Origin of the sequence: Blastopirellula marina DSM 3645, from assembly GCF_000153105.1 — a bacterium.
Classification (GTDB): domain Bacteria; phylum Planctomycetota; class Planctomycetia; order Pirellulales; family Pirellulaceae; genus Blastopirellula; species Blastopirellula marina.
Genome location: NZ_CH672377.1, coordinates 1,042,989 through 1,158,331 on the forward strand (window position 1 = coordinate 1,042,989; position 115,343 = coordinate 1,158,331).

A 115,343-nucleotide genomic window follows, 5' to 3' on the forward strand; every position below is an offset into this window, starting at 1 on the left:
AGCGATCAAATCACCCTTGTGCGTCGGCCGAATTGGTTGATGAGTTCGGGCATTCTAGGCGCTTCGTGCGTTCCGAATCCAACGATCAAGATTTGGCGCCAAACGAGACCTCGGAGATAGGGATTTGGGAACAGGCACTCATCGCCGCTTCGACTTCTCGTCCGAAGGTCCACCCAGAAAAAAACGGAGCGGTCCGGTCCAGTCCAAACTTTGGTACGAAAAAACGTAACGGTCCGGTCCAGTCCAAACTTTGGTACGAAAAAACGTAGCGGTCCGGTCCAGTCCAACCTTTGGAACGAAAAAACGTAACGGTCCGGTCCAGTCCAACCGTTGGAGCGAAAAAACGTAGCGGTCCGGTCCAGTCCAACCGTTGGAGCGAAAAAACGTAGCGGTCCAGTCCAACCTTTGGAACGAGAAAGCGGAGCGGTCCGGTCCGATCCAACCAGCGCGTTAACCAATGAATTTCCCGCTAGTTCGGTCGCAAAGCGCTGTACGCGTAGATCACCGTAAAGCAGACAAACATCACGGTCAGCGTGTGATAGCCTAGTTTCAGCCACCACTTGGTGAGATGCTCCTTCACATCAAAAACTGCCTGCAGCAGCAGTCGCAATCCCCAAAAGATCGCGGCGTACAGACAAAACGAACGAGCCAGAAAATCGCCGCCGGCCAATTGCGACGCGTTTAGCAGACTGATCAGTCCGAAGGCGACGATCGACAGCACGACGTAGCCGGCGTAGACCCAGTACATCTGGCGATGGAGTTTCGAGAGACAAGCCAGTTCTTCTTTCCAGTTCAACTGAAAAGGGACCAGCGCCGAAGCGAACAGCACGCACAACTGCATTGCGCCGACGATTCGCAAAAGCGCTTCTAGATCGAGTGTCATCCGATTTCTTTCAGTGCGAGCAGCATTGGGACGATGATGTTCTCAACAAACGAGCGGTGAAACAGCCAAGTGAGCGGCGTGATCAACACCACAGCGGCGAACATTTTTCCCCGCCAGCCGCGATGGAGCGAAACCTGCTTTCCCCAGCGACTACGCTCGAGCAAGATCGCGCCGCCTTGCAATAAAAAATAGGCCGTTGGCCAGCCATATCCGCCGCCGGCTGGATAAGAAATGACAAAGTCATGCACGACGCCGCTAAACGCAAAGCCCAGCATTACAGCCCACTGCGGACTAAAGCGTGCAGCCAACGGACGAAACAAAAAGCGATGCGTTAAATCACGGAAGGCGATGTTCCAGCGCCGGCCCCAAAAATCCGAAATCGATGTCGCCGCCAACGGAGCGTTCATCAGCCGCGGCGCATCAACACCGCGACTGCGCCACCAACAGGAGAGCAAATGAAAAAGGCCGAAGTGGAGCGAGAGAATCAGCCCCCACATTCCGAGCCAACCAACCATGAGCGGCGGCCAACGTTCCGACCAGGCGATCGCGGCGGCCAGCAGCAATCCGCCGAGCACCGTTTTGAGGGCGGCGAGGAACCAGTCCACCGCCAGAGGAGCCGCGATCGGCTGTTTGGTTTCCATCCTTAAAAACGCCAGCGCATCGAGTCCCGGCCAGGCCAGCCAATAGGCGAGATTGCGGCCTATGGTCGACTTGACCGAAGTCGTGCTCCACGCGAGCCACTTACAGGCCAGATAAATGGTCACCGCCAGCAGCCACATCAACAGCCACCCCGGCAATTGTGGGGGCGCAAAAATCGTGACCAGAACCGGCAAAAGCGGCGACAGGCCGAAGCGCCATCCCCAACGTGTCGTCTCGACCGAGGTTGGCGATCGCGGGAGGATTGGGTTGGCGGCGCTGATCATCGGACGGTCGGGCACAGAGATAGGGGAAGTCATTCTGCTGTTAACAACCGCAAGACTGGCGTTGGCGGCAACACGACATCCCCACAAATTGCCGTCCTGCATCGGCGCTTAAGTTTGTAGAATGCTCCCTACGTCTGCGGAATACCGCAGGAAGTTGCCCATTGCATCAATGGGGTGCAATGATTGAAGGATTGCCAGCAACGTCTTTCAACAGAAGCCCCGTTGCTTTCGTACAGCAGGTAGCGGCTGGAACCTGCGGTCCGACTGGGCGATATCGAAAGTTGCAGCGACTCCATCCATCCAAGAATTCACTCACCAATCTTTCGGTTCTGTAGGGAGCTCCGAATGATTGCGGCTAGCGCTCCCATGAATACGGCAGAAACTCCTGATCTTCCGCGAAGAAAACCCGACCTGGCTGCATCCAATAGGGTGCAAGAGGACGCGTTCGCCCCTGGAATCGATCCTCTGGCCGAAATCGCAGCGGCTTGCCGGCAAGGCAACATGGCGGCTCGGCGTCAGTTGTATGACGCTTGTAGTCAGCATGTTTACCGTGTCGCGGCTCGCGTCGCAGGCGAACAAGACGCCGCCGACGTGACGCAACAGGTTTTCTTGCAGGCGTTCCGCTCGCTGGACAAATTTGATGGTCGGTCGCGGGTCGAAACTTGGCTCCACCGGATCGCCGTGAACGAGGCGCTGCAACATTTGCGGCGCAATCGTCGACATAAGCACAGCGATCTCGACTGGGAACCGATGGATAAAGTCGATTCGGGCCGGCAGGCCGAACAAAAAGATGCGCTCGAACAAGCGCTGGCGAATATCGATCCCGAGTTAAAATCGATATTTCTGCTGCGTGAGGTCGAGGACTATTCGTACCACGATATCGCCGAGTCGCTGCATATTCCGGAAGGAACGGTCGGCTCTCGGCTCAATCGCGCGCGACGTGATTTGCAGCAACAGCTTCAAGAAATGGGATTTTCCCGCACTTAATCGAACTTGAGCCGACCAGGCGGATCGGCTCTCGCAACGGATATGAATCGCGAAATGGATTGCACTGAAGCACGAGAACGATTGTCCGACTATTTCGACGGCGAAATGCCGGACGACCAACAACGAGCGATGGCCGATCATCTGGCCGATTGCGAATCTTGCGCGCTGGAGTTGGTCAGCTTTGCAGATCTTTCGACGATAACCGCGTCGCTCGATCATCCGCTGCCGCCTGCCGGTTTATGGGGCGAAATTGCAGCGCAGCTGCAAACGGAGGAGACGCTGTCGCCAGAAAATTTGGCGACTGCTCAGCCCTTTCGTTGGACGACGGGGCGCTACGCGCCGTTGGTGATGGCGCTGGCGGCGAGCGTGGTGTTTGCGATCGGCTGGTTTGGCTATCAATCCAATCTCAGCATGATCGGCAATTTAGCGATCGCATCGGTGTTTGATCAATACTTCGACACGCTGCATCAAGACCCCGTCGCCGCTCAGCAGATCTTATTGACGAAATACGATGGGCAAACGGTCGACGCAGAAAACGCCGTTCATTTGGTCGGTTATCGGCCGGCCGTCGCCGACGGCGTTCCGGCAGGTTATTCTCTGCACACGACCAACGTCATCAGGATGCCGCGAGGGGATTGCGTCCACAGCCAATTTCAACGCGCCGACGGAAGCACCTTGGCGATCTTTGAGCATGATGGCGAGCGGCCTGCCTGGTTCGGCAAACGCCCAGCGACCCAAGCGGTGCATGGTGATAAGAATTTGCATGTCGTCGATGTCGACCAACGCGTCGCGGCGACATGGCGCCAAGGGGATCGACACCTAACCGTCGTGGGCGCCCACAATGCGGAAGAACTAGGGCAATTGGCCGGCTGGTTCGGCGAGCGAACCAATCTAATGCCGGAGTAGCTTGGCGCCGCCTAACGAGCAATCACTGAGACCAGCGATTGCGGCGTTCTCGGCCCCTTACTCCACGCATACTTGCGCCAGCGTCGCTCCAGGTCATCAATCCCTTCGATCTGATAGATGTCGCGCAGGGCACGATCATAACCGCGCTCGAGCGCCGCTTCGGCAAAATCAATCAGCTGGGCCGGCTCGCCCTGTTCCGCCAAAAAGTGAACCAACAATAAGCTTTGCCCATAAAAGGCCGGCACTTGTTTCGCCGAGGTGAACTGTTCGAGACGAAGTAGTTGAGCAACACGCAATGCGTCGCCGCTGCGGAGCGCATCATGACAATCCCGGTGGTGGAGCGTTCGCTTTTCGGTCGTATCGGCCATCGTTGCGATGCCTTCGTCCAGCCAAAGCGGCGGACGCGCCGCGTCAAAGCGATCGGCCAAAACAACATGCGTTAGTTCGTGCGGTAGGGCGCTTGCGACTTTACGAGCGTCGCACAGCAAATCAATTCGCCTGCCGACGATTTCGCCGGCGACAACCCGAACCGTGCTGCTGCCCGAGGTCTGGGCGGCGCCGCGGCCCACGGCCGTTTGATAGCTGGACTTGGTCGCATGAACGACGACCTGACAACGCGGGCTCCATTCGGTTTGATCCGCCGCGGTGAGCCAAACCTGCTGCAAGCCGGTCCGAAGCGATTCGCACTGCTGCCGCAGTTGCGCGGCGCTGGGGCCGCCGGCAAACGTGCGAATCTGGAAATTGTCGGACTCGATATCCCAAGCGGCGGCTTGCGCCGTGTCGGCCAGAGGGGTCGCTGTAACCAAGCCGACGATGGCGAAAAACCCGCATAAGCGTTTCAGCATGCGATCGTATCCATCCGAGAAATCGAAGAGAAAGGAGCAGCAATTTCACTTGTGCGCGTCATCCGCGACGCGTCCTCGCGAGGCGAGCCCCTCTCTAAGGTCAAATTGCATGCCCAAGCTCTGAAAATTGCCTACGGATAGGCGCAGCCGGCAACCTAACCCTTGCTACCCAGGTTGTTTACAGGATTTTGAGTCTGGCGGATGACGCCGGCCTTGTGACGCCCGATGCACCGGTTGCAAGCAGCTTTGCTAACGATCTGGGCAGGCATTGCCGGGAACCAAGAAGGGAGCGAGGAACCCTCGGCGGCAAAATATTTGGAGGCGCCGTGAAGAAACGGCAAGGTCATCGCATCTGACTTAGTAATGGATCGATGACGGCGCCATGTGACGCAGCCAATAATGAGAATCGATTCAAGCTTTCGTATTTATTGGATGAAGAGGAGGTGTGCGATGAAGAAGATGTTTTTGTTGGCCTTGATGGCGGCGTTGATGGCTGGATTTGCGACAACCAACGCAATGGCCGAACGTGACGCCGGAGCCAAAGCACGCGGTGATTTTGGTCATGGGTTCTGGAACACGCAGGTCCATCGTCCGATGCGAGTCATGAATTACACGCGAGTGGCTCCACAACCGGCGGCTGTCCAAACTCCGGCCCCCCCGACTGTGACGAAAGCTGCGGAGCAACCTGCCGCTGTCGCTCAAACGGACAACTCCGGCGTGACGCAACGTTTCTCGTATGAGCCGACCGAAACAGTTAACAACTATCAACCAGTTCGCAACTATCAATCGGTGCAGACTCACCACAAGAGCCCCTGGCAGTACCCGAAAACCGATGCAAGACGTTACCACCGCTAATCGGAGACGCCCCTCCGCTCTCGTGAGCATCGTCACGAGACGAAGTCGACGCATGGTCGCCCATTATCCAGCCGGGCGACTGTGCGTCGTTTTTCGATTCTTGTCGACAAAATCCTCAGTGGACCGCCAAGTTTCGACCGAGAAAAACGTCGCCGCAATCTCTTTCCCTGCAATGAGTTGCAACGAATTGTGAGCGGTCATACGATCACGGAAAAAGATTTTTGGAGAATATGACCGTAGCGTGCGAACCAATCCGACGAAGTATCGTCTTACTGGTGTGCCAAGCTGACTGCACGTTGCGGTCAGAGGTCCGACTTCGGTAATTTTTTCACAAAGTTGCTGTTGTTCCGGCGGCACGTTATATTTCAATGTTCCCCACCAGGGTAGGTCGGGGAAAGAAGTTCTATTCACTCTCTCACTGCGCAAACCGCGTAGGAGGAACTCACAATGCGTAACGACATTATCAACATCCGCGAAAACATTGTTGTCGCTGCAGTCGCCCGCGTCGCCGTGGTCGCCGTTGATGTCGCTCGTGAAGGTTTCTCCACGTGTATGCGCCTCTATGGTCACGCCATGACGCATCTGACCCCGCCCACCAAACAGGGCGGCGGTTTGAAACCGTCATGGCTCGGCGGCGAGAGTTGGCTACTAGGTTCATTGCAACCAAGCCAACTACAGCCGGCGTTTCGTTGGGGATCCGTGCGACCAGAAGTGTCGCCGGCCTGGATAGGCAGAAGCTAAGACGCACCTGCGTCAGACAATTCGTCTCGCTTCTCGTCTGCAAGGCTCGCCCCGACGGCGCCTGAGCTAGTCGCTCTCGGCTCGCGTTGAAAGCACCCTCTTGGTCTGTTTTCGCGCTTTCCGAAACGCCTCTTGCTCTTTGGCCGAATCGCGGCTGCACGCACCTTCGCCTGCCGCCGCCTCTGCGTCCTCAGCAGTTCCGTACAAAACCATACGAGAGAGAGTTTCCGATGACTGACTACACGCAAATAGACGAAAAAGAGCGGATGATCACCCTGGTCGCGGCTTCGCAGATCGGCGACCGTGACGCGTTCGGCCAGCTGGTCGAGCAGTTCCAGGGAGTCGTCTTCGCGATCGCCCTGAAGCGACTGCGTGATTACGCCGAGGCGCAAGAGCTGTGTCAGGACGTATTCATCCAGGCGATGCAGAAGATCGATCAACTGCGTGAGCCGGCGGCTTTCCCCGGTTGGCTGCGGTCGATCACCGTCCGCATGGCGATCAACCGCGCCGTGCGACGCCCTCCTGACATCGCGACCGAGCCGGATACCCTGGCGGCGACTTGCGTCGATCGTCGGACTCCGCTCCACGCGTTGATCGACGGCGAACGCGCCGAGACCCTGCACTCGGGCCTGGCCCAGCTGCGTGATCTCGACCGCGAAACGCTGCGAGCGTTTTACGTCGAAGGTCAGTCGCTGCGTGAGATGAGCGACGAGTTTGATGCGCCGATCGGCACCATCAAGCGTCGTCTGCACGTCGCTCGTAAGCGTCTGGCCAAGGAGATGGAAGATCAGATCGCCGTCTAACGACGATCGATCGACCTGACGACGTTGGCAAGTAAGAAACCGCCTGAGCTGCGATCCGCACTCAGGCGGTTTTGTTGTTTCGGAATTCCAGAATGGCTCACTGATCCGCGATCGCTTGCCACACGCAGCGAACCTGGAAGCTTACTGCGGCGTTTCCTGATCGTCGACTTCCGAAATTGCCGGCTCGTCGTCCGACGGGTGATTCAACGCTGAAGCCGGTTCTTCGGTGGGCTCCATTGTAGACGGTGCTTCCGTTTCGGTCTGCTCGACCGTTATCGCCGGGCTCTCGGCCGGAACTTTCGGTGGCGCCGCGGGAAGACTTAACACCACGCCGCCGATGACGATCAGCGTAAGCAGGATGACGCCAACAATGATGACGATGAACCAGGGAAACTTCGACGGCGCCGGTTGCTCAACGGACTGCGCCAGAGGAGGTTCGGCCGCTTCGGCGATGATCGGCTCTTCCTCGCTCGCCAGAGTCTGGGGGCGAAGATGCGAAAGATCGTCGGCGATCGAAAAGGTCTCGCCGCATTTCGGACAGGGGAAATCCTTGCCGGCCAACTTGCGCGGGATACCAAGCGATTTGCTGCAACGCGGACAACGCAGCTTGGTGAGATTGGCGCTCATGGGGAGACACGCGAGTGTGGAGGATGGAAGAATTCACGCGAGCCGGAAAGCTGGGCTTCGTCCGATCTCGCATCCTCTATGGTACTTGCTGGAGGACGCCGGGGTCAAAATTGCTCGCCGCTTCTGCGCAGCGCATGGAAAAGCCTGGCGAAGTATTTTTCCGCCAGGCTTTGTCACACGCTCTCGGTATTCGCTAGTTACTCGGTATCACTTCTCCACCGCTGCGGGTCGCCATATATCGCCAGGTGGCCAAGTCGATCGTCTCGGCGACGCTTGAGACCGATCCATCGACGCGAGCAACTTGCACGACGCCGGGATGCCAACTGCGCGACGTGATGATCGCGTACGTTGGATCGAGCGTTTTGCCTTCCTGGTTGGAATTGTAATCCGCGTCGTAGTCATTCGTCCCGTCGTTGTATAGAACGTAGGTATTGGGGGACATTGCGGCCGTGAAGCCCGTGTGATGGACGCGACCATCGGGCCATTCCGTATGACCGGTTTCTGACTTGAATTCGGAAGAGGCGGCGGCGACAGCGGCTTCCGCGTCGTCCACATCCGCTGGAATCGTCGTCGCCGGGGGCTGCGTGTTGCGCGTGTAGGGAGTCCACGCTTTCACCTCGGCCGCCAACAGCGTATTGCTAGTGCCGTCGGTCGCCGCTGCAAAAGTGAGATGGCTGTTGGGATAGAACATGCCGTCCCCTCCTTTTTTTGTCGCCGGATCATAGACGAACCAGGTTCCCATATTGAAGCCATAGGTCGTCGGATAGAGCACTGGTCGGCCAGAGCCGGGATCGCGTGATCGATCGGAACCGGGATCGCTAGGACAACTAAACACCGGAATTTTTACATTGCTAATATCCGGCTCATCGTCCCAGGCGATGTTCAAGTCGACGAGATCCATCAGATTCGTCTGCTCTAGGTAGTTCAAGATTCGCCCATGAACGCCCCACGAGCCGTTGTTAGAACCGCCAAAGGTTCCTGAGGAACCAATGATGATGCTGGCCGGAAATCTCTTGAACGTACTCTCGTAGTTGTGGATCGCCAAACCAAGCTGTTTTAGATTGTTGCTGCATTGCATCCGGCGAGCCGCTTCGCGAGCTTGCTGAACCGCCGGCAACAGCAACGCGATCAAAACGCCGATGATGGCGATCACCACCAACAACTCGACCAGGGTAAACGCCTTTTTCTGCACCGCGCTGATTTTCAATTGTCGCTCCTACGATTCCGTCGCACTGAGATGGGGTCTGCAACAATCACCAGATGCAAGTCAAGTGCCAGAAGCATTAAAATTTGTTAAGGCCAGTAATTACGGCTCCCATCACCGTTTCTCGATCCAATCCCCGTCCTTAGTGTCGCCTCAACCGACACGTCTGCCGATCAAACCGACACGCGACGGGATTATGCGCTTTCGACTATCATGAATAGATTCGTCTCCTCTCGACTTTGGCGTTCCTACTGACATGCGTTGGCCATTACGTATCCAACTTCTGCTTCCGTTCGCCGCCGTGCTGTTGGCGATCATGATCGGCGTGACGCTGGTCACGGCTCAGATCTCGGTCGCCAACGCCAAAGCACGGATCGAAACAAGACTGCGCGATGTGGCGACCGTCTTGCAATCGGCGACCTTCCCGCTGAGCGAAGCGGTGCTGGAGCAAATGAAGGGGCTCTCAGGCGCCCAGTATGCCGTGACCATAGACGGGCGCCTGCTGCGGTCAACTTTGAGCGGCTTGCGATCGGATCAGCTCACGTCGCTGCAGGTGACTGACTCGATCGAACACCTGGCGTTGACCGAGGAAATGGCGATCGACGATCAACAATACTTCCATGCTGCGGTGGCGCTGCAAGGTCGAGCCCAACAGGGTCAGGTCCTCCATATGTTCTATCCGGTCGACTCGTACCGCAAAGCTTGGACGGCTGCGGCGGGTCCGCCGTTTTGGATCGGTTTGGCCGGTTTTCTGGTGCTGGGAATCGTAGCTTTCGCACTCGCGCGAAATGTCACCGCGCCAATCGCCCAATTGCGCAAACAGGTAGAGCGGATCGCGGCCGGCGACGCTTCCCCCATTCCTGCCCGCGTCACCAATGACGAGGTCCGCGACCTGGTGGACGCCGTCAATCAACTGGCCGAACAGCTGACCGCCTATGACGAAAAGATTCGGACGCTGGAGCGAACGCGCGTTCTTGGTCAGTTGGGCGCAGGATTCGCACATCAGGTCCGCAATGCGGCGACCGGGTGCCGATTGGCTCTCGATATCCACGCGCTGCAATGTCCCCAAGCGCATGACGAAAGCATGGCGATCGCAAATCAGCAACTAGCCCTGATCTCGACTCACCTGCGGGCCATTGTCAACTTTGGTAAAGAAGAACGCCGCGACTTTGAGCCGCTTGACCTGCGTCAGATTGTCCTGGAGACGTTGCCGCTGGTCCGACCATTGGCGCAACACCATCACGTCAACATGACATTTATCGGCGATGGAGTCTTTCCGATGATGGGAGAAGCGACGCTGTTGCAGACGGTGATCGTCAATTTATTGACCAACGCTGTCGAAGCGATTGCAGGCCATCCGCGTGACGACCAATCCGCCGACGGTGAAGTCCGGGTAGAATTAAACCGAGAACCAGGCGGCGTTCGTTTGACGGTCGCTGACAACGGCCCAGGCTTGCCCCCTGAGATTGAAACGGTCGCGTTTGACCCGTTGATCACCTCCAAGCATGAAGGGGTCGGACTGGGCTTAACGATCGTTCGCGAAGTGGCGCGTGTGCATCACGGCGAAGCGACCTATCGCCGTGAGGATGGCGAAACGCGATTTGAAATTCACCTGACTGATACGAGAAACGACTAAGCGATGGCGGATGTTCTTATCGTTGACGACGAACCCAGCGTCTGCTGGGCGGTCAGCTCACTTGCCGAAGCGAAAGGGCACCATGCGGAAATCGCCGCATCGGCCGAAGAAGCGTTGCAGAAGCTCAACACGTTTCAACCAGCGGCGATTGTGCTCGACGTTCGCTTGCCCGGCAAATCGGGCCTGGAGGCGATCGAAGCGATCCGCAGCGCGTCTCAGAACGTTCCGATCATCCTAATCACGGCGTTTGGCGATTTAGAGACCGCGGTCGCCGCCGTCCGCAGCGGCGCTTTTGAATACATCGTCAAACCATTTGACGCCGCAACTATCACCGGCGCGTTAGAAAGAGCATTAACGCCGCGCGAAACGACCATCGCGACATCACCGAACGAATCGATCCTGCCGCCGGACGGCATGGTCGGCAAGTCGCTTTCGATACAAACAGTCTTTAAAAAGATCGCCCAAGCTGCGGCGGCTGACGCCTGTGTTTTGATCGAAGGAGAAAGCGGCTCTGGTAAAGAACTCGCGGCCCGAGCAATTCACCAACACAGCGCCCGATCAGCGGGTCCATTCGTCGCGGTCAACCTGGCGTCGTTAAGCCCTTCGTTGGTCGAGAGCGAATTATTCGGACATACTCGCGGCGCGTTCACCGACGCGCACGACGCCAAGCCGGGCTACTTGCAACTTGCCAACGGCGGGACGTTGTTTCTCGACGAAGTCGCCGACATCCCCGCCGCCGCCCAGGTCAAACTGCTACGAGCGCTGGAACATGGCGAAGTCACGCCGGTCGGCGGCGGACAACCAGTGCCGACCCGCTTTCGCGTCATTTCGGCGACGCATCGTCACTTGCTATCGCAGGTCGAAGAAGGAGACTTTCGGCACGATCTCTATTTTCGCTTGAGCGCGTTTCGTTTGCAGCTCCCCCCGCTGCGCGAACGAGTCGATGACATTCCGGAACTGGCGAAATTCTTCCTTTCGCAACTCGGCGCAGCGGGGCAAAGTGCGGCGATCACCACCGCGGCCCTGACCGAACTGAAACGTCGTCCGTGGTACGGCAACGTGCGAGAGTTTCGCAACGCACTGGAACATGCGCAGATCGTCAGCATGGGAGATGCGATTCGAGTCGAGCATTTGCCGGCCGCGGCGCCCCCGCTCAACACGACGGGACATGTCGACCTGGCCGAGTTGGTCCGATCGTGGGCACAGCAGCAATTAGCGACCGGCGAGTCGATCGACGACTTGCACGCCCGCTTGCTGGCGCTGGTCGAACCGCCGCTGCTTCGCGCCGCGCTAGAAAATCACCAGGGGCAATTTGTCGCGGCGGCCAAAACGCTCGGCATGCACCGGACAACGGTCAAAAAGAAGGCGGACGAATATGGGATTTCGAGCGACTAGCTGAGCCTCTTTTCCAAGGGCGAGAATTGCGATAGTTTGCAGGGATGTGAGCCCCTCATTTTTGCAGCACAGGCATTCCGATGCATTTCAGCCAACTTCCTGCCCGCCTGCAAGATCTCTATAAGCACTCGTCAAATATCGAATGTAACCACGAGAATGCAGATGGCTGGGAAGACTACATCGCTAATTTTGAACTGACGCTAGCCGATGGACATTCGCTGCTGGAGTTGGCGACCTGGGAAGCCAGCGATGAAGAACTGGATGCGGCAGGCATTGACGACATGGCGATTGTCGAAGGCCCTGCCCACGCTTGGCGAGCCCTGGGGCAATTAGGCGTCATCGATGCGATCGCACCGTTGGCTCGCTATGTCGAAGGGGACGGTTCTGACCTTTGGGATGAATGGGCCAATGAAGAGATGCCCGTCGTATTTGGGATCATGGGGGAAGCGGCTATTGAGCCGCTGCGTCGCCATATCGAAGATGTGTCCATTGGCGAACGAGGAAGAATTTCACTCGTCGAAGGCCTGGAAAAGGTCGCCCAGTTCCAGCCTCCGCTCTGTGATCGCGTGACGTCGCAACTGGACGAACTTCTCCAACTCGAAATCAAAGCGAAGCGATACGACGATATCGCCACCTTCTTGGTAATTTCCCTGGTGGAGCTGAAAGCGAAGACAGCGGCGGAAACCATTGAGCGAGCCTTTGCCGCCCAACTAATCGACGAAACCCTTGGCGGTTGTTGGGGCGATACGCGACGAGCGTTGGACGTAGAAGGAATGGGGCTGGCCGCAGATCGCCGGTTCAATATCGATCTTATGCCGGAAAGACGCCGTGATCGAATGGAAGCGATGGCGATTGAAAACGACTATCGAATTGCGCCTTCTCCGAAAGTGAAAAAGGACCGATCCAAAGCGCTCAAAAAGCTCCAAGGGAAGAAAAAGAAGAAATAACCAGCACCGGATTCGTCAATACAACGGCGCCATCTCCGTCGCCCGACGCCGATCAAAATCTCCGCCGGAGACGATCTGCGTCTCGAGGAACAACTTGAGCGGCTGCGCCAGTTGCCGGAATGCGGTGGTCGGCATCGCGATGGTCCGCCATTTGGGCGAGATCCGCCGCGCCCACGCGGCATAGAGATCAATTCGCACGCCGACAAACGCGTAGATCTCTCCTTTGAACGGGAAGAGAAAATCATGCGGCAGCGGCGCCATGTCTCCGGTAACGCAGTAGGCGAAGACGAACAATCCTCGAAACTGCGGCCCAAACAACAACTCCCATTGGGCCATCGCCTGCAGGTCGTCGATGGTCGCCCAGTTTTTCCAGTAGCGATTTTTGCGCCCTGACGGGAACTGTCGCCCTTTCACATCGACCAACCAAGACATCTCGCTCCCCGAGGGGGAGACAATGAAGTCGACGTTTTTGATCGAACCTTCCGGCGTCAGCGAACGCCGCGATTCGTCGACCGCCACATAGGGGGTCTGTAGTTGGCGAAGATAGGCTTCGAACGCGGCTTCGTAGTGATTTGTGCGAATCGTCATCGGTTGTCTCCTCGGCGGCGAGCTTACGCCCACAGTTTGCCAACCGAGAGTGACAACAGTTTGTCACCATGTTTTATGGAGACGCAAGAATCTCTTTAATTCGCGTAATCACAGCGGCGGCGCCATCGGCCAATGACTCATCGGTCGCTTCCCCAGCGGCCAGGTTCTTCACTTGGCATTTCCCCTCGGCCAGTTCGCGGTCGCCGGCGATGATCGCGATCTTGAAGCCGCGGCGATCGGCGTATTTCAGTTGCTGGCCTAGCTTCTTCGCTTCGGGATAGATCTCGACGCCGATCCCGGCGGCGCGCAGTTGTGACGCCAGGACTAGATAGGCGTTCAGGCTCTGCTCGTCAAAATACGGGATGAAGACCGGCGCCGGCGTGCTCACTTTTTCGATCAGCCCCAATTCTTCCATCGCCGCCAACAATCGATCTAACCCCAGCGACGCTCCCACACCGGGAAGTTGTTCTTTGGTGTAGAGACTCGCGAGGTTGTCATATCGTCCGCCGGAGCAAACGCTGCCGATCCCCGGCAGATCATCGAGAAACGTTTCAAAGATGGCGCCGGTGTAATAATCCAAACCGCGAGCGATCGATACGTCAATCGCCAAGCGCGCGTCGGTCACGCCGACCGCTGAAGTCGCGTCAAGCAGATCACGCAGTTGCGACAAACCTGTTTCCCCCGTTTCGGATCCGGCGACCAGCGGCTCCAGCTGTTTTAGAATCTCCGCATTGGAACCAGAGACCTCGGCCAACTTTAGCACCTGATCGGCTTGCTCGGCGGTTGCTCCGGCAGCGGCGATCATTTCGGCGGCGACTTTCTCGCGGCCAATCTTCGTCAACTTGTCGAGGGCGCGCAGCACTTCGGTCGACTTCTCCGCCAGATCCAGTTTCTCCAGCACGCCGCTCAACACTTTGCGGTTGTTAACGCGCATCTGAAAGCCTTCAAAGCCGATGGCCCGCATCAGGTCATGAATGACCAGCGCCGTCTCAATGTCGGAGACCAGCGACTTGGTGCCGATCGTGTCGAAGTCGCACTGCATGAACTCGCGATAGCGGCCGCGCTGCGTATTTTCTCCGCGCCAGACGGATGCGACATGATAACGCTTGAATGGAGTTCCCAGCGTGCCGACATGTTGCGCGGCGAATCGGGCCAGCGGCACGGTCAAGTCAAAGCGGAGCCCGACGTCCCGTCCCCCATGATCCTGGAAGCGATACATCTGACGATCGGTCTCGTCGCTTCCTTTGCCGCTGAGAACTTCGGCGTACTCCAGCGCGGGAGTATCAATCGGTGCGAAACCATACGAACGATAAACTTGCTTCGCGGCGTCAATGAGCCGCTCGCGCGGCATCATCGCTTCTGGTAGGTAGTCGCGAAATCCCTTCAGCGTTCGGGGCTGAATCAGCTTTGTTTTTTCAGACATCGGTTTTCTAGGAACGAAAAGACGGGCGGCAAAACCGCCCGTGCTAGTTCGATGGAAGGGAAGTTAGGCGTCGCGCTAGTTAAGGATCGGCAACAGCGGCGGCTTGCGACTGCGAATGCTTTGTCCAGCGCCGCGCGGAGCGATCGCTTCGGCGTACTCCCAGATTTGCTCAGGCGTCTCAAAGTACATGTCGTAGACCCAATCATCTTCGTATTCGCAATTCTCGGTCGTGTAGTCGCGACAAATTTGCGGCCGAGTATCGTAAATTCCGCACATGTTGTCGGCACGCAAGTGCTTGCAGGTCGTATGAACCAGCAAATACCACGACTCGCCGTCAACGAACACCGAAGCTCGATCGTGCAGCAGGTACCAACGAATGAACTCGAAATCGGCCATTTCGTCCGGCGTATCAATCGGCAACGCAAAGTAACGACAACACTTGGCGGTGCAATGTTCGCAGAGGACTTCGCCTGGCTTCAGATCTTCGCGATAGGGTTTGGTTCGTGTGGCGAGGGACATGGCCGCGATCCTTTTCCCCAATGGGGAGCTGAAAAATTAGCGAGTTTGCGCTGTTGGCGTGCCAGATAAATCTAGCAAAACCGGCAGATTACGACCAGACTCCCGGTCTTCCCTGCGGCAGGCCCGAAAATTTGTGGCATATTAGTAGGTCGTCGGGGGCAACCCCGACGGCGATTCCCCGTTTGCTCCCTTGCCCCCCTGCAATTCGCGATGCGCATCGTCATTACTGCGGTTGGCCCTGACAACGTCGGTCTGGCTGATCCGATCATTCATTACGTCACCAGCCTAGGCGCGAACATCGCCGAAATCCAGATGTACGATCATGACGAAGAAGCGATCTTCGCCATGTTGCTGCGGATTGAACTGGAAAACGCTCCAATCGACCAACTACGGATGGCGCTCACCGAAATTGGCCGCCTGAAAAATCTATCGATTCGCGTTTGGACGCCGGACGAACGAAAAGAACGTCCCCGGTTGGCGATTTGCACGACTTACCGCCCCGAGCCTGCGCTGGCGCTGTTGCGAGCGATGCGCGACGGGCAGATCAAAGCGGAACCGGCCATCATGATCGGCAATCGCGACGCTTGTCGCGGCTTGGCGGAACAATTTGGCGTCGAGTGGCGAAACGTCGGCGATCACGAGGGGAAAACCGACGACGACAAGATGATCGACGTACTCGACGAGTTTGACGTCGACTACGTCATCTTAGCTCGGTATATGCGGGTTCTGCCGGCCAGCAGTTGTTGGAAGTATGCAGGCGGGCGAATAATTAACCTGCATCATGGTCTGCTTCCCAGCTTTCCCGGCATTCGTCCCTATCACGATGCTTTCGCCGTCCGCATGCTGACCTATGGGGCGACGTGTCACTTTATCGTGCCGGAACTGGACGCCGGCAATCAAATCATCCATCAATCGACGTTCACCACGCCGCCAGGGATGAAACTGGACGACATCGTCCGACTTGGACAGGAAGACAATGAGCCCCGCTGTCTGGTGGAAGGGGTTCGCCGCGTCGTCGACGGAGAAGTGCAATTGCATTTCCATCGGGTGATTGCGGTCGAGTCATAACGCTTGCAACGGATTTTCCCCCCAGCGCACTGGAATTCCACTCCCCAAGCAGTCGGCTTCGGATTGCCGTAAGCTTGCTGCGCCCTATCGTTTTCATACGCTCGACATGTGTGTATTGAGTCGACGGCTTTCGCGAAACGCGTTTGAATCCAGGGGGCTGGATTGGATTTCCCATGCAACATCGCATTTTAGTTGTCGACGATTCTCTACTTGTTCAGACTGAACTGCGGGAGTTGCTCGATTCGACCTACGAAGTCGCCATTGCATCCAATGTGCGCGAATGCCGAGAAATCGTCGGAAGCTTTCTGCCGCATTTGATCTTGCTTGACTTGCAATTGCCCGATGGCGACGGCCATGAGCTTTGCGAAGATCTGCGTCGGATGAAATGTTGCAATCTGGCGCAAATTCTTATTTTCAGCAGCACCGATGACTCAGCGAAACGGCTTGCCCTGTTCAATAGCGGAGCGGACGACTTCCTCTTGAAGACGATCAACCGCCATGAGTTGCTCGCCAAAATCCGGGTCCACTTGCGACTACAAGATGCGATCTATCGTGCGGAAAGCGCCGAAGACAAGCTGCAAAAATATTCCCACGAGTTGGAACGAATCGTCGACTCGCGCGCTCAAGCGATTGAAGCGACGCAGGATATCGCCGTATTCGCGCTGGCGAAGCTCGCCGATTCGCGTGATGTGGAGACCGGCGAACACCTGGTCCGCATGCGCGCTTATTCGCAAATCTTAGCCGAACAACTGCATCTCAATAGTGAATACAGCGACGAAATTGACGACGCTTTTTTGTCCGATCTCTATCGTTCCAGCCCGTTGCATGATATCGGCAAAGTCGGCATCAGCGACGCCATTTTGTTGAAACCGGGTCGGCTGACTCCGGACGAATATGAAGTGATGAAAGGGCATGCCGAAATCGGCGCCCAAACGTTGGAAGAAGTTGCTCGCAGCAGCTACAAGGGAGACTTCTTTCGCATGGCGGCCCAGGTCGCTCGTCATCACCATGAACGCTGGGATGGCGCAGGATATCCTGCGGGTCTCAAAGGCCGCGACATTCCGCTCTGCGCTCGCATTGTCGCCGTCGCGGACGTCTTTGACGCGCTGACCTCCAAACGGGTCTACAAAGATGCGTTTGAAGTCCAAAACGCCTACGACCTGATCCTTTCGGAAAGCGGCAAGCACTTTGATCCCACCGTCGTCTCGGCCTTTGTCGATTGCTTTGACAAGTTCACAGAGATCGCCAGCCGTCAATCGAATGTACATCACGCGGACTCCAGTCGCCGCTTGGCGACTCCCCGTTATCGCCAAGCGATGGAATACGCCGCTTCGCCGATCTCAAACAACCCGAAAGTGTTGGTCATCGAAGACGATTTGAGCATGGGGCGGATGATCGAGACTTGGCTTTCCGAAGCTGGATACGAAGTCACGACCTGCGGCGACGCCGCCTCCGCTTTGCGTGTGATTCAAACCAACCAACCTCAGTATGTCATTACGGACTGGATGATGCCGACCATTGACGGCGAAACGGTCTGCCGTTGGACGCGTGATGCGTTGCTGACCCACTATATCTATACGATTGTGATATCGGCGGATATACGCCCCGAGACAAGACTGCGCGCCTTCCACGCCGGCGCCGACGACTTTATGCCCAAACCGCTGGATCGCAACGAACTACTAGCCCACTTGCACGCCGCGTCCCGCGTGGTCGCGTTAGAAAGTCGTCCCGCCGGGGTGTCGCGCAACGATCCCCTCACCGGTCTGGCCACGCGGCGTCAATTGGACGAGCAACTCGAACGTGAATGGTTTCGCGCGGTCCGCTACCACCTGCCGCTGTCGTGCGTCGTGATCGACATCGATAGTTTCGAGGAGATCAACAACCAATATGGATTCGAAGCGGGCGACCAAGTGATTCAACGGATCGCCCAAATCGTGCAAGGACATACGCGTTTAACCGACTATGTCTGCCGCTTGGCAGGCGATCGATTTTTGATCGCCATGGTCGAATCGAACGAGTCTCAAGCGGCCCAGTTCGCAGAGCGTCTCTGCAAAGTGCTTGCAGGCAGCGCCGTCACGATCCATGGACAGACGCTAACCACGACCGCCAGCTTTGGGGTCGCTCAGACCCACGCCGATACGACCAACTTGGATAAGTTGATTGAACTCGCTGAAGAAGCGATCGTGATTGCGAAACAGCTCGGGCGTAATCGCGTCGTCCGTCGTTCGGCGACGGTCCAGTCGGTTGAATTGCCGCACGCGGCGAACGATTGGTGCATGCCGTTGGCGAACGCGTTGGCCCATGACGTGATGACCTCTCCGATTGTGACGCTGCGTGAAAGCGACACGGCTCGCAGCGCACTTCGATTCTTGCTCCGCTATCGGATTAACTCGGCGCCGGTCGTCGATCACCACGGCATGCTTTGCGGCGTGTTGTCCGAAAAGGATCTGATGTGCCATATGACCGACGTCACCCGCTGGGATCAACCGATTGGCTCATCGATGAGCTCCGACGTCGTTTACTTCGAAGAAGACGACACCGCCGAAACGATTTACAACTTCTTAATTCGCGCCTCGATTCGGCGCGTGGTCGTCGTGCGTGACGGTCGCCCGACCGGAGTGATCAGTCGCGGCTCGCTGTTGCGTTGGTTCAATCGCCAGCAAGAGCTGGAGAGTGAAACTCAAACGGCCGAATCACTCGAGAATCGCCCCGACGCCGAACTGGCCGAAAGCGTCAGCAATCTGCTGAAAGAGCTCGAACAATCGATTTCGCTAGAACTCGCTCATGGGACGTCGAACGCCCGTTAAAAAAGTTTGCGCTAGATCGGCGATTAATGCTCGCCAGAGGTCGGTATCTGCGACCAAACGCTGATTGACTTCTAGCTCGACGCCCACATATTGCTCGACCGTATATTTCTTTCGCAGCGAAGTCGTCAGTCCGTCCGCTTTTCCCAGGTAGGGATAGTTCAGACGGACACGCATATCAGGTCGCAGCGCCAACAATCGCGCACGCCAGGCGGCGCAAAACGACTTTTCACCGGGTCGCCGCGGATCGTAAAGCAATCCAATCTCGGCGGTTCGCACTTCGCCGTTTAGCTCTGGCGTAAACGTATGCAGCGACAGATGAATCACGCGCCGCTCGGCGTCATAAGACTCAGCGATCGCCTTTTCTACTTGGATTCGATAGGGCGTATAGTACTGAGCTAGAATCGCCTGTTTTTGGTTGGCGGACAGATCCCGCGTAAACTCGGAAAAGAGACTCGCATGGCCGAGCGAACGATTGAGTTCGACCACCAGTCGTGAGACCTTCGCCGTTACAAGCGGCGCTCCGGTCGAACGTTGAAACGCCCCCGCCATCTCCAGCGAGCCGGGATCCCAACCGCGATGCGACGCCAAGACTTGCTCGGCGTCGCGAAAATAGGAGCGATACTCCGGCGGCACTTCGTTGCCGCCGTGCTCACACGAAAGAACCACGGCATCCATACGCTGATTGCTTTCCGACTAGGCGCCGCTGACGACGGTGTACTCGGCATGCGAATCGGCCGGTCGATCGACCGTCGCACGTAACGTCTTCGCCGGAAATATCGCGGGATCCACGCGGAAATAAATCGCATGCTTGCCCGGCTCCAACTCGACCGCTTCCGGCTTTCCTTCCGGCAGCAGATCATCACCGACCCAAACGCGAACTCCCGTCGTTTCGTTCAGCCCGACTTGAACTTTACCGCCGACAACCACTTCGACTTCGGCCATCAGGTACAGGACCGGTCGCTCGTCCGCAGTTAGTTCCGCCAGCGGCAGCGCCCCGGCAGTCATCGCGTACGCCGCAGTCCAGGCGTCCTCCGGCGATTGGATGATCAGCTCTTCCAACTCGCCGATCGTCGGCACGCTGGCGGCTAGTTCGGCTGGGGTTTCCGTTAACACGCGCCATCGCTGCACTGTCGGATCGGTACGAATTTTGTATTCGCCCGGTTTTCCCAGTTCCGAGATGAATCGCGACAAGTCGAGAAACTCGTCATGGGTGAGGAACTTCGCGAGCCCTTTTGGCATCAGCGAGCCTCCTTCTTTTTCATCTTCGATATCGTCGACCGGTATCACGACCGCTTGGCCGCTCGCCTGTTTCATGATGACGCGATCATCATCCTCTTCCGCGACGATGCCGGTGTAGACCTTGCCGTCAATCGTGAGGATGGTCCGCGTCGTGTAGGCTTCTTTGACCGCTTGTTCAGGATACAAGATCGACGTGACGACATAATCCGCCGGGCTGCTCCCCCCCACGGCGCTCAGATCGGGACCAATCTGGCCGCCGGCGCCGCTGAGCGAATGACACTTGAAGCAGTTCAGATCGGCGCGGCGGAAAAGCGCTTCTCCCCGCTGTGCATCCCCTTTTTGCAAGACTTCGGCCGCGACTGCTTTGATTTCGTCGGGGGTCAAAGCCGGTGCGTCATCATCAATACCGGCCGCTTTGGAGAGTACGCTCACCAGTTCCGGATCGCTGCGGCCGACGGCGAACATTTGACGCAGGCACATCTTCGCGACATCCGGCGTCAATTCGGTTTCGGCCAGGACGGCGCCCAACTTGGTCGGCCCCGATTGCTGGGCGAGAAACGCGTCGATCATCACCGCCGGATCGGTCGAAGTATCGGCGCCGGTGAGAATCTGACCGGCGATCTTCGCTGCATTGTCGACATCGACGTCGACCAATGCCGACGCCCCCAGATAGCGAATCGCCAACGGCTGACTTGGCTGCGTCAATTTTTCCAACGTCTCGACCGCCTTCGGTCCGCCGATTTTCGCCAGGCTGTTCACCGCCGCTTTTTTCAATTTGGCGCCGGTTTTCTTTTCGGTCGCTAGTTTCGCGAGTGCGTCAAGCGCTCCCTCCACTTTCCACAAACCGGCCAGTTCGACCGCGAGAGTCTGCGTGTTTCGATCGTCGCTCTTCAGCAGTTCGCCGATCGCCGACAGATCGCCAGTAGGAATCGCATTGCGGCTGATGGCCGCGTCGTGCAGCGCCTTCAGCGCGTCGGGGCGAACAGCCGCCGGAAAGCCATCCGGCTTGACCGCCATTTGAAAAACGAAAGCCAGATTCTCGTCGTTGGCGCGTTTGCAGATCATATCCAGGACTTGCGGCAAGCGCTGCTCGGTGATGCGACCGCTATCGATCATCTTCACCATCGTATCAACGCTCCCCTGCGCCGATACCGAGGAAACCATTAGCAACAGAGCGAAACTCGCCGTCGTCAGCATGCTGGAGTGACGGAAACTCATAGATCGAACCTTTTGAGGGTATTCGTGGCGTAATTGAAAAGAGCCACCCGAACCAGGTCCGGGTGACTCCGTCTTGATCACCAAGCGTTTGCGGCAACTAGTTCTTGGCGCCAACGCGACGTTCCAGCGTCTTAATCGTTTCGCCCAACGTGTACTCCAGGTAGTAGTCCTGGTCGTAGGCGAGCGATTCCAAAGCGATGTCGAGTGCCTCCTGCGTATCGAAGAAGCTCAGCGCACGAACCGCTTCCAAGCGAACGCGAGGGTTCTCGTCATTCACTTGCGATTGCAACAGGGCGAGCGGCTCTTCCACCTGATCTCGCCAATAGCACAACACGCGCGTCGCCGCGGCGCGAGCTCGCGGATCAGCGGCTCGCAGCATCTTGACCAGCAGGTCCTGGTCGACCATGTCCAGATTCTGCTTGACCCACAGCGCTTCTAACAAGTTGTGTTCGTACAACTCGTCATTGGCGTCCAGTCCAGCGATCCATTTGGCCAATTCGGCGTCCACCTGTTGAGCGTCACGCTCACGCAGTTCGCGACGAACGCGATAACGCGTGCGGTACTCGTATGACTTCAGCAATTCCAACAAGTCCGGAATCGACTCGCCGGCGATCTTGGCCGGTTTGACCAAGTCGTTGCCGGTGTAGGTGATGCGCCAGATCCGGCCATGGGTGTTGTCCCGTTTCGGGTCGCGAACCGAGTGCTGCATATGACCAACCAGCGGGTTGTACCAGTCAACGATGTACAACGCGCCATCCGGGCCAAACTGCAAATCGACCGGGCGAAAGTTGAGGTCGGAAGACTGCAACAGCGGTTCGACCGGATCGGCGGCCATGCCCGAACCATCTTCTTTCATCTTGTATTGCAACACGCCTTGGAAACCGATGCAGTTGTTCAGCAGATAGTTGCCTTGGGCCGATTCCGGAAAGTTGCGGCTCGAAACAAATTCACAACCCGAAGTGGGGCGCCACTGCTTTTTCAGAAACTGCTTCATCCCCGGGTGTTTTTCGGGGTAATCAACGTCGCCGCTGAAGGCCGCAGCAAAGTAGTTGGCGCCGCCCGATGCGTCAGCGACAAAGTCTTGTCCCCAGTCGTCAAACGTATGGCCCCACGGATTGGCGAATGAATAGGAGACGAAGATGTCGACCTTCGCGGTCAACGGCTCGTAGCGAAAGACGCCAGCATTTTTGACGCGCGTCGGCCCGTACGGAGTTTCGATCTGCGTGTGGTGGAACGTTCCTTCCTGGAAGTACAACGCGCCGCCGGGGCCCCAAGTGAAGGCGCTCAGCGAGTGATGCGAGTCAGCCGAGTCAAAACCGTGCAGCAGGTAGGTTTTGACGTCCGCTTTGTCGTCGCCGTCAGTATCCTTGAGAAAGATCAAGTTCGGCTGAGCAGCGACATAAGCGCCGCCATCCCCCAACTCCAAACCGGTCGGCAGATGCAGACCATCGGCGAACACCGTCTTCTTGTCCGCTTTGCCGTCGCCGTTGGTGTCTTCAAAGATCAAGATTTTGTCATCGACCGGAGTTCCCGGCAGATACATCGGATAGCTTTCCATCGTCGCGACCCACAAACGCCCTTTGGCGTCGAAGGCGAACTGAACTGGGTTACGCAGTTCCGGAAAATCTTGCTCGGAAGCGAACAAGTTAATTTCGTAGCCCTCGGGCAACTTGAAGCTTTTCAGCGCTTCTTCGGGCGTATCAAACGAAATCGGACGATCGACATTGGATTCGATCTTGGTGAACTCGCCGGTGCTGGAGTCATCAATCGTCGCCGGAACCTCTTTCCCGGCGGCCACTGCCCAGATGCGTTGATCACGCGCGGCGGTCATCTTGCGGAGCTTTTCAAATTCGGCCGGAAAGTTGACGACGCCAAACGGGTTTTTCCGTCCGCCGTAAATGTAAAAACCGTTGACCGCGCGATGGTCGTAGTAGAACTGCAGGTCTTTTTCCAGGACTTCCGCGTGCAGCTTCTCGAGATCGCATTTGTACTCGGGCGCCGCGCCGAACAAACCGGCGTCCAGAACTTCGGCCAGGGCCTTGTAGCCGTCGTCGTTCAGATGAACGGAGTTGATCGTCAGATCGGTGTCGGCCGCTAGCTTTTCTTTCATCGGAGCGTAAACGTCGACAAACGCGACGTTGTTCGCAGCGGCGATTTTCTTCATGGCGGCGGCGTACAGTTCGATGTTCTTATTGTTCGCCTGACCATCGGGCAACGTGCGGCTATGCAGGTTTTCGTTCGGGATCGGCGAGACGATCACCAATTGAGGCGCCGATTCGCCGTTGTACTTGGTGGTCGAAGTCGTTTTGACGAAATCGGTGAATTCTTTTTCAAATTTCGGCAACCCACCCGGTCCGGCGAACGATTCGTTGAATCCGAAGAAAGCCAGAATCACGTCAGGCTTGTGGTCCGTAAGATTGTGACCATGATCTTGAAAATCTTTGCTGCGGGGACGCAGTTCGATTTCGTCCGCCGACCAGCCCAAGTTGCGAACCTGCAACTCTAATTCGGGAAAGCGAGCCTGCAGCAAGGTTTCAAATCGCGGATAGTACTGCATCCGCTCGGCTAGGGTGTTGCCGATGTAGACGATCTTGTCCCCTTTTTTCAGCTCAAGCTTCGTTTCGGCTCGAACCGCGCCGGCCAGCGAAATCGCTGCGGCGAACAGGGTCAGGGCAAATAACTTCGACGCCATCTTCATGAAATACTCTGCTCCGGCAATGTAGAAAAAAGGACGAATCGCGCGGCGGCGATGTCGTCGGGAGGGGGGGCGAAGTGTTCGCAGGACCGATGCGACCTGCGAACCCTCTCCCATTGGGGTGGGGGCCACAATTCTTCTATAATAACCTAACGCGCAAGCGCGGGGGAAGCATCGGCGCGCAATTTCGACCGGTTGGACTGCGAACATTTTCGAGCCGACGTCTGAATCGGCCGCAAAATTGTCGCAAGCTAACAACGTGCGCCGTCGGCACGAAAGTGCGCTATCGTGCTTTTCCGATCCCCGGCGACTCTTACTTTGAGTTCGCGTTCAACGGGCCAGATCATTCCCTAAGATCTGAAGAAGCAACGCTTACAGCAGGTCCTCGTCGCTTTGGATGCGAAATATTCTTGCGAACAGGCTAGTTTGTCGCCGATTGTCCAACCAGATGCGGCTGAACCCAAGGAAGCTGATCGGCGTGTTGTTGCAAAATGCGCAACACTTCGCAAATGGTTCCGGGATGCTTATTGAGATGCGTATGCGTTGCGGAAACCATCACTTCGGTATCGACGCCGGGCAAACGCGCACTGCTTACCGGCACCACACCATCCGACGCGCCATCATGAATGGACCACCAACCGCGCCCGATGATGGAATGCTCCTTCACTTGCGGCGCGACATCCAAGTCGTAGATTCCCTTCAAGATCAAACTGTCAGGCTCCAACAAGTCGATGCTGGTCGGCGGGCGGCGGCGCAGCTCTTCGCGAAATGCGCCCGGATTCGCGTTCACCAGCTTCTTATGCTCTTCTTCACGATGCTCGACCCCTTCAATCACCAGAGAGGTCGCTTGCCCCAAACAGCGCCGCGCCCAAGAAGAGCCTTGGTGCGGCGTCGCGATATAGACGACTTCTTTGACGAACGGACTCGCCGAAAAGAAAAAACTTTGTTGTAGTCGGAGTCGCTCTTTTTTCGGTGCGATGACCTCTTCGATCGGAACGAAAGCGGCATGTCGCCAGATCGTATTTCCGCTGTTGGCCGCCAAGAGCTTGGCGATCAGCCCTCCCATGCTGTGTCCCACCACCACCATGTTATCGAGCGCCGGATCGGTTCCGGCCGAATCGCTACATTGCACGGCGCAGTCCAACTGACGCCGCAGTACGGCGGCCGACTCTAAGAACGGCTCATCGGTCGGATATTGGAACGCCCAAATCTCGTATCTCTTGTGCAGTTCGGGATAAGCATATAACTCGTTGGCCATCGCCGCCCAGGTATACGGCGCCGAAAGCAAACCATGCACAAACACGACCGGAATACGCCCTGGCTGATGCGGCTCGAGCATGAACAATCCCGCAGGCGGCGGATCCGACCTCCCATGGTGAGACGAGCGCTGCATCTCAGGTTGCGGATGACTTAGAAGATAGGCGAACAGCGCCGTCCAATCGGCGGCGAGCACCGTTTGGCACTCGCGAAACTCGACGTCGTCATATTCATCCGGATTAAATAGCTGCAGCGAGCCGACCAAACGTTCGACATGCGTCTCGCAATCAGGCGTCGGCGCATCCATCTCTACTTGGCATTCGTCATCCAACGGACGAAGCACCGCCGTCGCGTTAAACGGCGTATTCGCCGGCAAGAATTGATCGTCAGGCCGGCGATGGCGAACAATCACCAGCGGCACACCCAATCCAGGGCGTTTGTAGTGATGCAGCAGATATTTCGAATGGTAGTCGCCTACCACATTCCACTCGTCAAACTCATCAGCTCGCCAAGCGAAACCGGCATATTCGATCTCGAGGACCCGAAAACCGTAGTCTTCCGGTACTTTGATCCGAATGTTCTTTTCAATTCGCCCAGTCACCGCCGCGATATGAATCAGCCGCGCCAGGCTCGAATGATAGATTTCCCAAGCGCGTCCCGTCTTCTTCGAGATATCGTTTTCCGCCGGCGCCGTTTGCAAATAGTCCCACGCTCCTAGAATCGCATCGAGATACAAGCTCATCGCATGTTCATCGATCTTTCGATCGGCTTCGACCGCCATCGCGTAATAGCTTTCCGCCAACAGCAACCGATCATCGCGCGGCGGGGTTTTCATTTCGATTTCGTATTCAGCAATCGGCGCCGGCTGGATCACGTCTTCCGGCAACGGCTGCGGCATCACCGGTTCGCCCCACTGGGGATTGCTGGGAAGCGGAGTCGGCGCCGCTTGATCGATCGGCGGCAGACGCTGCGGACCGGTGTTAAGGTTCGGATTACGCCAAAATCCGCCCTCGCTGGGCAAACGAGGAGGGAGGTCGGCAGGCTCGACATCGGGAATGCGCATCGCATTGCCCGGCTCGATCAATTCTAAGGTCGCCGCGCACGGCACGACGCTAAAACAAGAGGATCGGGGAGCCGAAGCGGGATCCGGATCGGCCATGACCGGCGGATTCCAGCGGCCGCGACTGTGAGAAAGACAGCCGGCTTGCATGGCGCAGAGCACGACGGCAATCAAGGCGATGCTCGTCGCGGCGTTGATCCTCATGATCTGCAGCATGCTTCCTACTCCGAAAGAATAACCGAGCAACGCTACCTCACCGTTAAGAGGGACGCAAATTTTCTTCCCTACGATTCCAGAAATCTTTCTGCAATCGGCGCCAGTCTTACCGACTTTGCCGATCGTTCCGTTTGGCGCCTCCCTGGTTGCTTCTGTCGACGGGGCGCGACAGACTCGTGCAAAGGTGTTTTCGTTTTCAGCGAAAGGGACGCTTGTGACTGTGCGTTGGGGAATATTGGGGTGCGGCGATGTTGTCCGCAAACGAGTCGCGGCCGCGATTCAAGCGGTCGACGGCTGCGAATTGTTGGCCGCTTGTCGCCGTGACGCAGAATCGCTGAAAACGTTTTGCGAGGATTTCTCGGTCCCACGCGGCTATCCGTCCGCCGATCAATTGCTCGCCGACGAAGAGATCGACGCGGTCTACATCGCGACTCCGGTCCATCTCCACTTGCCGCAAACCTTGGCGGCGCTTGCCGCCGGCAAACATGTGCTGGTCGAAAAACCGATGGCGCTGAACCCGGCCGAGTGCGAGTTGATGATCAACGCGGCGAAAGAAGTCGATCGCACATTGGGGGTCGCTTATTATCGCCCGTTCTACCCAGCGCTGGAGCGCCTGGGCGAATTGATCCAGTCCGGACAACTGGGGGAAATGCTGGCGGTGCAAATCGCCTGTTCGGCGCCGATCGTCCTCGAGGATGATGGCGCCCTGCCGTGGCGCGTGAAATCGAAAGAAGGAGGCGGAGGCCCTCTGATGGATGTCGGCAGTCATCGGATCGACGTGCTGCTGCGGCTCTTTGGAGATGTCATCGATATCCGAGGAATCTGTTCTCGCAAATCGCCTGACGCGGTCGAAAATGTGGCGAACTTCGCGCTCCGATTCGAGGATGGAACGCAGGCCAGCGTCATCTGTCTGTTTGACGCCATGCAAGATCCCGATTCGTTGACGGTTTTCGGCACGCAAGGAATTGTCGACGCGACGCCGCTCAACTCTGGCCGGTTGGTGATTCGCACTAGCGACGGCGATCAGGTCGAACATCATCCGCCGCACGCCAACTTCAATGTGCCGTTGATCGCAGACTTTGCCGCGGCGATCCAGGAGGGTCGCCATCCGCAGGTCAGCGGCGAAGATGGTCTGCGCGTCAACGAAGTCATCGAGCAAATCTATCGCGACGCGCGGTAGCCGACTTACCGCCTCGATTCAAACCGGAACCGTATGATGGTCCCTTCGCCGGGGACGCTGGTCAATTGCACTCGGCCCCCCAGCAGTTTCGCCCGCTCTCGCATGCTGACTAGTCCAAAACCGGCGTTACCGTTTGCCGCGGGATCAAAGCCAATTCCCCAGTCACGGACTTCGGCGTCAATCAATCCATCGACATAACGCAGGCGAACTCGAATCCGTTCCGACTTGCTATGTTTACTTGCGTTGTTAATCGCTTCTTGCAAAATGCGAAACAACGTCGTCTCTTCGGTAGAAGGAAGACGCGGAAAACATGCGTCGAGATGGAGCGAAACCGGAATCTGAGGATAAGCGTGGGCGCTGGCCAGAAACTCATCGATCGCCGCCGGTACGCCGGCTTCTTCTAATCCAGCTGGCTGCAATCCGCTGATCAGTCGTCGTGCTTCGTCGATCGATTCGCGCAGCAAGCTTTTGGCCTGCTGCAACTCGTCATTCTCCAAAGCGGACGCCTCGATGTGCATCAGCGCTCCGGTCGCCAATTGCACGAAACCATCATGAATTTCAAATGCCGTCAGTCGTTGCTCGGTTTCCAATTGCCGTACGATCGTCCGCAGCGTCTTCGCTTCTTCCCCGCCAGACGCGGTCCCAGACAAGGACGCGGGCGAAAGTCGATGCACCAAACATCGGGGCTGTTCTTGTCGGTCGAGGATCGCCTGACCTCGATCGCGCAGCAAGCGCCAACCGCCGTCGCTGCGACGAACGCGAAAAAGCAAGTCAAAAGGTTGTCTCTTGCTGACCGCTTCACCGACCGCAGACATTGCCCGCGCCGCATCTTCGGGATGGATCAATTCGAGCAACGAAAGATCATGCTCCAAGAAATCATCCACCGCGGCAGGCAGCAACGACGATATCGCGCCGAAGAGACAAATCGACGTCCAACGAGAATCGACTTCCGAGACGTAAAGCGCCTCACCGGGACTAGCGACGATCGCTTCCAGGACCGCACTGATCCCATCGCTGGCATCGTTAGGCGAGCGATCCATTCGTGAGATCAACTCGTTAATTTTCGCCACTTGGCTATATTGATTGGCGGCGTCCGTCGTCACAGCGCAAACTCCTCTTGAAAATGGACTAGTCCAACTTACTCAATCGGAATCGAACTAAGGAAACGTCGATGGCAACCGATCTATCACAGCTCATGGATCACCTCAACAGCGGCGATGTTTCGCTTCGCCTGGCTGCTTGTGAAAAAATGGCTCAAATCGGTCCCGAGTCACGTAGCGCGGCCGTCCCGCTGTGTCGTTTGACGGCCGATCCCGATGAGTCCGTTCGAGAAGCGGCCGTCGGCGCACTGGAAACGTTGGAAACTCCTTCGCCCGAGGACGCCCCCGCCCTCGCGCAGTTAATGGCTTCATCCGCCGCAGACGTTCGCTTTTGGGCGGCCACGCTATTGGGCCGACTCGGCGAGTCCGCAGAAGAACAAGCGTCTGAACTACTCGCTGCGATTACTAGCGATCCAGCGATCGCAGTCCAACAAAAAGCAGTCTGGGCGATCGATCAGATTGGCGTGCGAACCGCATCTGCAAAAGCGGCTCTAGAGCAAGCGACGAAGTCGACTGACCCGCGTCTGGCTCGTTTAGCGACCAAAGCGCTTGCAAATTTTTAAGCGACTTGGACGCAGGATGGGGATTCATCCTACCGCGGCCTCAATATAAGTTTGGCGAGATTCCATACATATAGGGGGACTGCGATATTTCGTGAAATCCAGCGTCATGCCCCAAAAAAACGCGCCACAAACCAACTAATCGGCTTCCTCTATTGCGCTTTCTGCGCATCCGGCTGTCACGCGTTCGAACTCCGCTTGATAGTCAGGGTGATTCGTCCCCAACCATTGATCCCACAGATTGAAATAGAGGCCATAGTTCGAGCTCACGCAGCGGTGGTGCATGTTGTGATGAACGCCGGTGTTATGCCAGTTCGAGAATCGACTTCGCAGAAACCAAGAGGGGAATAGCTCAAAGCCCAAGTGCCCAAATACATTCATCCCCGTCATGTACAGCATCCAAAAGACCACCGTCAGTGGATGCATCGGCAGGAAAATTGCGGCGATAGGTAGCACGATCGCCTGAACAAACGCTTCTACGGGATGGAACGCAAACGCCGCCCAAGGAGTTGGGTTGTGGCTCAAGTGATGAATGCGGTGCACCTTCGAGTAAAGAACTTTGGTGTGCAGCAAGCGATGCGTCCAATAGAACCAAGCGTCATGGAACAGGATCATCGCGACGACCGAGAACCAAAAATAGAACTGCCCGAGCGGATTTCCGCCGTAGTAGAACTGCAATATCCCCGCGACTTTGCCCAGATAGACGAGGACGCCCACGCCGGCGAAAATCGCCAGAGACGCGATGCTGTAAAAGATCTCCCGACGCATATCGGGCGTCTCGGCCAACTTCTTTTGAATCGGCGTCAGCCAACCGGTTCGACGCAGCAGGACATAGAACAGCAGGAAAGCTCCCCCGGCGGCGACCAAATAGCGAATGAGATTGGTCACATAGACCGCCGCGAATACGGTTGGGGCGCGTGCAACCACCTGCAAGTGCCAGCCAAGCGCCCAATCAACGATCGTGATCGCCGCCGCCAACAAAAACAGGCCCCCCAACCACGGAGCGACTGTTTTGAGAAAGGGGCGCAAGATCGGCTTTCGTCGTTTCTCGCGGACGAGGTCCTCTTCCGCTATCGCTTGCGATTCCACGTTCAGCTTGTTTGCGACCACGTCCATTGGACCATACCCTCCGTGAATCCTTGATTCTGATCTATCTCTCTTGTTAGATACCCCCGCCGGCCCGCGAATCCAAGCCCGGGAAACGAATCTATAAATGCCTACTCAGTGCTCGACCAACGCGTTTCAGTAGACGTCCAAAAACATCGCCCCATCAAGGCTTCGCCCCTGAAAAATCTAGCAAGATCCGCTTCCGTTGGGCAGGTTGGGGAACAACTACAGAAATCGGCGAAACAGATCCGGCGTCACTCCATATTTGCGTCGAAACTCTCGAATCAAATGCTGACGATCGCAAAATCCGCAGCGTTGAGCGATCTGCCCAACGGTAAGATCGCTGGCTCCGAATTCGAGAATTTCCTGGGCCTTGTTCAAACGAATCTCGACCAGATATTGCTTCAGCGATTGTCCCATGGTCTGCCGAAAGAGCCGAGAGAAGTGGCAACGGCTGACCCCGGCGACCTGGGCGATCTCATCCAAGCGAAGCTCTTGATGGAAATGTGCATCGATAAATTCGATGGCTCGGGTAACGGCATCCGGGCGCAGTCGATCGTTCGGTTTTATCTCTGGCAGTTTCCGTCCAGCGATCAGAAACAAGCGATCGAGGATAGCATCAAAAAAGGGCTCGATCGTCAACGACTTTTCTGGGGATCGCGATTGGCGACATTCGAAATTTAGGCGTTTGATCAAGACCTCCAGTCCACTGTCCAGAAAATGAGACGAAAGCAATTTGTCGGGACTCGGCATTTCTTTTCCCCACAGTTCGGCAAACCTGCTTTGGAGCAATTGGGCCGGAATGTAGATGCCGATCGAGTGCAATGGCCCGCCCCCCTGGCTGAGTAGTGCTCGAGGTTCATATCCGAAGATCATGCTGCCTGGCCGCGGAGGTCGCCTGAACCTTCCTTCGCCAAGATCATGCTCCAGAGTTCGCGTCGAACCGGCGTTGATGAGCAGCGATACGAAGTAGAAATCATCTTGTCCAACCGAGTCGGTGCATGGCTCGGAAATAAGCGTTTCCGTCAACTCCCACTTCGCCGCCTCACTGATGAAGTACTCGCCGCAGATAACCTGATCACGTAATTTCTCCGAGGCGACTGCCAAGCGTTCCCACTTGTTAATCGTGGTCGACAAGCCAGCTTTCGTGCGGAGAAATAGATCAAGACTCTTTGGAGGCATACGAATCGGGTGTCAGAATTATTTCAAATGGATGCGAAGAACTATCATCAGAGCAGTGACGCCAACGCAGATCCAGCGGTATTTTGCCGAATTTTTCGCATTTAGCGCTCGGCGGAATCGCGTTGCAAGTCGCTCCACTTTTGGAACGCCGCTGCGCGATCTTCGTCTGTATCGAAGCCGACGGAGGAGGGCAAAAAGGGCAGCGTGCCGGCATCTTGGATTTTCACGAATCCAAAGTCGCGTGGATCGAGACCATGAACCACGATGGCGGCGGCCAAAGCCATATCCCGGACCTGACATGTTTGCGGCGACTGGGAGCCATCATCTTGGGAGGGAGCAGCCGTCACAGGTCCGTCTGACGTAGTAATAAGCCGGTCATCGTCGAGGAAAGGATCTAGCGCGGCGCTATCGCTCTTAGAACCGCATTTCGCGAGGGTCATGATTGGCCAATTGATCGATTTCTCTCCGTACATATCCAGCTCAAGTTGACCAAGCTCGCTCAGCATTCTTTTCGCAAGCGGCGCCCCTCCCTTCAAATTCGATTGCATCGCACGAACCAACAGCCCCACCCGCACCTCACTATCGAGCGTCTCGCACTGAGAGCAGCGCAAGAGCCATTGATTTCTAAGTCGTGACAATACGTACTGGTCAAACTTGCCATAGTCCTCCATGTTCCAAAGGACTCTGATTTCTCCTCCCCCAGCGTCGAAATAACGCTGAATTTCTTCGTTGGTCGATTCGCACATCAGCAGCAACAAGAGCGATCGGTCGAACTTCGAGGGCGCCTGAAAATGTTTTCGTTCACGCAGAAACTGCCAATTTGCATATTCCAACTTGTCCAGTTCACGTCCCTCGGGTTGCCAGTCGACCCAGGTCAGCAGCTCCCATTCACGATTTGAGACGCCTAGGAAGTACTCTCGTTCATTTTTTCCATCGCCCACGATCTCGCAAAACGTATCCCAGCGGGGAAGCTCCCCATTCCCATGCTGAAACGTCCTGATCCGTTGTTGGCGGTCCTTGTCTAAAATTGTCGTAATCAAGTAGCGCGCGTAGACGCGAACCATAGCGTCAGGAGATTCAAGCGTTTCGCCCAACGGCGGAACGGCATCAATGCCGAAAGCAGCGATCGCTTCGACCGCCGCTTCTCGTTTCGCAAAACTTTTCGCACCAAGCTGCTTGATAAGTGCTCCCAATCGCTCGGATTCTTCCGCGTGTGCAAGAGAGTGGCCAAGCAAGCTAAAACCGGCAAGCATCAGGAGGCCGATCGTATGCGAAATGCTTCGAGTCATCTAACTATCCGAAAAGAAGGGCGTCTCAAAAAACCGAAAACTACTCGCTTCCCATCGCAAATGGCTTGCTTTTTTTCAACGGCGTCACCTTGACGCCGGTTAGCTCAATCGGGGGAAGCTGGTTTTTTCCTGCCTGAACGGTGTAAGTCAAAGGTGACTTGTCCACCGTGCTGAAAGCCGAGCGAAGTCGATCACCTGGCGCCGCACGATCAAACGGCCACCTCAATAGGACCGCATACTCACCAGCCGGAGCGCCGTCGCATATATCGTAAGTTCGCATCTGGTAGGAACCGTCCTCCTGTACGACCCCCCAAGGCATACTGCCGCGCGAATCGACATCTCCTTCGGTCGGAAGGAAAATCACAAACAGATCCTTTGGGGCTTCTCCGTTGATGGAGACCGTTCCCGATGTGGGATAAGTCTGTGATTCCCAGTCCTGCCGAGAATTGCACCCGGCCCAGAATCCGAACGCCAAGAGGAGTAGAGCCGTCATTGAGTTTCGAGACATCGGCCTATTCTCCCGCAATCACTTGGTCATCGTTGCGGCAAAACAGATAGCCAAGCGACGCAAGGTTCGTCCCCTCGGAAAGAAAACGAACTGATCCGTCCCCCATCGAAACTTGTACGCCGGAGGCGTGAAACGAATAGGGTCCCTTGTTGTTGGTGTTGTTAATGACTTTTCCAACTCCAAAATCGAAATCAGGAAAAACGCCAGTCGGATTGGTGCTATTCGGCGTGTAAGAAAACAAGGCGCCCAAGTTGACCCCATTTCCGTCGATCCAAGCATCTCCCCCGATACCAAGGGCATCGCTCATTTGATATTGATTTACCCACCAATGAGCGCCGCCAGCTTGCTCGTGCAATAAGATCGAGTTGGAAAGACCATCCGTCACATCGCGAAAGCTTCCGCCTGTGGCTCCTCCGAAGATTCCTTCGCCTAGCATTTCGCCCAAAATGCTGCTGAAGTCGCCGATCATATTTGCTTGGTTGTAGTCCGATGCTTGCAGCCCGACGGCGAAACCAGAAGCGATTGTTTCTCCTCCTTCAGGCGTCGAGGGGCAAACGTAGGCCTCGGGCATGTTGCCGGTCATCGCCGTCTTGATTTCGGTCGAATTGGCATACAGATTCTGATCGTACAAATCGTAGACGTTCGATTGCTCGATGTACGGCAATACTGCGACTAAGGGTGCGGCGGCGACGCCGTTGGCCAACTGAGGCAATCGCTGAAATACGTCATGATAGTTATGGAAGCCCAGCGAAATCTGTTTCAAGTTATTCGAGCAATGCATCCGCCGTGCGGCTTCACGCGCTTGTTGGACCGCCGGCAAAAGTAGCCCGATCAGAACGCCGATGATCGCAATGACAACCAAAAGCTCAACGAGTGAGAAGCCTCGTCGAGAAAGTGGAGATGAAAATGAATTTCTGGCCATGCGATTCCCTTATTTGACTAAATATGAAAACACCGGGATTTTTCTCAACCAATAACCCCTGCTTGCTTGGTATGGAATCGTTGAAGAATAGCAACAATGATTCCTAACGCGCCCGTTTCCGTTCCCATTGCAGCGAGCAAGACAACGCCGACGGAGCATCGGATGCTCTTTGTAGACAAGCATTTACGATTTGTGCGGCAAAGAATGTCGGGCGTTTATCTTTGTTGAATTGTCCGGCGAGAAAGGGAATCGAATTTGCGCACCCCTCCCAGAGGAGGAGGCGCAGTGGTGACGTTTGCATCACCTATCGCCCGGTTGTTAGGCAGACTTACTGAGTCTGCGAGCGCCAAGTCAACTGTGCGTGCGTGGGCGACTCCTGCATTGCGGGGGCATTTGGCGGTCGCATTGGGTGAGTCGCCGAGTCGCCCACGGCGGCCGCCGGCGAGATTGTCGCCTCATGCGGCGGATGGTGATGCGGCTGAGCGTCCGCAATCAACACGCGCATAAAAAAAAGCGGCCCGAGTCGAAACTCGGACCGCTCGCTTACCACCAGGCCAGGGACCTCGATCCTGCCATCAGGCTTCGAGGAAGCTGGACGATCTTGGCCTAGTTACTAGGCGCCGCAACCACAGTCGCTTTTGCAACCGCAAGGAGCCGGGCAGCAAACCGTCACGGGGACGGTCTTGCAGACCACTTTCGGGACGCAACGCGTCACGGTGTAGGCTTCTTTACGGGGCACGCATTTGCAAACCTGGATGGTCTTGGTGTAGTGGACCGGCTTGCAGACCGTGTAGGGCACTTGCTTGACGCAGGTTTCGGGAACCATTTTGCAGACGGTGTAAGGAATTTCCTTCGTCTTCACTTCACGTTCCATGTGGCAAACCTTGTAGGTGCACACTTTGGTGTGGGTTTCCGGAACCATGTGGCAGACCTTGTAAGTGCAGGTCTTGGTGCGTTGTTCCTTGACCATGTGGCAGACCTTGTAAGTGCAGGTCTTCACATGAGTTTCGGGAACCATTTTGCACACTTTGTAGGTGCAAGTTTTGGTGATCGTTTCCGGCACCATCTTGCAGACCTTGTAAGTGCAGGTCTTGACGTGGTTTTCCTTGACCATGTGGCACACTTTGTACGTGCAGGTCTTGGTGCGAGTTTCCGGAACCATCTTGCAGACGGTGTACGGGCACTCTTTCTTGATCACTTCGCGTTCGTATTTAACGCAGTTGATCGTCTTTTCTTTAACTTCCGGAACCCAAACCTTCTTGCAGCATTTGCGCGGCGGGCACTGGACTTCGACGACTTTCGTCTCGCCCGGGCAGTAGACGCATTTGCAGCAGCAAGGATCCCAAGTCCAGCAACCCGGCTCTTGGACGCACTTCTTCACGACCGGACCAGGAATTTCGGTAACTTCGGTTTCGTAGTGACCGCAATTGATCTGGATGGTCTTGGTGTAGTGAACCGGCTTGCAGACCGTGTGGCAAACTTCGCGGGTCTTCGTTTCGTAGACCGGCTTGCAAACAGTGTAGTTAACCTCTTTGGTCTTGGTTTCCCAGACCGGCTTGCAAGTCGTGTAGCAAATGTCCTTGGTTTTGGTTTCCCAAACCGGCTTGCAGACCGTGTAGGAGATGTCTTTGGTCTTGGTTTCCCAAACCGGCTTGCAGACGGTGTAGGAGATGTCTTTCGACTTCGTTTCCCAAACCGGCTTGCAGACCGTGTAGCAAATCTCTTTCGATTTGGTTTCCCAAACCGGCTTGCAGACCGTGTAGTTGATCTCTTTGGTCTTCGTTTCCCAGACCGGCTTGCAGACCGTATAGGTGCAAGTGCGGACTTTGGATTCGTAGACAGGTTTGCAAACGGTGTAGGTGCAATCTTTGTAGAGCGTTTCCTTTTCGTAACGCACGCAATCGATTGTCTTGTCTTCCATCACCTTGTCGTACACCGTCTTGTAGCAGGTAATTTCCTGCTTCTCGTACTGGACCTCTTTGCAGGTCTTGTTGACCGTGTAGCACTGTTGCTTGCAGCACTCGTAGCTAACGGGCTCGCAGCAACAACAGTTACGGAAGCTGAACAGGCCGCAATAGCCGGCTTCAGCAGTTGTTACCGAACCTACGGTCAGCAAAACCGCAAGCACCGGCGCCCAAAGAAACGCTCTCATTTCCAATTCTCCTTAGCTGACAGAATCGCTGTGTGTTGTGACAAAGGGCCTGGCCTGGTTTGGCGAAGCGTTCGCCGTGTCCTTTAGCCCTCAAATCCGAAAAATCCGTGCAGAATCCTCCGACCGCTCCAGATGATGCTTGTGATAGACCTGGGGACTCAGCATTCGCATATAGTCTTCCCAGCTATCCCAAGCATTACCTGGATGTCCTAACTTATCGTCAATCTGGGACGGCAGCTTGAGATAGTTCGACTAGATAAAATGTCGACAACAAACAGATGGGGAATCATGGGGAAATTACAACGCTAGCATTGTGCGATCATCCGTTGCGATCGAAATAAGTCGTACATGAGGCGCATATTCCTCCCCATCTTGGGAAAATCCTCGACAACACCACATCAAACACGCTCAATTTCCTTGACGTGGGTTCGCCGTAACGTAAGTACTTGAAGCGGATCGCAATTTCGCGTCGCAAGTAGAAAACCGTACTTACTTTTGCCGGGCGGCAAGTAAATCGCAGGAGACGATTCCCCATGTCCAACCAGAAAAACCTTGGTTTCACGCTGATTGAAGTTTTGATCGTGGTCGTGATCCTGGCTGTCTTAGCCGCGACGGTGATTCCGCAATTCACCGATTCCACCGAAGACGCCAAATCCAGCAGCGTGAAGTTCAATCTTCACACGCTCCGCTCCCAGATCCAGCTCTATCGCGCTCAGCACGAAGGAACACTGCCGAGCGCCACGCTTGACGAAATAATCACGAAGACCAATGTCGACGGCACGACCACCGGTTCTCCGACCCTGGGACCGTACCTGTCGAAACTTCCGGTTAACTCGTTCACCAATTCGGCGACCATTAAAGCGATCACCGCTGTTCCGACCGATACCGACGTCACCGAAACCGATGGCTGGCTCTACAACACCACCAACGGCAACATCTACATCAATCATGAAGACATGCTTGACGAGTAAACGCTTGCCCGGCCCGGTAGTACAGAATGTCGTTTAAAAAAAGCCGCTTGGCCTTCCTTGGCCAAGCGGCTTTTTTTGTTCTGCGAGCGATATTGGCCGTCGTCGCCAACTGGCCCTTCATTCGCTAAGATTCGCCCTGCGCTCTCTTGGGTTGCCTAGAATGAACCCCAAGCGATAGAGTAAAGATAGGAATTGATGAAAACTACACGTCCCCGCCGATGTGATGAGCAAGTCGAAAGACAAAAACAAACAAACGGCTGATGCCGTACCGAAGGCTGTCGTCAGCCGTTTGAGCCTGTATTTGCGAGAATTGCAGCGGCTACAGCGCGACGGAGTGGTGACGACCAGCAGTACGCAACTTGGGCAACTTCTCGGGTTCACCGATGCCCAAGTACGGAAGGATCTCGCGCATTTCGGTCACTTTGGCTACCCCGGCGTCGGCTATCGCTGCAGCGAGTTAGTCTCGGCCGTCAAACAAATCATCGGCACCGATCACACGTGGCCAGTCGTTCTGGCCGGCGTCGGCAACCTCGGGCGCGCTTTATTGGGGCACCGCGGGTTCGGACATCAAGGCTTTGATATCGTCGCAGCCGTCGACTCCGATCCGGCGAAGCACGGCAAGACGCTCGACGGCATTGAAATCCGCCCAATCTCGCAATTGCCCGAAATCGTTCTTGAATATGACGTTCGCCTGGCGATCATCGCCGCACCGGCCGCCGCCGCCCAGGAAGTCGCGGAACGAATTGTCGCAGCCGGAATTTGCGGTATTTTGAATTTTGCCCCAATCACGCTCCACTTGCCGGCGGATGTCGCGGTGTCGAGCGTCGATTTGGCGATTGAGATGGAACAATTGTCCTTTGCGATGACGAACCTTCGCCCGCCGGAGGACCTCCAGTCCAACGAGGGACCATTGGTTGAGTGAGTGGGCCACTTGTCGACTGGCAGGCTTGTTGGTTAAGATAGCCCCTTCACATTTTTACCCCCTAGTGTAATGGTAACACTACAGTTTTTGGCACTGTCATTCGAGGTTCGAATCCTCGGGGGGTAGCTTTCTTCGAGACGCCGATTTCGGCGTCTTTTTTTTTGCCAATGTTTCGCGAATCGGCGTAACCTCGAGCGTCTCTTCGGAATCCAAGGTGGCATCCACCCGGTCTTCGATGGCGCCGCCCCTTCTTCTGGGGCGGTCTGTCCGTCGAGCTATTTTGGGGGTCTCGATGACCGAGAAAATTTGGCACTTGAAGAACTGCCGTATCTTCGAGCAGTTATCCGCCGCAGAAATCGAACGACTCGACGCATGCTCGCGCGTCCGCCGCTTCGCCAAGCGATCGCCGATTTACCTACCCGCTGAACGAGCGGATACGGTTCTCTTGCTTGCGTCTGGCCGAGTAAAAATCTGCCATTTAACCCCTGAGGGGAAACAGTCGATCCTGGCCTTTATTGAACCAGGCGAACTGTTTGGCGAACTTTCGATTCTCGACGGCGAAGCTCGTGACGAGTACGCCGAAGCGGTCGATGCGGCGATGATCGTTTCGATTCCCAAAGAAGCGATGCACGAGCTCATGGAGTCGCGTCCTGGCCTTTCGATCGGCGTGACCAAACTGATCGGACTTCGTCGTCGTCGCATTGAACGACGCGTGAAGAACTTACTCTTTCTGTCAAACCGCGACCGCTTGGCGCATTTGCTTTTAGAACTTGCCGAGAGCTATGGCAAACGCACCGAAGATGGCGTCGAGCTCGGAATCCGGCTGTCGCATCAAGATCTGGCGAACATCGTTGGCAGCACCCGCGAAACGGTCACGGTCGTGCTGGGCGAGCTGCAGAATGATGGCCTGGTCAAGGTCGGTCGTCGTCGCATTATCCTCCGCTCGATGCAACGACTGGCGCAAAGCGTTCAGGCGCCAGAGCCGAAGATTCCTGAACCGGTCGAAACAACCCGTCAAGAAGCGTCGCTGCGTCTCGGCTTTAGTACTTAGCGATTTCCCGCGAAATCATCCCTATTCGTAGTACTTCGTACCAATTCCTCTCCTCCTATTGCGTACGATTGGGTAGCCTTCTGTTGCAAACTACCTGGGGCCGATTTCTAACCGCATGAACGAGCACGACTCTGAATCTTGGCGTCCCTGCCGAACCGGCGAAATTGCCGAGGTCGCGAATAATCTCGTTTTGCTTCGTCGGCGGCGCTTGGCTCTGCAAACCGTTGGCAGTTTGTGCTCCGTCTTTTTGGTGATCGGCATCGTTCTGTGGTTAGGTCCCGCCAACCCGCTGCCGGTCTATGCAGGCATCACTTGCAGCGAGTGTCGCAAACAAATGCCCGCCTATCGCTCGCATACGCTCAGCACCAGCCAGATTCGGATGATGGACGCCCACTTGAAGCACTGCAACGGCTGCAAGGATCGATATGACGCCCAAACGCGGGAACAAAGCAAATGCGATAATCCAGCCGACTGCGATAAAGGGAATTGCAACCTTTTAGAGAACTGCAAAACGACCGAGGGGCGCCAAGCTTCCAATTGCATGTCATGGCGATGCCAGGTACTGACTTGCAAAGCCTCGGAGGCTGACAAGTTCTCCCCCTGCCGCGGCAGGGGGACATCGAATTTACCTGATCGGGATCAGCAGCCTCTCTAGCCGATTGGGCCCCCATTCGACCCTCCGCAGAAAAAAGGTCGGGCGGGACGACAAGGGGGGAATTCGTCGATCGCCAGTCCGCCCTCCTGAAGCGATTTTCCTATTCTCTTCAGGGCTGCGGCCGACTTCGGCGAACTTTCTCACCTTCGCGCTAGAAAAGAACGGCAAAGGGTTTGAGCATTCTTGCTCCTTCGCACTGTATTCCAGTACGATCTGCCGTTAAAATTTAAAAATATCATCTTGCGTCCCCCCCTACTCTTGCCCCCCAGATAGTCTCGATGTCGACGTTGATTGTCGCTGCGCTCTCCTTCTTTGGATTTATCCTCGCCTACAACACCTATGGTCGTTGGCTGGGCCGGAAGATCTTTCGCCTCGACGAAGAGGCGGTTACCCCCAGTCATGAGATGCGGGACGACGTCGACTTTGTACCGACCAATCGCGAAGTGGTCTTTGGACACCACTTCACCAGCATCGCCGGCACAGGCCCAATCGTGGGGCCTGCGATCGCCGTTTTTTGGGGCTGGCTGCCGGCTTTGCTCTGGGTGATTTTTGGATCCATTTTTATCGGCGCCGTCCATGACTTTGGGGCGCTAGTCGTCTCGCTTCGCAATCGGGGCCAGACCATCGGCGAAGTCGCCGGTCGCCTGATCAACCCGCGGGCCAAGATTCTTTTTCTGATGGTGCTTGCGTTGGCGTTGACCGTAGTGCTGGCGATTTTCGGGCTAGTGATCGCGTTGATTTTCGCGAAGTACCCGCAGTCGGTTCTGTCGGTCTGGGTCGAAGTTCCCGTAGCGATCGCGATCGGGTACTACATCTGCCGCAAAGGAGGGAACATCCTTTGGCCCTCGATTGGCGCGCTGTTGATCATGTATGCAGCCATCGCCATCGGCGTCTATTGGCTGCCGATCGACCTGACAGAGATCTTAGGAGTGAATCTGCTGACGCCGGCTGACATGCCGGCCGATGCGACCTGGTGGCAGTTCTACGGCAACGCAGTCGTGATCTGGACGGTGATCCTGCTGATCTATTGCTTCGTCGCGTCGGTGCTGCCGGTCTGGACGCTCCTGCAACCGCGCGATTACATCAACAGTCACGAGTTGGTGCTTGCCCTGGTCCTGCTGGGGCTGGGACTTGTCGTCGCATCGCTGACCGGCGCGGCCGATCTGTTCGCCAGCGCTCCGGCGATCGCGACCAACATTCCGCTCGACGCGCCGCCGATCTTTCCGTTCCTGTTCATTACGATCGCCTGCGGCGCTTGCAGCGGCTTTCACTGTCTGGTGAGTAGCGGCACATCCAGCAAACAGGTCGATAATGAGCGAGACGCCCAGTACGTCGGCTACGGCGCGATGCTGCTGGAGGGCGCGTTGGCGGTGGTGGTCATCTTGGCCTGCTGTGCCGGCGTCGGCATGGGCCGCTACGAGCGAGCCGATGACGGATCGTATCATGCGGTCGCCGCGGCCGATGGAACGGCGATGGTTGGTCGCGCCTCGTGGGAAGCGCGCTATGATGCGAGCGCTGGCTGGAAAAAATTCAACAATCTCGGCAACATGGTTGGCGCCTTCGTCGACGGCGGCGCCAACTTTTTGACAGCGATCGGTATTCCGCTTCGCTTGGGCTTAGGCATCATGGCGGTGCTGGTCGCCAACTTCGCCGCAACGACGCTTGATACGGCGACACGGCTACAGCGCTACGTGCTGCAAGAGTTATTCGCGTCTGCCGAGATTACCAAGCCGCTGACCAACAAATATGTCTCGACCGGCGTCGCGGTTGGTCTGGGCGGTATGGTTGCGATTTTCGCCGGCAATTCGCCCGGCGCCGGCGGCATGTTGCTGTGGCCCCTGTTTGGCGCCGTTAATCAATTGCTGGCCGGGATGGCCCTGATGGTCACCATCTTTTATCTCTGGCGCCGCAAGATTCCGGTCTGGTTTGCGATCGTACCGATGATCATGATGCTGGTCCTGCCGGCGATCGCGACGTTTTGGAACATGTTCAACGGCGACACCGCCTGGTTTATCGAGAATTACCCACAGCTCACCTGGCTCGGCAATTTCTTCCACGGCGATACCGGCTTCTATTGGAATCAGAAGTACCTGCTGTTTGGCTTTAGCGTCGGCACATTGATCCTGCAGGCCTGGATGATGCTGGAAGCGGCGCTAATGTGGCCCAAAGCGAAAGGGATGTTGGAAGAAGCGCTCCCGCCGTTGGCTGGCCCCACTGGTGCAGAAGCCGAATCGGCCGACTACGCGACCGCAGGCGGTCAGAACTAGCCAATCCGAACGCTAATCGAAGCGATGTCGCCGGTCGATTAGCGTCAGTTTGGATGGCATGCACTTGCTGTGAAGACGCAGTAAGAGCATGCCACTTAAAAATTGAGCTGCGACATACGACCAGTTATGCATCGACTCGCAGCGCTAGACTTTTTGCCCGTCAACCATCTCTCGGAAGCGCTCGAACAGGTACTCGCTGTCATGCGGACCGGCTGATGCTTCGGGATGGTACTGCACGCTGAACGCTTGCAGCGTCTTATGCCGCACACCGGCGACGGTGTTGTCGTTCAGATTACGGTGGGTCACTTCTAGGCAATCAGGCAGCGACGCTTCGTCCACCGCGAATCCGTGGTTCTGCGAGGTGATCTCGACCTTGCCGGTCGTCACGTCTAACACCGGTTGGTTGGCGCCGCGATGACCAAATTTCAGCTTGAACGTTTTGGCGCCGCAGGCCAGCGATAGCAGTTGATGCCCGAGACAAATGCCAAAGATCGGCTTTTGGCCCAACAGGCCGCGGATCGTTTCGATCGGGCCGAGCAGCGGTTCGGGATCACCTGGACCATTCGATAGAAACACCGCGTCGGGATTCTGCGATAGCACTTCTTCTGCGGTCGCCGAGCCCGGCATGACCGTCACTTTGCAGCCCATGTCTTGCAGATGCCGCGGAATGTTCCACTTCATGCCGAAGTCGAGAGCCACCACGTGCAGATCAAGCTCGGTGCGCGATTTGTCAGCCCGGATCTTGTCTCCCATCTTCACCCAGGGACTCAGCTTTTCGGTCCAGCTCTGCCCTGCGGTCGGCATCACCTCTTTGACCAAGTCACGCCCCACCAGGCCGGCGCTGTTGCGAGCTTTTTCGACCAGCGACGCGTCATCCAGGTCAATGTTCGAGAGAACCCCCTTCATCGAGCCGCTACTGCGCAGGCGACGCACTAGCGCTCGGGTATCGATTCCCGATAGTCCGACAACGCCGTTTTGTTTCAGAAATTCGTCGAGCGACTGAGTTGAGCGAAAATTGCTCACACGACGGCTGCACTCGCGAACGATAAAGCCCGACATGTGCGTCTTGGCGCTCTCCATGTCTTCGGTGTTCACGCCGTAATTGCCGATCTGCGTGTATGTCATCGTCAAGATCTGACCACGATAGCTGGGATCTGTCAGGATCTCTTGGTAACCGGTCATCGACGTATTGAAGCAGACTTCGCCGTCGACTTCTCCTTCAGCCCCCAACGAACGTCCGGTAAAAACGGTTCCGTCTTCCAGCGCTAGTTTCGCGATTGGCTGCGTCATTGCGTTTGTCGTCAGATCTCTGCGGGTGAATCGAAAGCGAACTTTTTTTCTTAGCCGGTAAGGTCGATCTGTTCCGAACGATCGTCCGTGTTAAGCGTCGCTTAAAGTATTGACATGCCGAAGCCCGATATCCATCAGTACGGCTGTGGGTCTCCGGGCTTCGGTCCGGACAGCCAATTTGGGAGGACTCTTGTTTCGGCGAGCGAGAGTCCTCCTTTTTTTATGCGCCGCGGGCGCAAATTTGGGTCATTATAGGAATCTCCGCTAGCTCCGGCTAGGACCAAGCTTGGTCTTCTCTTGCGAACCGGAAGAATCGGGCCCAAAAAAAGAAAAACGCCCTGAATCGGAGCCGATCCAAGGCGTCATTTTACGGGAATTGCGGTCTGCGGCTTTTTTTAGCTCTCGAGAGTCGTCTCCGCGGTAACCAGCTCTTTTTCTTCGTGCTTCAAGCAGCGACCGATCTGCCGGACCGCCTGACGCAAGCGTTCTTCGTTTTCGACCATCGCCATGCGGACATAGCCTTCGCCGCAAGGGCCAAACCCGCTGCCGGGGCTGACGGCGACATCACCCTTCTCGAGCAACATCATGGCGAAATCCATCGTGTTCATCCGCTGCATCCAGACGTCAGGCACCTTGGCCCAGACGAACATGCCGGCTTTGGGCGGCGTGACGCCCCAGCCGAGTCGCGTCAGACCATCGACCAGCACGTCACGGCGGCTCTCATAAATGCGGCTCTGTTCTTCGACGGCGGCGTCCCCTTCTCGCAGCGCGATGATCGCAGCGATCTGGATGGCCTGGAACATGCCGTAATCGTAATAACCCTTGATCGTGGCGAGGCCTTTGATCATTTCGGCGTTGCCGGCACAAAAGCCGACGCGCCAGCCAGCCATGTTGTAGCCTTTGCTCATGGTCGTAAACTCAACGCCAACCGAAGACGCGCCGGGGGCCGACAGGAAGCTGGGGGGCTTGTAGCCGTCGAATGCAATATCGGCGTAGGCGAAGTCGCTGATCACCATAAAGCCATATCGCTTCGCCAGTTTCACGATCTCGACAAAGAACTCTGGCTCGACCGTTACCGTCGACGGATTGTGCGGGTAGCAAATGATCAGCAGCTTTGGCTTCGGATAAAGATGCTCGCAGGTGTAGGCGATATTTTCGAGAAACTTCTCGCTATCTCCCACTTCCAACGCAATCACGTTGCCGGACGCCAGCGCCACGGCGTAGGTATGGACCGGAAAATAAGGCGCCGGCACGATTGCGGTGTCGCCAGGGCCCATCATCGCCAGACACATGTGCGAGAACCCCTCTTTCGAACCGAGACAAGCGATAACTTCGCTTTCCGGATCGAGTCGGACCCCATACTTTTTCAGGTATTTGCCGGCGACTTCACGACGTAAGTTGCGGATGCCGTTTGACTTGCTATAGCCATGGTTGCGCTCGTCTTTCACCGCTTCGCACATCTTTTCCATGACGAATTCTTGCGGAGGATCGGACGGATTGCCCATCCCCAGATCGATCACGTCATGTCCGGCGACCCGCTTCTCGTATAACAAGGCGTTGATCCGACCGAACATATAGGGGGGCAAGCGGTAAACGCGCTGCGCATATTCGATCTTGAAAGGGGTCTCGCCGCCGATGGGGTGGCCGGATTCGGAGCTCATGAGCTTCAACCTGAAAAACGCCGCTATAGCGGCAAATTGCGTAAATGGAAATCGAACGCAGAAACGTAATTCTAAGAATCGGCAACCGCGCAGGAAAGGACGACTAGAGCGGTGGATCGCCTGCGTAAACCATAGGTTCGCACAGGGCTAGCAAAAAAGAAGCCCCAACCGGCGGTCGGGGCTCCCAAGTTTTTGCAGAACTTCTGGAGAAGTCGCGGTTTTATCGAGTCGGTTGCTGTCGGGCGGCAGCTTCCAACTTTTTACCCATCTGGGTGGTGTTGGCCAGAAAATTGTCGATCTGGGCTTCTTCTTTTAACGCGTCAAACTGTTTCGCCATTTCTAGGCGAATCTTCTTTTCGTGAATGTCTTTGACCAGTTCGTCACGCACATCGTTGACATCGGTGATCGTCGGCTTGGTCCGCCCCATCGCTTTCAGGATCAGCGACTGACGACCAATGTTGACGATGCTCGACAATTCGCCCGGTTGCAGGCGAAACGCTTCTTCTTCGAGTTTGGGCTGACCGCCGTTACGGCGAATCGGCGGAACCTGGCCGTCATTGTTCTTCGAGACCGGCTCGATTGAGTACTGACGAGCCAATTCCCCAAAGAACTGCTCACTCGGATTTTTGCGGGCCATGTCCCAAACTTCCTGAGCACGACGTTGATTGTCGAGGACGATCGCTAAAACCTGGACTCGTTCGCCGTAGTTGGCTTCAAAGCCCTTCTGAATGTCTTCCTCCGAAACAATCACTTTGTCGGATACCAGCTTTTTCAGCGCGACCGTCGGCCAAACCGCGTCGCGAACATAGACTTCGACCGTGACGCTCTGTTCTTGGGTTACTTCTTCCAGCCAGGCTTCGTAGTCCGGCGAACCATCTTCTTTCAAAAACCCATACGAATCAGCCGCGCGGCTGATTTCGTCATTCAGGTCCTGTTCAGTCACTTCCAGATTCTTTGATTTGAGCGCTTGCTGCAGCAAACGGCGGTTGATTTCCCCTTCGAGAACGTCGATGCCGTGACGCGTGATGCACTCCTCTTGTAGTTCGTCCAGCATGATCTGCTGTCCGTTCAGCGTTGCGACAACGCCTGGATTCTGCTGACGCTTGGCTGGATCGCTCCAGATTTTTTCGACTTGCGCCTTTTCTTGCAGCTCTTCGTAGACATCGCCCGCCGAAGAACGGAGCTTTTGCTCACGGATCGCTTCGACCATCCGATTCTGGATTTCCGGCTGCTTCATGGGGTCAACTTCGGTCGGCGGCAAATGCGACTCGCACTTGAAAATCAGGTACTGACCGGCAATGAAGAGGACCTGCGAAACTTCGCCATCCTTCAAGGCGAAGACCAGGCTTTCGACTTCCGGCGTCCCCATGTTCATGCGGATCGGCGGGATCAGGCCGCGAGCAGCGGCGCTGTTTGGATCTTCGGAGAAGTCCTTCGCCATGTCGGCGAAAACATCGGGGTCGGCGGCCGCTTTGGCCCGTAACTCTTCGGCCAAAGCGCGATCGCTGACCGAAATCATGCGACACTTCACCTTGGGGCCAAATTCGGTTTGCCAGGCTTTGCTGAACTCTTCCTGGGTCACTTCCAGACGATCCGCAGCCAGCCGTCGTAATGCCATCGTCGGCCAGACGATGTCGCTGCGGTACTGAGCCGGCGAAACGTTTCGCTCATCTTTCAGCAGACCCAACCAGCGATCGACCGAGAGGCCAAACTTCTTGGCCGAGGCTTCGATTTCGGCGTCGATTTCGGTTTGTGTGATTTGAATGCCGCGTTTGTGACATTCTTCGGCGATCAAATGTTTGTTGATGACGCTTTCCAGCACTTCATCGCCAAAGCGGCGAGCCGCTTCGCGTCCCAGTTCATCGCGAGTAATCGGTTCGCGATTCACCACGGCGACCGTTTTGATTTGAGGCGCTGAGTTGCCTTGCGGCGCAACTCCCTTGGCGCCAACTTGCGGCTGTTGGGCCAAAGCGTCGTTTTCCCCGCCCAGGTTGCGAATGGCGATGACGCCAACGGCGACCAAAACGAAGCCGCCCGCAATAATGGCCCAGGTTGTTCGATGGGCGTTTCGATACTCAGTCACACTCGCCTCCTTGCTACTGCCAAAAATCGATCGATTTTTTCTAAAGTTTGCATCCGTGCAGGTCGATCCCTAATAAGTTAGGGCGCGGGAATATAAACCTCATTTTGGCTGGGGTCAAGATCGATCCAATCGCCCAACAAAAAAGGACGACATGAATGCTCACGTCGTCCTGTCTATCTCTTCTAAAGTGCTAGCAGCAGCTTACTTGCGAATTGCAGCTCCGATCTCACCGGGTCGGTCGGTAATGATTCCGTCGACCCCGATTGCAACCAACTCTTTCGCTTGCTGCGTGTTATTGACGGTGTACACGAACAGCTTCTTCCCATGCTTGTGAACCATCTCCGCCGCCGCGCGGTCGACGAACTTGGCGTTCCACGCGATCACGTCCACTTTGTCGACGATCGGCGCGATCCGTTTGGCGGTCAGCGCATCGGATCCGAGCGCGGCGATCGCTAGGGAGGGCTCTAATTCATGACAACGAGCGACAAACTCCCAGTCAAATGACTGCACGACAAGCTTGTCCGTCCAGTCGCGTGCTTTAAGCAATTGGATCAGCGACTCCGCATCTCCCTCTTTGTGTTCGATCAGCGTCACGCTTCCTGCTTGGATCGCTTCGATCGCTTGATCCAGCTTTGGCAAATGGACGCCGGCGAACTTGGCGTCAAACCATGATCCGGCGTCCAGCGAAGCGATGTCGGCCCAATTCTTGGCGGCGATCTTCGTCTTCTTGGCGTTCCACTGTTGATTGGCGTTGGTCGTACGGTCGTACGTTTTATCGTGAATGCAAAACGGCGTTTTGTCGGCGCTCAGGTAATAGTCGAGTTCGACCAGGTCGGCCTTCTGCTCGATCGCGAGTTGAAACGAGGGAATCGTGTTCTCTGGAGCAAAAGCGCACGCGCCGCGGTGGCCAATCACCAGCGGTTCTGTGGTGTCGAGGATGCGATTCACCCTGGCGTCTCCCGCCGATAGTTCGGCCTGAAAACCAAAGCCGCCGGCGATCACCGCGGCCAGAACAACCAATAAAGCGTGTCGACCAATTCGAAGCATCACGTCCCTTACAACTTTCACAAGCAGCCTACAAAAAAGGTCGCGTACGCTTGTGCGACACGACCTGGGAGAATCTTTCTATTTTAAGTGGGAAGCTAGCCTTCCATCACTTCGGTTTCCCGAGTCTTGGCCAATTCGGCCACTTTTTCCTCAAACTTTTTTGTGAGCTCCTGCACTTCGTTCTTGATATCGTCCCGAATATCTTCGCCGATCTCTTTGTTCTTTTCGGCGGTTTCAGCCGACTTATTCGAGTCGCGACGAACGTTGCGGATCGAGACCTTCGCTTCTTCCGATAGTTCCTTGATGCGTGAAACCAGCTTTTTGCGAACTTCGGTCGACAACGCAGGGACGTTCAAGCGAATTACGCGGCCGTCACTTTGGGGCGCCATGCCCAAGTCGCTGGCGACAATCGCTTTTTCGATGTCTTTGATCGCACCGGTGTCGTAAGGGCGAATCAGCAATTGAGTCGGTTCCGGCACGCTGACCGAAGCGATTTGCTTGATCGGTTGCAGCGAACCATAGACTTCGACGCGCAGCGAATCGACCAGGCCAGGATTGGCGCGGCCCGTCCGAATGCCAGAGAGATTGTGCTTGAGATGCTCGATCGCCTTCTCCATGCGATCTTCCGCTTCGGTCGTAATGTTGTCAGCGCTCATGGCTCAGTCCCACGATTGAATTTGTTGTTGCCAGCAGACTAGCGCAGCGCGACGCGCCGCAACTAATCTTCATAAGGCTACCTTACTTTAGCCCCGAAGAAAATATGCGGCCCGTTCTCGCTTTCACTTCGTCGCTGCAGGATGCAGAGAGGGAGATGCGGATCGCTACTTTGGGCTGGTCCGGCGTCGCCGCGCGCATTTTCGCGGCTTGCTCTTCGCACCCGCGAAGAGACAATTTCGACCTTCATTCCAACAAACTAGGCCGTTAGCGGAGCTGCCGCAAAATGTTAGACGCGGCGACGAAGCTAGTTTGGTCCTTAGTTGACCGGCTCTAGCTCTGGCGAGATCAATGTTCCAACATGGTCGCCGCAAACAGCACGCTGGATGTTGCCATCGGTTCGGTAGTTAAACACTAAGATCGGCATGCCATGTTCTCGGCAATGCGTAATCGCGGTCGAATCCATGACTCGCAGATTTTGGGCCTGAACCGTGGCGAAATCGAGATTGCGATAGAAAATCGCGTGCGGATTTTTCTCCGGATCGTCGCTATAGACGCCGTCGACTCGAGTCGCTTTCATCAAGATGTCCGCTTCCAACTCCAGCGCTCGCTGAGCGGCTGCGGTGTCGGTCGTCACAAAGGGACTGCCGGTTCCGGCGGCCAAGATGACGATGCGACCTTTTTCGAGATGACGCTTGGCTCGGCGACGAATGTAGGGCTCCGCGACTCCGTCCATCCGGATCGCCGTGGTCAGCCGCGTTTCGCAGCCAAGCGACTCAAGAGCGTCTTGCAGCGCCAGACCGTTGATCACCGTCGCGAGCATCCCCATATAGTGGGCCGTCGCTTCTTGGATCATGGCGCTTTCGTTTTTGAACTGGGCGCCGCGGAGGATATTCCCCCCGCCGATCACTACCGCGATCTGGCATCCCAGTTTCGACGCTAGATGGATTTGCTTCGAGATATGAACGACTTCGTCCATACTGATCCCTCGTTCGCCGGCGTGGGAAAAGCTTTCGCCTGAGAGTTTCAGGACAATTCGCGTGTATTGTGGCGTGGAACAGTCAGATTGGGTCATGCGGCGAACCTTGGCAATTTGAATGGGAGAAGCCCAATTCGTCGACGGAATTCTACCGGAAACGTCGCTGGCCGCACAGCAGATGCGTCAGGTTTGATGGATCCCAGGTGCGTCAAGAACGAAAAGAGCCCTGCTACAGCGAGCAGGGCTCTTTAAATTTTCAGGGACAAAATCGCGAGAGAGTCTAGCCTTCCGACTGATCTCCTTCGCCCAATTGCCAGTGAACGAAGCGTTTGACCTTCATTCCCTTTTCTTTGGCGTAATTTCCGACCGATTGCTTGTCGTCTTTAACAAACGGCTGTTCAAGCAGAACCGACTCGGCGTAGAAGTTACGCAAGCGACCTTCGACCATCTTTTCGATGATCTTGTCCGGCTTGCCTTCGTTGCGAGCCGCTTCGGTCAAAATCGAGCGTTCGTTTTCGACAACTTTCGGATCGAGTTCATCGACATTCAACGCCGAAGGACGCATCGCCGCGATATGCATCGAAACGTCTTTGGCCGTCTCGCTGTCGCCGCCTTCGACTTCGATCAACACGCCGGCAACCGTCGAGCTGTTGTGGCTGTATCCGCCGGTCGGAGCATCGATCCGGATCATCCGGCCGATGTTGAAGACTTCACGAACGCGATTGAACAGGTCGAGCTTCAGTTCGCCAAGAGTCGTGCCTGGCTTGATGGTCGACGGTTGAGCGAGCAACTCCTCAGGGGTCGCAGCGCCCGGCCCTTCGGCCAAGACCTTCGCCATGTCTTCCGCGAGCAGAATGAAATCTTCGAGCTGGGTGACCGAGGCGCTTTCGCACTTCAGTTCGACCATGGCGCCGACGCCGTTTTCGAAGTCCGCGAAGACGCCGAAGCGACCAAATTCGGTCACGCGGTCTTGACGCTTACCTTCGATGGCGACGCCGTTTTCGCGCAACCAGCGGATCGCGCCTTCTTCGTCGCCGCTGGTTTCGACCAGCGCCTTTTTACATTCCATCATGGGAAGTCCGGTTTTTTCGCGGAGTGACTTTACCGCAGCCGCCGAAATTCCAGCCATATCAGATTCTCCGAGATTTAGTCGGTGTCAGAATTTAAGTTCACAATAGCGGGAAGGAGGTTCTATCCGCTTCCCCTGAATCTTTGATGAACGAGCCGCGATTCGCGTTACGAAGCAGGGACTGCGTCTTTACCCTTCATCGCGACGTTGTGCTTGCCGTCGAGAACCGCGTCCGCCAAATGTTTGGTGAACAGTTCGATCGAGCGGATACCGTCATCGTTGCCCGGCACCGGCAAATCGATCTCATCCGGATCGCAGTCGGTATCAGTCAACGCAACCGTCGTGATTCCCAGCGAGTGGGCTTCGCGAATCGCATTCTTTTCTTTCTTCGGATCGACGATCACCAACGTTTCGGGCAGGCGATTCATCGTACGCAAACCGTTGAGGTTGCGGTACATCTTGCGATATTCGCGGGCGAGCGAAGACTGCATCTTCTTCGAGTATTTCGAGAGCTCGTCCCCTTCCAAGATTCGTTCCAGCTCTTCCAGACGGGTTAAGCGGCTACGAATCGTGCGGAAGTTGGTGAGCGTACCACCAAGCCAACGCTCGTTAATGAACGGCATGCCGCAGCGCTCGGCTTCACGTTCAATCGAGGCGCCGGCCTGACGCTTGGTGCCGACAAACAACACCAGCGAGCCCCCTTCGGAGACTTGGGTCAGGTACTTTTTGGCTCGCAGCAGACCGCGAATCGTTTCGCGGACGTCGATGATATGGATCTGGTTCTTTTTGGCGTAGATATACGGCGCCATCTTCGGGTTCCACCGGCTGGTACGGTGACCATAGTGAATACCCGATTCGACCAGTTCTTTGATGACGGAGTTTGCACTACCGTCTTTCACTGCACCATCAGTAGACATAAAGGCTTTCCTTTAACATTGGGAATGCCCGGAAACGATGCGTGCAAACAGAGCGATGCCGGCGCCTCTATAAGCCGGAGACAGGCCGAACCGCAAAGGTTCAGCCTCTGCGAAGCGATACCCATATCTCTCAGGCCGTGGATCTGTCTGATTTGGTTGACAGTTCCTGACCGATCCGCCTCACTTCGCCAGCAGCGGATCGACAGCTAGAAAGACGTTTTCCGCATGCTCCGGTTTTGGGCGTTTGGCCCGCTTCCCGGTGAATATGCGCCCCTACGACTTGCAGGGGACGAAAACAAGCGGCTGATCCTATCAGAGAGGGCGAAATTCGTCAACTGGCGCCGCTTGCATGCAGTGGACTGCTACCTGGATCCGCCTATAATAACTCGCTTCGAGCAGTTATGGCCGACGCGCCTAGCTATTACCTAAAATCATAGGAAGATTACGTGGCCGAGAAAGTCCTCATCATTGGAAGCGGACCCGCTGGGTGGACTGCGGCGATCTACGCCGCCCGAGCCGAGCTTCAACCCTTGGTTTATGAAGGCGCTCCACTCCAAGAGCATTACGATGTCGGTCGCGGACCGCTTGGTCAGCTGGCGATGACGACCGAAGTCGAGAATTTCCCGGGCTTTCCGTCAGGCGACATGACCGCCTATCTCGACGGCTCGATCGATAATTCGATTCGACAATATATGGCCCCCCACATGAAACATGGGGTCAGCGGTCCGGAATTAATGGAGCTGATGCGTCAGCAGGCCAAGAACTTTGGGACGCGGATCGTGGGGGACGACATCGTCGAAGTCGATTTCGAGAGCCGTCCCTTCCGCCTGAAATCGCGTGAAGGGGAATGGATTGAAGCCCATTCGGTGATCGTCGCGACCGGTGCTCGGGCCAATTACTTGGGACTCCCGTCCGAAGCGATGTACAAAAACCGGGGAGTCAGCGCCTGTGCCGTCTGTGACGGTGCGCTGCCGCGTTTCCGAGATCAGCCCTGTATCGTCGTCGGCGGCGGCGATTCGGCGGTGGAAGAAGCCGACTATATGGCCAAATTCTCGTCCAAGGTCTACTTGGTTCACCGCCGCGACGAGCTGCGCGCCTCAAAGATCATGGCCGAACGCGCTGAGAAAAACCCGAAAATCGAGATCGTCTGGAATTCGGTGGTCGACGAAGTCATCGGTGATGATGACAACGGGGTGAGCGGCGCTAAGCTGACAAACGTGGTCGATAACACGTCCAAGGTTTACGAAGCAAGCGGCTTCTTTCTGGGAATTGGTCACACGCCGAATACCGACTTTTTGGTGGGTAAACTCGATATGACCGACAAAAACTACCTCAAATGGACGGTCCCCTTCCGGACCAACACCAGCGTTGAGGGAGTCTTCGCCGCAGGCGATGTCGCGGACGACAACTACCGCCAAGCGGTCACCGCCGCCGGTACCGGTTGTATGGCCGCGCTCGACGCCGAACGGTACCTGGCCGCTCAAGGTCACCACTAAAACGCAAAGTCTCGCAAACTTTTTGTAGCGCCTTGCACAGAAGGCGCTACAAGCGGGAAACGATGCGCTTTACACTAGACCCTCCTCAAGATCTTCTCCCTCACCACGAGTTCTGCCCCAGCCATGTCTGAATCGAACGCTACCGCTGCGGAAACGCCGCCAAGCAACCACGTTCAAACTGATCGAGAAATTTTGCAAGAGGCCCACGAGAAAGGGACAGCGGCGACGATCTTCGCCTTTGTTCGACTCTCCGGTCCCGGCTGGCTGCAAAGCGCGATCACGCTGGGGGGCGGATCGCTCGCCGGAGCCCTTTATCTGGGATCGCTCGGCGGCACTAACATGCTCTGGCTGCAGCTGATGGCGATCATCATGGGCGTCGTGATGCTATCGGCGATCAGCTACGTCACGCTCTCGACCGAGCAAAAGCCATTTGGCCAGATCAACGATCACATCAATCCCGCACTCGGCTGGGGTTGGGTGATTGCGACCAGCTTGGCCAACATGATCTTTATCATGCCGCAGTTTTCGCTTTGCTACGACTCGCTCGACAAAAACTTGCTGCCTGGATTCCTGGACGGCAGCGTAACGTCGAAGGTCGTCGTCTCGGGAGCTCTGTTGCTGGCAGGCGGTTTTGTGGTGCTGCTAAATACCCGCGGCGGAACCGGCGCCAAGATCTTTGACACCGTGCTCAAGCTATTGGTCGGTATGGTGGTAATTTGCTTCTTCGGCGTGGTGGTGTTGATGGCCGGCGAGGGAGCGCTGAATTGGGGCGAGATCTTCGCCGGGTTCATTCCTGACCTCAGTCAATTGAGTGCGCCGACCGGCGACCTGGCCGAGCTTGTGAAACAAGCGAGCGAATCGCATCAAGAGTTCTTCCGCAATCGGATCGTGACTGCCCAAAGCGACGTAATGATCGGTGCAGCCGCGACGGCTGTTGGGATCAACATGACTTTTTTGCTCCCTTACTCCATGTTGGCTCGCGGCTGGGATCGCCCGTTTCGCGGCTTGGCGCGCTTCGACTTGTCGACCGGCATGGCGATTCCTTACATCATCGTCACCAGTTGCGTAGTGATCGCGTCGGCGGGACGTTTTAACGGCAGCAACTACAACGATCCGAAAGTGGACCCCTATTGGCTGAGCAGCGATCCGGCGGAAGTCGCTAAATCGCCGATTATCAGCGGCGCCACTGCCGTAATTACTCCGCTGCTCAAGAAAGAATACGCGGATCAATTTGTCGCGATCACCGCTGGCGACACCCAGTTTACCGATATTGAAATCGCCAAGCAGCAAAGCGATTTGGCCAAAAAGCTGGCGCCAGAGTACCTAACCACGCTGAATGAAGCCGACCGTCTGATCGTCGCATCGCTGGTGCAACGCAACGCCGATCAACTATCAGCAGCGCTCGCGCCGCTGTTAGGAAAGTCGACGGCGCGACTTATTTTCGGTCTCGGCGTCTTCGGGATGGGCTTCTCAACGATCATCATTTTGATGTTGATCAACGGCTATGCGTTTACCGAGATGTTTCATGCCAAAGCGGGCGGTGCGCCGCACGTCATCGGCTGCCTGATCGCCGGACTAGCCGGCGCGTCATGGTTCTATTTCTGGACAGGCGAATCGAAAATCTGGCTGGCGATTGTTGCCTCAAGCTTCGCGATTCTGCTGCTGCCGATCGCCTATACGACGTTCTTTTTGATGATGAACAGCAAGCGGATTTTGGGAAGTCAAAAGCCGACCGGGGTTTCGATGGTCATTTGGAATGTCTTGATGGTGTTAGCGGTCGTGGGGGCGTTTGGCGCCGCGGGCCAATCGCTCTGGGCGAAAGCGACCAATACGAATCCAGAGGCGGCGCTGGCGACCAATGTGGTGATGGCGCTGGTAGTGCTCTACATCATCTCAGTGTTCGTCGGCTTTTTCTTCTGCAAACGGGACGATGCCCCCGCAGATATCGCGGAATAGAAAAATTGCAAAAACGAACTAACTCCAGGGCGGTCCTTGTTTCTGCAAGCGGCCGCCCTTTTTGCTTTCGAGCTTGTGCGGCTAGAATAACGGACTTCGCACCGCAGGCACGGAAGGTTCGTCATGCAAAAAATTTCGGTTCGCTCCGCTCTCTCGGCCGATCAGGTCGGCAATCAGGTCAAGCTCGAAGGTTGGGTTCGCACGCGCCGCGACAGCAAAGCGGGGTTTAGTTTTATCGAGCTGAACGACGGCAGCTGCATGGGCAACATCCAGGTGGTCGCCGACGGCGCGCTGACGAATTACGAGTCGGAAGTCAAAAAGCTCTCGGCCGGCTGCAGCGTGCGCATTCTGGGCGAGATCGTTGCGTCGCAGGGTAAAGGGCAAACGACCGAAATCCAAGCGAGTGAAGTCCACGTCTACGGCTGGGCCGACCCAGAGAGCTATCCGCTGCAAAAGAAGCGGCACTCGATGGAAAAGCTGCGAGAGTGGGCGCATCTGCGTCCCCGCACCAATACGTTTGGCGCCGTCTTTCGCGTTCGCAACTGCGTCTCGCGTTCGATTCATAACTTTTTCCAAGAGCGCGGTTTTCTCTACGTTCACACGCCGATCATCACCGCGTCCGATTGCGAAGGCGCCGGCGAGATGTTCAAGGTCACGACGCTCGATTTGGATGCGCCCCCTAAAACCGGCGGCAAAGTCGACTACACGCAAGACTTTTTCGAGCGGCCGTCGTACCTGACGGTGAGCGGTCAGTTGGAAGGGGAGATCTTTGCGACGGCGCTGGGCAATGTCTACACGTTTGGCCCGACGTTTCGCGCGGAGAACTCCAATACGTCACGGCACTTGGCCGAGTTTTGGATGGTCGAACCGGAGATGGCGTTCGTCGACCTGGAAGGAAACATGCAGGTTGCCGAGGATTTCATCAAACGGATTATCTCGGACGTAATGCGTGACTGCGGCGACGATCTGCAGTTCTTCAATGACCGCATCGACGACACCGTGCTCGCGACGCTAACCGCGATGGCCGACGGCGAGTTCCTGCGCGTCAGCTATACCGACGCGATCGACATTCTGCTGAAGAGTGGGCGGAAGTTCGACTACAAAGTGGAATGGGGAACCGATCTGCAGTCCGAGCACGAGCGTTTCCTGACCGAGGTCCATTTCAAACGCCCTGTCATTTTGCATGACTATCCCCGCACGATTAAACCGTTCTACATGCGTTGCAATGACGATGGAAAAACGGTGCGAGCGATGGATGTGCTGGCCCCCAAAGTGGGAGAAATCATCGGCGGCAGTCAGCGCGAGGAGCGGTTAGACGTGCTGGAGCAACGAATGCAGGAGCAGGGGCTGAATCCGGCCGATTATTGGTGGTATGTCGAACTGCGGAAATACGGCACGATTCCCCACTCTGGGTTTGGACTAGGGCTCGAGCGCATCCTACAGTTCATTACCGGCATGGGGAACATCCGAGACGTGATCCCCTTCCCGCGTACGCCGGGGAGCGCCGACTTTTAGGATCTCCACGACTTCACGTTCCGATTATTCGGAGGATTCGCTTGATGACGGCTCGCACGAATATCACGCTGATCACGATAATGCTGATCAGCGTCTCCGCTAGTTTTGCCCGCGGCGAAGATCTGAAGAAGGTTCTGGAGAAATTCAAAAAGGGCGAAGCGGTCCTGCTCGACGTGCGCGAAGAAGTCGAGTGGAAGAAGGGACATCTCGCAGGAGCGACCTTGGCGCCGTTCTCCAAGATCGCGTTCGATCCTGAATGCCGCAAAATCATTGCAGCTCTGCCGCCCGGCAAAGAGGTTTACACCTATAGCAGCACCGGCAAACGCGCCTTCTTCGCAGCCAACTATCTACAAGATCGCAACGGCCAACCAGCGACCGCATTGAAAGTCACCTACCAGGCGATGCTCGCCGCAGGCTTCAAAGCGGCTGACCTGCGACCGAAAGGCTTCTTGCAGCAACTTAAAGAGCAGGAAGAGAAAGATCTGGGGAAGAAATAGTCCGGCAGGGTGCGTCGATTCGCCCCCCGGGGATCTACAGGCGAAGATCAAAGTTGGCCTATCTTCCGATCTGCACGAAGAACGCGACCCACGGCAGTAGACCGATGACCACCATGGCGCGAACGATCGCTTTGGGGGGAGCAGAGCGGCGCTGCTGCAAGACGACCGGAATCAGCAGTACGCTGATTGTGCCGGTCACCATCGCGACCATCAACAGCAGCATCGAGATCGCTTCGAGCTGCGGCGACGGCTCACCACTCGCCCAGATAGAGCCCTGCACGCCGATGATGGCGATTTCGGCCAGCAAGGTGGTGACCCCGCACAGCATCCAAAAGATGGTCATCGAATCCGCGGCGCGCAACTCAGGATCGGCGCCGATGCGGTGACTGTGCGTCTTCGACTTGCGAGCCGTCTTCGATTTTTTGCTCATAGAGAACGCCTTCCGAATAGGGAGAGTGATGGCGACGCTTCTACCTTCTATCGTACCTGTCGAACACCGGTGAGAGCAAAAGAAAAACCCCGCCAATATAGACGGGGCTGGTAGATTTTCTTTCGCCTTAATCGGCGTCACGCGAGCCACTTCGCTTAATAGTACGAGTGGACGATCAAATCGCCGCAACGCGTGAAGACCATCCGGATACGGAATCCGCAGCACCACTCATACTCGACGACGGTACGTCCCAAAATACCAGGATGACTGCAAACGGTTGGCGCTCCTTCGCAACAAGCGGGAACGCAAACCGGCACTTCAAAGGCACAATTCGTGCATGGCTTTTCTACAACCATCACCATCTTGACCGGCGGCGCACAACTGCCGCACTTTCGTGCGAACAACTTGTGATGATCGCGATACGAGATGCAAGGGGGCGCGCAGCACTCGACGGGCTTGGGAGCACAGCAAGAAGGTTCTACCGAAGCTGCGCTGGCGCCGCTTACCATACCGAGTGAACCGAGCATGGCGAATACCAGCGCCGGAATCAAAGTCGTACGAATCATGGAAATGTCTCCTGCGTAGTTGCTAAACGAGCTTCGCTGTCTGACTTAACCCTAACATGCTTTACGGCGTCTGAAAAAGGGGTTGTATCGATTATAGCGATCACAGCGGAAGCGACAAATTTATCGATCAATACCCACCGCGAGGAAAAAGTAAACATTCACGCTCTCGATTCATTGCCAGCGGGACGAATTCGACCTAGTTTTCAGTTGGCGAAGGTCGCAACCGACCTCAGCGCCGCTGCTTTCTTTTCAGTAACGGAGGCGCATCGCCGCTTCCACTGCTTTTCATACGCAGGCTCGCGAAGACCGCGAGCAGACGAAACGATCACGCCTGGGTGGGAAGAAGAATCGCCGTGACTGCCAGTCCAGAACAGTTGCTCCAGGTAGGTTACCCTGCCCTGGAAGAGGCGCTCGAACAGCTAAGGGCTCATAACCAGGGCCTAGAGCAATTCGTCGAAGAATTGGTGGCCGAACTCGGACGCTTGTCCTCGGAGTTCGAGCGCCGCTCGCTCGAAGCGTCTCAAACCGCCGCACAACAGTCGGCCCACGCCGATTCGTCCGCACAAAACTCGGCCGAACTTGCGTTGCTGCAACAAACGATCTCGGATCGTGAAAATCAACTCTCCGCAGCCGAAGCGCAATTGGGCGCCGCCCGCGCTGAGATCGATCATTGGAAATCTCAAAGCGGTTCCGCCGCGTCAAGCGTCCAGCGTCTGACCGAGATGGAGCAAAAGAATGCAGATCTAGAGCGCCAACTGCGTGAATCGGTCCAAGCGATGCGCGAGCTCGAAGAAAGCCGCGGTGAAATCTCCCATCTGAAACAACAGCTTGCGATGGTCAAAATCGAACTGCTCGATGCGCAGCAGCAGTTTGATCGAACCGACAGTTTTCCGGAAGAGAGCGGCGTAGAACAATTTGGCGAGCTTGAAGACGAACTCGCTCGCGTTCGCAACCGCGCGGCCGAACTAACCGCGACAGTCGACCAACAGAAACGAGAAATCGCGGCCGAGCGCGCCGAGTGGTCGACCGAATTGAAGTCGATGCGGACGATTCTGGAACGCCAGTCCGGCGCAATCGCGACACGGCCGGCCGCCGCCGATCAATCACTCTCGTCGACATCGGTCGGCACCAACACCGTCGTGCGCGAATCGGCTCAGTCGCGTCCGATGGACGCCGACAATGTCGTCGATTCGGTGATGGCGCAATTCGCAAAATTACAACGTGACATCAGCCGTCGCAGAACCAATGGCCAAACTCGATAATCGCAATCGCTGCTCAGGGGCAATGTCAAACTTGTTGCAGGACTGATTCCAATGCTTTTCATCAAACAACAATGGACGACACTCGCAATCGGCGTCGCCGTCGGCGCGTTGGGGATCGCCTGGCTGGCGGGATTTTGGCTCGTTGTCGTCGGCGTCGTCGCACTCGCTGCGATCGCCGCTTTCGTCCGTCGCTTCGTACGCCATCGCCGGCTTGCGGTAGCAGCATCGGCCAGCGTTGCACGCCCTCAAAGACCGAAATCACGTCCAGAGCCAGAGCCCTCCGACACGGAAGCCCTGGCTCGCTTGATGTTAGAGCAAGCTCGATATGCATTGCTGTTGCGACCCCAAATCGCGGCCAATCTGCCGCCGCGGCTGTTAGACCAAGCCCGCGAAGCGTTTGACGACCAGATGACCATCGTCCCAGAAGGGGACGTCCTGGTCGGTCGATACAAAGGAAATGACGACCAGGAGCAAGGCTACGCCGGCAACCTGGTTCGGGTTGAAGCGGTTTATCTCGATCGCTTTCAAGTGACGAACGAAGAATATCAAGAATTCGTCAACGCCGGCGGCTACGAACAGATGCCGCTGTGGGATCCGGAAATCTGGCCGGCGGTGCTCGATTTTGTCGATCAGTCTGGACTGCCGGGCCCCCGTTATTGGCGCAACGGCAAGCATGTCGAAGGAGAAGAGCGACTGCCGGTGGTTGGCGTTTGTTGGTACGAAGCGGCCGCCTACGCTCGCTGGGTCGGCAAACGACTTCCGTCCGACCCCGAATGGATGAAGGCCGGAGCATGGCCGGTCCCTTTGCCCGGCGCCGAACCCATCCAGCGCCGCTTTCCCTGGGGAGAATCGATGGATCAAGGTCGGGCGAACCTTTGGGGCTGCGGCCCCGAGCATGTCGTCTCGGTCGAGCAATATGTAAGCGGCGCAAGCGTGGGCGGGTGTCACCAACTGATCGGCAATGTCTGGGAGTGGACCTCCAGTCGCTTCGGCGCTTGGCGTTCTCCGGGAGATCAATTGGTGATGGATAGCGCGATGCGCAGCTTACGCGGCGGCGCCTATGACACTTATTTTGATCATCAAGCTTCGTGCGACTATCAAAGCGGCGATAAGGCGATCGCTCGCAAGCACAACATCGGATTCCGCTGTGCGGTCAGCTTTTGCGATATCCTGCTCGAGGATAACTCGTTCGATTCGGCAGGATCAGAAGACGAACTCGAAGCCGCCGGCGCGGCAGGGGTGGAGAACTAATTATGGTACGCAAAGCGCTCGTAGCCATGGAATCGTATCGCTTGGCGCAATACGCGGTTCCGATTTCCTGTTACATCTGCGGCGGCGACAACAACTACGATGTTGAGCTGTGTCGTCACTGTTCGGCGCCAATGGCCTTGTCGCACCAAGCCAATTCGCAGGGGATTGAGCCTGGCATGATCGCCGTGCTAGGAACCGCCGCAGCCGGCAAAACCGTCTACCTGGGGATGCTGCTCGACATGCTCACGCGGCGCAACAATCGCGTGCAAGTATTGGCTCGCGGCGCGTTCTCGATCACTCTGCAACAACGCACGATGGCGGCGCTGGCCGCTACCGCATTTCCAGAAAAAACGCCCAACGAACCAGATCGCTGGAACTGGGTTCATTGCCAGGCGAAGCTGCCGAGTCAAAAGCGGCCGATCGAATTGATCATGCCTGACATGGCCGGCGAAGCGATCTTGGAAGAAGTCGATCACCCCCATTCGTACCCGGCGATTCACTCCTTCTTGAAAAAATGTGCCGGCGTTTTGCTGTTGATCGACACCGAACGGATTGAAGACGGCTCGCAAGAGCAAAACTATTTCATGATGAAGCTGATCACCTATCTCAGTGAACAATCGCAAAAGAAGCGTCGCGGCAAGTGCGTACGGCCCATGGCGATCGTGTTTTCGAAAGCGGATCAGTGCGATCCCTGTTTCGCTAATCCAGATCGTTACGCGCGAGATCGGACGCCGAACCTTTGGCAGCAAATCGGCGAACGATTTGAAACGGTCGGCTTCTTCGCTTCCAGCGTAACTGGCGCGTGTACGCAGAAGATGGACCATGGCTCAAGGGTAAACATTCCGCTGCGAATCGAACCGCGCGGCATTGTCGAACCATTCGAATGGCTAATTCGCAAAGTTTAACCTCGTTTGCTCACTGCTTGTCTCCAAATTCTCCTCGCAGGTTCTTATCCTTTATGGGCGTCACGATCCAACAAGCGATTTTCACCTCGGCGCAAACTTCGCGTCTCGACGGCTATCAACTGGTCGCCGCTAGTCGCGGAGTCTCCACCGAAGACTCACGCGAATTAGCGACCTGGTGCCCTGCGCACGATGCGATGCTACGTGACGATTTCGCCGCCTACAGCGTCAATTTTCATCCGATTGGCGCCGGTAGATATTGCGTCTCGCGCACCATCAATGGGCAGACCGAATACAGCGGCCGCGGCGGTCGCCAGGTGTATACCCACTGCCTGCTGATTGACGCACCGCAGTTTGCGTTATTCGCTAACAACCCTTTTCATCTGCTAACAGCTGCTACGGTCGACGCCAATCTCAGTTGGCAAAGTTCGCTACCGTCTGAGCTTTCCGAAATCAAGCTCGTGCCCGCCAGCAAAGGGGTTGACTTGGCGTTGTTCAAACAATCGCAGAAAGAACGGACCCCTTACCTGCTGACCGCCTGGTTTCAAGAGGCGCTCGATAAGCCTCGCTTGGCACTGACCGGCTATGGGGGAGATGAAAGTCTCTTCGCCCAGTTTTTCAATCTGGTGCCGGTAAGTCTGCGTCCGCAATTCTCGTTCTCGACCGGGCTCCGCTATTCGCAGCGCCGTCCGTTCCGATTTCTCGGACTAGAGAGCAACCATGAAGAGCAACGCCGAGCCGTTCGCAGCGAAGGGCTGACCCTGCTTGATCTGGCGAATCCGCCGATGAATGGGGATCGCCTGCGAAACGCGTGGGCGACATGGATCTTGGTCGCATTGCGAACCAATTTGCCGGCTTCGGCGGTCAAGCTGCTTGGTCAGGCAGATCCCCACCTCGACGCGTCGCAACTCAATATCTTGGGCCAACAATTGCGACTGAAGTTGCTCTCGATGGAAGAAGACGAAACGCAAATCGCGGCCGAAATGGAGCGGGACGACGTGGTCGCCGCCGCGTTCACTGGGGTCGACGCTCCCAGCCAAGGAAAAGGACAACGCAAAATTGTCCGGAGCCACGCGCCGCATCCGGCTCACTCACGCGCCGCTAGCTCGGCTCGTCTGGTGCAGATCGCCGGGCCATTGCCATCGACGCAAATCGCCGGGATCTCCATTCATGAGCAGCAGCGATTGGCGCAGTTGGATGAGTTAGTCGCCGGAGCATTGACCGGCAGCATCGAGTCGCTCGCCCAATTGCAGAACGTTTGGCCTGAGATTGCATGCGAGCTTCCACCGGCGCTGCGCAGTGACGTGCAAGAGCGGTATCTTGCCTACGCCGTGATCGCTTGGAAGCGGCTCAACGACCGACGCGTCAGCCGCAATCCGCAAACGGCGGCGAGCTTGCTCGACGTCCTCTCGCTGATATTCACGTCCGCGGCCTAAAGAAACTTACTTGCGGCCCGGCGGTTTCGCCGGCGCCGGCGGCGGGTTGTTCGTGGGCATTTTCGGTTGCGGAGGCTTTTGCAACTTCGGCGGCAAAATCGCGTCCACCTGGATCGCTTTGCGGCCTTTGAACGCACCGGGAAATGCGAGAAACTTGGTCACGCCGTTGACGCTGACTTTCAGCGGCTCGCGTGAATCTTTGGGCGTGGTGATCACATCCCCCACGCGCAGTTCCAGCAGGTCCTCGGTCGTAATCTTGGTCTCGGCCAGCGTCACGCCAACTTCGACCGAAGCGCCGTCGATTTGCGTACTAAGCGCCTGTCGCGACTCTTCGCTCACTTCCGAAGTGCCATAGGCGAACCAGGTATTGGCGGTCAATTTGCCGCCGATTCGTTCGATCGAATTGAACGGGATACACAAGTTCATCATCCCGCGCACGTCACCGATCGTCAGTTCAAAACTGATTAGCACGATCACTTCGTTCGGCGGGACGATCTGCACCAACTGCGGGTTACTCTCGACGCGGACGACGCTCAACTGCAAGTCCAGGACGTTCTCCCAGGCAATCCGAAGCTCACGCAGAAATAGGTTGGTGATCCGTGCGACAAGCGTCAGTTCGATCTCGGTCAGCGGACGGCGTGAAACCGGGCTGCTCTCTTTGCCGCCCCCCAGTAAACGATCGATGATCGGATACAGGATCGACGGATTGATGTCGAGAATCAGGTTCCCTTCCAGCGGGCTGGCGGTCAACAGATTGAAGCAGCTCGGATTCTCAAGACTGAAAATGAACTCGCTATAGGTCAGCTGATCGACGCTGGTCAGTTTCACTTCGACGATGTTGCGAAGCAGCCCCGAAAGCGCGGCGCCAAAGTTACGACCAAAGCCTTCGTGCATCGATTGTAGAGCCCGCATCTGCTCTTTGCCGACGCGTTCTGGACGTTTGAAGTCGTAGGGGGTGATCTTCTCGCGTGGGCGCGCAGGCTTCGTAATGTCGTCGCCGGCGGATACCGACGCGACGACGTTCTGGATGTTGGCTTGCGGAGGCGGAGGGGCTTCGGACTTCTTTGGCCCGCTCGCCTCCATCGCGTTCAGCAGGCTTTCGACCTCCGCCTGGCTTAGCACATTGTCGTTGCCCATGAATCCCTCCCTGAATTCAATCGGATCGTATCGAACGAGCCGTTACGAGCGTATTTGGCCGTCGCCGTAAACCACGTATTTGTAACAAGTGAGCGCCTCAAGACCGCACGGTCCCCGAGCATGGAACTTGTCGGTGCTAATTCCAATTTCGGCGCCCAGTCCAAACTCGCCGCCGTCGTTGAATCGCGTGCTGGCGTTCACCATCACCGCCGAACTATCGATCCGCGAAGCGAATTCACGAGCCGCCGCCAGATTGCGGGTGACGATCGATTCGGTATGTTTCGAGCTGTAGAGATTGATATGGCGAATCGCCGCATCAAGCGACTCGACTACTTTCACACTGATGATCGGCCCCAGGTACTCGGCGGCGAAATCCTCATCGGTCGCAGTCTTCGCTTTCAGGATCAACGACTGCGTGATCGAATCTCCCCGAATTTCGACTCCTCGCTCAATCAACGCCGCGCCGATCGCTGGTAAAAACTGATCGGCCACGTCTTGATGGACGACCAGCGACTCAGCGGCGTTGCAGACGCCGTAGCGATGGCACTTGCTGTTGACCGTGATCGACATCGCCATGTCGAGATCGGCGTCACGATCGACATAAACATGGCAGTTGCCGTTGAAGTGCTTGATCACCGGCATTGTCGCTTCGTCAGCGACGCGGCGAATCAGCCCTTCGCCGCCGCGCGGAATCGCGACGTCGATGTATTGATTCAGTTTCAAAAAGTGCCCAACCGCGGCTCGATCGGTCGTGTTGACCAACTGCACCGCCGACGAGGGAATATCAAAGTCGAGCGCCGTCTCTTGCATTACTTCGACAATCGCCCGCGACGAATGGGCCGCTTCTTTACCGCCGCGCAAGATCACGGCGTTGCCGCTCTTCACGCAGATCGCGGCGGCGTCGGCGGTCACGTTGGGGCGCGACTCGTAGATGAAGAAAACCACTCCCAGCGGGACGCGGATTTTTTGAATGTCGAGCCCGTTGGGACGAACCGTCGAGTCGATCACCGAACCAATCGGATCGGCCAACATCGCGATTTCTTCTAGACCGGCCGCGATTCCTTCGATCCGCTTGCTGTCAAGTTTCAACCGGTCGATCTCGGCCGCGGTCAGACCATATTCGGGCGCCGCCGCCAGGTCGATCGCATTGGCCGCGATGATCGCTTTTTCCGCCGCTCGTAGTTGCTTCGCCGATTCTCGCAGCCAGCCGTTCTTCTGTGCGCCGGAGACCAAAGCCAAAGCGGCCGAAGCCTCTTTCGCTCGGAGCGCGGTTTCCAGACAGTACTGGGCCAGATCTTGGTTCTCGAGAATCGACATGAAACCTTGAATTGGTAATGGGTTAGCGAGCCGACAGCGCGTAGCTATCCAACTCGGTAGTATCGAGGGATTCGCCGTTTAAGTCAATGGAAACGCAACGGCGAACAAGGTTCGCAATGTTAACGCAAAGTGTTTTACTGCAAACACTTACAGACGAGCACTACGCTTTGCGGGATTCGCTCTCGAGACGAGACAGCAGATATTTGTGAATATTGCCGTTCATCCGCCACCCGATTAGTAGGCAGCCCAAGCAAAATGCTGCGCCGGCCGAAAGCTTCCAGATCAACGGCAGTCCCTGTTGAAGCGGCAGGATGTAGAGAATCGGTCCCCCAAGAATCACCAGCGGAAAAACGTATCCCAAAACGGCAATGGTCGTTCGTTGTCGGCGAGCATTTCGCAGCGTGAAAGCAAGACTGCCGTGACAAAGTCCGCTCATCCCGCCAAACAATCCACCAAAGAGGGAGAGTTGCAGCAATTGAGCCCCCAGCGCGGTTCGTCCCCCGGATGAATAGACAAACTCGCCCAATGCCCCCACCGAGAGATAGAACAAGCAGACCAGCGAGAAGCCGACGATCCCGATAACGCCAGCGCCGTTCAGAGCGCCAGAGATCATCGGCAGCGCCAACCAGCGACCGATCCGATCTCCATCAATCAACGGCGCATCGGCCGGATCTTCATCTTCGATCGGCGGACTGGCGAACGGGTTGTGGTCTGGCTCAGTCACGATGACGACGACTCTTGCGAATGAATGAGCACCGTACTATCTCGACTTCGAAACAGCGTGCCCGTGATGCGTGAAAAGATGGAAATCCCAACTCCGACCGAAATGAGGAAGATGGCGAACAGTGAGATCAGCCCCAACCCATCGTTGATCGTTTCACCTGCGACTATAGAAAAGATCACCATCGTCAGCATTGGGAGCGTCGGCAGGATCAAGCAGAGCAGAAATAGCATCCACTCACGATAGCGAAACTTCTGCAAACCATAGGCGATTAGCCCCAAAAAAAACGCAATCGCACCGAAAACCGCACCACCGAAAAGAACCCCGAGCAAGAACACCTGGAAGACAGATCTCAGATGCGACCAACCGGTGAACATCTCCCCTACGACAGACCATTCATTGCGAATCACCGAGACGACCACGCCCACCAAAAACAGGAAGCACCCAGCTACGACGCCGCCGATGATTCCGCGACGAGCGGACCACCAAAGCCATATTCGCAGCGGCTGCGGTGCGCCGCTAACCGGCGATTGGACTTCGGCGTGAGACCGAACCTCGCGCGGACTGGCGTACGGGTTGGTGTCGTTATTGGTCAAAACGTCGGTTCCTTCTGCAGTCGCCGCCGTGGACTTCCCTCCGTCGACAACCGAAGCAATCCGCGAAACGAATAGATGCCGGCGCCAAGCCCAACCAGCAACATAACGCAGGAGAAGCCGATGTATGCAAGCGGAGTCATCTCGCGCACTGGCCCGGCAAGTACCAGAAAAGAGCCGACAAACACGACAGGGCAAACCAAGCCGCTCGCCAGAAGATGGGCGACCGTCCGCCAAGAAGTGCGGCGGACGAATATCGCAACGAAGCCCACAATATTTCCGGCGATGACGCCGACCATCATGCCGGCGGCGACCCCAACCAGAAAATGAAGGATCGAAGCCCACGGCTCATCAACAACTCCAATGCGGCTGACGACATACATCCCAGGGCTAACGAAGGCGAGAAACAAGAGACCACCGACGACTCCTCCGACCAACATACTACGGCGTACTGGCAAAGCGTACCAGTCAACCAATTCGCCCCGCGGCGTGGTCGCCACATGTGCATTCGCGACGGGACTGGCGAACGGATTACTTTCAGCGTTATTCACGTCGTCCATGTTGACCGCCCAGTGTTAAAGTCTTACGAAGGAATCGTACCCGCAATTCCATCGACTCCGCCGCACGCAACAAACAGCCGTAGCGCCTCGAAGTTCGCACGCACATCGTGCACGCGGATGACCTGCACGCCTAAGCGGGCCAAAGCCAATGTTCCGCCGACGCTACCGTAAGTCCGGGCTATCTCTTTGTCTTCCAGCAGTTTGCCGATGAATCCCTTGCGGGAATGTCCCACGAGCAGCGGTCGCTCTAGTTCATGATAACGCCCACAGCCGGCCATCAAGTCGAGATTGTGCTGATGCGTTTTGCCGAACCCCACGCCGGGATCGAGACAGATTCGCTCTTGTTCAATTCCCGCCGCGATCAACGCGTCGCGCCGCTCTGTTAGGTACGCGAAGATGTCTTCGACCACATCGTCGTACTGCGGATCATCCTGCATCGTTTGCGGCGTTCTCTGCATGTGCATCGCGCAGACGCCGGCGCCGCACTCGCGCGCAGCGTCAATCATCCGCGGATCGCCCGAGAGACCGGTCACGTCATTGATGATCTCGGCTCCGGCTTCGATTGCTTCTCGGGCGACAACCGCTTTGGACGTATCGATCGAGATCGGTACGTTGGTCACTTCGCTAAGATGCCGAATTACCGGAATCACGCGGCGCAGTTCTTCCGATACGTCGATCGGCTCTGAATAGGGGCGCGTGCTTTCGCCGCCGATGTCCAAGATCGCGGCGCCTTCGTCAATGCACCGCAGCGCGTGTTCGACCGCCTGCATGGGATCAAAGAAAGCACCGCCATCCGAAAAGCTGTCAGGCGTGACGTTGACGATCGCCATCAACAGCGGGGTGCGATCGAATGAAAGCGTGCGACGACGCAGCTTCCAAGTAAGAGCGCGGGTAGGAAATCGGGCGGATAGTTCGTCGTGCGGCATCCCCTCAGTTTACCAGGGGGCCAAGCCGTGAATCACCAGGGCGCCTGCATGTTTCGGACGATTTGCACCGCCAAATCGCGGATCGCCTCTTCTTGGGCGATCGCCATGGTTTGCCCCGATTCGGGCACATACTTGCTCGCCACGTTAAGCGTATCGGCCGAAAGCGGCGGCGCCAGCGTCAGTGACAGCGGCTGCTGCAACACATTGCCGCGAGAATCGGTCCAGCGATAGACGACCGTTAGATTCTCTTGGATGATACGAGCTTCGTCCAAGCCGTTGCCGGCGATGACGGACTTTTGATCGCCGATCAATTCGCCGCTCAGCGTGCTGTCGGCCATCTCCTTCGACACCACTTTGTAGGGCGTCGTCGCATGGATCTCGCGGACAACCGCTTCCGTCAGACGTTCGCCCAGTCCAAATCGAAACGATTCTGAAGCGAACATCGGTACATAGACCGTCTGAATGTCAGGCCGATAAAGGGTGCGCGCTCCAATTTGATAGCAAGCGCAGCCTCCGCTGAACAGCGCGGCCAACAGCGGCATCCATATCCAGCGACGATCGATCATGGGGCCTGAACGTTTGCGGTGCGTGGAGTCGAATCTTCCGGAGCAATCTTCGGCATGTCCTTGTCCTCGTCGTAGTCGATCAAATCGACCAGCCATTTCGCCTTTTGCGGCGCATGATCGGGACGATCGGCGATTTCGACCATCCGCTGACGAGCGGCGTCGGCCATGTTCGAGTTCGGAAATTCTTGAATGACCTGGTCGTAGTAAAAACGAGCTCCGCCGTATTGCTGTCGGCCTTCAAAGAAGGTCGCCAGATGCCATAAGCGTTCGGCCTGCTTGGCCCGAACTTCTTTTTTCGCGGCGTCGATCGCTTCACGATGTTCGACAACCCGATCAGGGAACTGCCGCTCCATTCGCTCGGCCAGCTTACCGGCTTCTTCGAGCGACTGCCCATCATAGGAGGGCCCCTGGTACATCTTCAGCTTGCAGAACATGCCGAGATAGTGCCCGATGAATTGATGTTCGCTAGACGGGAAGTTCTGTCGCAGATCGGTATAAAACCGGTCCGCCGCTTCGTACTTGCCCCGTTTGAAGTTGGCGTTGGCCGCGGCCAAGGTAGCGTCATCCGCCAATTTTCCGGTCGGATCGTCCAGTCGGATCATGTCATACAACTTGATCGCATTGCCGAATCGGTCGAATAGGGGTCGCTCTTCGTCGGTAAAGTTCGGCGCCAACGTCCAATCGGGATTCTCGGCGTATCGATCAACCCAGTAGCGGGCCAGCTTGAATCGACGATTGCCGACCTGATCCAGGTATTTGGTGTTCGGGTACTTCTTGACCAGCTTCCCGTACATCTCAACGGCGTCGGGATACTCGTCCAAAAAGTAATAGCACTCGGCTGCGTACATCAGCGAGTTTTCTTCGAGGTCCGATTCACCGTAGTACTTGCCTGCCAAGATGAAGTTGTCCGCCGCTTTGTGCAGCGCGTTGTCACGCTGGCCGACCGGCGCTTTGATCCCTTGTTCGTACTGCGCTTCCGCTTCGGCGTAAAGTCGCTTCGCACGCGCTTTGTCTTGGGCAACTTTGCCGGTCGTTTCGCGGATCGATCGTTCGACGGCGTCGCCGCCCAAAGATCGCCACCACGACTTTTTCTCGACCTCGACAGGCTCGACTTCAGCGCCTGGCGGCTGGTTTTCTTCAAAGGAAACCTGGCGAACGCCTGGCGACATTACAGGGGTTTGGGCGACAGTCTCGGCGCCGCCTGGTCGCCATGAAGCGCAGCCCAACACCGCCGCCATGCAGGCCAGAACCGCAACGCGTCCTGGCTGCGGCGATCGACGGGGGCATCCATGTCCCGGCATTCGTGTCATTCGCTAAGCATTCCCAGCTTGTCGTGCATCTTGAGCCGATGGCCGGCTTGATGCGTGATGTATCGGTTGATTACGCCGCGGCATTCGCCGCGACGACTGGCCGGAATCTCCGTTTCCCGCCAGCTTTCTCCCGGTTCGGCCAGCCGACGGAAGATCTCTATCGTTTCTGCAGTGACGTCGATCACCTGCCGATGTCCGGCTCTGGCCTCGCGAGACAAAACGCCTCCTGCCAACAGCCCCAACGGCACGCGACCCGTTTTAGGAGCAGGTCTTCCGGTATCGACGCAAAACGACAATTCCGGCAGTTGCCCCAATAATCTCAGCAGCGAAAGCTCGAAATGAAGCACTAGCTTCGGTACGTTTCCGCCGCCATCCAGTTCGGCCAAAGTTTGATCCGCGATGTGGAACAACTCCGCATACGGATCGGACTCGTGCGTAAACTCTCCAAGCAACTCGGCGATGTAGTAGCCCGCGTACAAATGGGGCAAACTACGCTGAGCCGAGCGAAACTTACGTAGTAACTTCGCTTCGGTCAGGATGTCGAGGGAGTCGCTCGTTTTGTGGAGGAACACTATGCGACAGAGCGACAACAGGTCAATAGCAGACTCGAACGCACTTTTGGGTCGGCGGCACCCCTTGGCGATCCCCGAGATTTTACCGAAGTCCTCAGTAAACAGCGTCGTAATGCAACTGCTCTCGCTGAATTCGACAATGCGAATCACGATCCCCGTTGTTTTTTCGCTCGACATAGAAGGTAGTGCTAGCTGGCGGCGTGTTGACGTTTGTGGGGGTGTAACGCCGTAGGGTCCGTTGTGCGGACCAAGAATTGCCGAGCGGCATGATTGGTCCGCAAAGCGGACCCTACGACTTCAGAAGTAGACCTAGGATACCCGACATCACGTCGAAGGAGATTCAGCTGGATCGAGTTTCGTCAGTTGCAATTTTTGAATTCGCCGGCGATCGGCTGCTATCACCACGATCTCGACATCGTCGACCCGAATGCGATCACCAGTCTTGGGGATTTTTTGCAAGCGACTGATCACCATTCCGGCGAGCGTGTCATAATCGTCGCCGACCGGCAAGTCGAGTCCTAGCTCTTCGTTCACATCGTCGATGTGGGCGCGCCCTTGCACTTCGGCTTGATCGCGGCTGATGCGGACAATTTCTTCTTCTTCATTCTGATCGTGTTCGTCGACAATCTCGCCGACGATTTCTTCTAGGATGTCCTCAATCGTGATCAGCCCGGCGACGGCGTGGTATTCGTCAATCACGATCGCCATGTGATTTCGTTCCCGCAAAAATTGCTTCAGCAGTTCGTCAATCGGCATCGACTTGGGGACCATCGCCGCTTTGCGGGCCAAATCACGCAGCGACTTGCGGTCCGCGGCCGGCTTGACCAGTTCCGACAGCATATCTTTCACATACAGGACGCCGACAATCTGATCGAGCCCCTCGTGATAGGCCGGAATCCGCGTGCGCCCCGTCTCATGGACGAACTTCACGACATCTTCCCACGACGTTTCGATCGGTAACGCGTCGACCTCGCTGCGTGAAGTCATCACGTCAGCGACGTCGATATCTCCCAGTTCGATCACGCTTTCGATCATTTCACGCGCATCTTCTTCGAGCAGGCCTTCCCGCAGCCCCTCGGTGACGATCGTGCGGATCTCGTCTTCAAACTCTTCTTCTTCGTCGACTACTTCGTGGGGAATATTCGCCAAGCGGCGGAGAAATCCTTCGACAAAGCGAACGCCCCAGGCGAGCGGCGAAAAGATGATGCTCGCCACGGCCCAAAAACGCCAGGTGTAGTAAATAAACTGCGGTGCGAAATGCTCGGCGACCGCCCAAGGTAGCCAGACCGTCGACGCGAGCAAAACAAACGCAACCGCTAGTACGTCCGTTGCAAAACCCGCCGGGGTCAACGTGCTAGTCTTGCCAAGGCCAAGTAACCAGGCCTGACCGGCGACCAGAAAGAAGGCGGTTCCTAGCACTTGCAGGCACTGGGCGGCGAACCCGGCGTCTTCGTGATTCTCGTGAATGATCCGAAACCAGCGAATTTGTCGGCGGCGATCACAGAACTCTTCCAGTTCGTGCCAACTCAGGTCATGCAGCACACGACCCGTCACGGCCGCCAAAATCATGAACGCGGCGCCAGCACAGGAGGTCCAAAATAAGAGCGACGCATTCATCGGGCGGCGCCTCGCGGGGTCTGGGGAGTCTCTAAATGGCGATGCGACTCTGGCGGCTCCAGTCCGACTTGTTCGAGATAAACCCGCTCGAGCCGACGCATCGTTAGGCGATCTTCGTCCTCATGGTCGTCATACCCGACCAGGTGCAAAGCGCCATGGATGACATAGAGGAGCGTTTCGTGCTTGGCCGGCCACTGGTACTTTTCGGCCTCGGCCGCCGCATATTGGCAGCTGATGACGATTTCCCCTTCCAGCAGATCGTCGTCCGCCGAAAGATTGAACGTCACGACGTCGGTGGGGTAATCATGTTGGAGAAAACGGCGATTCACCTCGTGAATCTCCGCATCGTCGACTAGCGCGACGCTGACTTCGTACGCTTCAATAGACTCGCCGGCAAAAACCGCCGCTATCGCTTGGCGAACCGCTTCGTCGGTCGGCGCCGCATATTGCGTGCGACGCGTGATTTCGACCGCCTCGTCGGGCTCATCATCCATGAGATGTTCTAGGCTCGCTGTTGACTAGGGTATTTTACGCGACCGTGATAAACGGCCGTCAGGCTCTTCGTAACGCTGTCTTGAATCTTCCGCAATTCGGATAAGGTCAAACCCGATTCGTCAAACTGACCATCGAGCAGACGCTTCATCGTCAACTCTTCGACCAGGTTCTCGATACGCGCCGGAGTCGGATCAACCAGCGTACGACTGGCGCTCTCGATCATATCGGCGATCATCATTACCCCGGCCTCTTTCGACTGCGGTTTGGGACCGGGATATCGATAGCTGCTTTCGTCCACTTCCTCCGAGCTGGAAGGATCGTTTTCGTTGCGGCGGCTCGCTTCGCGATAGAAATACTCGACCAGCGTAGTCCCGTGGTGTTGTTCGATAAAGTCGATAATCGCCCGAGGCAACTTGTGCTTGCGCGCAAGGTCGGCGCCATCTTTCACGTGGGCGATGATAATCAAAGTACTCATCGCCGGCAGCAATGTAGCGTGACGGTTTCCTTCGCCAGACTGATTTTCGATGAAGTACTCCGGCTTCATCATCTTGCCAATGTCGTGAAAATAAGCGCCGACGCGGGCCAAGAGTCCGTTGGCGCCGATCGCATCCGAGGCCGCTTCGGCGATCGATGCGACGTTGATCGAGTGGTTATAGGTGCCGGGCGCACGGCGGACCAACTCTTGCAACAGCGGGTGAGCGGCGTCTCCCAGCTCCAGCAAACTGATATCGGTCAACACGCCGTAGCTTTTTTCGATGAACGGCAACAGGCCGGTCATTAAGAAGCCGGTCACAATCGCCCATCCTGCTTGCCAAGCGGCGATTTCTAACAGGCGCAGTCCCAGCGGTTGACCAACGACGACTCCTACGCCCAATTGCGTTGCGAAAGCGGCGACGCCAGCCCAAACGCCCACAAAAATCAACTTGGTGCGACTGCGGATCCGCACGGTCATCAAGATCGCGGTCGCGGTCGCCGCCGCGATCGTTACGAAAGTTGCGAGTCCTTCGCCGACCAAAAAGACCGCCGCCAACATAGCGCAGGCCGAAACCAACAGCGCCAACTCTTGGCGATAGACGATCGCTAGCAACATGCCAAGCGCCATCAGCGGCACCAGCTCGGCGCGCCACGCGTCGTCGATCCAGTACGCCAGCACGACAGAGCCGGCGACCGGAGTCAAAAACATCAAGAAGTCATGAACCGAATGCAGGACCTGGGGAGACTTGAACGCGAGATAGACGCCGGACAAAGTCGCCAAGGCGATAAACATGCCAAAGATCGATAACGATCGCGATAGTTGCTTGATCAACGGCAGACTATCGCAAAATGCAACGTGCTCGCTACGAAGCAGCTTCAGCGATTCCCCTTCAAGCGGCACTCCTCCCTTGGCGAGAGCTTCGCCGGAGGGAATATGCCGCATAACCGGCTCGACCTTGTCGATGGTCGCTTGTCGTTGCGTGTTTGTGGCGATTTCGTTTTTTGTCAGCGTGCTGGGCAAGTTGGAACTCATCCAGTAGTAGATCGGGTCGATCACCTCGGCGTTCGACTCTTCTTCTTGGAGCTGGCTCAGCTCGATTTCTAGATTTTTTTTCAGATTGTTGCGGGCCTGGGCAATCAGCAAGTCCGAGATCGAAACGGTCCGCCGCGCATCGGGTTCTCCCTTGCGATAGACGATGACTTCGGCCTTGTTCCCTTTGTTCTCGGCCTGGTCGTTGTTGTCCATCAGGCCGTTTTTAGTGAAGTTCGTCAGCGCGGCGGCGACTCCTTGTTCTAGCGCCGTCAGCTTTCCTTCTTTGGCGTAGAAAGCGTGAAACTTATCAAAGTGGCGGCGCTTTTCGGTTTCTGGAATCGCTTGATCCGGAGCGCTGGGCGTTTTCAGAAACTCGTCCCAAGCGGCTGCGATTTCGGGTGTGAATTCATTGGCCGATACAATCCGCGCCAGGGCGGACTGTAATTTCCCCCGCATTTGTTCGAGCGGCGCCGGATCATTTTCATAGACCGTCAGCGCATTGGCGGCGGCGGCGTCACGCGCACGCTGATCACCGGCAGGGTCAGGCACGGCGAAATCAATGCGGGAAACGACATCGCGCGGAGGGACAAAATCCTCGCGAAAAGAGAACGGCGGCATCCAAGAGATCGTCACCGCCCACAGGATCAGCGCCGTCACGGCGGTGAGCGCTACCATCGCCGCATTCTCGGGGCGCTGCAGCTGCGCGATCCAGCGACGCATCGCGCCTGGTTTCAGGACGATGCTGCTAACGTGATCGGAACGAGTTTTGGATTTGATATGGGGAGGCATAATTTGCGTTCGACTAGGTCGTGTTCGGTCCCCGTTCGTAAGCGTTCACAATTTCTTGCACCAGCGCGTGCCGGACGATGTCGGCTTGCGTCAGCTGCACTTGGCCAATTCCCTGGATATCCTTCAGGCGCAGGATCGCGTCGCTCAAGCCGCTGCTTACGTTATGCGGCAAGTCATTTTGCGTCGCGTCGCCAGAGATCACCATGCGTGAGTTCTTCCCCATGCGGGTCAAAAACATCTTCATTTGTGAAATCGTCGTGTTTTGCGCTTCATCCAAAATGATGAACGCATCGTTCAGGGTCCTTCCCCGCATGAACGCCAGCGGAATTACTTCGATAACGTTTTGCTCCATGTACCGCGCGACCTGATCGCGCTCGATCATTTCGCCTAGCGAATCGAGCATCGGCTGCAGGTAAGGATTGATCTTTTCGTGCAGCGTGCCAGGGAGAAACCCAAGTTGCTCTCCCGCTTCGACCGCGGGACGAACCAAGACGATTTTGCGGATACGTTGTTCTAACAGGGATTCAACCGCCAATGCGACCGCCAAAAAGGTCTTACCGGTACCGGCAGGGCCCAACGCGAACACCATTTCATGTTCGCGCATCGTCTCGACATAGACGGCCTGACCTGGGGTCATCGGCGTGACCCGCTGCGTCTTCTTGAAGACGGCGATCGGCAGCGTCTTGGGTTTGGTCGTTTCGCCGGTCACATCGGCCAACGAGTCTTCCACCTCGTCCAGCGTAATCAGCCCTTGGCGTTCCACTTTTTTTCGCAGCGCCTCAATCACCTTGGTCGCCTGGGCGACGGCGACTTCACGACCGGAAATGCGCACTTGGCCATCACGATGCGTAATCGTCACGCCCAGTGATTCGCGGATACGGCGAACATGTTGATCGCGTGCGCCAAATAGCTGGAGAACGGACGAGTTGTCGAGAAATCGGATAGTCGCTTCGTACATGCAGAAAGCGCTGACCGCAAAGGCCCTCGCAGGAAGAATGATTTCAACACCACTAAAAATATAGACAATCTTTCGTCGGACGAAATCGAAATTCCGCCGCCGATGCGCTAACTTATTTCATGATAGCACTTTACATTCCTTTAGATCGTCTTAATCGGGTTGAAAGCTGGTTACCGGGGCCCTACCAGGCCGATTTCCCAGAAAAATAGCGCCATCGGCGCGGCGACCAATATCGAATCCATCACGTCGAGCACACCCCCCAGTCCTATTAGCCAAGTGCTGGAATCCTTGCTTTCCATGTCCCGCTTAAACAGCGACTCGGCCAAATCGCCGATCATGCCGGCGATCGCTACGCAGACCGCATACAGACAGAGACGCCAAAACGCTGGGGGTTCACTCGTTGTCAGCTGCGGCGCCACCACGGCGAATACGATCCAGGCGCCAAACATGGCCGCGATCAATCCGCCGATCGCTCCTTCGACCGTTTTGCCAGGACTTAAATTGGGCGCTAGTTTTGTGCGGCCCATGAATCGTCCGGTGAAATAAGCGCCGGCATCCGACGTTTTGGTCACGACGATCATCGAGAGCAGCGCAATCATTCCCCACGCGTTGCCATCGGGCAAATCGCTATGCATCAGGCGCAGCCGCAAAACAAAGCTCATCAGGCCGCCGACATAGGCGATCGTAAAGATTGTCAAACCGACATGCACGATCGCCCAGCCTGGCTTTTCGTACCGGCGCATTTCGCTAATCATCGACAGAACCATGCTAGCGGCGAGCGCGAACAAGATCCACTTGGACGAATCTGCAGGCAGCGTCGCCGGAGCAAAGGGCCAAAAGATCGAGAGCCCAGCGCTTCCCATCACCAGCAAGGTACCGACGTGGCAAGCCCATCCGGCGGGACGCAACTGTTTTGCGCGCAGCAGCCCTAGCACTTCTTCCGACGCGGCGATTGCAATCAAAATCGCCAACGGTAAGAGCCAAATTCCAGGGCGGTCAAAGTTCCAGCTATAGTCCAACCAGCAAAGCAGGACGACCGGAACGATGATCGCCACAGCGCCGATCAATCGCCATCTCAGCACAGGCTAAGTCGCTCCTTCCGCAGAATCGACCTTTAACCCGCCAAATCGCCGATCTCGTCCGGCAAAGTCGCGTATCGCTTGGTGCAACGTTTCTTCACAAAACTCGGGCCAGCATTGCTGCGTAACCCAAAGTTCGGCGTAACTAATCTGCCACAGCAAGAAGTTGCTGATCCGCATTTCGCCGGCGGTGCGAATCAACAGGTCGGGATCCGGCATGCCGGCGGTGTACAAATGGGCGGCGATGGCGTCTTCGGTGATCTTCGCCGGCTCAAGAGTTCCGGCAGCGGCTGCAGTCGCCATCTTCCGGACCGCATCGACCATTTCGCCGCGACCGCCATAGTTAATCGCCAGGCAAAGGGTCGTCCCGGTATTGGCGGCGCTCAGCTCGATCGTGCGATCCATCTCGTGCTGCACTTGCTCTGGAATGCCGTCGCGGCGACCGATGATGCGCACTTGGATATTGTTGGCCATGATCGTGCTCCGCTCTTCGATCATGTACTGCTCCAGCAGATGCATGAGAAAGTCGAGCTCGTACTGCGGCCTTTTCCAGTTTTCACTCGACAGGCAGTAAAGAGTCAGTTGTTGAATGCCCAACCTCGCGCATTCTTCCGTGGTGCGTCGCACCGACGTCACTCCCCGACGGTGCCCTTCTACACGCGGCAAGCCTTGTCGCTGCGCCCAGCGGCCATTGCCATCCATGATCACGGCAATATGACGCGGCAGACGTTCGGCAGCGACGCCTAGGTCAGATTGCACAGATTGACTGGACGATTCAGAATTCATGGCGAACAGCGGGAGCGATCAATGCGATACCGGTCGAACGACGACGACCGCGAAAACCAGGTCAGGCTTTCGCTTCGTGTCGCGTTATTGTAACGACTCGTCCCCTCGCCATGCGAGCGGAGAATTACGACGCGGCGCCCGCCAACATGGCCATCGGCTCGGTAAAAATCGTCTGCTTGCGGTCGGGACCGACCGAAACGACGCCTACTTCGCAGCCAACCAGTTCCGAAATTCGCTCAATGTAGGCGAGTGCGTTGGCCGGCAAATCCTCGAGGCTCCGAGCGCCCGTAATTTCTTCCGCCCAACCGGGTAGCGTCTCGTAAATCGGCTTGACCTGGCGAATGTCATCGACGTGACTAGGGAAGTGCGTCAGACGCTCTCCATTCAGGTCGTAGGCGACGCAGATCTTGATCTCGTCCAACGTCGACAGCACGTCCAACATCATCAGCGCCAGCGTATCGACGCCGCTGATCCGCGCGGTGTAGCGAACGGCGACCGCGTCAAACCAGCCGCAGCGACGCGGGCGACCGGTGGTGGTCCCAAATTCGTTGCCGCGATTACGGATCTTTTCGCCAAGCTCGTTTTCCTGCTCGGTCGGAAAAGGGCCGCCGCCGACGCGCGTGCTGTACGCTTTGATGACGCCGATCACTTGGGTGATGAACTTGGCGGGAACGCCTGACCCGGCCGAAGCGCCGACGCCAGAGCTGTTGCTGCTGGTCACAAATGGGTAGGTTCCGTGATCCACGTCCAACAGCGCCCCTTGGGCGCCTTCAAACAAAATGCGTTTGTCCTCATCGGCCGCATCGAGCAGATAGGCGGTTGAATCGGTCACATATTCGCGCATTCGATCGGCGTACGCCGCGTATTCGGTATAGATCGCATCGGCGTCAAGCGGCGTAAATGCTCCGCTGTCGTACATGCTGGCGATCGTCTTGTTTTTGGCGGCCGTAATCAGCGCGATCTTTTCTTTCAGACCGGGACGAACCAAATCGCCGAGTCGAATCGCATGGGCGCGGCCGACTTTATCACGATAGCAGGGCCCAATACCGCGCATCGTGGTGCCGATGTTCTCCCCGTCGGCGGTTGCTTGATTCATGGCCCGATCTTCGGCCATGTGCCAAGGGAAAATGATGTGGGCGCGATCGCTGAGCTGCAGGTTGTTCACCGGCACTCCGCGAGCTTTTAGCCCATCAATCTCTTGCAAAAGAATCGGCGGATTGATGACGACGCCCGCCGTGACGACGTTGGCGACGTCGAGGCTGAGAATCCCGCTCGGAATATGGTGCAGTTTATAGGTGTTTTCTCCGTCGACGACGGTATGGCCGGCATTCGCGCCTCCCAAAAACCGAGCGACCACATCGTGGCGCTTCGTCAACAAATCGACGAGCTTGCCTTTGGCCTCGTCTCCCCACTGCAAGCCGATGACGCACGTTCCAGGCACCGGATTCGCTCCGCTATATCAAGTCGATGAACCAACACACAAACTTCCCATGTTACGGCGGCTTGATCCGCTCGGTCAACCAGTAAGAGGGTAAACCGCTGGCGAGGGGGATCTGGCAAGCTCTTTTCCGCCGGACCAAGCGGCGGCGGAATGACTTCGCACGGCAACTGCGGTACCATTAACGACGGGAAACGCCGCTGCAGGCAAGTCGCCCAGTCTCCAGCCGCCGAGAATTTTTTGTCTGAAGATGACCCCCGAAACGAGCCGGAAATCGACGAAGCGCCGCCGCTAAGTCCTCGCGAGCATGCAGAATACTTTGTTCGCTCGGTTGTTTTGCTCGAAGCGGCGCTGCTGGGCGTCGCCATCTTTTTGGGCTGGATGTTTGGCGTTTCTCCCTGGCAAAGCGCCAGTTGGACAGCGGAACAACCGCTGGCGGCCGCTTGGGCATTTGGGATTGGCGCCGTCGCAACTTTGCCGCTCATCGCTTTTTTCTTCTTTCTCCGCTTCAACAAAAGCGCCGCGTCGCTTGATTTGCGGCGTGTGATGGAAACGCAAGTTGTCCCTCAGTTCTCCTCGGCCACCGTGTTTGAATTGGGAATTGTGGCGTTTGCCGCGGGACTATGCGAAGAGGCGCTTTTTCGCGGCTTTCTGCAATCTGGCTTGACGTCGATCTTGTCCGAGTCGTTTGGGGGCGCTGCGACGGCGATCATTGCCGCTAGCGTCTTATTTGGCCTGGCCCACTATCTATCGCCTGAATATGCCGCCGCCGCGACCACAATGGGCTGCTACTTTGGGCTGCTGTTCTATTGGACGGAGGACTTAATCGCGCCGATCACCACGCACTTTCTGTATGATTGGTTCGCGTTGGTTTACATGCGCAGCCGCGGCGCAACTTCCGTCGATTCTGGCGACGACTAGCCGCGCGACGGCGATTGTAGATTCTCCCCTGTTTCTCTAAAAATAGAGAATGCAGACGCATGTCCGACCGCAAGCCGAAAGACGCCCGATGGAAACGCTGGATCTGAAGGATTTTGAGTGGAAAACCGTCATCCGTAATCTGACGATCGATGACTTTGACCAGTTGGTCGAAATGCAAGGTCGCTGCTTTCCGGGGATGAAGCCCTGGAGTCGCGAACATATCGAGAGTCAGATCAAGACCTTCCCCGACGGACAGATCTGCATCGAAATTGACGGCAAACTAGCCGCGTCCAGCAGCAGTTTGATCGTCGACTACAACCCGAACATGGCCTGGCACAACTGGTCTGCAGTCGCCGACAACGGATATATTCGGAATCATAATCCGAAGGGAGACACGCTCTACGGGATCGAAATCATGGTCGACCCCGAGTTCCGCGGCATGCGACTTTCGCGGCGTCTCTATGACGCTCGCAAAGAAGTTTGCCGGCATTACAACCTCTCGCGGATCATCATCGGCGGCCGCATTCCCGGCTATCACAACCATGCCGATTCGCTTTCGGCCCGAGAATACATCGAGAAAGTGGTCGACCGGGCCCTGTTTGACCCGGTGTTAACCGCCCAACTGGCCAACGGATTCGCCCTGCAAGGTTTGATTCCCAATTATTTTCCTGGCGACGAAGCGTCACGGGGCTACGCGACGTTTCTGGAGTGGCTCAATCTCGACTATCAACGGGGCGCCAAACGTCGCTACCACCACGTGGTCGAACCGATTCGCCTGGCGGTGGTGCAATACGAAATGCGCCCCGTGAAAGACTTCAGCGAATTCGCGACCCAGTGCGAGTTCTTCATCGACGTCGCGTCGGATTACAAAAGCGACTTTGTGGTCTTTCCAGAGCTCTTCACGACCCAATTGCTCTCGTGCGTCGCAGGCTCGCGTCCCGGCCAAGCGGCTCGACGTCTGGCCGAGTTCACGCCGCAATATCTCGACCTGTTCACTGAAATGGCGGTCAAGCACAACGTCAACATCATCGGCGGTTCGCAGTTTGTGATCGAAGATGAGACCCTTTACAACGTCTCGTATCTATTCCGTCGCGACGGGACGCTTGGCAAACAATACAAGATCCACATTACCCCTAGCGAACGCAAATGGTGGGGCGTTTCGCCCGGGGACAAGGTCGAAGTGTTTGACACCGACTGCGGCAAAATCTCGATTCTGGTTTGCTACGACATCGAGTTTCCGGAGCTTGTCCGCATCGCGGCCCAGAAGGACGCCGGAATCGTCTTTGTTCCCTTCAATACCGACACGCGACAAGGCTATCTGCGAATTCGGCATTGCGCGTTGGCTCGTTGCGTCGAAAATCACGTTTATGTCGCCGTCTCGGGCTGCACCGGCAACTTGCCTTTCGTTGAAAACTCGGACCTGCACTACGCCCAATCAGCAATTTTTACGCCGGCCGACGCCGAGTTCGCTCGCGATGCGATCGCCGCCGAGTGCAATCCGAACATCGAGACGATGATTATCCATGACGTAGATGTCGAGCAACTACGCCGGCACCGAGAAAGCGGCAATGTGCAAAACTGGAACGATCGCCGCCGCGACCTCTATAAGGTCGTCTACAAGGAAGACGGCGCCGAGCGAGAGATTTAAAGCGTATCCACGATCGTTTTCGCAATTTGCAGCGCAGACGTCGCGGCAGGGCTCGGCGCATTGAGCACGTTCACCATGCGCCCTGCCCGCTGAATCAAAAAGTCGTCGACCAGATCGCCGCTCGGAGCGATCGCTTGGGCGCGAATGCCGGCCGGCGCCGTGGAGATGTCAGACGCTTGAATCTCCGGCACCAGACGCTGTAGCGACCTTAAAAAAGCGGTCCGTGAGCAAGACCGATACAGCTCTTGCAGGCCTGCTTTCCAGTGCCGCCCGGCTAATTTCCGAAAACCGCCGTACGAAATCGACTCCCACAAATCACGCAAGTTGACATCGAATTTTCCATATCCTTCGCGGGCCAGCGCCAGCACTGCGTTGGGACCGCACTCGACGCCGCCGTGGATCATCCGCGTGAAGTGAACGCCCAAAAACGGAAAGCTAAGATCGGGAACGGGGTAAATCAGGTTGCGGCAGAGTCGCTCTGATTCCGAGCTCAGCTCGAAGTATTCTCCCCGAAACGGCACAATCTGGGCCTCGGGCCTGGCGCCGGAAAGTTGCGCAACTCGATCGCTGTAGAGCCCGCAGCAGTTGATTGCAATCTCGCCGATCAATGATCCGGCGGTTGTTTCGATCGCAATTTCACTTTCGTGTTCGATAATCGAAAGGACTTTTGCGTTCAGGCGAATTTCGCCGCCGCGCTGGCGAATCAAATCGGCCAGCTTTTCACTCACTTGGCGATAATCGACGATTCCGGCGTCCGGCACATGAATCGCCTCGATCCCGGCGCAATACGGTTCCAACTCGAGCAGTCGCTCACGGCTGATCCGCTCGCAGCGGACGCCGTTGGCTTGCCCCCGCTGGTAGATCTTCTGCAGTTGCGGCAACTCGGCTGGTTCGACGGCGACGATGACTTTTCCGCAGATGTCATACGGGATCGACTGCTCGCGACAAAACTGTTCCATCAACGCTTTGCCGGCGCGGCAGTTGGTCGCTTTCAGCGAACCAGGCTTGTAATAAATGCCCGAGTGGAGCACGCCTGAGTTGCGTCCCGTTTGATGCGTCGCTAACGCGACCTCTTTTTCGCAGACGATGACGCGACGATCGGGATCACGTTGCAGTATTTCGTAGGCGGTTGCGAGCCCGACGATTCCTCCCCCCAAAACGATAGCATCGTAGCGCATTACGAATCTTGCTCGCTGCTAGCTGAACCAAGGGTTTTCAGTTTGCGTCCCAGCTTCTGCTCGACCGCATCGACTTTTGTTTGCAGGCGGCCTGAATAGCCAGCTCGATAATCAAGTTTTGCTGTGCATGTAACACGGTCGCAATCGGCGGCCATCGCCTCTAAACAGGCTTTGAGAACTGCTAGCACCTGATCAATCTCGCCTTCAATGATCGTTCCCATGGCATGAAGTCGATATTCGAGACCACTTTTGTCGATAATATCGAGACTGCGGGCAACGTACTCGCTGACACTGTCCCCTTTATTAAGGGGCGACATGCTGAATTCCAACAGGACCATGGCTCAATCAATGTTTCGCTAGCGGAAATATTTTTGCAATTCGTGAACCGGTTCACCTTTGAGACGAAAAGTGCTCTAGAGCCGGCCAGGACCAATCACTAGACTACGCCCCCTCAAGTTTCACCGCGAGAGACAGTTGAACTCCCTGATCGCGCTGAAGTTTTAACGGCAAGAGCGGAAGTAGAACGATGAATTTCGGAACAGGCGACAGAACGAATCTCCGTTACGCGGTTTGCGTCGCCGTAGGGATGATTGCCTGGCTGCTCTTCGGCATTGGATCAGCGCTGGCTCAATATCCAGAAGCCTACCAGCGCGATCTCGATACCTTAATACCCGGTGACGAATATACCGGCCCTCGTCCAACTTTTGCTATTTCGCATCTCGAAGCAGGCAACCAGGAAGCGTTGCCCTTTCCGGACCGGCCGATTGAAGTTTCCGAATACGAACTGAACAATCAACCATGGTACGACGCTTCAGGCGACTACGATGATTGGCAAGTCTTGCCCACCGGGCATATCTACAAAGCACATCTGGCGAACGTCAAAGAATCTCGCATGGCGGTGAAGATTGTCGATCTCACCGGCGACACGACCATTTTGGACGGCAACCTCGGCGGACGCTTTGGCGTCTTCCGCTATGGCAATCATGATCCCTATATGCCGCAAGGCATCCAGTGGGACGTCGAAGGTTCGGCGCATGTGCGACTCGACATTCCGGAAGAAGTGGACGTTCGCGCCGTCGACTTTCGCGCCGGTAATCAGTTGACTTGGAGCTACGACCAGGCGCCCAATCACCGTTCGCGCTTCGGTTACTATCACCTCAGTTCGCATCTGGGGGACGAGTTCCTGATCAAGAATCCCGGCTATAACCGGCTAAACTACTCACGTGACGTGCTGATCTTTGGACACTCGATTTATCTGCGCGAAAAGATTCGCATCTATGGACAAATCGGCTGGGCGTTTTATACGACCAGCCTCTCCAAGCCGTGGGAACTGGACTTCGGATTCGAATGGTCACCGATCTACGCTACAGGCCCCTGGGGAGAACCCTTTTTCGCGATCGATGGGCATCTTCGCGAAGACGTCAATTGGGGCGGAACGGTTACCGTACAAACCGGCTGGGCCTGGGTCGGCGATGATTCCGGTCATCTCTTGCGAATCGGTTTGCAATATCTGAATGGAGCGAGCAGTCAATACTCGTTCACCGGTTATTCAGAACAGCAAATCGGCTTCGGCATCTGGTACGACTACTAGTCGTCAAGCAAGCGGAAGGGTCCGCTTGCCTGCGATTCTTTGGCGTTCTACTTGGCTCGTTCAACGGTGAAAGTCGGCGTATTCATGCCGGCGGTCACTTCGAGTTCCAATCCTGAAGTTTCGTAGCTTTGGAACTTCGCTTCGATCACTTTGCCAACGCGTTCATCGCCGGTGGCCTGACGCGGCACGATCAGCACGCGATGCTTTCCTGGCAATGCGCCATCTTCGGCCTCGAAGGTCGAAATGACGAACTTCCCCTCGTCATCGATCGAACCGCGTGCGCTGACATCTTGTTCCAGAGAATCGAACTCGACGGCGCCGCCTCTAAGTTCTCTTGCCGGTGCGCCATCGGGATAAACGATCGATCCGTGCACCGGATAGGTTCCGTTTCCGCAGCCGGCGGTAACGCCCAGAATCGCGAAACAGCTAAAAGCAAACAGCGCATGTCGATATTCCATAAATATCCCTGTAATTATGTAAAATAACGCTTTTAATCCCCCTCTATTCTAGTACATTTGTCATGAAACGGAAAGAGTTTGAGATCTATTGCAGCTTTTTAGGAATTTTCGCAATCAACCCTCTCCCCCACAGAAAAGGGGCAACGTCCCTCGCTCATTCCGAAGACTGTTTCTCCCCATCCTGCAAACTAACACGACCGCATTTCGCCTTTAAGTCGCCCCGAAATGGCGCTGATGCGTGCAATCCGCTCCCTCTCATGCCTGAGATCGGATTAATCCATTTCCTGGTTTGTACTGCCAAAGGGCGAACTCATGACGTATCCCATTTCCACTCGTCGCGAAGGACGAGCCGCTTTCACCTTGGTGGAACTTCTTGTCGTGATTGCGATTATCGGCGTGTTAATCGCTTTGCTGTTGCCAGCAGTTCAACAGGCGCGTGAAGCAGCCCGCCGAATGAGCTGTAGCAACAATCTAAAACAGATGGGACTGGCGCTGCACAATCACCACGATACCTACGGACACTTGCCCAATAGTCGTCGCGACGCCTATCCCAACTGGATCGTCGATACCCTGAAGTTCCTCGAGCAAAACAACTTGTCGGAACAATGGGACCGCAGCAAGAACTACTATCACGCAGATAACCAAACGGCCCGAGAAACTGCGGTCGAACAGTTATATTGCCCCTCACGTCGCGGGCCCATGCTGAGCGAACCAGAGTCGCTACAAAACTCCGGCTCAACTTTCGTGGTCGGCATGGTCGCGGATTATGCCGCCAACGTTGGCACCGGCACGAATGACTATGCCAATAGCGCGACATTCACCGGTTTGTTCCGACTCTTCGGAACCAGCGGCAGTGGAGCGCCGCAAGGCCTGTCGTTCCGAGACGTCACCGACGGCACGAGCAACACGTTTCTTGTCGGCGAGAAGCATGTCGACATCCAAAAGTTCGGAGTCGGAGGACTCGACTTCACCGACGGCGGCGCCTACAACGGCGACGGCTTCAACTCGATGCGCTTCGCTGGCCCCAGCAAAACGCTGGCCCGCTCTCCCGCCGACACGGCTTCCAACATCTTCGGAAGCTACCATCCCGGCATCTGCCAATTCGTATTCGTGGACGGCAGCGTTCGCAATATTCCTGTGACGATTAATGCAACGACCCTCGGCTATCTGGCGGCTCGCAACGACGGCGAAGTGGTCAACACCGATTGGTAGTTTGAAGCGGCATGCCATCTACAGCCGGGCTCGTATCTATGCGACCCGGCTTGCCTTTATCAAACACAAATGGCAATTCTTGGGCGATATCTTCCCCATTCCGTTAGTTTATTCTTGACTAGCGACGCCACCGAATCATGAGCGTAGATATCTTGTTTGGAATTATCTGCACCGCAAACCACTTGCAATGCCGATAAATCTTCTACAATAAAGCGCAGCGGCTTTGAGTGTTTTTTTAAAGTCGTTATTTTCATCTGATTTCAGATATTTACTTAGATCTCTTATCCACTTTTCTTCTTTACGAAGGCGGCCGCAGAATGCAGATCTCCTCTCAGCGAACTCGTTTCCGGACCGGGTTTACCTTGGTCGAGTTGTTGGTCGTTATTGCGATCATCGGCGTTTTGATCGCCCTATTGCTCCCCGCCGTCCAACAAGCTCGCGAAGCGGCGCGGCGCATGAGTTGCTCCAACAATTTGAAACAGTTGGGACTAGCGATGCACAACCACCACGACACGTTCGGTTCGCTCCCCTGCAGCCGCAAAGACTTCCACCAGACTTGGCTCGTCGATATCTTGCCGTTCATTGAACAGACAAATGTCTACGATCAGTGGGACCTAACCAAAAACATTTACCACGCCGACAATCAAGTCGCCCGGGAAATCTCGGTCGAAGCGTACTTCTGCCCTTCGCGGCGCGACGGCTCGGAACTGAGCCAAGACACCAAGAGCGATGGTGATGCCTACACGATTAAAGGAGCGCTCGCGGACTACGCTTGTAACGCTGGAACCGGCGTAAACGACTACTTCAACGAACCTACGTTTAACGGCGTCTTCTGCCTGAACGGGCAAGGAGCGACCAAAGGACTTGGACTACGGGATGTTACCGACGGAACGAGTAATACCTTCATGGTCGGTGAAAAGCATGTCAACCTGGATCATTTCGGCGAGAAAGCCTACGGCGACAGCCCTGCCTATAACGGGGATCACGGTCAGTCGAATCGGTACACAGGCTCCGGCCGCTCTTTAGCTCGCACGAACCGCGACACGAGCGCTAATATCTTTGGAAGCTATCACCCTGGCATTTGCCAGTTTGTCTTCGTCGATGGAAGCGTCCGCAATGTGAACATCACGACTAGCACCACGATCCTTGGTCGTCTGGGGGCGCGAAATGACGGTGAAGTCGTGAGTCTCGATTAGCTAGGCATTTGCCTAGCCCTAATCTGGTAAAGGAATTCTGGAACGCTAGGAGTTATGGGACTTAATCGCCAGAACTCCCTTAAGCCCCCCCAGCAGGCAAGATTCCTACCGAAATCGAGCTCAGAGCATTTGAGAATCTATTAATTTCTGTTATTTTGCAATAATATCCCGCCTATCCGGGATTGATCTTATCTTTTCATCGAAGTTCTCCTGGAATGCTTGTCTATGTTCGCACCTCGTCGCGACCGATCTCGGATCGGGTTCACCCTAGTTGAGTTGCTGGTCGTCATTGCGATTATCGGCGTCTTAATCGCGCTGTTGCTTCCCGCTGTCCAACAAGCTCGAGAAGCGGCGCGACGCATGAGCTGCTCCAATAATTTGAAGCAGATCGGCTTGGCGATGCACAATCACCATGACACTTTCGGAAATCTGCCCAATGGCCGTGTCGACCTCCGTCAGACTTGGCTCGTGGATATTTTGCCGTTTGCGGAACAGCAAGTCTTGTTCGATAAGTGGGACCTGACGAAACAGTACTATGATTCCGCAAATCAACTGGCTCGTGAAACCCCCTTTTCCGCCTACTTCTGCCCTTCGCGCCGTTCTCCCGAAGAATTGAGCGACGGCGACGTGCGTGACAACTCATCCCCGGAAGTTGTTGTCAACGGTGCGCTGGCGGACTATGCGGCGAATGCCGGAACCACCGGCACTGACTACTGGACCTCGACTTCCTTCAACGGCGTGTTTTACCGCCTCCAAGGAGACCCGTCGAGTTCCGGCAATCGAGGCGGTTTGGCATTCCGCGACATCACCGATGGTCTCAGCAACACGTTCCTGATCGGTGAGAAGCACGTTCACATCGATCACTTCGGGGAAAAGGGATATGGTGACAGCGGCGCCTATGACGGCGACCACGGCAGTTCTGTTCGCAAGGCGGGCACAGGGAATGCGTTAGTTCGTACGATTCGCGATACCAGCGGCGGCCTGTTTGGCAGTTACCATCCGGGGATTTGCCAGTTCGTCTTTGGCGACGGCAGCGTGCGTAACATCAATGTCACCATCAACACGACCACGCTCGGCAACATGGCCGCGCGCAATGATGGCCAAGTCATCACCTTCGATTAACGGTCCCGCGGCAACACCCCATCTGCCGTCGAAAAGCTCGGCGAGCTTTGGTTCGCAGAGCTTTTTTGTGCGCGGAACGGCGCTTAGGACCGGCGTCCAAAACGCTCGTAATACAGCAGGCCCGCGATGGTCTTGCCATCTTTGATGCGGCCATCGCCGATCATCGCGATCGCGTCGGCAAGCGGCACGATCAGGTTTTCGATTTCTTCACCCGCTTCACGTTCGGGAGGCCCCTCGGTGAGTCCCGTGGCGACGTAAACAAACATCCGCTCATCCATGATTCCCGGCGATGGATAGAACTGGACCAGTAGTTCGACCGATTCGGCGGAATAGCCGGTCTCTTCGGTCAGCTCGCGGGCGGCGGTCACCTCGGGCGGCTCATTCGGTTCGAGCGTGCCGGCCGGTAGTTCGATCAACGTTTCGTCGACGGCAACTCGATAGTTGCGAATCAAACAAATCTGATCGGCGTCAACAATCGGCAATATTACCGCGGCGCCGGGATGACGGACGATATCGCGCTGGCGTCCGTCGTGCACTACCCGATCCACCGCGAAACGAATTCCTTCATAGCGACGATCGACCATCCATTTCCCTTTGCGAAAAACCTGCTGGATCTGCGCGTGATGTTCGACACATTGCCGAAAAAAACCTGAGAGTCTGCGCACACCAAGGGCGAGCATACCAACGTCACCCACCAACGTTAACCAGAGGGCGATGGTTGTTTCGTGCCTATGCTGCCGCAACATCGCATCTGGACGCTCGGCGCATAAAAAAAGGGACGAGCGCTGCGGCTCGTCCCCTTCTGACATGATTCGCGCTGATTAGCGATTCCCGCCCTGGCCTCCCTGCCCGCGAGGTCCGCTTTGACCGCCACCCTGACCGCGTGGGCCACGTTCGCCGCGAGGGCCGCCTTGTTGACCATCAGGGCTCTGTCCACCGCGTTGACCGCCGGGGACGCCCTGCATCATTTGAGCGCATTGCTCTTCTTGCTCATCGGTCAAAATATTCGCCAATTCGGCGTTCACCTTTTGTTGCAGCGCGGCCATTTGGGCCTGTTGCTGCGGAGTTAGTTTCAACATCTGCTGCAGGAAGCTAGGCATCACTTCGCCGATGCGCGGAGGTCCCATCATGCCGCCCGGTCCCATACCAGGTCCACCTTGGCCCATGCCGGGTCCACCTTGGCCCCCTTGCTGTCCGCGGGCGTTGCTCACTTGGCTGGCGAAATGTGTTTTCAACTCATCGGCAGTCACGACGTCGTCTTTGTTGGCGTCCGCCGCCGTGAACAAGCGAAGTAAGCGACGATCGGTTACTTCGGCCTTGGAGAGCTGGCCATCTTGATCAGCGTCGAGCTTCATCAGTCGGGCCAGCATCTCGTCGGGCGCACCGCCCCGTTGCTGGTTGCCGCCCCGTTGACCTCCGGGACCACCAGGTCCTCCCTGTCCGCCTGGACCACCGGGGCCTTGCGCCCAAAGTGAGGTCGTCGCCAATCCCAATGCCGCGGCGATTGCCAGCGACGCTATGTTTTGCCATCTCATGTTCCAAGCTCCTGAAGAAAAGAAAGACCGCCTTAGCGTGAACCGCGGCGATTGGAAGGGAAATCTCGATCGTTCGGAGTACGTCCGATGACGAAATCAAAAGAGGCCGTCAGCTCGCCGATTTTGGAATCAGCGATCGGCGTAAAGTCGGTTGTCACCAATTCGCGATCAATCAGGTCGCCTGCACTGCGGTAAACGCCGTCGCGAGCATTTCCTTCTGCTCCGGCCACAAAGATCTGCGTCGTCAGCACTTCTCGTCCACCGACCTTCACTTTCGCGTGAATGTGACCGGCCGGACGCCCTGGATAGGGAACCGGCTTGATCGTGCGAAAGCGATATTCGCCGGTCGACGCCGTTTCAAATCGACCGAACCCCTGGAAGTGTTTGTCTTGTTGGCTCTGCTTGCGTCCGCTATCAGCAGTATGCAGATAAACGGCGTTCGCGTCGCATTGCCAGATCTCGACGGTTGCGTTGCGAATTGGTTCGCCGCTGCTCGACAACACGCGCCCCGTCAAATGCGTGATCTCGCCCACGGCCGGCGTGATGCTGTCTTGGATCAAGATCAGGTCGTTATCCTGATCAAGCGGCATCTTATCGGGATAGAACGGCCCTTCGGTCAACGCAGGAGAGGGCATCAGATAGTCGGCGAAAAACCCACGGGTCGAAAAACAGGCGATGCCGAAAGCGCCCGCTATCCAGCGGCGGCGAGAAAGCGAAGTCGAAGGATTCATAGCTCTCAAATTCCTGGGGACAAATCGATGCGGATCGGGCGTTCGGCGTCACCCGGCGACATCTGATACAACCGATTTAACAGTAGAATGTGTCGTCGGTGGTGAAAAATGTCGAAAAAACGCGGCTTACTTGAAATCTTTCCGGTCCAATAAGCCATCCTTATTGCGGTCCAAAACTGGAAACATGCGGGGAGGACCGTCGAACTCTTCCTTGGTCACCTGGCCATCTTTATTGCGATCGGCGCGAGCCATCACTTGCTCGTAGGTGAGCCGACGTTCGCGACCCATTGGCGAACCTTGGCCCGAACGCGACTCGCTGGCTTTGCTGGTCGAAGTCACGGCTACGTTCTTCACGGCCTCGTCGCTCTTCAATGTACGCTCGAAAAATTGATTGACCATTTCGGTCACTTCGACGCCGCCAAAACCCTTTCCATGTCCGCCCCCTTCGATGGTATGCAAATGAACCGGAAGGTCCGCTTTTTTCAGCGCATCAAACAGCAATTCACTTTGATAGTGGGCGACGGTCGGATCGGCGTCTCCGTGCACGATCAAAAACGGGGGAGTCTTTTCGCTGATATACTCAATGGGGTTCGCCTTGGCCGCTTTTTCTTTGTTTTCGAGAATCGGTCCGCCGATCAACTTCGACTCCGGCGAGTTGGGATCGAGATGTTTCCGCGCCCGGGGAATCGCTTTCACGTCCATCTGAAGCAGGTCGGTCGGACCATAGTAGTCGCAAACGGCCTGGACTCGGCTGGAAACGTCGAGATGCTCACCGACATCAAACTGTCCGCTGTCACTGGTCGTCCCTAACAACGACACCAGATGCCCACCGGCCGAGCTTCCCCAGACGCCAAACTGATCGGGCTGGATGCCGTACTTTCCAGCGTTGGCTCGTAACCAGCGAACTGCCGCTTTGCAGTCTTCGATCTGGGCCGGGAAAATCGCCTCACCGCTTAGTCGATATTCGACGCTCGCAACGGCATAGCCTTCTGATGTCAGCCGCCGCGCGGGACAACCAGCTTTGCTTCCCCCCATCCAGCCGCCGCCGTGAATCCAGATGACCAGCGGCAACGGTTCCTTCGCTTTCTCGGGCAGATAGAGATCGAGTTTTAGCTCGCGATCCCCAATTTTGGCGTAGGTCAAATCCTTTTTCATCTCGACTCCAGGAGGAAGCTGTCGGGACGGTTGCCCTAGCGCCGCCGTCGATACGATTGTCGCCAAAATCAGCGATGCCGCACTCATCACTTTGGTAATCATGGAGAATATCTCCCTCGATTTGATGTGAAACCGTTTTTGCCGTTATCTACCGAACGCGTGAGAGATAGAGAAGTTTCGCGTGTTGCTGAAAGTACTGGCATATATCCCAGTGAACCGGAAAGAATCCGTAAGCTTTATTCAGGTCGGACAGTGACGCAGAAAATCGGCTGGCGTCGCCTTTATCAACGAAAAGTCATTTCGAGGCAAATTGCATCACGATTTCCCTAAATTTCTCCCGTCCAGCTTGCCGATTATTTTTACCCGGGTAAAAATAATACCGCACCCGAGCTTCCTAGGAGAGAAACATGCAAGCGACCGCTAGAACTGCGTGCACCGCGTTTGAGGGCTTTCGACTGATCGGCTCTGGAGAGTTGGCCGCGATCGCACCGGCGATCCACCAGTCGCTTCATATAGAGGACCATGCGCCGATTCTGATCTTCGACGACGCGTCGGCACATCAAGTGGAAGTTGACTTTCGTGGAGATCTGGCCGACGTGCTGGATCGACTGGAAACAGCGGCCCAATGGGCGCTCGAAGATGCGCCGCCAACTTCAGCGCCCCGCGGTCGCGGACGTCCCAAATTGGGCGTGGTCGCTCGCGAAGTGACGCTGTTGCCGCGGCATTGGGATTGGCTCGACACGCAATCAGGCGGCGCTTCTGCGGCTTTGCGCCGCTTGGTTGAGGAAGCGAAGCGCGTCAGCGGACCGGCCGATCGTATCCGGCGCTCCCAAGAGGTCGCCTATCGCTTTATGTCGACCATGGCCGGCGATATGGCGGGATTTGAAGAAGCGTCGCGAGCGCTGTTCGCGGCGGAAGAAACGCGATTTGACGAGATGTCGGCGACTTGGCCGGCGGATGTTCGCAACTACGCCAAACGGTTGGCCGAAGCGGCGTTTCATCCCGAGCCGGCGCCCAGCGTTTCGTAGATCGAGGATTTTCGGCCTTGGTCGGTCGAAACCAAGAAACAAAAAAGCCGAAGACAAGTCACCCTGTCTTCGGCTTTCTTTGATTTCAACTGACGACTACTCAGGGCGCTTCGACTTGGCGCCGAACGGACGCTTGCCGCCGGTTCGTTTAGCTCCGCCGCTGCGACCGCCGCCGTAAGTTTTCGGACGTTCGCTCGAATCGCCGCCACCTTGCGAATATCCGCCGCTGCGACCACCGCCATTGCCGGCGGGACGTCCCGACGACTTGCCGTAGCTACGACGCGGACCGCCGCCGCCTGAACGCGGGCCACGCGAACGCGGCTCGACATGGAACGGATGATCGGCGTCGACCGTGATCGTGGTCCGAATCAAACGTTCGATCGCACGCAACGTGCCGTGTTCGCTGAAATCGCAGAACGACAAAGCGATCCCTTCTTTGCCGGCGCGACCGGTACGACCAATGCGATGGACGTAGCTTTCCGGGTCGATCGGCAGATCGAAGTTGACGACATGCGTTACGCCATCGACATCAATACCGCGAGCGGCGACATCCGTGGCGACCAACACTTGCAAGCGACCGCTACGGAAGCTTTCCAAGGCGCGATTTCGCTTGTTCTGCGTCTTGTTGCCATGGATCGCGTCGGTGCGAATCCCCGAGGCGTTCAACTCTTTAGCCAAACGATCGGCGCCATGCTTGGTCTTGGTGAAGACGAGCGTACGGCCAACCCCTTCGGCCTGCAGTGAGTGTTCGAGCAACGCTCGCTTGTCACCCTGGCTGACGTACATCAGGCGTTGTTCGACCCGTTCGGCCGTGGTCGATTCGGGCGCGACTTCAATTCGGACCGGATTGTTGAGCAGGCCGGAAGCCAACTGCGCCACTTTCGGCGGCATCGTCGCCGTGAAGAAAATGGTCTGACGCTGTTTTGGCAACTTCGAGACGATCGTCTTGAGCGCCGGCATGAAACCCATATCGAGCATGCGGTCCGCTTCGTCCAGGACAAACGTCTTGGCCTGGCTCAGATCGACGTAACCCTGATCCATCAGATCGAGCAAACGACCCGGCGTCGCGATCGCGACATGCACGCCGCGTTTCAAAGCGCGAACTTGCGGATTTTGACCGACGCCGCCAAAGATGGTGGTCAAACGGAACTTGACGTTACGTCCGTAGACGTTGAAGCTTTGGGCGATTTGCACCGCCAATTCGCGGGTCGGCGACAACACCAACACCTGCGGAGCACACGCATCAGCGCGACTGCGGTCGAGATCCAGTTGATTCAAAATCGGCAATGCGAACGCGGCGGTTTTGCCGGTTCCGGTCTGGGCGCAACCGATTAGGTCGCTCCCTTCCAGCAAATGAGGAATCGCTTGGCCTTGAATCGGGGTAGGCGTGTGATACTTCTCGGTGGCCAAGGCTTCTTGGATCGCTTCGCTAAGCTGCAAATCGCGAAAACTAGTGATACTCAAATCATTCCTAACGTAGTTAAGTGCAATGCGACCGCAACGGGCGCAGTCCTCGAGCGCTCGAGGATATAGGTGTATGCTCCGGCGGCTACTGGCGGCGTCAATGACAATACAAATTGGTGCAATGACCAATTCGCGCGACATGACGCTCATGTCGAGAGACGCAAAGATCCGCTACCTGCAGATCGGCCGCGAGCCAGTCGCGTTCATTCGGCCTGTCATTTCAGATTCGCAAGCTAGTAGGCGAGCGGCCGAATGAAAGGAAGCGATATATGCCAGTCTGAATAATCTTGAACGCCGAGCAAATCCGAAGAAGCTAGGCCAAAAGATCGAAGTAGATCAAACCAACGCCGCTTACGACGTTGGTGCGTGCTCAACTCTTAAACCGATGAGATATCCATCTGATCGGTTCAGTGGGAAATTGTAGCTGCTAACGTGATTTTGGATAGGGGGAAAATACATTCCCTCCAGCGGATTGCCGAAGTAAGTCCCTCCCGCCCGGAAAGTCGGCGTAATTCCTCGATAGTGAGGAGAAAAAAGCGGACAATGCTATCAAATTCAAGCGACTCTCCTGCGGTTGGCGGCCGCGCCCAGTAGCGTACAATCGACCCTGTCGCATCCACAGGGAACGGGGAGAAACGTTTGAATACGCCGCTGCTGATCGCCGCCAGCGTGATTATTCCGCTTTTCTGGGGATGGGGTACGCACCTGCTCTTCGCCTGGATTTGGCCTCCTCAATCGGCTCGCCGCGTTGATCACAACGATCCGCAGCGCCCGCAGGGACCTCCGTTCGACTTTCAGATCTAAGGTCCATGTGATGATCTCTCCCGAAATCCAAGAGTTCCTGCGTTACGCGCCGATCGGTTTTTTGGTCGGCGGATACGGAACATTGGTCGGCGCCGGAGGCGGATCGGTATTGGTGCCGATCCTGCTGATGATGATGCCGGATGAATCCCCCGCCAAGATTACGGCGATCTCGCTGGCGGTCGTCTTCTTCAACGCCTACTCCGGTACGGTCGCCTACATGCGCATGGGGCGCATCGACTATCGCGCCGGCACGATCTTCACCGTGGCAGGCATCCCCGGCGCAATCCTCGGAACGATGCTCGTGCGAGAAATGCCGCGGGAATTATTCGATCCGATCTTCGGCACGTTGCTGGTTCTGATCGGCGCCTGGTTATTCTCCAATCCTCTCGGATCGACCAGTGAGACGGACAATACGAACCAGCCGATCGCTGGGACGCGGATGTTGATCGGCTCGCTCGGCAGCGCCTATATCGGCGTCGTTTCTAGTTTGCTCGGGATCGGCGGCGGGATCATCCACGTGCCGTTTTTGATCCGCGCCTTGAAGATGCCGCCCCACTTCGCCACGGCGACCTCTCATTTTGTGCTCACCTTTATTGCGTTGACCGCGACAATTACGCATGTCAGCATGGGCGAGTTTCAGGGAGAACTTTCGACCACCATGTATCTGGCGGTCGGCGTCATGATGGGCGCTCCGATCGGCGCGGCCGTTTCGACCAAACTGAAGGGTTCGCTGATCGTGAAGATGCTCGCCCTGGCGCTCTGCTTTGTCGGCATCCGACTGCTCGTGCGGATGTTCTAAAGCGTCCGACTACAGGAAGAGTCGATAGGCCGGATTGTTGGTTTCATCCACGCACGGATAGGCCAGCCCGCTCAAGAATTCCTCGAACCCGGCCATCTCGCTATCGGGTACTTGCAGCCCGGCCAAGATCCGCCCTACATCGCCTCCTTGGCTGCGATAGTGGAACAGGCTGATATTCCAACTAGGCGGCATGTGCGACAGAAACTTCATCAGCGCACCGGGGCGTTCCGGAAAATCAAAGCGATACAGCCGTTCGTTTTGGACGTGCGGACTTCGCCCGCCGACCATGTATCGAACATGCATTTTCGAGAGTTCGTCATTGGTCAGGTCGACCGCAGCAAACGCATGCCGATTCAGCTTCTCGATCATATCGGCGGTATCTTGCCGGTTCGACGTCGTTAGCCCGACAAAGACATGCGCCTGGGTTTTGTCCGACATGCGGTAATTGAATTCCGTAATCCCGCGGGTTCCCAGCAACTCACACAAGCGTTTGAAACTCCCTGGTTGCTCCGGAATCGAAACAGCGATCAGCGCCTCGCGCTGCTCACCCACTTCGGCCCGCTCGGCGACAAACCGCAGTCGATCAAAGTTCATGTTGGCGCCGCACGTGACCGCGATCAGGTTCGAATTCGTCAGCTTGTTCTCGGCCGCGTATTGCTTCAGACCGGCGACGCTCAATGCGCCCGCAGGCTCCAAAATGCTGCGCGTATCCTCAAACACATCCTTGATCGCCGCGCACACGGCGTCGTTGTCGACCACCACAAACGCGTCGACCAGCGCCTGCGTCATCCGAAAGGTTTCTTCGCCGACCAACTTCACCGCCGTGCCGTCAGAGAAGAGCCCGACCTCGCTCAGTTGGACGCGTCGACCTGCTGCGACCGATTGAACCATCGCATTGGAATCGGCGATCTGCACGCCGATCACTTTGATCTCAGGCCGGACCGCTTTGACATAGGCGGCGACGCCGGAGATCAAACCGCCTCCGCCGATCGCGCAAAAGATCGCATGAATCGGCTGTTGCAATTGCTGTAAGATCTCCATTGCGATCGTCCCCTGACCGGCAATTACGTCCGGATCATCGAACGGATGAACGAAGGTCAGCCCTTGCTCGAGAGCGATCTCGATCGCAAAGGCGTAGGCGTCCGAGTAGCTTTCGCCGTGCAACGTGACCTCGCCATGAAACGAGCGCACCGCTTCAATTTTCAGCTGGGGAGTCGTCACCGGCATGACGATCATCGCGCGACATCCCAAACGGTGGGCGCTGAGCGCCACTCCTTGCGCGTGATTTCCGGCCGAGGCGCAAATGACGCCGCGCGACAGTTGTTCCGGCGTCAGATGGGCCATCTTGTTGTAAGCGCCGCGCAGCTTAAAGCTGAATGACGGTTGATTGTCTTCCCGCTTGAACCAGACCGCGTTGCCAATTCGCTTCGACAGCCGGGCCGCTTGTTCCAGCGGCGATTCGATCGCGACGTCATAAACCCGCGCATTCAAAATCTTCAGCAGATAGTCGGTCAGACCAAGCGTCTGGCCGTCGGAGGCCGCAGCGGGCGAAAGTTGATCGTGGGGAGTTTGGCCAGGGCCCAGCATAGATGTCTCGTCGCGAAAGGGGAATACGTCGATTCAATTATAACGAGCGGTCTCCATTTCTCCTGTAGGCCGCCCCCAATGTGCGCAGGGAAGTTTCCGTTGAAATCTTTCTTTCTTCAAAAGGACCTTGGCCAACTTGCCTCGAACCGGCAGTTCGCGTTAATAGGTAAAAGGGCGCAATACCCGAGCGAAAGCCAAACAGCGCCACTCGGTATGATACTTCACGAACCACCAAGGAGGCGATGACCATGGATTACCGGCAACTCGGCGGATCAGGGCTCAAAGTTCCCGTATTGAGCTTTGGAACCGGCACGTTTGGCGGCGGCGGCGAACTTTTTAAGGCCTGGGGAAGCACCGATGTCGCGGAAGCGACCAAGCTGGTGGACATCTGTCTTGACGCAGGACTGACCATGTTCGACTCGGCCGATATTTATTCTCAAGGAGCCGCCGAAGAGATTCTCGGCCAAGCGCTGCGTGGACGTCGCGAACAGGTTTTGATCTCCACCAAAGGAACCTTCCGCAGCGGCGACGGTCCTAACGATGTGGGCTCGTCCCGGCATCACTTGATCCAAGCGGTCGAATCGAGCCTCCGCCGCTTGGGAACCGACTATATCGATCTTTATCAACTGCACGGCTTTGACGCGACGACGCCGGTCGAAGAGACCCTTAGGGCGCTCGATGACATGGTTCGCGCCGGCAAGATCCGCTACATCGGCTGCTCCAACTTCTCTGGCTGGCATCTGATGAAGTCTCTAGCCGTCTCCGAAAAGTACGGGCTCTCCCGTTACGTCGCTCATCAAGCCTACTACTCGCTGGTCGGACGCGACTACGAGTGGGAGCTGATGCCGCTGGCCCTCGATCAAAAAGTAGGCGCCGTCGTCTGGAGCCCGCTTGGATGGGGTCGCTTAACCGGCAAGATTCGCCGCGACAAGCCGTTGCCCGAAAATACGCGTCTACAAAGCCAGGTGGCCCGCGACATTGGCCCGCCGGTCTCGGACGAACATGTCTATGACGTGGTCGATGCGCTCGACCAAGTCGCCGCCGAAACCGGCAAGAGCGTCGCCCAGATCGCGCTGAACTGGGTGCTGCAGCGTCCATCGGTAGCGACGATAATCGTCGGCGCTCGCAATGAAGAACAGCTGAAGCAAAACCTCGACGTCGTCAACTGGAACCTGACGGCGGAACAGATCGCACGATTAGATGCAGCCAGCGAGACGACGCTCGCCTATCCTTATTGGCACCAACGAGGATTTGAAGAACGCAATCCGCGACCAGTCTAAAGGCCACCTTCAGGCGACCAACCAGGAAAGCCATCGCCGCTACACGCTCTTTGCGGCGATGGCTGCTAATCTAAGCGGAAGGGTTCGAAATCGCAAGCAGGTCCGGCGGCAGCGCTTCTTTTCCCGCGACCCCTTCCAATAGTTCAGGCGCAAGCTTGGCATCTGGATCTTTGGAATGAAGAACAGAAATATCGCCGGTCGTTTCAAATATGACGGCGAGCACCTCATCAAGGTTAATTGCGTTCGCCTCGCGTAATTTTCCATAGATGTCCGCGCGGGTCACGTTCGACTTCCGCATATTGTCTTCCAGCATTCGCCCTTTCGACATTAATAGAATGGGTTGATTGTCGACAATTTGACCCACAGTCGACGAACTTCGCCGGAGAAACGCCACCAACCACTGTCCGCCGAAGAGCGTAGCAATCGCGACTAACCCCACAGACAAAGTCGGCGTCGAGCCAGACATGGTGGACGCAAAGAGCGAGCCGACGGCAATCGTCATCGCAAAGTCGGCCGCCGATATTTTGGAGAAGCTGCGCAAGCCGACAATTCGCGTGTACGCGAGGATCGCCCCATAGGTGACGGTCCCCGAGAGCACCACCATCGCCAGTTCGCTCCATGCCGAGGTGATCCATTCGTCGATCATTTGGATATCTTCTTTCCGGATAACATCCGATAGTTCGCGCTAAAACTAATAAAACTGAGTATCGAGGCAATTATCGCAACTCTCGACTGGCAAGCAAAACTTCGCCCCCGGATGATCGTAACCAATCATCCTCCTGTTTGACGAATGACAAGGCGAATCAACTCACCAAAATCATCGCCGCCGGGTGACGTCGAGCGCAGAACCAGTGACTCTGATCCTACGAACAGCACGTCATTTGACAACCTTTCTCCACGACGTAGATTTGCGAGATTTCTCTCGGCAATTCTCCCTTTCGACGCAGAGGCTTGTGGTCTATGTCCATCCCTGAAAAAACGCCTGCTCCGCTGAAATGGCTGGATGACAATTGGCCGTTTGCTGGCGCGGTGACGATGATTTTTCTGCTGGGACTATTGCCGCTCGTCGCCGGCGCTTGGTCGTTTGCGCTCGTCCTGGTTTTGTTGCAACTGATCGTCTATTTAGCGCACCAATTGGAAGAACATCTGGGAGATCGATTTCGCCGCTTTGTCAATGAGAACGTCGCAGGCGGGTACGAAGCGCTGACGCCGCGGGCCACGATGTGGATCAACGTGGGCGGCGTGTGGGTCGTCTATTTTGCGGCGCTGTTGATGGCCGGACTATTCGATGTCGGCTGGGGCTTGATCGCCGTTTACACGATGCTGCTCAACGCGTTGGCCCACATCGCCGCCACCTTGGCGATGCACCGCTACAATCCCGGCCTCTGGACAGCGATCTTCTTGTTTTTGCCGGTCGGCGGTTTTACCTGGATCATCCTGAGCGAAAGCAACGGCATGGGCATGCTGGCCCATGTGGTCGGCCTAGCGACTGCGCTCGCGATCCATATTGGGATCGTGCTGAGCGTCAAACATCGCCAGCAACTGCTGATGCAAACGGCGTAAGGCGCAGCCCGCGATTTGTCGGATCTGCAAATTTGTCTCTTGCTGCGAAATTCAAAACCCGATACAACGTGAACATAGGTTCACTATCAGTATTGGAGGCGCGCCATGGAAGCCATGAACTGGCTTTGGATGGACATGAATTCGTACTTCGCCTCGGTGGAGCAACAATTGCGGCCGGAGTTGCGCAAGCAGCCGGTCGGCGTTGTCCCGCTCGATACCGATAGCACCTGTATCATCGCGGCCAGCTACGACGCCAAACGTTCCGGCGTTAAAGTCGGAACCAAGGTTTATGACGCGCGGCGACTTTGTCCCGGAATTCAGCTGATCAAAGCACGGCCCGACGTCTATGTAAGGATGCACCATCGGTTGCTTGCGTCGGTGGAGAAGTGCGCTCCGATCGAGCGTATTTATTCGATCGATGAGTGGACGATTCGCCTTCTTGGCGCGGATCGCCAGCTCGAGCAAGCTCGTCGCTTGGCCTATCGCATCAAGCGCCACGTCGCTCATGAAATCGGCCTGTGGATGTCATGCTCGATCGGGATTGCGGCGACGCGTCTGCTGGCCAAGATCGCCGCTGGTCTGGAAAAGCCGCATGGTCTCACCGCTTTGCCGCAGGAAGCGCTGCCAGAGCGGATTGAACATTTGCCGCTGACCAAGCTCAACGGCGTCAACGTTGGAATCGAGCGCCGCTTGCACCAACATGGGGTAACCAACATTCGTGAACTCTGGAATCTCAACCGAGACGAAATGACGCGCGCGTGGGGATCGATCTCCGGCTCGCGTTGGTGGGCAGGCCTGCACGGCGTCGATGAGCCGGAACCGCCCACGCGGCGACAATCGATGAGTCACGGCAACGTGCTTGATCCGCAGTTTCGCACCGCCGACGGCGCTCATTGCATCTTGGTGAAGCTGATCTGCAAACTGGCCCAGCGCCTGCGCCGCTCCGGCTACTACGCCAATGTGCTGCAGCTTTCGCTCAAGGATGTTCGCGGCGGACGGTTTGAAACCAAGACGCCGATTCCTTGCCTGCAAGATACCCCTTCGCTGCTGCTGCAGTTTGAAAAGCTCTGGAAGAGTCGCCCGCTGAGTAACACGCCGCTCCTAAAGGTCGATGTCTGCGTCAGCGATCTGCGTCTGGCGTCGCAGGTGACGCGTTCGCTGTTTGAAGAGCTGGAGCAGCCGTGCAAATTGTCGGCCGTGCTCGATGAGATCACCGATCGCTGGGGACCATCGGCCCTCTTCTTCGGTTCGATCCATCGCTATCAGCACGCGATGGAAGAGAAGATCGCCTTCGGCCGGATCCCCGAAAGCCGCTCCTCCACATCTTAGTCGGCTACGCTTTTTCACGGAAAGAAAAAAGTAAAACACGGCAGACAGTCGGGCGCCCAAGCAGGGAATAGCGTAAGGTCAAGTGCGAAGCGCGTTCGAAATGGGTAAAATCGCCGACAACCCTAATCTCGCGGTCGCTAGACGACTTTCATCGTGACGGAGTCCATGCCCATGAAGTTTTCAATCATTCCTACATTTCTGATTGCAAGTCTCGGCGCAGCATTATTGACGATCGGCTGCGCACCTGCGGACCAGACTCCCCAAGCAACTGTCGACAAAAAATCGCTCACCGTTGCGATCTCGCCCGACATTCCGCCGTATGTGCTCGACAAAGCGACCAGCGGATTGGAAGTCGAACTGCTCCGGGCCGCCTTGCCCGACTACGAGCTGAACTTCGTCCAAATGCCGTACGAAGCGTTAGAGAAGGCCGTGCCGGAAAAGCAAGCGGCGATTTCCGTCGGCATTCGGCAAGAGAATGACAACGAATTTGACTCCCACGATTTCATCGCCTTCTCCAACGTGGCCATCGTCAAGAAGGGAGCCGAGATGCAAGTCGCCAGCGTCAGCGATCTCGGCAAGTACGAAGTTTTGACCTGGCAAAACGCCTATACCGAATTGGGAGACCAATTCAATGCGAAGTTCGCTCCCGGCGGTCCGGATCACGCCAACTACAAAGAAGTCGCCGATCAAAAGGAGCAAGTCGAGCAGTTCTGGAAATCGGACAACGCCGTGATCGTGATCGACCGCAATATTTTCGATCATTTTTCCAAGTCGCTTGGACATTCGCTCGATGCCGTCCGCAATATCGAACTCTTCCCCGGCGTCACCAGTTTCAAAGTTGGTTTTGCCGAAGAGTCATTGCGAGACAAGTTCAATGATCGCCTGATCGAACTATGCGGCAGCGGAGAGTACCAGAAGTTGCTGCACAAATACCAGGTTCACCTTCCGGAAACTCCATGCGACGCCAAATAGGGTGACCACTAATCACGACTAGGCGAACTCGCCAGTTTCGCGCCTAACAAGCGCAACCGGCGCAGATGTTCGGCAGGCGGCGAAGGATCGCAATGATTGGGTAAGACGCCGTCCAGTTGCAAGCGGAGCGCCGCGGCGACGCTGGTAGGGATTTGCGGTGGATCGGAGTTAAAGATATCAGGCGGCAAACGAGCCGCTCCGCGATAACTGACAAACAGGTCGCCGCTAAAGAGCAATCGCCGCTCTGGCGAGTACAAACCGAGATGACCTGCCGTGTGCCCCGGCAGGTGCACCGCCTGAAGTCCTTGCCAAACGTCGAGCATGTCGCCGTCGTCCAACAGACGATCCGGCGTGAACCGTTGAAAGCCGAGCAACGGTCGCCCGAAGGTTTCTAACCATTGTGCGACGCGCGCCTGACCGGGATAGTTCGATCGGCCTGCGTACTGCTCGGCATCCAACCGCGGTGCAGCGATCCAAGCGCCGTAGCGACGCGCGATCGTCTTCACATTCAAAATATGATCGAGATGACCGTGCGTGACGATGATTCCGCGGATCGGAAACTGGTTCCAATTGCGACGGACCAGCGCACGCTGCATCAGCCGCAAACCGCCGATAAAACCGGCGTCGATCAGGTAGAGTTCTTCCTGATCGCGCAGCACGTAAAAGTTGATCGCCGGAGCGCGAACCTGCAGAATGTGCCCTGGATACGCGAGATTCATGATACGACTCGATCGACTCCGTTAATTTTCCTTGACGCCTTCCGGCACTTTCGATCGTGCGGCGCGCCAAAAAATTGATCTCCGACGCTATTGCTATTAGGATACGGTACATTCTCGCCTTCTACATCTTGCCCTCCCTTTTGACGCGTGCCGCCGCTTGTTTGCTGCAGCGTGCATGCCTCCTTGAAACGCAATCGTCCCCATGCCGGCCAATCCAAAACTGTGGTTGATGATTGTTCTCAGCCTGGTTACTATCCGCTCCGCCAAGTCAGAAGTCATAGACATTCGTACTGCACCCTATTCGGCGGTCGGCGATGGCGAGACCGACAATCGTCAGGCGTTTGCAAAAGTCTTTGCGGCGCTGCAGCCGAACGACACGCTCCTCATTCCGCCGGGCGACTACCGGATATCTCTGACCAAGTCGCCGCTGCGAGTCCCGCCGGGGGTGACGATTTGGGGACAGGGAGACAACTCGAGACTCTTGCTTACTTCAGACGGCGATCGTCGCGATCATCGCGAGTTCCTCCGTCTTGCAAGTGACGTCGTGTTGGACGGGATCACCCTGGAACGTGACCAAGAGTTCCCCGCCGTCCTGCTGTCGATGTTCGGCGAGATCTCGAATGTCACGTTGCAAAATTGTCGTATCAACGGCAATGCCGCCCGATTTCCTCAAGCGTACTGCCATGCGATCCAACTTGGCGTCGGAGATTTAAAGAATCTCGCGATTAAGAGCATGACCATCCAAGATTGCTTTTACGGCCTGTTTCAGGCCAACGGAGCAACCGGCGGAGTGGATGGGGTTGTGGTCGAATATTCCCGTTTCGAGAGAAACAGGGCGTCCGATCTCGAGTTCAATTCGCCGAATGGAAAAATGCAAAACATCGTCGTCCGCGATTCGCAGTTTCGCGACAATCAATGCAACTCGGCCTCCGCAGGGTTTGCGGTGGGATTCGCGAATGTGACCCATGGTCGAGTCGAAAACTGCGACATCCGCAACTATGGATCCGAGGCCTTGCACGTTGAAGACCGGTCGACGAATATCGAACTTGTCGGCAATACGATCATCGGCGGATCGCTGACGCAGCCCAACGGCGTCATCATGGTGGTCAACCATTCGCAGGGAGTTTCGATCGATCGCAACTTCATTGACGCGCGAGCAAATACGAACCGCCCGCATTTGATTTTGGTCACTGCCGGAGGTTCTTCCTTCGCGAATCCAACGGAGGTTTCGGTGGCGAACAACATCTTGGTCAACGGCCCCACGACGAAGACTTGGTATTTGCAACCAGGCAGCGGCCCCGAGCCGACCGGCAACGAAGTGATCACCCCAAAAACAGCGGTGAAATAGTCCGCATCGCCACGTCCGTCGATCTCCTGTTTCGATCAAGCTTTTCCTACCTGTCCTTTCGATTTCATTCCCGCCATCCTGAGTGAACACCATGACAAATCCCTTCAATCGCCGCCAGTTTCTTGCTCTTTCTTCGCTGTCGGCCGCAGCCGCCGCGTTGCCCGCTTGGTCGTTCGCCCAAGATCTGACGCCGGAAGTCGCGGACGGCGTTGACTGGTACAACGTGCAAGACTGGGGGGTGGAAGGAAAAGGCTGGAACGATACGACGCGCTACTTTGATCGCTTGCCAAGTCGCGCCGAAGGTAAAGTTCGCGCCGCCGTTTGGAATCTCAGTCGCCACTCGGCTGGCATGCTCGTGCGGTTTGAAACCGATGCGCCGAAAATTTGCGCACGCTACAAATTGCTCAGCGCCAATCTCGCGATGCCGCACATGCCTGCGACCGGCGTGAGCGGCGTCGACCTGTACGCTCGCAACGAGCAGGGACAGGATCGCTGGCTGGCCGTCGCCAAACCGGCGTCGCAATCGGTTAACACGGTCTTGACCAATGACATCGATCCGCGGCCCAACGGAGAGCGACGACTCTACACGCTTTATTTGCCGCTCTACAACGGCGTCGAATCGCTGGAAATCGGCGTTCCGACCGGCAGCGACTTCGCCGCGGTCGCTCCGCGCACAGAAAAGCCGCTCGTCTTCTACGGCACGTCGATCATGCATGGCGCCTGTGCTTCGCGTCCCGGGATGTCGATCACCGGCATCGTCGGCCGCCGCATGAATCGCCCGGTCATCAATCTCGGCTTCTCGGGAAATGGTCGCTTAGAAGCGGAAGTAGGCGAGTTTCTCTGCGAACTTGACCCCGCCGTCTTCATTATTGATTGCCTGCCGAATGTCGACGGCCCGGTCGTCGCCGAAAAGACCGGACCGCTGGTTCTACAACTGCGCAAAGCTCATCCCGAGACGCCGATCTTGCTGGTCGAAGATCGCACCTACACGTTTGCGCCGTTTCGTCAGTCATCACGAGAACGCCACGCCGGAAGTCGCGCGGCCTTCAAAACGGCCTTCGAGAATCTGCAAACCGCAGGCGTCAAAAACCTCCATTACCTGCCTGGCGATGATCTGCTGGGAAGTGACGGCGAGGCGGCGACCGACGGTTCGCATCCCAATGATCTGGGGATGATGCGCTACGCCGACGCTTATGTTCCGGCGCTGCAAAGGATTTTGGGCGACGGGTAACCCAAACTCTCGACAGTCAAACCGGCAAACCGCTGACGTTCAAATGGACTTCACATACTCGACCAGCTGATCGAGCACCGTGCTCCAGCCTTCGTGAAATCCCATTTCTTCGTGCTGTTTGCGCGTCGCGACGTCGGCGTGGAGCGCGACGGCCTTGTAACGAGTCCCTCCCTCCACGGTTTCCAGCGTAATTATCCCGGTCATGAACCCCTGCTCCGCCGGGCGAAACCCTGGTAACAGCATGTCGGTCCAGATCAATCGCTCGCCGGGAATCACTTCCAGGTAACAACCGACGTTCGGAAACTTTTCTCCTTCTGGAGAGCACATCGTCGTCCGAAAAATTCCACCGGGGCGCAGGTCGATTTCGCAGTCGGTCACGGTCCAAGGACGCGGACAAAACCAATGGCAAACTTGCTCCGGCGTCGTCCAGGCGGTCCAGATTAACTCGCGGGGTACGTCCACAATCCGCTCTAGCACCAAGTCGAGCTGTGGATTTAGATCCAGATTGAACGATCGATTCATGCTTGCTTTCTTTCCTTTGAGGAGGTGAAACTCCGAACAGTAGAACATGGGCGCCGCGGCATGTTACTATGAGAAGTCTCCCAGATCCATCTCCCCTCCACGATGGCCCCAGCATGCAAAACCAAGCCGAGTTCCGCTCTGTTTTCCTCCGCTATCTATCGATCGTGTTTTTGATCGCAACCACTACGGCGGCGTCTGCGGACGAGACCTATACCGAAAATCCCGGCGCAGCGGGGAACGGCGACTTTGTCATCGGTCCCGACTACAAAATTGACCTCGATTTGACCGACCAGGGAAACCCCAAGGGGAAATACTTTACGTTCAGCATGCCGCTGGCTGAGAGCAAGATCTATCGCGGCGACGACAAGACGCTCGATCCGCACAAACCGGTCCGCGTGGCGCGCAAGATTTTCGTTTACATTCCGGCCGCCTACAAAGATGGAGCCCAAGCGCCGATTCTGGTGACGTTGGACGGCCCGAGTCGCTTGAATCTGGTTCGTAACGCGCTCGACAATCTGACGATCTCGCCAGATCCGGCGCGACGACTGCCGGCCTTCATCGCGATCGCGGTCGAAAACGGCGGCAACGACAGCTATGGAAGCCAGCGAGGCTTAGAATACGACACCATGTCGGACCGGTTCGCGCGCTTCATCAACGACGAAGTGTTGCCGGCCGTGCTGAACGATCCGCAGATCAAAGCCGTCTATCCCCACATCGCGTTCACTGACAATCCCTGGGGCAAAGCGATTATGGGCTGCAGCTCTGGCGGCGCGGCCGCATTGACGGTCGGTTGGTTTCGGCCGGACCTGTTTCGTCGCTTGATCACTTACAGCGGCACCTTCGTCGATCAGCAAGACGACGATGCGGCTGAAGAAGAGGAATATCCGCTAGGCGCGTGGGAATATCATTCGGGCAAAAAGCTGATCGAAACGAGCAAGAAGAAGCCGCTGCGAATCTTCACACACGTTTCCGAGTTCGACAATCGCGCCCAAGACCCAGCAGAGACTTATCACAACTGGGTGATGGCCAACCAGCGAACCGCCGCCGCGCTGAAAGCGAAAGACTACGACTATCGCTTCGTCTACAGCAAAGCGACGCGACACTGCGACGGGAAAGTCTTTGAAGCAACCTTGGCCGACACGTTAATCTGGACTTGGCGCGGCTACCATGCGGAGTAGGCTAGGCAGTGCTTCAATGATTTAGTCGGCTCGCACCAGCTCCGAGTTCTCGACAATCGTATTCAGAAACACCCGGCGAATCGCATCATACCCACGGTCGTTGGGGTCTTCGACGTTTTCATAGAACCAATAGTGCGGATCGTCCGCGACGTAGGTCGCTCTCCAAAACTGTCCGCTATGCGCCCCGTGACCTAGAAAGGTTTTGTAAAGCGGGACGATGTGGACATTGGGATGCGAAGCCGCGACCTCGTAGATCGCTTCGTTGTACTTTGCATGAATCGCCAGTCCGTCGTTCCAATTGGGGAGATAGATGCTCGGTGCGTCTCCGATGCCGTCGGTTGGATCATAAATATCGGCGAGATAGATCTCGCAACCGCCGGGAAAGCTGGCCTCGATTTTGACCAGCATCTCTTCCAAGCGAGTACGAAACGCGTCAATCCAAGGTTTGGCTTCAGCCAGCGTCGCGCCGTACATAGCGCATTCTTTGGGCGCCGCTCGACCGTAACTATGGATCAAGTCGTTCCCGCCGCTCGTCATCACCACCAGGCCAAATTCTTCCGAAGCATGCGTCTCGAGCCGGTCTTCAAGCACATGCAGATGATCGCGGGAAGTAGAGCCTGAGATCGCGAAATTGTCCTCTTCCAGATTTGGCAACACCTTCGACAGACAGAGCCCCTGCAGTTCAGGAAACTCATCGTCTGGATTAGCGATCAAACGATTGAAGTAGGTATGACTCGGCGAGTCGGCCCCAAGCCCCGCGGTGACGCTGTCGCCGATTCCAATCAAGCGAACGGGCCGATCGGTCCAAACGCGCGCGAAAGGCGCTGGATCAACCGGGGGTCCGGCCGGTCCGCTGCCAATCGATCGCAGCATGAAGTATTGCACGTAAAAGATGGCGCAGCTGACAAGTAACAGTCCTGCCGCCGAGATCGCTACGAGTCGCTTGCCGCGCAACTTCATCGAGCTCTCCTAAAATCATTCGATCATTTCTCGAATTTATCCGCATTTCGCCAGAACGCTTTTCCGGGTTCGGTCTCCGCTTCCGACATCAGCCACAATGCGCGGGCGATGCAGGCGCTCGACATCATGTCGTCCGGCGTATTCGCTTTCCAGTTGGTGTAGATCGCGTCAACGTTCCGCTGGGCCCGCTCCAGCAGGTACGGCTCGTTGGTCGCGCGGTAGAGTTCAAGATCGGCTTCGATCATGAAGTGCGAATATCGCACGGCGTCACGATAAAGGCCGGTATTCTTATCCAAGAACCAGTCGGCCGCTTCGCCGATTCGCTTGGCTTCGTCCAGGTAAGCTGACTCGCCGGTCGCCCGATATAGTCCCAAGTTGGCCCGCAACATCAAAGCGCTGTTGTAGGTCAGCTTGCCCCGTTTGATCTCGCCGGTCGCGACCACTTTGCGATCATCAAACAAGCCGTCGTCATCCTGCAACGCAGAATTTGTCCAAGCGACAATCTCCCGCGCCTTCTGGATTAGCGCCGGAGCTTCTGCTGTTTCAAACTTCGCCAACTGCAAACAACCGACCGCCGCCGGGCCGTTGGCGCAGGTGTTCTTGGTTCCATCCTTGTGGCGCTCATGCCACCAGATTCCTCCGCCGATCTCCTCGTCCCAACCGCTCAGCACAAACCTTTGCGTCTCGTCGGCTCGCTGCAGATAGCGCGGGTCATGATTCGTTTCGTACGCTTCCAGGAAGGTAATCACCAACCAGGCGTTGTCGTCGTAATACTTATCGTTCCCATTGCCGCGGGTCGGCGCCGCTTCATAGCCGGGAATCTTCGCCTTTGCGTCCCAATAACCGTCGAGGGCCGTGAAGTAGGCGTCCAACGGCAGCGCGTATTTATCGGGTTCAATCCTCGCGGCGGCGGTAAGGTTGGCGAACATCACGCTCTGCAGCCAAACATAGTCGAGCCGGTCGTGCTTCACCGTTTTGAAATAGACTCCGCTTTGAGCGTCGAAGAAGTTCTTTTGGATAAAGCCGGTGACTTCTTCGGCGCGCTCTGCGTATTGGTTCGGCTCAGCAGACTGAACCGCGGTGGACGTTACAAGCAGAATGGTGATCGTCAGAACTTTGGTCATGGAGCATTTTCTTCGCACGGTAAGGCGGCAATCCAGATGACTATCGTCGGCGAGCGTGGCTACGCGCCGCGCCGCAAGATATCATGATAGTTCACCGCAATGCCTGCGACGACAAAATGCAGCGTGCCGTCGAGATGCATTTCCCGCAAAGCCCCCCTGCTCGATCACTACTTCTCCAGGAATTGGACCATGAAAGACTTGCTCACCCCATGCTTGGTCTTGGCTATTTTCTTACTAGCAAATCCCGCATATTCTTCCGCCGCTGAACCCTATCAGCCGCAACCGATCGTGCCAGGCGGCATCCTACTGTCGCTTTATCCAGCTGATTCGCCGCAGTTGAATCAAGATCGCGTCCATGAAGCGGAGAACTACAACTCGACATTCGAGAAGAAGCCTGCAAACATTCTCAACGTAATTAACATTCACAATCCGTCGATCGAGGTCCATCTAGCGACCGACGAGCCCAACAACACCGGCGCGGCCGTTATTGTCGCACCCGGGGGCGGCCATAAGATTTTGTGGGTCGGACCGGAAGGCGCCGACTGCGTTCCCTTCTTCAAACAGCTGGGAGTCTCGACCATCATTCTGCGCAATCGCCTGCGCGTGGATGGCTACGTGGCTGAGGTCGACGCCGTGAATGACGCGTTTCAAGCAATTCGCTTGGTTCGCGCTCACGCCGCCGAGTGGAAGCTAGATCCGGCGAAAATCGGGATCATGGGATTTTCGGCCGGCGCCGAACTCTCGGCGCCGACGGCTGTGCTGTACGAACAATTTGCAAGCAACAACCGAGGCGCTGGCGATCCGTTGGCCAAGATTTCGGCGCGCCCTGATTTTGTCGGCGTGATCTATCCGGGACCGACTCCGTTTACCGCCGATCCAGAGACCCGCATTCCCGGCGACGTTCCTCCCAGCTTTATCGCTTCGGCCGGATCAGGCGACAAGGTCCATGCACTTTGGGCGACCGACTACTTCACGGCGATGCTAAAAGCAGGCGTTCCGAATCTGGAAATGCACATCTACGGCAACGGCGGTCACGGCGGAGGCTTGAGAGATCGCGGAGGCATTCCGTTTGGCACGTGGACGGCGCGATATGCCGAATGGCTAAAAGATCTCGGCTTTCTCAACAAGCCTGGCGTACCCACCAAAGCGGCCGCCGATGTCGCCGCGCATGCGAAGAAATCGCAGCGCTAAAAGCGGTCAATCGCGCCGCGCGCCCTAGCATCATCGTAAACCAAGCGGCTAAGAAAATAGCTCGTCGCAATTCTCTGCGGCGAGCTATTTTTGATTCGATATCAAGTGACTTGCGCTCGTCTATGCCCGGGCTTTGGTCGCCAACTTCTGATCGGGCCGCGCGACATTCCAGGCTAGCCCCACCGCTTCCAGGCTACAGATGACCCGATACGAAAGATCCAGTTCCCACCAGCGTCGTCCATGGGCCGCGGCGGTCGGAAGCGCATGGTGATTGTTGTGCCAGCCTTCGCCGTGCGACAACAAGCCGATCAGCCAATTGTTGCGGCTGTCGTCGCTCGTTTGATAACTGCGATAGCCAAACATGTGCGTCAGTGAGTTGACCGCCCAGGTGATGTGCCAGACGAAGACGGTCCGGACAAAGACTCCCCAAATCAACAAGCTCCAGCTCATCCGCCAGGCTTCGCTCCATCCGCCGGTGAAATAGCCGATAGCGCCGCCGATCAGATAAATGACGAAAGCGTGAGCGACAAATACAAGCAAGCCGTTTTGGCCGCGCTCTAACCACAGATAGAGCGGGTCGCGGACAACGTCGCGGGCGTATCGGTCCAGGTGCGCCATCTTGCCGAAGTTGCGATCTTTCACCATCAGCCAGCCCACCTGACTCCAGAAGAAGTTTACCAGCGGCGTGTGCGGATCTTCTTGTTCATCCGAGTGTTGGTGATGCACGCGGTGCGTTGCAACCCAACGAGCCGGAGTATCTTGCAAACAACAAACGCCGAGGATAGCGAAGGTATGCTCAAGCCAAAGCGGACACTGAAAACTGCGGTGCGTGAGCAGACGGTGATAGCCAACCGTCATTCCAAACATGCCGAACAAATGGTGGCCGACGAAAACCGAGACGACACCGGTCCAGCTGAATAGCCAGGGCCAGAAAGCATATAACGCAAACAGATGCATCAGGCCGATGACGCCTACGTACTCCCACCAGACGCGAATAGGCGTTACGCCGGGAGGCTTTTCCAGACGTTGGCGTTTCGGCGGTGATGCGATTTTGAGCACGTCAAATTCTTCCAATTAGAACTTCTGATCCGCAACCGATGCCGGCGCCGAGGGGGGGATTATACTGATCCCGCGTTTTTAGTGGAACATCGACATCTTCTGACTCAACAGGCCATCTCGCCTGCGTTGGATGACGTCTGCTGCTTGACCAATCGCGATATTTGAGAGCTTGGCGGCGACTAGACAGAATGCGAGATGTAGCGCATCTGGGAACTTCAGCACGGCCAGTTTAAACTACTTTCTGGGGGCATGCAGCCTAGATCTCGCCCCAAAAAGGCGACATAAGCCAGTTTCTTAGCTGGTTTACCTGGCGAAACTGATCAGCGGATCAACCTGTACTTATGTAAGCAGAGCCACCCTAATGTGCGAAACACTCACCGTCAAGCAGGGTAATTTGCGGCAAGAATATCGACTTTAGAATATTGGAAGAAATTAATGAATATCGCCCCTTGAGCTCCAGCTTGCCGCTGAGATCTCGGCACGAGTTGCCCTCAACACGCTGCGAGAAATAAGAGATCCACGGGGCGTTCCAGACAGAAACGTCGCTGTTCACGAATGTTTCGGGCGAACTGACTTCGTATCGCGACGGATTGCTGCAGCGGCTCACAGCGCCGTAGCGCCCCAAGCTTTGGGCGCTACAGGCGAGAACGATGACCGTCTACTTCACTTGCTGAACGCCCGGCGGTTGCCAGGTCCCTTCGCCTGCCGGCAAGACCGAGGGCGTTTCCGTCTTCGGCCAATAGAGGCGCATCACCAGATAAATCGGACCGTTGGGGGCCGGCAACCAGTTGGCTTCTTTGTCCTTGCCGGGGTTATCCTTTTGGATGTAGAGGGTTAGCGAGCCATCCTCATTCAATTGCATTTCTGGCAGCATCGGCGAGTTGATCAAGTAGCGGTTGATCGGGTTCTCAATCAACAATTGACTTTCGCCGTCATACATCGTCACCGACCAAAAGGCGTTGACCGGCGGAAATTCTCCTTTGGCGAACGTCAACGTGTAGTCGTGTTTGCTCCCGTCAAGCGTTTCTCCATCGACATCGACGCGAGTGATCGGATAAGTCGCTTCGACCGAATCGTTTCCGCAAATCCCCGCCTTGGCGCCGGCGGCGCGAAGTAGCCAATTACCAGCAAAGAATTTTCGATCGCCAAACGGGGAGGCGATTTTCCAACCGTTGACGTCCTTCAACGCACCTTCCAGATACTTCTGGACCTTTTCATCACCCTGCTTCATCGCGGTTGCGACGGTCGCTTGATGTTCAGGCGAGAGTTCCTTCATGCTGAACTTCTTGTCTGGCCCAATGCCGATGCTGGCAAGTTTGCCGCGGATTTCTTTTTCTTCTGGACCCGCCGGAGCAAACTGCAAACAGAAGTCGAGATAGCCGAAAAAGCCGGTCTCCAACATTGCTTTGTCGATCTTCGGAAAATCAATCTTGGGCGCCGCAGGCGGCGCCGGTTGGCCCAGAAAAGCGGAGAGCGGCTGAACTTTGTACCCCGACTGAATCTTCACGACATTCGGCATGTCTTCAGCGTTAAACAGTTGAGTGCGAAACCCAGCGATCGAAAACTGCGTTGTGGAGCGGAACACCCCTTTGACGCCCGGCGGCTTTTCACCTTTCCAGTCAGGTCCAACCACCAGAAAATCACCAGGCTCATTGCCGGTGGTGCGACTGCCGATGTAACCGTAGTTGAAGGTGTTGCCATCTTCCAGCTGCACGGCGTAGTAGCGATCTTTCTCGACCGCCGGGACCGAAATTACTTGCGGCTCGGCCCGTAGGTCCATCCAGAGAAACGAATACGGCGTGTCGCTATTGGGCGTGACAATGGCCGTGTCTTTGTAGGTAAAGACGCGCGATTCGTTTTTGATCTCGTTGAAAGGCGCTTTGTACTGTCCAGAATCTGGATCGACCGAATACTCGTACATCACTGCGTAGTTCATCACGATCGGCAGACCGTAGATGTAACCCTCTTCCAAGATCGCTTTGGTCTCTTCGATACTTGGCGCGGCGACGTCCGAACTTGGCGCAGCGACGTCCGGCGTCTCGTTTGTCGTCTCGCCGCCGGAGATTGCCTCTTGCTTCCCGCCACACCCGGTTAAACAGGTGATTGTGATCGCGCCGGCTAGAATTCCGCTCAGCAAGTACGCCTTATTTATCTCAAATCTCATTGCGTTTCTCATGGGAAGTTCGGCCAAACCGATCGGTGTCGATTCGCGGGCCGAATTTGGGAACAGACCAGAAGAGCGCCCCTTATGGTAATGGAAATCCACACCCGCCATTTGAGTGGATTTCATTCTGTTGTCGAGATTCTATCCGCGCGTCAAGGGAACGGCGACCAGCGATTTCAGAAAG

The 115,343-nt window shown here is 56.5% G+C and carries 106 protein-coding genes (1 of these 106 only partly in view); 44 read left to right on the top strand and 62 right to left on the bottom strand.

Features of this window, described 5'->3' with window-relative positions; all coding sequences use genetic code 11:
- A partial coding sequence (locus DSM3645_RS31520) for a hypothetical protein (protein ID WP_237564918.1) occupies positions 1–269 on the top strand: 269 nt, incomplete at its 5' end.
- Positions 270–469: 200 nt separating this feature from the next.
- Here DSM3645_RS31520 and DSM3645_RS23270 read toward each other — a convergent pair.
- A complete protein-coding gene (locus DSM3645_RS23270) occupies positions 470–883 on the bottom strand; it encodes a hypothetical protein (RefSeq protein ID WP_002655069.1) in 414 nt (137 codons plus the stop codon).
- The gene (locus tag DSM3645_RS23275) at positions 880–1,821 is read right to left on the bottom strand and encodes an MBOAT family protein (protein WP_237564919.1); all 942 of its coding nucleotides are present in this window, start codon (positions 1,819–1,821) and stop codon (positions 880–882) included. The genes DSM3645_RS23270 and DSM3645_RS23275 overlap by 4 nt, the downstream gene beginning before the upstream one ends.
- Positions 1,822–2,172: 351 nt before the next feature.
- Here DSM3645_RS23275 and DSM3645_RS23280 point away from each other — a divergent pair, with 351 nt between their 5' ends.
- Both DSM3645_RS23280 and DSM3645_RS29745 read left to right on the top strand, forming a co-directional pair.
- Positions 2,173–2,793: an RNA polymerase sigma factor gene (locus tag DSM3645_RS23280; RefSeq protein WP_116344559.1), complete on the top strand. Its 621-nt coding sequence runs from the start codon at positions 2,173–2,175 to the stop codon at positions 2,791–2,793.
- A 54-nt stretch (positions 2,794–2,847) separates the two neighbouring features.
- The gene (locus tag DSM3645_RS29745) at positions 2,848–3,699 is read left to right on the top strand and encodes a zf-HC2 domain-containing protein (protein WP_161603406.1); all 852 of its coding nucleotides are present in this window, start codon (positions 2,848–2,850) and stop codon (positions 3,697–3,699) included.
- 11 nt (positions 3,700–3,710) lie between these two features.
- Here DSM3645_RS29745 and DSM3645_RS23290 read toward each other — a convergent pair whose 3' ends face one another.
- On the bottom strand, positions 3,711–4,544 hold the full coding sequence (locus tag DSM3645_RS23290; RefSeq protein WP_002655073.1) for a hypothetical protein: 834 nt from the start codon (positions 4,542–4,544) through the stop codon (positions 3,711–3,713).
- A 450-nt stretch (positions 4,545–4,994) separates the two neighbouring features.
- On the opposite strand from DSM3645_RS23290, the gene DSM3645_RS23295 reads away from it, so the two are divergent.
- On the top strand, positions 4,995–5,399 hold the full coding sequence (locus DSM3645_RS23295) for a hypothetical protein (protein WP_002655074.1): 405 nt from the start codon (positions 4,995–4,997) through the stop codon (positions 5,397–5,399).
- A gap of 63 nt (positions 5,400–5,462) precedes the next feature.
- Here DSM3645_RS23295 and DSM3645_RS31525 read toward each other — a convergent pair whose 3' ends face one another.
- Entirely contained in the window at positions 5,463–5,768 is a 306-nt protein-coding gene (locus tag DSM3645_RS31525; RefSeq protein ID WP_237564920.1) for a hypothetical protein, read from the bottom strand.
- A gap of 78 nt (positions 5,769–5,846) precedes the next feature.
- On the opposite strand from DSM3645_RS31525, the gene DSM3645_RS23305 reads away from it, so the two are divergent.
- Both DSM3645_RS23305 and DSM3645_RS23310 read left to right on the top strand, forming a co-directional pair.
- The gene (locus DSM3645_RS23305) at positions 5,847–6,140 is read left to right on the top strand and encodes a hypothetical protein (RefSeq protein ID WP_002655076.1); all 294 of its coding nucleotides are present in this window, start codon (positions 5,847–5,849) and stop codon (positions 6,138–6,140) included.
- Positions 6,141–6,370: 230 nt separating this feature from the next.
- Positions 6,371–6,943: an RNA polymerase sigma factor gene (locus tag DSM3645_RS23310; protein ID WP_002655078.1), complete on the top strand. Its 573-nt coding sequence runs from the start codon at positions 6,371–6,373 to the stop codon at positions 6,941–6,943.
- 141 nt (positions 6,944–7,084) lie between these two features.
- Here the strand turns inward: DSM3645_RS23310 and DSM3645_RS23315 are convergent, their stop codons facing one another.
- Both DSM3645_RS23315 and DSM3645_RS23320 read right to left on the bottom strand, forming a co-directional pair.
- A complete protein-coding gene (locus DSM3645_RS23315; protein WP_002655079.1) occupies positions 7,085–7,570 on the bottom strand; it encodes a hypothetical protein in 486 nt (161 codons plus the stop codon).
- 193 nt (positions 7,571–7,763) lie between these two features.
- Positions 7,764–8,777, bottom strand: coding sequence for a DUF1559 domain-containing protein (locus DSM3645_RS23320; protein WP_002655080.1), 1,014 nt, complete (start codon positions 8,775–8,777; stop codon positions 7,764–7,766).
- 253 nt (positions 8,778–9,030) lie between these two features.
- Between DSM3645_RS23320 and DSM3645_RS23325 the strand changes: the two genes are divergently transcribed.
- From DSM3645_RS23325 to DSM3645_RS23335, 3 genes are all read left to right on the top strand, one after another.
- Positions 9,031–10,410, top strand: coding sequence for a sensor histidine kinase (locus tag DSM3645_RS23325; protein ID WP_002655081.1), 1,380 nt, complete (start codon positions 9,031–9,033; stop codon positions 10,408–10,410).
- Between the two features lie 3 nt (positions 10,411–10,413).
- Positions 10,414–11,805: a sigma-54-dependent transcriptional regulator gene (locus DSM3645_RS23330; protein ID WP_002655082.1), complete on the top strand. Its 1,392-nt coding sequence runs from the start codon at positions 10,414–10,416 to the stop codon at positions 11,803–11,805.
- An 80-nt stretch (positions 11,806–11,885) separates the two neighbouring features.
- Entirely contained in the window at positions 11,886–12,752 is an 867-nt protein-coding gene (locus tag DSM3645_RS23335) for a hypothetical protein (RefSeq protein WP_002655083.1), read from the top strand.
- A gap of 15 nt (positions 12,753–12,767) precedes the next feature.
- On the opposite strand, the gene DSM3645_RS23340 is transcribed toward DSM3645_RS23335, so the two are convergent.
- From DSM3645_RS23340 to DSM3645_RS23350, 3 genes are all read right to left on the bottom strand, one after another.
- Complete coding sequence (locus tag DSM3645_RS23340) at positions 12,768–13,340, bottom strand: HYExAFE family protein (protein WP_002655084.1); 573 nt, start codon at positions 13,338–13,340, stop codon at positions 12,768–12,770.
- A 73-nt stretch (positions 13,341–13,413) separates the two neighbouring features.
- The gene (hisS, locus tag DSM3645_RS23345; protein ID WP_040353276.1) at positions 13,414–14,745 is read right to left on the bottom strand and encodes a histidine--tRNA ligase; all 1,332 of its coding nucleotides are present in this window, start codon (positions 14,743–14,745) and stop codon (positions 13,414–13,416) included.
- Positions 14,746–14,838: 93 nt separating this feature from the next.
- Positions 14,839–15,282 (bottom strand): YkgJ family cysteine cluster protein, encoded by a 444-nt coding sequence (locus DSM3645_RS23350; protein ID WP_002655086.1) that lies wholly within the window; start codon positions 15,280–15,282, stop codon positions 14,839–14,841.
- Positions 15,283–15,492: 210 nt separating this feature from the next.
- Between DSM3645_RS23350 and DSM3645_RS23355 the strand changes: the two genes are divergently transcribed.
- Both DSM3645_RS23355 and DSM3645_RS28885 read left to right on the top strand, forming a co-directional pair.
- Positions 15,493–16,350 carry a formyltetrahydrofolate deformylase gene (locus tag DSM3645_RS23355; RefSeq protein ID WP_002655087.1) on the top strand — a complete coding sequence of 286 codons (858 nt, stop codon included), beginning with the start codon at positions 15,493–15,495 and terminating at the stop codon, positions 16,348–16,350.
- A 173-nt stretch (positions 16,351–16,523) separates the two neighbouring features.
- Positions 16,524–19,157: a response regulator gene (locus DSM3645_RS28885; RefSeq protein WP_002655088.1), complete on the top strand. Its 2,634-nt coding sequence runs from the start codon at positions 16,524–16,526 to the stop codon at positions 19,155–19,157.
- Here the strand turns inward: DSM3645_RS28885 and DSM3645_RS23365 are convergent.
- From DSM3645_RS23365 to DSM3645_RS23380, 4 genes are all read right to left on the bottom strand, one after another.
- A complete protein-coding gene (locus tag DSM3645_RS23365; protein WP_002655089.1) occupies positions 19,122–19,832 on the bottom strand; it encodes an N-formylglutamate amidohydrolase in 711 nt (236 codons plus the stop codon). The two genes, DSM3645_RS28885 and DSM3645_RS23365, sit on opposite strands and share 36 nt — an antisense overlap.
- An 18-nt stretch (positions 19,833–19,850) precedes the next feature.
- A complete protein-coding gene (locus tag DSM3645_RS23370; RefSeq protein ID WP_002655090.1) occupies positions 19,851–21,614 on the bottom strand; it encodes a HEAT repeat domain-containing protein in 1,764 nt (587 codons plus the stop codon).
- A gap of 97 nt (positions 21,615–21,711) precedes the next feature.
- A complete protein-coding gene (locus tag DSM3645_RS23375) occupies positions 21,712–24,312 on the bottom strand; it encodes a PVC-type heme-binding CxxCH protein (RefSeq protein WP_002655091.1) in 2,601 nt (866 codons plus the stop codon).
- Between the two features lie 418 nt (positions 24,313–24,730).
- The gene (locus tag DSM3645_RS23380; RefSeq protein WP_002655092.1) at positions 24,731–26,842 is read right to left on the bottom strand and encodes an esterase/lipase family protein; all 2,112 of its coding nucleotides are present in this window, start codon (positions 26,840–26,842) and stop codon (positions 24,731–24,733) included.
- Between the two features lie 214 nt (positions 26,843–27,056).
- On the opposite strand from DSM3645_RS23380, the gene DSM3645_RS23385 reads away from it, so the two are divergent.
- Positions 27,057–28,022, top strand: a complete 966-nt coding sequence (locus DSM3645_RS23385; protein WP_040353278.1) for a Gfo/Idh/MocA family protein — start codon at positions 27,057–27,059, stop codon at positions 28,020–28,022.
- A gap of 5 nt (positions 28,023–28,027) precedes the next feature.
- Here the strand turns inward: DSM3645_RS23385 and DSM3645_RS23390 are convergent, their stop codons facing one another.
- The gene (locus DSM3645_RS23390; protein ID WP_002655094.1) at positions 28,028–29,125 is read right to left on the bottom strand and encodes a sensor histidine kinase; all 1,098 of its coding nucleotides are present in this window, start codon (positions 29,123–29,125) and stop codon (positions 28,028–28,030) included.
- Between the two features lie 68 nt (positions 29,126–29,193).
- On the opposite strand from DSM3645_RS23390, the gene DSM3645_RS23395 reads away from it, so the two are divergent.
- Entirely contained in the window at positions 29,194–29,685 is a 492-nt protein-coding gene (locus DSM3645_RS23395; RefSeq protein WP_040352962.1) for a HEAT repeat domain-containing protein, read from the top strand.
- A gap of 135 nt (positions 29,686–29,820) precedes the next feature.
- Here the strand turns inward: DSM3645_RS23395 and DSM3645_RS23400 are convergent, their stop codons facing one another.
- The 6 genes from DSM3645_RS23400 to DSM3645_RS23425 form a co-directional block, all read right to left on the bottom strand.
- The gene (locus DSM3645_RS23400; protein WP_002655096.1) at positions 29,821–30,798 is read right to left on the bottom strand and encodes a sterol desaturase family protein; all 978 of its coding nucleotides are present in this window, start codon (positions 30,796–30,798) and stop codon (positions 29,821–29,823) included.
- 216 nt (positions 30,799–31,014) lie between these two features.
- Entirely contained in the window at positions 31,015–31,926 is a 912-nt protein-coding gene (locus DSM3645_RS28890; protein WP_050769493.1) for an AraC family transcriptional regulator, read from the bottom strand.
- A 146-nt stretch (positions 31,927–32,072) separates the two neighbouring features.
- A complete protein-coding gene (locus DSM3645_RS23410; RefSeq protein WP_002655098.1) occupies positions 32,073–33,260 on the bottom strand; it encodes a HEAT repeat domain-containing protein in 1,188 nt (395 codons plus the stop codon).
- 40 nt (positions 33,261–33,300) lie between these two features.
- Positions 33,301–33,624, bottom strand: a complete 324-nt coding sequence (locus DSM3645_RS23415) for a hypothetical protein (RefSeq protein WP_131282810.1) — start codon at positions 33,622–33,624, stop codon at positions 33,301–33,303.
- Positions 33,625–33,772: 148 nt separating this feature from the next.
- Positions 33,773–34,690: a DUF1559 family PulG-like putative transporter gene (locus tag DSM3645_RS23420; RefSeq protein ID WP_081444988.1), complete on the bottom strand. Its 918-nt coding sequence runs from the start codon at positions 34,688–34,690 to the stop codon at positions 33,773–33,775.
- Positions 34,691–35,303: 613 nt separating this feature from the next.
- The gene (locus tag DSM3645_RS23425) at positions 35,304–36,842 is read right to left on the bottom strand and encodes a hypothetical protein (RefSeq protein ID WP_002655102.1); all 1,539 of its coding nucleotides are present in this window, start codon (positions 36,840–36,842) and stop codon (positions 35,304–35,306) included.
- A gap of 533 nt (positions 36,843–37,375) precedes the next feature.
- On the opposite strand from DSM3645_RS23425, the gene DSM3645_RS23430 reads away from it, so the two are divergent.
- From DSM3645_RS23430 to DSM3645_RS23450, 5 genes are all read left to right on the top strand, one after another.
- On the top strand, positions 37,376–37,813 hold the full coding sequence (locus DSM3645_RS23430) for a prepilin-type N-terminal cleavage/methylation domain-containing protein (RefSeq protein ID WP_002655103.1): 438 nt from the start codon (positions 37,376–37,378) through the stop codon (positions 37,811–37,813).
- Between the two features lie 223 nt (positions 37,814–38,036).
- The gene (locus DSM3645_RS23435) at positions 38,037–38,735 is read left to right on the top strand and encodes a redox-sensing transcriptional repressor Rex (RefSeq protein ID WP_002655105.1); all 699 of its coding nucleotides are present in this window, start codon (positions 38,037–38,039) and stop codon (positions 38,733–38,735) included.
- Positions 38,736–39,027: 292 nt separating this feature from the next.
- Complete coding sequence (locus DSM3645_RS23440) at positions 39,028–39,786, top strand: Crp/Fnr family transcriptional regulator (protein ID WP_002655106.1); 759 nt, start codon at positions 39,028–39,030, stop codon at positions 39,784–39,786.
- Between the two features lie 115 nt (positions 39,787–39,901).
- Positions 39,902–40,441 carry a zf-HC2 domain-containing protein gene (locus DSM3645_RS23445; protein ID WP_002655107.1) on the top strand — a complete coding sequence of 180 codons (540 nt, stop codon included), beginning with the start codon at positions 39,902–39,904 and terminating at the stop codon, positions 40,439–40,441.
- A gap of 278 nt (positions 40,442–40,719) precedes the next feature.
- Positions 40,720–42,708 carry a carbon starvation CstA family protein gene (locus DSM3645_RS23450; protein WP_002655108.1) on the top strand — a complete coding sequence of 663 codons (1,989 nt, stop codon included), beginning with the start codon at positions 40,720–40,722 and terminating at the stop codon, positions 42,706–42,708.
- A gap of 144 nt (positions 42,709–42,852) precedes the next feature.
- On the opposite strand, the gene carA is transcribed toward DSM3645_RS23450, so the two are convergent.
- From carA to rpsB, 8 genes are all read right to left on the bottom strand, one after another.
- Positions 42,853–43,998 carry a glutamine-hydrolyzing carbamoyl-phosphate synthase small subunit gene (gene carA / locus DSM3645_RS23455; protein WP_002655109.1) on the bottom strand — a complete coding sequence of 382 codons (1,146 nt, stop codon included), beginning with the start codon at positions 43,996–43,998 and terminating at the stop codon, positions 42,853–42,855.
- Between the two features lie 395 nt (positions 43,999–44,393).
- Positions 44,394–45,659 (bottom strand): aminotransferase class I/II-fold pyridoxal phosphate-dependent enzyme, encoded by a 1,266-nt coding sequence (locus DSM3645_RS23460; protein ID WP_002655110.1) that lies wholly within the window; start codon positions 45,657–45,659, stop codon positions 44,394–44,396.
- Between the two features lie 220 nt (positions 45,660–45,879).
- Positions 45,880–47,742 (bottom strand): peptidylprolyl isomerase, encoded by a 1,863-nt coding sequence (locus DSM3645_RS23465; protein WP_002655111.1) that lies wholly within the window; start codon positions 47,740–47,742, stop codon positions 45,880–45,882.
- Positions 47,743–47,943: 201 nt separating this feature from the next.
- On the bottom strand, positions 47,944–48,789 hold the full coding sequence (locus DSM3645_RS23470; RefSeq protein WP_002655112.1) for a glycerophosphodiester phosphodiesterase: 846 nt from the start codon (positions 48,787–48,789) through the stop codon (positions 47,944–47,946).
- A 95-nt stretch (positions 48,790–48,884) separates the two neighbouring features.
- On the bottom strand, positions 48,885–49,445 hold the full coding sequence (gene frr / locus DSM3645_RS23475; RefSeq protein WP_002655113.1) for a ribosome recycling factor: 561 nt from the start codon (positions 49,443–49,445) through the stop codon (positions 48,885–48,887).
- 317 nt (positions 49,446–49,762) lie between these two features.
- Positions 49,763–50,518: a UMP kinase gene (pyrH, locus tag DSM3645_RS23480; RefSeq protein WP_040352963.1), complete on the bottom strand. Its 756-nt coding sequence runs from the start codon at positions 50,516–50,518 to the stop codon at positions 49,763–49,765.
- A gap of 184 nt (positions 50,519–50,702) precedes the next feature.
- Positions 50,703–51,551: a translation elongation factor Ts gene (gene tsf, locus DSM3645_RS23485; protein WP_002655115.1), complete on the bottom strand. Its 849-nt coding sequence runs from the start codon at positions 51,549–51,551 to the stop codon at positions 50,703–50,705.
- A 107-nt stretch (positions 51,552–51,658) separates the two neighbouring features.
- Complete coding sequence (gene rpsB, locus DSM3645_RS23490; RefSeq protein ID WP_040352964.1) at positions 51,659–52,408, bottom strand: 30S ribosomal protein S2; 750 nt, start codon at positions 52,406–52,408, stop codon at positions 51,659–51,661.
- Between the two features lie 446 nt (positions 52,409–52,854).
- On the opposite strand from rpsB, the gene DSM3645_RS23500 reads away from it, so the two are divergent.
- From DSM3645_RS23500 to DSM3645_RS23515, 4 genes are all read left to right on the top strand, one after another.
- Positions 52,855–53,904 (top strand): NAD(P)/FAD-dependent oxidoreductase, encoded by a 1,050-nt coding sequence (locus DSM3645_RS23500; RefSeq protein ID WP_002655118.1) that lies wholly within the window; start codon positions 52,855–52,857, stop codon positions 53,902–53,904.
- A 123-nt stretch (positions 53,905–54,027) separates the two neighbouring features.
- Positions 54,028–55,860 (top strand): divalent metal cation transporter, encoded by a 1,833-nt coding sequence (locus tag DSM3645_RS23505; RefSeq protein WP_002655119.1) that lies wholly within the window; start codon positions 54,028–54,030, stop codon positions 55,858–55,860.
- Positions 55,861–55,983: 123 nt separating this feature from the next.
- Positions 55,984–57,375, top strand: a complete 1,392-nt coding sequence (gene asnS, locus DSM3645_RS23510) for an asparagine--tRNA ligase (RefSeq protein ID WP_002655120.1) — start codon at positions 55,984–55,986, stop codon at positions 57,373–57,375.
- A gap of 44 nt (positions 57,376–57,419) precedes the next feature.
- Positions 57,420–57,872, top strand: coding sequence for a rhodanese-like domain-containing protein (locus tag DSM3645_RS23515; protein ID WP_002655121.1), 453 nt, complete (start codon positions 57,420–57,422; stop codon positions 57,870–57,872).
- 58 nt (positions 57,873–57,930) lie between these two features.
- On the opposite strand, the gene DSM3645_RS23520 is transcribed toward DSM3645_RS23515, so the two are convergent.
- Together DSM3645_RS23520 and DSM3645_RS23525 are read right to left on the bottom strand one after the other, a co-directional pair.
- Complete coding sequence (locus DSM3645_RS23520; protein ID WP_002655122.1) at positions 57,931–58,302, bottom strand: hypothetical protein; 372 nt, start codon at positions 58,300–58,302, stop codon at positions 57,931–57,933.
- 155 nt (positions 58,303–58,457) lie between these two features.
- Positions 58,458–58,868 carry a hypothetical protein gene (locus DSM3645_RS23525; RefSeq protein ID WP_002655123.1) on the bottom strand — a complete coding sequence of 137 codons (411 nt, stop codon included), beginning with the start codon at positions 58,866–58,868 and terminating at the stop codon, positions 58,458–58,460.
- 353 nt (positions 58,869–59,221) lie between these two features.
- Between DSM3645_RS23525 and DSM3645_RS23530 the strand changes: the two genes are divergently transcribed.
- Genes DSM3645_RS23530 through DSM3645_RS23545 form a run of 4 tightly spaced genes read left to right on the top strand, consistent with a single transcriptional unit; the run spans position 59,222 to position 63,719 of the window.
- Positions 59,222–60,130 (top strand): hypothetical protein, encoded by a 909-nt coding sequence (locus DSM3645_RS23530; RefSeq protein ID WP_040352965.1) that lies wholly within the window; start codon positions 59,222–59,224, stop codon positions 60,128–60,130.
- A gap of 51 nt (positions 60,131–60,181) precedes the next feature.
- Positions 60,182–61,381: a formylglycine-generating enzyme family protein gene (locus DSM3645_RS23535; RefSeq protein WP_002655125.1), complete on the top strand. Its 1,200-nt coding sequence runs from the start codon at positions 60,182–60,184 to the stop codon at positions 61,379–61,381.
- A 2-nt stretch (positions 61,382–61,383) separates the two neighbouring features.
- The gene (locus DSM3645_RS23540) at positions 61,384–62,286 is read left to right on the top strand and encodes a TRAFAC clade GTPase domain-containing protein (protein WP_002655126.1); all 903 of its coding nucleotides are present in this window, start codon (positions 61,384–61,386) and stop codon (positions 62,284–62,286) included.
- A gap of 53 nt (positions 62,287–62,339) precedes the next feature.
- Positions 62,340–63,719: a GAP1-N2 domain-containing protein gene (locus DSM3645_RS23545; protein WP_002655127.1), complete on the top strand. Its 1,380-nt coding sequence runs from the start codon at positions 62,340–62,342 to the stop codon at positions 63,717–63,719.
- A 6-nt stretch (positions 63,720–63,725) separates the two neighbouring features.
- Here DSM3645_RS23545 and fliM read toward each other — a convergent pair whose 3' ends face one another.
- From fliM to DSM3645_RS23625, 16 genes are all read right to left on the bottom strand, one after another.
- Positions 63,726–64,856 carry a flagellar motor switch protein FliM gene (gene fliM / locus DSM3645_RS23550; protein WP_002655128.1) on the bottom strand — a complete coding sequence of 377 codons (1,131 nt, stop codon included), beginning with the start codon at positions 64,854–64,856 and terminating at the stop codon, positions 63,726–63,728.
- A 42-nt stretch (positions 64,857–64,898) separates the two neighbouring features.
- Positions 64,899–66,173: a glutamate-5-semialdehyde dehydrogenase gene (locus tag DSM3645_RS23555; protein WP_002655129.1), complete on the bottom strand. Its 1,275-nt coding sequence runs from the start codon at positions 66,171–66,173 to the stop codon at positions 64,899–64,901.
- A 160-nt stretch (positions 66,174–66,333) separates the two neighbouring features.
- Positions 66,334–66,897: a hypothetical protein gene (locus DSM3645_RS23560; RefSeq protein WP_002655130.1), complete on the bottom strand. Its 564-nt coding sequence runs from the start codon at positions 66,895–66,897 to the stop codon at positions 66,334–66,336.
- Positions 66,894–67,304, bottom strand: coding sequence for a hypothetical protein (locus tag DSM3645_RS23565; protein ID WP_161603407.1), 411 nt, complete (start codon positions 67,302–67,304; stop codon positions 66,894–66,896). The genes DSM3645_RS23560 and DSM3645_RS23565 overlap by 4 nt, the downstream gene beginning before the upstream one ends.
- A 182-nt stretch (positions 67,305–67,486) precedes the next feature.
- Complete coding sequence (locus DSM3645_RS23570; RefSeq protein WP_002655132.1) at positions 67,487–68,047, bottom strand: hypothetical protein; 561 nt, start codon at positions 68,045–68,047, stop codon at positions 67,487–67,489.
- Positions 68,048–68,070: 23 nt separating this feature from the next.
- A complete protein-coding gene (gene folP / locus DSM3645_RS23575; RefSeq protein WP_002655133.1) occupies positions 68,071–68,973 on the bottom strand; it encodes a dihydropteroate synthase in 903 nt (300 codons plus the stop codon).
- 32 nt (positions 68,974–69,005) lie between these two features.
- The gene (gene lptE, locus DSM3645_RS23580; protein WP_002655134.1) at positions 69,006–69,539 is read right to left on the bottom strand and encodes an LPS assembly lipoprotein LptE; all 534 of its coding nucleotides are present in this window, start codon (positions 69,537–69,539) and stop codon (positions 69,006–69,008) included.
- Entirely contained in the window at positions 69,536–70,849 is a 1,314-nt protein-coding gene (locus tag DSM3645_RS23585) for a tetratricopeptide repeat protein (RefSeq protein ID WP_081444990.1), read from the bottom strand. The genes lptE and DSM3645_RS23585 overlap by 4 nt, the downstream gene beginning before the upstream one ends.
- Complete coding sequence (gene recO / locus DSM3645_RS23590) at positions 70,846–71,598, bottom strand: DNA repair protein RecO (protein WP_002655136.1); 753 nt, start codon at positions 71,596–71,598, stop codon at positions 70,846–70,848. Before recO ends, DSM3645_RS23585 begins: the two co-directional genes overlap by 4 nt.
- A gap of 147 nt (positions 71,599–71,745) precedes the next feature.
- Positions 71,746–73,038: a hemolysin family protein gene (locus tag DSM3645_RS23595; protein WP_002655137.1), complete on the bottom strand. Its 1,293-nt coding sequence runs from the start codon at positions 73,036–73,038 to the stop codon at positions 71,746–71,748.
- Positions 73,035–73,532 carry an rRNA maturation RNase YbeY gene (gene ybeY, locus DSM3645_RS23600; RefSeq protein WP_002655138.1) on the bottom strand — a complete coding sequence of 166 codons (498 nt, stop codon included), beginning with the start codon at positions 73,530–73,532 and terminating at the stop codon, positions 73,035–73,037. Before ybeY ends, DSM3645_RS23595 begins: the two co-directional genes overlap by 4 nt.
- A gap of 8 nt (positions 73,533–73,540) precedes the next feature.
- A complete protein-coding gene (locus DSM3645_RS23605) occupies positions 73,541–75,829 on the bottom strand; it encodes an HD family phosphohydrolase (protein ID WP_002655139.1) in 2,289 nt (762 codons plus the stop codon).
- A gap of 13 nt (positions 75,830–75,842) precedes the next feature.
- A complete protein-coding gene (locus DSM3645_RS23610; protein ID WP_002655140.1) occupies positions 75,843–76,787 on the bottom strand; it encodes a PhoH family protein in 945 nt (314 codons plus the stop codon).
- A 170-nt stretch (positions 76,788–76,957) separates the two neighbouring features.
- On the bottom strand, positions 76,958–77,869 hold the full coding sequence (locus DSM3645_RS23615; protein ID WP_081444991.1) for a phosphatidate cytidylyltransferase: 912 nt from the start codon (positions 77,867–77,869) through the stop codon (positions 76,958–76,960).
- A gap of 3 nt (positions 77,870–77,872) precedes the next feature.
- A complete protein-coding gene (locus tag DSM3645_RS23620; protein ID WP_002655142.1) occupies positions 77,873–78,652 on the bottom strand; it encodes an isoprenyl transferase in 780 nt (259 codons plus the stop codon).
- Positions 78,653–78,776: 124 nt separating this feature from the next.
- Positions 78,777–80,093 carry an adenylosuccinate synthase gene (locus DSM3645_RS23625; RefSeq protein ID WP_002655143.1) on the bottom strand — a complete coding sequence of 439 codons (1,317 nt, stop codon included), beginning with the start codon at positions 80,091–80,093 and terminating at the stop codon, positions 78,777–78,779.
- A gap of 237 nt (positions 80,094–80,330) precedes the next feature.
- Between DSM3645_RS23625 and DSM3645_RS28895 the strand changes: the two genes are divergently transcribed.
- Both DSM3645_RS28895 and DSM3645_RS23635 read left to right on the top strand, forming a co-directional pair.
- Positions 80,331–81,011 carry a CPBP family intramembrane glutamic endopeptidase gene (locus DSM3645_RS28895; RefSeq protein WP_161603408.1) on the top strand — a complete coding sequence of 227 codons (681 nt, stop codon included), beginning with the start codon at positions 80,331–80,333 and terminating at the stop codon, positions 81,009–81,011.
- Positions 81,012–81,099: 88 nt separating this feature from the next.
- Entirely contained in the window at positions 81,100–82,659 is a 1,560-nt protein-coding gene (locus DSM3645_RS23635; protein ID WP_040352966.1) for a carbon-nitrogen hydrolase family protein, read from the top strand.
- On the opposite strand, the gene lhgO is transcribed toward DSM3645_RS23635, so the two are convergent.
- Positions 82,656–83,837, bottom strand: coding sequence for an L-2-hydroxyglutarate oxidase (gene lhgO / locus DSM3645_RS23640; RefSeq protein ID WP_002655146.1), 1,182 nt, complete (start codon positions 83,835–83,837; stop codon positions 82,656–82,658). The genes DSM3645_RS23635 and lhgO overlap by 4 nt on opposite strands.
- A complete protein-coding gene (locus tag DSM3645_RS23645) occupies positions 83,837–84,175 on the bottom strand; it encodes an MTH1187 family thiamine-binding protein (RefSeq protein ID WP_040352967.1) in 339 nt (112 codons plus the stop codon). The genes lhgO and DSM3645_RS23645 overlap by 1 nt, the downstream gene beginning before the upstream one ends.
- Positions 84,176–84,363: 188 nt before the next feature.
- Here DSM3645_RS23645 and DSM3645_RS23650 point away from each other — a divergent pair, with 188 nt between their 5' ends.
- The gene (locus DSM3645_RS23650) at positions 84,364–85,428 is read left to right on the top strand and encodes a DUF1207 domain-containing protein (protein WP_002655149.1); all 1,065 of its coding nucleotides are present in this window, start codon (positions 84,364–84,366) and stop codon (positions 85,426–85,428) included.
- 47 nt (positions 85,429–85,475) lie between these two features.
- Here the strand turns inward: DSM3645_RS23650 and DSM3645_RS23655 are convergent, their stop codons facing one another.
- Positions 85,476–85,886 (bottom strand): hypothetical protein, encoded by a 411-nt coding sequence (locus DSM3645_RS23655; protein ID WP_002655150.1) that lies wholly within the window; start codon positions 85,884–85,886, stop codon positions 85,476–85,478.
- Between the two features lie 312 nt (positions 85,887–86,198).
- On the opposite strand from DSM3645_RS23655, the gene DSM3645_RS23660 reads away from it, so the two are divergent.
- From DSM3645_RS23660 to DSM3645_RS23670, 3 genes are all read left to right on the top strand, one after another.
- Positions 86,199–87,098, top strand: a complete 900-nt coding sequence (locus DSM3645_RS23660; protein ID WP_002655151.1) for a DUF1559 domain-containing protein — start codon at positions 86,199–86,201, stop codon at positions 87,096–87,098.
- 317 nt (positions 87,099–87,415) lie between these two features.
- Entirely contained in the window at positions 87,416–88,294 is an 879-nt protein-coding gene (locus DSM3645_RS23665; RefSeq protein ID WP_002655152.1) for a DUF1559 domain-containing protein, read from the top strand.
- 225 nt (positions 88,295–88,519) lie between these two features.
- Entirely contained in the window at positions 88,520–89,416 is an 897-nt protein-coding gene (locus DSM3645_RS23670; protein ID WP_002655153.1) for a DUF1559 domain-containing protein, read from the top strand.
- An 83-nt stretch (positions 89,417–89,499) separates the two neighbouring features.
- On the opposite strand, the gene DSM3645_RS23675 is transcribed toward DSM3645_RS23670, so the two are convergent.
- From DSM3645_RS23675 to DSM3645_RS23690, 4 genes are all read right to left on the bottom strand, one after another.
- Complete coding sequence (locus tag DSM3645_RS23675; protein ID WP_002655154.1) at positions 89,500–90,000, bottom strand: NUDIX hydrolase; 501 nt, start codon at positions 89,998–90,000, stop codon at positions 89,500–89,502.
- A 237-nt stretch (positions 90,001–90,237) separates the two neighbouring features.
- The gene (locus DSM3645_RS23680) at positions 90,238–90,951 is read right to left on the bottom strand and encodes a hypothetical protein (RefSeq protein ID WP_002655155.1); all 714 of its coding nucleotides are present in this window, start codon (positions 90,949–90,951) and stop codon (positions 90,238–90,240) included.
- A 32-nt stretch (positions 90,952–90,983) separates the two neighbouring features.
- The gene (locus DSM3645_RS23685) at positions 90,984–91,682 is read right to left on the bottom strand and encodes a dioxygenase family protein (RefSeq protein ID WP_002655156.1); all 699 of its coding nucleotides are present in this window, start codon (positions 91,680–91,682) and stop codon (positions 90,984–90,986) included.
- Between the two features lie 126 nt (positions 91,683–91,808).
- Complete coding sequence (locus DSM3645_RS23690; RefSeq protein ID WP_002655157.1) at positions 91,809–92,939, bottom strand: alpha/beta hydrolase; 1,131 nt, start codon at positions 92,937–92,939, stop codon at positions 91,809–91,811.
- 305 nt (positions 92,940–93,244) lie between these two features.
- Between DSM3645_RS23690 and DSM3645_RS23695 the strand changes: the two genes are divergently transcribed.
- On the top strand, positions 93,245–93,865 hold the full coding sequence (locus DSM3645_RS23695; RefSeq protein WP_002655158.1) for a DUF2239 family protein: 621 nt from the start codon (positions 93,245–93,247) through the stop codon (positions 93,863–93,865).
- A 96-nt stretch (positions 93,866–93,961) separates the two neighbouring features.
- Here the strand turns inward: DSM3645_RS23695 and DSM3645_RS23700 are convergent, their stop codons facing one another.
- Positions 93,962–95,329 carry a DEAD/DEAH box helicase gene (locus DSM3645_RS23700; RefSeq protein ID WP_237564921.1) on the bottom strand — a complete coding sequence of 456 codons (1,368 nt, stop codon included), beginning with the start codon at positions 95,327–95,329 and terminating at the stop codon, positions 93,962–93,964.
- A 639-nt stretch (positions 95,330–95,968) separates the two neighbouring features.
- On the opposite strand from DSM3645_RS23700, the gene DSM3645_RS30550 reads away from it, so the two are divergent.
- Both DSM3645_RS30550 and DSM3645_RS23710 read left to right on the top strand, forming a co-directional pair.
- Positions 95,969–96,133 carry a hypothetical protein gene (locus tag DSM3645_RS30550; RefSeq protein WP_002655160.1) on the top strand — a complete coding sequence of 55 codons (165 nt, stop codon included), beginning with the start codon at positions 95,969–95,971 and terminating at the stop codon, positions 96,131–96,133.
- A 10-nt stretch (positions 96,134–96,143) separates the two neighbouring features.
- A complete protein-coding gene (locus tag DSM3645_RS23710; protein ID WP_002655161.1) occupies positions 96,144–96,932 on the top strand; it encodes a sulfite exporter TauE/SafE family protein in 789 nt (262 codons plus the stop codon).
- Between the two features lie 9 nt (positions 96,933–96,941).
- On the opposite strand, the gene ilvA is transcribed toward DSM3645_RS23710, so the two are convergent.
- A complete protein-coding gene (gene ilvA, locus DSM3645_RS23715) occupies positions 96,942–98,519 on the bottom strand; it encodes a threonine ammonia-lyase, biosynthetic (RefSeq protein ID WP_002655162.1) in 1,578 nt (525 codons plus the stop codon).
- Positions 98,520–98,767: 248 nt separating this feature from the next.
- On the opposite strand from ilvA, the gene DSM3645_RS23720 reads away from it, so the two are divergent.
- Positions 98,768–99,799 (top strand): aldo/keto reductase, encoded by a 1,032-nt coding sequence (locus DSM3645_RS23720; protein ID WP_002655163.1) that lies wholly within the window; start codon positions 98,768–98,770, stop codon positions 99,797–99,799.
- Positions 99,800–99,869: 70 nt separating this feature from the next.
- Here DSM3645_RS23720 and DSM3645_RS23725 read toward each other — a convergent pair whose 3' ends face one another.
- Positions 99,870–100,445 (bottom strand): DUF421 domain-containing protein, encoded by a 576-nt coding sequence (locus tag DSM3645_RS23725; protein ID WP_002655164.1) that lies wholly within the window; start codon positions 100,443–100,445, stop codon positions 99,870–99,872.
- Between the two features lie 314 nt (positions 100,446–100,759).
- Between DSM3645_RS23725 and DSM3645_RS23730 the strand changes: the two genes are divergently transcribed.
- The 3 genes from DSM3645_RS23730 (at position 100,760) to DSM3645_RS23740 (ending at position 103,663) form a co-directional block, all read left to right on the top strand.
- Positions 100,760–101,362, top strand: a complete 603-nt coding sequence (locus DSM3645_RS23730; protein WP_002655165.1) for an HXXEE domain-containing protein — start codon at positions 100,760–100,762, stop codon at positions 101,360–101,362.
- 105 nt (positions 101,363–101,467) lie between these two features.
- On the top strand, positions 101,468–102,691 hold the full coding sequence (locus DSM3645_RS23735; protein WP_002655166.1) for a Y-family DNA polymerase: 1,224 nt from the start codon (positions 101,468–101,470) through the stop codon (positions 102,689–102,691).
- A 171-nt stretch (positions 102,692–102,862) separates the two neighbouring features.
- Positions 102,863–103,663: a transporter substrate-binding domain-containing protein gene (locus DSM3645_RS23740; protein WP_002655167.1), complete on the top strand. Its 801-nt coding sequence runs from the start codon at positions 102,863–102,865 to the stop codon at positions 103,661–103,663.
- A gap of 8 nt (positions 103,664–103,671) precedes the next feature.
- Here DSM3645_RS23740 and DSM3645_RS23745 read toward each other — a convergent pair whose 3' ends face one another.
- Complete coding sequence (locus DSM3645_RS23745) at positions 103,672–104,382, bottom strand: MBL fold metallo-hydrolase (protein WP_002655168.1); 711 nt, start codon at positions 104,380–104,382, stop codon at positions 103,672–103,674.
- 202 nt (positions 104,383–104,584) lie between these two features.
- Here DSM3645_RS23745 and DSM3645_RS23750 point away from each other — a divergent pair, with 202 nt between their 5' ends.
- Both DSM3645_RS23750 and DSM3645_RS23755 read left to right on the top strand, forming a co-directional pair.
- The gene (locus tag DSM3645_RS23750; RefSeq protein WP_002655169.1) at positions 104,585–105,730 is read left to right on the top strand and encodes a right-handed parallel beta-helix repeat-containing protein; all 1,146 of its coding nucleotides are present in this window, start codon (positions 104,585–104,587) and stop codon (positions 105,728–105,730) included.
- 91 nt (positions 105,731–105,821) lie between these two features.
- Positions 105,822–106,961 carry an SGNH/GDSL hydrolase family protein gene (locus DSM3645_RS23755; protein ID WP_002655170.1) on the top strand — a complete coding sequence of 380 codons (1,140 nt, stop codon included), beginning with the start codon at positions 105,822–105,824 and terminating at the stop codon, positions 106,959–106,961.
- Positions 106,962–107,000: 39 nt separating this feature from the next.
- Here the strand turns inward: DSM3645_RS23755 and DSM3645_RS23760 are convergent, their stop codons facing one another.
- Complete coding sequence (locus tag DSM3645_RS23760; protein ID WP_040352969.1) at positions 107,001–107,483, bottom strand: SRPBCC family protein; 483 nt, start codon at positions 107,481–107,483, stop codon at positions 107,001–107,003.
- A 68-nt stretch (positions 107,484–107,551) separates the two neighbouring features.
- Here DSM3645_RS23760 and DSM3645_RS23765 point away from each other — a divergent pair, with 68 nt between their 5' ends.
- Entirely contained in the window at positions 107,552–108,661 is a 1,110-nt protein-coding gene (locus DSM3645_RS23765; RefSeq protein WP_237564922.1) for an alpha/beta hydrolase, read from the top strand.
- Positions 108,662–108,682: 21 nt separating this feature from the next.
- Here the strand turns inward: DSM3645_RS23765 and DSM3645_RS23770 are convergent, their stop codons facing one another.
- Together DSM3645_RS23770 and DSM3645_RS23775 are read right to left on the bottom strand one after the other, a co-directional pair.
- Positions 108,683–109,621, bottom strand: a complete 939-nt coding sequence (locus DSM3645_RS23770; protein ID WP_002655173.1) for an SGNH/GDSL hydrolase family protein — start codon at positions 109,619–109,621, stop codon at positions 108,683–108,685.
- Positions 109,622–109,644: 23 nt separating this feature from the next.
- Complete coding sequence (locus DSM3645_RS23775) at positions 109,645–110,745, bottom strand: glycoside hydrolase family 76 protein (protein WP_002655174.1); 1,101 nt, start codon at positions 110,743–110,745, stop codon at positions 109,645–109,647.
- Between the two features lie 189 nt (positions 110,746–110,934).
- Here DSM3645_RS23775 and DSM3645_RS23780 point away from each other — a divergent pair, with 189 nt between their 5' ends.
- On the top strand, positions 110,935–111,936 hold the full coding sequence (locus DSM3645_RS23780) for an alpha/beta hydrolase (RefSeq protein ID WP_002655176.1): 1,002 nt from the start codon (positions 110,935–110,937) through the stop codon (positions 111,934–111,936).
- 120 nt (positions 111,937–112,056) lie between these two features.
- Here the strand turns inward: DSM3645_RS23780 and DSM3645_RS23785 are convergent, their stop codons facing one another.
- The gene (locus DSM3645_RS23785) at positions 112,057–112,995 is read right to left on the bottom strand and encodes an acyl-CoA desaturase (RefSeq protein WP_237564923.1); all 939 of its coding nucleotides are present in this window, start codon (positions 112,993–112,995) and stop codon (positions 112,057–112,059) included.
- Between the two features lie 658 nt (positions 112,996–113,653).
- Positions 113,654–115,159, bottom strand: coding sequence for a DUF1254 domain-containing protein (locus DSM3645_RS23790; RefSeq protein ID WP_050769495.1), 1,506 nt, complete (start codon positions 115,157–115,159; stop codon positions 113,654–113,656).
- A gap of 84 nt (positions 115,160–115,243) precedes the next feature.
- Between DSM3645_RS23790 and DSM3645_RS30325 the strand changes: the two genes are divergently transcribed.
- Positions 115,244–115,343: the start of a hypothetical protein gene (locus DSM3645_RS30325; RefSeq protein ID WP_131282813.1), read on the top strand. The gene runs 131 nt beyond the window's last position; 100 of the gene's 231 nt are visible here — the first part of the coding sequence; the start codon lies at positions 115,244–115,246; the stop codon falls past the right edge of the window.

Coding starts and splice junctions, on each gene's coding strand:
- DSM3645_RS23270 (WP_002655069.1), bottom strand. CDS start 883: ATGACACTCGATCTAGAAGCGCTTTTGCGAATCGTCGGCGCAATGCAG.
- DSM3645_RS23280 (WP_116344559.1), top strand. CDS start 2,173: ATGAATACGGCAGAAACTCCTGATCTTCCGCGAAGAAAACCCGACCTG.
- DSM3645_RS29745 (WP_161603406.1), top strand. CDS start 2,848: ATGGATTGCACTGAAGCACGAGAACGATTGTCCGACTATTTCGACGGC.
- DSM3645_RS23290 (WP_002655073.1), bottom strand. CDS start 4,544: ATGCTGAAACGCTTATGCGGGTTTTTCGCCATCGTCGGCTTGGTTACA.
- DSM3645_RS23295 (WP_002655074.1), top strand. CDS start 4,995: ATGAAGAAGATGTTTTTGTTGGCCTTGATGGCGGCGTTGATGGCTGGA.
- DSM3645_RS23305 (WP_002655076.1), top strand. CDS start 5,847: ATGCGTAACGACATTATCAACATCCGCGAAAACATTGTTGTCGCTGCA.
- DSM3645_RS23310 (WP_002655078.1), top strand. CDS start 6,371: ATGACTGACTACACGCAAATAGACGAAAAAGAGCGGATGATCACCCTG.
- DSM3645_RS23315 (WP_002655079.1), bottom strand. CDS start 7,570: ATGAGCGCCAATCTCACCAAGCTGCGTTGTCCGCGTTGCAGCAAATCG.
- DSM3645_RS23325 (WP_002655081.1), top strand. CDS start 9,031: ATGCGTTGGCCATTACGTATCCAACTTCTGCTTCCGTTCGCCGCCGTG.
- DSM3645_RS23330 (WP_002655082.1), top strand. CDS start 10,414: ATGGCGGATGTTCTTATCGTTGACGACGAACCCAGCGTCTGCTGGGCG.
- DSM3645_RS23335 (WP_002655083.1), top strand. CDS start 11,886: ATGCATTTCAGCCAACTTCCTGCCCGCCTGCAAGATCTCTATAAGCAC.
- DSM3645_RS23340 (WP_002655084.1), bottom strand. CDS start 13,340: ATGACGATTCGCACAAATCACTACGAAGCCGCGTTCGAAGCCTATCTT.
- DSM3645_RS23350 (WP_002655086.1), bottom strand. CDS start 15,282: ATGTCCCTCGCCACACGAACCAAACCCTATCGCGAAGATCTGAAGCCA.
- DSM3645_RS23355 (WP_002655087.1), top strand. CDS start 15,493: ATGCGCATCGTCATTACTGCGGTTGGCCCTGACAACGTCGGTCTGGCT.
- DSM3645_RS28885 (WP_002655088.1), top strand. CDS start 16,524: ATGCAACATCGCATTTTAGTTGTCGACGATTCTCTACTTGTTCAGACT.
- DSM3645_RS23365 (WP_002655089.1), bottom strand. CDS start 19,832: ATGGATGCCGTGGTTCTTTCGTGTGAGCACGGCGGCAACGAAGTGCCG.
- DSM3645_RS23370 (WP_002655090.1), bottom strand. CDS start 21,614: ATGAGTTTCCGTCACTCCAGCATGCTGACGACGGCGAGTTTCGCTCTG.
- DSM3645_RS23375 (WP_002655091.1), bottom strand. CDS start 24,312: ATGAAGATGGCGTCGAAGTTATTTGCCCTGACCCTGTTCGCCGCAGCG.
- DSM3645_RS23380 (WP_002655092.1), bottom strand. CDS start 26,842: ATGCTGCAGATCATGAGGATCAACGCCGCGACGAGCATCGCCTTGATT.
- DSM3645_RS23395 (WP_040352962.1), top strand. CDS start 29,194: ATGGCAACCGATCTATCACAGCTCATGGATCACCTCAACAGCGGCGAT.
- DSM3645_RS23400 (WP_002655096.1), bottom strand. CDS start 30,798: ATGGACGTGGTCGCAAACAAGCTGAACGTGGAATCGCAAGCGATAGCG.
- DSM3645_RS23410 (WP_002655098.1), bottom strand. CDS start 33,260: ATGACTCGAAGCATTTCGCATACGATCGGCCTCCTGATGCTTGCCGGT.
- DSM3645_RS23420 (WP_081444988.1), bottom strand. CDS start 34,690: ATGGCCAGAAATTCATTTTCATCTCCACTTTCTCGACGAGGCTTCTCA.
- DSM3645_RS23425 (WP_002655102.1), bottom strand. CDS start 36,842: ATGAGAGCGTTTCTTTGGGCGCCGGTGCTTGCGGTTTTGCTGACCGTA.
- DSM3645_RS23430 (WP_002655103.1), top strand. CDS start 37,376: ATGTCCAACCAGAAAAACCTTGGTTTCACGCTGATTGAAGTTTTGATC.
- DSM3645_RS23435 (WP_002655105.1), top strand. CDS start 38,037: ATGAGCAAGTCGAAAGACAAAAACAAACAAACGGCTGATGCCGTACCG.
- DSM3645_RS23440 (WP_002655106.1), top strand. CDS start 39,028: ATGACCGAGAAAATTTGGCACTTGAAGAACTGCCGTATCTTCGAGCAG.
- DSM3645_RS23445 (WP_002655107.1), top strand. CDS start 39,902: ATGAACGAGCACGACTCTGAATCTTGGCGTCCCTGCCGAACCGGCGAA.
- DSM3645_RS23450 (WP_002655108.1), top strand. CDS start 40,720: ATGTCGACGTTGATTGTCGCTGCGCTCTCCTTCTTTGGATTTATCCTC.
- carA (WP_002655109.1), bottom strand. CDS start 43,998: ATGACGCAGCCAATCGCGAAACTAGCGCTGGAAGACGGAACCGTTTTT.
- DSM3645_RS23460 (WP_002655110.1), bottom strand. CDS start 45,659: ATGAGCTCCGAATCCGGCCACCCCATCGGCGGCGAGACCCCTTTCAAG.
- DSM3645_RS23470 (WP_002655112.1), bottom strand. CDS start 48,789: ATGCTTCGAATTGGTCGACACGCTTTATTGGTTGTTCTGGCCGCGGTG.
- frr (WP_002655113.1), bottom strand. CDS start 49,445: ATGAGCGCTGACAACATTACGACCGAAGCGGAAGATCGCATGGAGAAG.
- pyrH (WP_040352963.1), bottom strand. CDS start 50,518: ATGACCCAATCTGACTGTTCCACGCCACAATACACGCGAATTGTCCTG.
- tsf (WP_002655115.1), bottom strand. CDS start 51,551: ATGGCTGGAATTTCGGCGGCTGCGGTAAAGTCACTCCGCGAAAAAACC.
- rpsB (WP_040352964.1), bottom strand. CDS start 52,408: ATGTCTACTGATGGTGCAGTGAAAGACGGTAGTGCAAACTCCGTCATC.
- DSM3645_RS23505 (WP_002655119.1), top strand. CDS start 54,028: ATGTCTGAATCGAACGCTACCGCTGCGGAAACGCCGCCAAGCAACCAC.
- asnS (WP_002655120.1), top strand. CDS start 55,984: ATGCAAAAAATTTCGGTTCGCTCCGCTCTCTCGGCCGATCAGGTCGGC.
- DSM3645_RS23515 (WP_002655121.1), top strand. CDS start 57,420: ATGACGGCTCGCACGAATATCACGCTGATCACGATAATGCTGATCAGC.
- DSM3645_RS23520 (WP_002655122.1), bottom strand. CDS start 58,302: ATGAGCAAAAAATCGAAGACGGCTCGCAAGTCGAAGACGCACAGTCAC.
- DSM3645_RS23525 (WP_002655123.1), bottom strand. CDS start 58,868: ATGATTCGTACGACTTTGATTCCGGCGCTGGTATTCGCCATGCTCGGT.
- DSM3645_RS23535 (WP_002655125.1), top strand. CDS start 60,182: ATGCTTTTCATCAAACAACAATGGACGACACTCGCAATCGGCGTCGCC.
- DSM3645_RS23540 (WP_002655126.1), top strand. CDS start 61,384: ATGGTACGCAAAGCGCTCGTAGCCATGGAATCGTATCGCTTGGCGCAA.
- DSM3645_RS23545 (WP_002655127.1), top strand. CDS start 62,340: ATGGGCGTCACGATCCAACAAGCGATTTTCACCTCGGCGCAAACTTCG.
- fliM (WP_002655128.1), bottom strand. CDS start 64,856: ATGGGCAACGACAATGTGCTAAGCCAGGCGGAGGTCGAAAGCCTGCTG.
- DSM3645_RS23555 (WP_002655129.1), bottom strand. CDS start 66,173: ATGTCGATTCTCGAGAACCAAGATCTGGCCCAGTACTGTCTGGAAACC.
- DSM3645_RS23570 (WP_002655132.1), bottom strand. CDS start 68,047: ATGGACGACGTGAATAACGCTGAAAGTAATCCGTTCGCCAGTCCCGTC.
- folP (WP_002655133.1), bottom strand. CDS start 68,973: ATGCCGCACGACGAACTATCCGCCCGATTTCCTACCCGCGCTCTTACT.
- lptE (WP_002655134.1), bottom strand. CDS start 69,539: ATGATCGATCGTCGCTGGATATGGATGCCGCTGTTGGCCGCGCTGTTC.
- DSM3645_RS23585 (WP_081444990.1), bottom strand. CDS start 70,849: ATGACACGAATGCCGGGACATGGATGCCCCCGTCGATCGCCGCAGCCA.
- recO (WP_002655136.1), bottom strand. CDS start 71,598: ATGTCGAGCGAAAAAACAACGGGGATCGTGATTCGCATTGTCGAATTC.
- DSM3645_RS23595 (WP_002655137.1), bottom strand. CDS start 73,038: ATGAATGCGTCGCTCTTATTTTGGACCTCCTGTGCTGGCGCCGCGTTC.
- ybeY (WP_002655138.1), bottom strand. CDS start 73,532: ATGGATGATGAGCCCGACGAGGCGGTCGAAATCACGCGTCGCACGCAA.
- DSM3645_RS23605 (WP_002655139.1), bottom strand. CDS start 75,829: ATGCCTCCCCATATCAAATCCAAAACTCGTTCCGATCACGTTAGCAGC.
- DSM3645_RS23610 (WP_002655140.1), bottom strand. CDS start 76,787: ATGTACGAAGCGACTATCCGATTTCTCGACAACTCGTCCGTTCTCCAG.
- DSM3645_RS23620 (WP_002655142.1), bottom strand. CDS start 78,652: ATGAATTCTGAATCGTCCAGTCAATCTGTGCAATCTGACCTAGGCGTC.
- DSM3645_RS23635 (WP_040352966.1), top strand. CDS start 81,100: ATGGAAACGCTGGATCTGAAGGATTTTGAGTGGAAAACCGTCATCCGT.
- lhgO (WP_002655146.1), bottom strand. CDS start 83,837: ATGCGCTACGATGCTATCGTTTTGGGGGGAGGAATCGTCGGGCTCGCA.
- DSM3645_RS23645 (WP_040352967.1), bottom strand. CDS start 84,175: ATGGTCCTGTTGGAATTCAGCATGTCGCCCCTTAATAAAGGGGACAGT.
- DSM3645_RS23650 (WP_002655149.1), top strand. CDS start 84,364: ATGAATTTCGGAACAGGCGACAGAACGAATCTCCGTTACGCGGTTTGC.
- DSM3645_RS23655 (WP_002655150.1), bottom strand. CDS start 85,886: ATGGAATATCGACATGCGCTGTTTGCTTTTAGCTGTTTCGCGATTCTG.
- DSM3645_RS23660 (WP_002655151.1), top strand. CDS start 86,199: ATGACGTATCCCATTTCCACTCGTCGCGAAGGACGAGCCGCTTTCACC.
- DSM3645_RS23665 (WP_002655152.1), top strand. CDS start 87,416: ATGCAGATCTCCTCTCAGCGAACTCGTTTCCGGACCGGGTTTACCTTG.
- DSM3645_RS23670 (WP_002655153.1), top strand. CDS start 88,520: ATGTTCGCACCTCGTCGCGACCGATCTCGGATCGGGTTCACCCTAGTT.
- DSM3645_RS23675 (WP_002655154.1), bottom strand. CDS start 90,000: ATGGTCGATCGTCGCTATGAAGGAATTCGTTTCGCGGTGGATCGGGTA.
- DSM3645_RS23680 (WP_002655155.1), bottom strand. CDS start 90,951: ATGAGATGGCAAAACATAGCGTCGCTGGCAATCGCCGCGGCATTGGGA.
- DSM3645_RS23685 (WP_002655156.1), bottom strand. CDS start 91,682: ATGAATCCTTCGACTTCGCTTTCTCGCCGCCGCTGGATAGCGGGCGCT.
- DSM3645_RS23690 (WP_002655157.1), bottom strand. CDS start 92,939: ATGATTACCAAAGTGATGAGTGCGGCATCGCTGATTTTGGCGACAATC.
- DSM3645_RS23695 (WP_002655158.1), top strand. CDS start 93,245: ATGCAAGCGACCGCTAGAACTGCGTGCACCGCGTTTGAGGGCTTTCGA.
- DSM3645_RS23710 (WP_002655161.1), top strand. CDS start 96,144: ATGATCTCTCCCGAAATCCAAGAGTTCCTGCGTTACGCGCCGATCGGT.
- ilvA (WP_002655162.1), bottom strand. CDS start 98,519: ATGCTGGGCCCTGGCCAAACTCCCCACGATCAACTTTCGCCCGCTGCG.
- DSM3645_RS23720 (WP_002655163.1), top strand. CDS start 98,768: ATGGATTACCGGCAACTCGGCGGATCAGGGCTCAAAGTTCCCGTATTG.
- DSM3645_RS23725 (WP_002655164.1), bottom strand. CDS start 100,445: ATGATCGACGAATGGATCACCTCGGCATGGAGCGAACTGGCGATGGTG.
- DSM3645_RS23730 (WP_002655165.1), top strand. CDS start 100,760: ATGTCCATCCCTGAAAAAACGCCTGCTCCGCTGAAATGGCTGGATGAC.
- DSM3645_RS23735 (WP_002655166.1), top strand. CDS start 101,468: ATGGAAGCCATGAACTGGCTTTGGATGGACATGAATTCGTACTTCGCC.
- DSM3645_RS23740 (WP_002655167.1), top strand. CDS start 102,863: ATGAAGTTTTCAATCATTCCTACATTTCTGATTGCAAGTCTCGGCGCA.
- DSM3645_RS23745 (WP_002655168.1), bottom strand. CDS start 104,382: ATGAATCTCGCGTATCCAGGGCACATTCTGCAGGTTCGCGCTCCGGCG.
- DSM3645_RS23750 (WP_002655169.1), top strand. CDS start 104,585: ATGCCGGCCAATCCAAAACTGTGGTTGATGATTGTTCTCAGCCTGGTT.
- DSM3645_RS23755 (WP_002655170.1), top strand. CDS start 105,822: ATGACAAATCCCTTCAATCGCCGCCAGTTTCTTGCTCTTTCTTCGCTG.
- DSM3645_RS23760 (WP_040352969.1), bottom strand. CDS start 107,483: ATGAATCGATCGTTCAATCTGGATCTAAATCCACAGCTCGACTTGGTG.
- DSM3645_RS23765 (WP_237564922.1), top strand. CDS start 107,552: ATGAGAAGTCTCCCAGATCCATCTCCCCTCCACGATGGCCCCAGCATG.
- DSM3645_RS23770 (WP_002655173.1), bottom strand. CDS start 109,621: ATGAAGTTGCGCGGCAAGCGACTCGTAGCGATCTCGGCGGCAGGACTG.
- DSM3645_RS23775 (WP_002655174.1), bottom strand. CDS start 110,745: ATGACCAAAGTTCTGACGATCACCATTCTGCTTGTAACGTCCACCGCG.
- DSM3645_RS23780 (WP_002655176.1), top strand. CDS start 110,935: ATGAAAGACTTGCTCACCCCATGCTTGGTCTTGGCTATTTTCTTACTA.
- DSM3645_RS23790 (WP_050769495.1), bottom strand. CDS start 115,159: ATGAGATTTGAGATAAATAAGGCGTACTTGCTGAGCGGAATTCTAGCC.